The 111,895-nt window shown below is 73.0% G+C and carries 107 protein-coding genes, 3 tRNA genes and 1 pseudogene (1 of these 111 cut by a window edge); 51 read left to right on the forward strand and 60 right to left on the reverse strand.

Annotated elements, in window-relative coordinates:
- Positions 1–431: hypothetical protein (locus tag IRQ30_RS12620; protein WP_227467519.1), on the forward strand; the 431-nt coding region annotated here is incomplete at its 5' end.
- A complete protein-coding gene (locus tag IRQ30_RS12625; protein WP_193613195.1) occupies positions 428–1,642 on the forward strand; it encodes a hypothetical protein in 1,215 nt (404 codons plus the stop codon). The genes IRQ30_RS12620 and IRQ30_RS12625, both read left to right, overlap by 4 nt.
- Here the strand turns inward: IRQ30_RS12625 and IRQ30_RS12630 are convergent.
- Positions 1,603–2,283, reverse strand: coding sequence for an EcsC family protein (locus IRQ30_RS12630; protein ID WP_193609758.1), 681 nt, complete (start codon positions 2,281–2,283; stop codon positions 1,603–1,605). The genes IRQ30_RS12625 and IRQ30_RS12630 overlap by 40 nt on opposite strands.
- A gap of 32 nt (positions 2,284–2,315) precedes the next feature.
- Between IRQ30_RS12630 and aat the strand changes: the two genes are divergently transcribed.
- Entirely contained in the window at positions 2,316–2,996 is a 681-nt protein-coding gene (gene aat, locus IRQ30_RS12635; protein ID WP_193613196.1) for a leucyl/phenylalanyl-tRNA--protein transferase, read from the forward strand.
- 75 nt (positions 2,997–3,071) lie between these two features.
- Complete coding sequence (locus tag IRQ30_RS12640; protein WP_193613197.1) at positions 3,072–3,500, forward strand: hypothetical protein; 429 nt, start codon at positions 3,072–3,074, stop codon at positions 3,498–3,500.
- Positions 3,501–3,608: 108 nt separating this feature from the next.
- Here IRQ30_RS12640 and IRQ30_RS12645 read toward each other — a convergent pair whose 3' ends face one another.
- A complete protein-coding gene (locus tag IRQ30_RS12645; RefSeq protein ID WP_193613198.1) occupies positions 3,609–3,932 on the reverse strand; it encodes a rhodanese-like domain-containing protein in 324 nt (107 codons plus the stop codon).
- Between the two features lie 4 nt (positions 3,933–3,936).
- A complete protein-coding gene (locus tag IRQ30_RS12650; RefSeq protein ID WP_193613199.1) occupies positions 3,937–4,803 on the reverse strand; it encodes an Fpg/Nei family DNA glycosylase in 867 nt (288 codons plus the stop codon).
- Between the two features lie 203 nt (positions 4,804–5,006).
- On the opposite strand from IRQ30_RS12650, the gene IRQ30_RS12655 reads away from it, so the two are divergent.
- From IRQ30_RS12655 to IRQ30_RS12670, 4 genes are all read left to right on the forward strand, one after another.
- The gene (locus tag IRQ30_RS12655; protein ID WP_193613200.1) at positions 5,007–5,285 is read left to right on the forward strand and encodes a hypothetical protein; all 279 of its coding nucleotides are present in this window, start codon (positions 5,007–5,009) and stop codon (positions 5,283–5,285) included.
- 140 nt (positions 5,286–5,425) lie between these two features.
- Positions 5,426–6,616 carry an ATP-binding protein gene (locus IRQ30_RS12660; RefSeq protein WP_193613201.1) on the forward strand — a complete coding sequence of 397 codons (1,191 nt, stop codon included), beginning with the start codon at positions 5,426–5,428 and terminating at the stop codon, positions 6,614–6,616.
- Positions 6,617–6,660: 44 nt separating this feature from the next.
- The gene (locus IRQ30_RS12665) at positions 6,661–7,440 is read left to right on the forward strand and encodes a glycerophosphodiester phosphodiesterase family protein (RefSeq protein ID WP_193613202.1); all 780 of its coding nucleotides are present in this window, start codon (positions 6,661–6,663) and stop codon (positions 7,438–7,440) included.
- Positions 7,441–7,449: 9 nt separating this feature from the next.
- Positions 7,450–8,379: a DUF5926 family protein gene (locus IRQ30_RS12670; protein ID WP_193609766.1), complete on the forward strand. Its 930-nt coding sequence runs from the start codon at positions 7,450–7,452 to the stop codon at positions 8,377–8,379.
- 123 nt (positions 8,380–8,502) lie between these two features.
- Here the strand turns inward: IRQ30_RS12670 and IRQ30_RS12675 are convergent, their stop codons facing one another.
- The 6 genes from IRQ30_RS12675 to IRQ30_RS12700 all read right to left on the reverse strand — a co-directional run bounded on the left by IRQ30_RS12675 (position 8,503) and on the right by IRQ30_RS12700 (position 14,329).
- Entirely contained in the window at positions 8,503–8,868 is a 366-nt protein-coding gene (locus IRQ30_RS12675) for a Crp/Fnr family transcriptional regulator (protein WP_193613203.1), read from the reverse strand.
- A gap of 100 nt (positions 8,869–8,968) precedes the next feature.
- Complete coding sequence (locus tag IRQ30_RS12680) at positions 8,969–10,183, reverse strand: arginine deiminase (protein ID WP_193609768.1); 1,215 nt, start codon at positions 10,181–10,183, stop codon at positions 8,969–8,971.
- Between the two features lie 33 nt (positions 10,184–10,216).
- Positions 10,217–10,810 carry a TMEM165/GDT1 family protein gene (locus tag IRQ30_RS12685; RefSeq protein ID WP_193609769.1) on the reverse strand — a complete coding sequence of 198 codons (594 nt, stop codon included), beginning with the start codon at positions 10,808–10,810 and terminating at the stop codon, positions 10,217–10,219.
- 37 nt (positions 10,811–10,847) lie between these two features.
- Entirely contained in the window at positions 10,848–12,110 is a 1,263-nt protein-coding gene (locus IRQ30_RS12690; protein ID WP_193613204.1) for a lanthionine synthetase LanC family protein, read from the reverse strand.
- A 2-nt stretch (positions 12,111–12,112) separates the two neighbouring features.
- Positions 12,113–13,312 (reverse strand): fatty acid desaturase family protein, encoded by a 1,200-nt coding sequence (locus IRQ30_RS12695; RefSeq protein ID WP_193613205.1) that lies wholly within the window; start codon positions 13,310–13,312, stop codon positions 12,113–12,115.
- Between the two features lie 177 nt (positions 13,313–13,489).
- Positions 13,490–14,329, reverse strand: a complete 840-nt coding sequence (locus IRQ30_RS12700) for a prephenate dehydratase (RefSeq protein ID WP_193609772.1) — start codon at positions 14,327–14,329, stop codon at positions 13,490–13,492.
- Between the two features lie 23 nt (positions 14,330–14,352).
- Between IRQ30_RS12700 and IRQ30_RS12705 the strand changes: the two genes are divergently transcribed.
- The 3 genes from IRQ30_RS12705 to IRQ30_RS12715 all read left to right on the forward strand — a co-directional run bounded on the left by IRQ30_RS12705 (position 14,353) and on the right by IRQ30_RS12715 (position 16,807).
- Positions 14,353–14,751 (forward strand): DUF4446 family protein, encoded by a 399-nt coding sequence (locus IRQ30_RS12705; protein WP_338087950.1) that lies wholly within the window; start codon positions 14,353–14,355, stop codon positions 14,749–14,751.
- Positions 14,752–14,858: 107 nt separating this feature from the next.
- A complete protein-coding gene (locus IRQ30_RS12710) occupies positions 14,859–15,386 on the forward strand; it encodes a SigE family RNA polymerase sigma factor (RefSeq protein WP_227464540.1) in 528 nt (175 codons plus the stop codon).
- Positions 15,383–16,807, forward strand: a complete 1,425-nt coding sequence (locus tag IRQ30_RS12715) for a hypothetical protein (RefSeq protein WP_193613206.1) — start codon at positions 15,383–15,385, stop codon at positions 16,805–16,807. Before IRQ30_RS12710 ends, IRQ30_RS12715 begins: the two co-directional genes overlap by 4 nt.
- Before the next feature lie 10 nt (positions 16,808–16,817).
- On the opposite strand, the gene IRQ30_RS12720 is transcribed toward IRQ30_RS12715, so the two are convergent.
- From IRQ30_RS12720 to IRQ30_RS12750, 7 genes are all read right to left on the reverse strand, one after another.
- A complete protein-coding gene (locus tag IRQ30_RS12720; RefSeq protein WP_193613207.1) occupies positions 16,818–17,498 on the reverse strand; it encodes a response regulator in 681 nt (226 codons plus the stop codon).
- Complete coding sequence (locus IRQ30_RS12725; RefSeq protein ID WP_193613208.1) at positions 17,495–19,996, reverse strand: ATP-binding protein; 2,502 nt, start codon at positions 19,994–19,996, stop codon at positions 17,495–17,497. Before IRQ30_RS12725 ends, IRQ30_RS12720 begins: the two co-directional genes overlap by 4 nt.
- A 7-nt stretch (positions 19,997–20,003) precedes the next feature.
- Positions 20,004–20,615, reverse strand: coding sequence for a potassium-transporting ATPase subunit KdpC (gene kdpC, locus IRQ30_RS12730; RefSeq protein ID WP_193613209.1), 612 nt, complete (start codon positions 20,613–20,615; stop codon positions 20,004–20,006).
- 10 nt (positions 20,616–20,625) lie between these two features.
- Positions 20,626–22,617 carry a potassium-transporting ATPase subunit KdpB gene (gene kdpB / locus IRQ30_RS12735; RefSeq protein WP_193613210.1) on the reverse strand — a complete coding sequence of 664 codons (1,992 nt, stop codon included), beginning with the start codon at positions 22,615–22,617 and terminating at the stop codon, positions 20,626–20,628.
- Entirely contained in the window at positions 22,614–24,278 is a 1,665-nt protein-coding gene (kdpA, locus tag IRQ30_RS12740; RefSeq protein WP_193613211.1) for a potassium-transporting ATPase subunit KdpA, read from the reverse strand. The genes kdpB and kdpA overlap by 4 nt, the downstream gene beginning before the upstream one ends.
- A gap of 187 nt (positions 24,279–24,465) precedes the next feature.
- Positions 24,466–24,849, reverse strand: a complete 384-nt coding sequence (locus IRQ30_RS12745) for a nuclear transport factor 2 family protein (RefSeq protein WP_193613212.1) — start codon at positions 24,847–24,849, stop codon at positions 24,466–24,468.
- Positions 24,850–24,865: 16 nt separating this feature from the next.
- Entirely contained in the window at positions 24,866–26,440 is a 1,575-nt protein-coding gene (locus IRQ30_RS12750) for a YegS/Rv2252/BmrU family lipid kinase (protein ID WP_193613213.1), read from the reverse strand.
- A 90-nt stretch (positions 26,441–26,530) separates the two neighbouring features.
- Here IRQ30_RS12750 and serS point away from each other — a divergent pair, with 90 nt between their 5' ends.
- The 5 genes from serS to IRQ30_RS12775 are packed head-to-tail and all read left to right on the forward strand — an operon-like array spanning position 26,531 to position 30,594.
- Positions 26,531–27,799, forward strand: a complete 1,269-nt coding sequence (gene serS, locus IRQ30_RS12755; RefSeq protein ID WP_193613214.1) for a serine--tRNA ligase — start codon at positions 26,531–26,533, stop codon at positions 27,797–27,799.
- Positions 27,796–28,629 carry an HAD family hydrolase gene (locus IRQ30_RS12760; RefSeq protein WP_193613215.1) on the forward strand — a complete coding sequence of 278 codons (834 nt, stop codon included), beginning with the start codon at positions 27,796–27,798 and terminating at the stop codon, positions 28,627–28,629. Before serS ends, IRQ30_RS12760 begins: the two co-directional genes overlap by 4 nt.
- Positions 28,626–29,105, forward strand: a complete 480-nt coding sequence (locus tag IRQ30_RS12765; RefSeq protein ID WP_338089684.1) for a GNAT family N-acetyltransferase — start codon at positions 28,626–28,628, stop codon at positions 29,103–29,105. The genes IRQ30_RS12760 and IRQ30_RS12765 overlap by 4 nt, the downstream gene beginning before the upstream one ends.
- Positions 29,102–29,893, forward strand: a complete 792-nt coding sequence (locus IRQ30_RS12770) for an HAD-IIB family hydrolase (protein WP_193613216.1) — start codon at positions 29,102–29,104, stop codon at positions 29,891–29,893. The genes IRQ30_RS12765 and IRQ30_RS12770 overlap by 4 nt, the downstream gene beginning before the upstream one ends.
- A gap of 47 nt (positions 29,894–29,940) precedes the next feature.
- A complete protein-coding gene (locus tag IRQ30_RS12775; protein ID WP_193613217.1) occupies positions 29,941–30,594 on the forward strand; it encodes a hypothetical protein in 654 nt (217 codons plus the stop codon).
- A gap of 18 nt (positions 30,595–30,612) precedes the next feature.
- On the opposite strand, the gene IRQ30_RS12780 is transcribed toward IRQ30_RS12775, so the two are convergent.
- Complete coding sequence (locus tag IRQ30_RS12780; protein ID WP_193613218.1) at positions 30,613–31,209, reverse strand: bacterial proteasome activator family protein; 597 nt, start codon at positions 31,207–31,209, stop codon at positions 30,613–30,615.
- Between the two features lie 130 nt (positions 31,210–31,339).
- On the opposite strand from IRQ30_RS12780, the gene IRQ30_RS12785 reads away from it, so the two are divergent.
- Positions 31,340–32,110: a hypothetical protein gene (locus IRQ30_RS12785; protein WP_193613219.1), complete on the forward strand. Its 771-nt coding sequence runs from the start codon at positions 31,340–31,342 to the stop codon at positions 32,108–32,110.
- Positions 32,111–32,128: 18 nt separating this feature from the next.
- Here the strand turns inward: IRQ30_RS12785 and IRQ30_RS12790 are convergent, their stop codons facing one another.
- Genes IRQ30_RS12790 through mobA form a run of 3 tightly spaced genes read right to left on the reverse strand, consistent with a single transcriptional unit; the run spans position 32,129 to position 34,074 of the window.
- Positions 32,129–33,106: an NAD(P)H-quinone oxidoreductase gene (locus IRQ30_RS12790; protein ID WP_193613220.1), complete on the reverse strand. Its 978-nt coding sequence runs from the start codon at positions 33,104–33,106 to the stop codon at positions 32,129–32,131.
- Between the two features lie 13 nt (positions 33,107–33,119).
- Positions 33,120–33,443, reverse strand: coding sequence for a DUF6457 domain-containing protein (locus IRQ30_RS12795; protein ID WP_193613221.1), 324 nt, complete (start codon positions 33,441–33,443; stop codon positions 33,120–33,122).
- Between the two features lie 55 nt (positions 33,444–33,498).
- Positions 33,499–34,074: an NTP transferase domain-containing protein gene (gene mobA / locus IRQ30_RS12800; protein ID WP_193613222.1), complete on the reverse strand. Its 576-nt coding sequence runs from the start codon at positions 34,072–34,074 to the stop codon at positions 33,499–33,501.
- Between the two features lie 58 nt (positions 34,075–34,132).
- On the opposite strand from mobA, the gene IRQ30_RS12805 reads away from it, so the two are divergent.
- The 3 genes from IRQ30_RS12805 to IRQ30_RS12815 all read left to right on the forward strand — a co-directional run bounded on the left by IRQ30_RS12805 (position 34,133) and on the right by IRQ30_RS12815 (position 36,272).
- Positions 34,133–34,912, forward strand: a complete 780-nt coding sequence (locus tag IRQ30_RS12805) for a nitrilase-related carbon-nitrogen hydrolase (protein WP_193613223.1) — start codon at positions 34,133–34,135, stop codon at positions 34,910–34,912.
- 11 nt (positions 34,913–34,923) lie between these two features.
- The gene (locus tag IRQ30_RS12810; RefSeq protein WP_193613224.1) at positions 34,924–35,964 is read left to right on the forward strand and encodes a hypothetical protein; all 1,041 of its coding nucleotides are present in this window, start codon (positions 34,924–34,926) and stop codon (positions 35,962–35,964) included.
- A gap of 71 nt (positions 35,965–36,035) precedes the next feature.
- Positions 36,036–36,272: a biotin/lipoyl-binding carrier protein gene (locus tag IRQ30_RS12815; protein WP_193609792.1), complete on the forward strand. Its 237-nt coding sequence runs from the start codon at positions 36,036–36,038 to the stop codon at positions 36,270–36,272.
- A gap of 18 nt (positions 36,273–36,290) precedes the next feature.
- Here IRQ30_RS12815 and IRQ30_RS12820 read toward each other — a convergent pair.
- Both IRQ30_RS12820 and IRQ30_RS12825 read right to left on the reverse strand, forming a co-directional pair.
- A tRNA-Ser gene (locus IRQ30_RS12820) sits at positions 36,291–36,379 on the reverse strand.
- A gap of 61 nt (positions 36,380–36,440) precedes the next feature.
- Positions 36,441–36,824, reverse strand: coding sequence for a hypothetical protein (locus IRQ30_RS12825; protein WP_193613225.1), 384 nt, complete (start codon positions 36,822–36,824; stop codon positions 36,441–36,443).
- 122 nt (positions 36,825–36,946) lie between these two features.
- On the opposite strand from IRQ30_RS12825, the gene IRQ30_RS12830 reads away from it, so the two are divergent.
- Positions 36,947–37,408, forward strand: coding sequence for a hypothetical protein (locus IRQ30_RS12830; RefSeq protein ID WP_193613226.1), 462 nt, complete (start codon positions 36,947–36,949; stop codon positions 37,406–37,408).
- Between the two features lie 13 nt (positions 37,409–37,421).
- On the opposite strand, the gene IRQ30_RS12835 is transcribed toward IRQ30_RS12830, so the two are convergent.
- The 5 genes from IRQ30_RS12835 to IRQ30_RS12855 all read right to left on the reverse strand — a co-directional run bounded on the left by IRQ30_RS12835 (position 37,422) and on the right by IRQ30_RS12855 (position 41,697).
- The gene (locus IRQ30_RS12835; RefSeq protein ID WP_193613227.1) at positions 37,422–38,147 is read right to left on the reverse strand and encodes a hypothetical protein; all 726 of its coding nucleotides are present in this window, start codon (positions 38,145–38,147) and stop codon (positions 37,422–37,424) included.
- A complete protein-coding gene (locus IRQ30_RS12840) occupies positions 38,144–39,217 on the reverse strand; it encodes a hypothetical protein (protein WP_193613228.1) in 1,074 nt (357 codons plus the stop codon). Before IRQ30_RS12840 ends, IRQ30_RS12835 begins: the two co-directional genes overlap by 4 nt.
- Positions 39,214–39,609 carry a hypothetical protein gene (locus tag IRQ30_RS12845; RefSeq protein ID WP_193613229.1) on the reverse strand — a complete coding sequence of 132 codons (396 nt, stop codon included), beginning with the start codon at positions 39,607–39,609 and terminating at the stop codon, positions 39,214–39,216. Before IRQ30_RS12845 ends, IRQ30_RS12840 begins: the two co-directional genes overlap by 4 nt.
- 70 nt (positions 39,610–39,679) lie before the next feature.
- Positions 39,680–40,357 carry a hypothetical protein gene (locus IRQ30_RS12850; RefSeq protein WP_193613230.1) on the reverse strand — a complete coding sequence of 226 codons (678 nt, stop codon included), beginning with the start codon at positions 40,355–40,357 and terminating at the stop codon, positions 39,680–39,682.
- A 92-nt stretch (positions 40,358–40,449) separates the two neighbouring features.
- A complete protein-coding gene (locus tag IRQ30_RS12855; RefSeq protein ID WP_193613231.1) occupies positions 40,450–41,697 on the reverse strand; it encodes an ROK family protein in 1,248 nt (415 codons plus the stop codon).
- 134 nt (positions 41,698–41,831) lie between these two features.
- On the opposite strand from IRQ30_RS12855, the gene IRQ30_RS12860 reads away from it, so the two are divergent.
- Positions 41,832–46,931: a glycoside hydrolase family 3 N-terminal domain-containing protein gene (locus IRQ30_RS12860; RefSeq protein WP_193613232.1), complete on the forward strand. Its 5,100-nt coding sequence runs from the start codon at positions 41,832–41,834 to the stop codon at positions 46,929–46,931.
- 226 nt (positions 46,932–47,157) lie between these two features.
- On the opposite strand, the gene IRQ30_RS12865 is transcribed toward IRQ30_RS12860, so the two are convergent.
- Both IRQ30_RS12865 and IRQ30_RS12870 read right to left on the reverse strand, forming a co-directional pair.
- Positions 47,158–47,982 (reverse strand): ABC transporter permease, encoded by an 825-nt coding sequence (locus IRQ30_RS12865; protein WP_193613233.1) that lies wholly within the window; start codon positions 47,980–47,982, stop codon positions 47,158–47,160.
- Entirely contained in the window at positions 47,979–48,920 is a 942-nt protein-coding gene (locus IRQ30_RS12870) for an ABC transporter ATP-binding protein (RefSeq protein WP_193613234.1), read from the reverse strand. The genes IRQ30_RS12865 and IRQ30_RS12870 overlap by 4 nt, the downstream gene beginning before the upstream one ends.
- Before the next feature lie 212 nt (positions 48,921–49,132).
- On the opposite strand from IRQ30_RS12870, the gene IRQ30_RS12875 reads away from it, so the two are divergent.
- Entirely contained in the window at positions 49,133–50,356 is a 1,224-nt protein-coding gene (locus IRQ30_RS12875; protein WP_193613235.1) for a sensor histidine kinase, read from the forward strand.
- Positions 50,357–50,358: 2 nt separating this feature from the next.
- A complete protein-coding gene (locus tag IRQ30_RS12880) occupies positions 50,359–51,033 on the forward strand; it encodes a response regulator transcription factor (protein ID WP_193613236.1) in 675 nt (224 codons plus the stop codon).
- A gap of 70 nt (positions 51,034–51,103) precedes the next feature.
- On the opposite strand, the gene IRQ30_RS12885 is transcribed toward IRQ30_RS12880, so the two are convergent.
- Both IRQ30_RS12885 and IRQ30_RS12890 read right to left on the reverse strand, forming a co-directional pair.
- Entirely contained in the window at positions 51,104–51,661 is a 558-nt protein-coding gene (locus IRQ30_RS12885; protein ID WP_193613237.1) for a hypothetical protein, read from the reverse strand.
- Positions 51,662–52,041: 380 nt separating this feature from the next.
- Entirely contained in the window at positions 52,042–53,352 is a 1,311-nt protein-coding gene (locus IRQ30_RS12890) for a glycosyltransferase (RefSeq protein ID WP_193613238.1), read from the reverse strand.
- A 39-nt stretch (positions 53,353–53,391) separates the two neighbouring features.
- Between IRQ30_RS12890 and IRQ30_RS12895 the strand changes: the two genes are divergently transcribed.
- Positions 53,392–54,051 (forward strand): TetR family transcriptional regulator, encoded by a 660-nt coding sequence (locus IRQ30_RS12895; RefSeq protein ID WP_193613239.1) that lies wholly within the window; start codon positions 53,392–53,394, stop codon positions 54,049–54,051.
- Positions 54,052–54,341: 290 nt separating this feature from the next.
- Here the strand turns inward: IRQ30_RS12895 and IRQ30_RS12900 are convergent.
- A tRNA-Arg gene (locus tag IRQ30_RS12900) sits at positions 54,342–54,414 on the reverse strand.
- A gap of 182 nt (positions 54,415–54,596) precedes the next feature.
- On the opposite strand from IRQ30_RS12900, the gene IRQ30_RS12905 reads away from it, so the two are divergent.
- The 3 genes from IRQ30_RS12905 to IRQ30_RS12915 all read left to right on the forward strand — a co-directional run bounded on the left by IRQ30_RS12905 (position 54,597) and on the right by IRQ30_RS12915 (position 60,061).
- On the forward strand, positions 54,597–56,438 hold the full coding sequence (locus tag IRQ30_RS12905) for a phosphoenolpyruvate carboxykinase (GTP) (RefSeq protein ID WP_193613240.1): 1,842 nt from the start codon (positions 54,597–54,599) through the stop codon (positions 56,436–56,438).
- 644 nt (positions 56,439–57,082) lie between these two features.
- Positions 57,083–58,921, forward strand: coding sequence for a phosphoenolpyruvate carboxykinase (GTP) (locus tag IRQ30_RS12910; protein ID WP_193613241.1), 1,839 nt, complete (start codon positions 57,083–57,085; stop codon positions 58,919–58,921).
- Positions 58,922–59,053: 132 nt separating this feature from the next.
- Positions 59,054–60,061, forward strand: a complete 1,008-nt coding sequence (locus IRQ30_RS12915; RefSeq protein ID WP_193613242.1) for a phospholipase D-like domain-containing protein — start codon at positions 59,054–59,056, stop codon at positions 60,059–60,061.
- Between the two features lie 214 nt (positions 60,062–60,275).
- On the opposite strand, the gene IRQ30_RS23815 is transcribed toward IRQ30_RS12915, so the two are convergent.
- From IRQ30_RS23815 to IRQ30_RS12935, 5 genes are all read right to left on the reverse strand, one after another.
- The gene (locus IRQ30_RS23815; RefSeq protein WP_264674222.1) at positions 60,276–60,410 is read right to left on the reverse strand and encodes a hypothetical protein; all 135 of its coding nucleotides are present in this window, start codon (positions 60,408–60,410) and stop codon (positions 60,276–60,278) included.
- Positions 60,411–60,767: 357 nt separating this feature from the next.
- Positions 60,768–60,861, reverse strand: a tRNA-Ser gene (locus tag IRQ30_RS12920).
- Between the two features lie 100 nt (positions 60,862–60,961).
- Positions 60,962–61,756 carry an SDR family NAD(P)-dependent oxidoreductase gene (locus IRQ30_RS12925; protein WP_193613243.1) on the reverse strand — a complete coding sequence of 265 codons (795 nt, stop codon included), beginning with the start codon at positions 61,754–61,756 and terminating at the stop codon, positions 60,962–60,964.
- A 50-nt stretch (positions 61,757–61,806) separates the two neighbouring features.
- The gene (locus IRQ30_RS12930; protein WP_338089685.1) at positions 61,807–62,457 is read right to left on the reverse strand and encodes a response regulator transcription factor; all 651 of its coding nucleotides are present in this window, start codon (positions 62,455–62,457) and stop codon (positions 61,807–61,809) included.
- A gap of 59 nt (positions 62,458–62,516) precedes the next feature.
- Positions 62,517–63,239 carry a BTAD domain-containing putative transcriptional regulator gene (locus tag IRQ30_RS12935; RefSeq protein WP_193613244.1) on the reverse strand — a complete coding sequence of 241 codons (723 nt, stop codon included), beginning with the start codon at positions 63,237–63,239 and terminating at the stop codon, positions 62,517–62,519.
- 256 nt (positions 63,240–63,495) lie between these two features.
- Here IRQ30_RS12935 and IRQ30_RS12940 point away from each other — a divergent pair, with 256 nt between their 5' ends.
- Both IRQ30_RS12940 and IRQ30_RS12945 read left to right on the forward strand, forming a co-directional pair.
- Positions 63,496–64,416, forward strand: coding sequence for a manganese catalase (locus tag IRQ30_RS12940; protein ID WP_193613245.1), 921 nt, complete (start codon positions 63,496–63,498; stop codon positions 64,414–64,416).
- Between the two features lie 26 nt (positions 64,417–64,442).
- On the forward strand, positions 64,443–65,513 hold the full coding sequence (locus IRQ30_RS12945) for a putative manganese transporter (protein WP_193613246.1): 1,071 nt from the start codon (positions 64,443–64,445) through the stop codon (positions 65,511–65,513).
- 185 nt (positions 65,514–65,698) lie between these two features.
- Here the strand turns inward: IRQ30_RS12945 and IRQ30_RS12950 are convergent, their stop codons facing one another.
- Complete coding sequence (locus tag IRQ30_RS12950) at positions 65,699–66,406, reverse strand: hemerythrin domain-containing protein (RefSeq protein WP_193613247.1); 708 nt, start codon at positions 66,404–66,406, stop codon at positions 65,699–65,701.
- A 72-nt stretch (positions 66,407–66,478) separates the two neighbouring features.
- Positions 66,479–67,435, reverse strand: coding sequence for a helix-turn-helix transcriptional regulator (locus IRQ30_RS12955; RefSeq protein WP_193613248.1), 957 nt, complete (start codon positions 67,433–67,435; stop codon positions 66,479–66,481).
- A 102-nt stretch (positions 67,436–67,537) separates the two neighbouring features.
- Here IRQ30_RS12955 and IRQ30_RS12960 point away from each other — a divergent pair, with 102 nt between their 5' ends.
- Complete coding sequence (locus IRQ30_RS12960) at positions 67,538–67,969, forward strand: VOC family protein (RefSeq protein ID WP_193613249.1); 432 nt, start codon at positions 67,538–67,540, stop codon at positions 67,967–67,969.
- A 78-nt stretch (positions 67,970–68,047) separates the two neighbouring features.
- On the opposite strand, the gene IRQ30_RS12965 is transcribed toward IRQ30_RS12960, so the two are convergent.
- The 5 genes and pseudogenes from IRQ30_RS12965 to IRQ30_RS12980 all read right to left on the reverse strand — a co-directional run bounded on the left by IRQ30_RS12965 (position 68,048) and on the right by IRQ30_RS12980 (position 71,353).
- Positions 68,048–69,016: an aldo/keto reductase gene (locus IRQ30_RS12965; protein ID WP_193613250.1), complete on the reverse strand. Its 969-nt coding sequence runs from the start codon at positions 69,014–69,016 to the stop codon at positions 68,048–68,050.
- A gap of 185 nt (positions 69,017–69,201) precedes the next feature.
- Positions 69,202–69,705, reverse strand: coding sequence for a formylglycine-generating enzyme family protein (locus tag IRQ30_RS23820; protein WP_338089687.1), 504 nt, complete (start codon positions 69,703–69,705; stop codon positions 69,202–69,204).
- 83 nt (positions 69,706–69,788) lie between these two features.
- Positions 69,789–70,046, reverse strand: a pseudogene (locus IRQ30_RS24375) (SUMF1/EgtB/PvdO family nonheme iron enzyme); the annotation flags it as partial.
- Between the two features lie 117 nt (positions 70,047–70,163).
- Positions 70,164–70,856: a helix-turn-helix transcriptional regulator gene (locus IRQ30_RS12975; protein WP_193613251.1), complete on the reverse strand. Its 693-nt coding sequence runs from the start codon at positions 70,854–70,856 to the stop codon at positions 70,164–70,166.
- Positions 70,853–71,353, reverse strand: a complete 501-nt coding sequence (locus IRQ30_RS12980) for a helix-turn-helix transcriptional regulator (protein WP_338089688.1) — start codon at positions 71,351–71,353, stop codon at positions 70,853–70,855. The genes IRQ30_RS12975 and IRQ30_RS12980 overlap by 4 nt, the downstream gene beginning before the upstream one ends.
- A gap of 163 nt (positions 71,354–71,516) precedes the next feature.
- Here IRQ30_RS12980 and IRQ30_RS12985 point away from each other — a divergent pair, with 163 nt between their 5' ends.
- Both IRQ30_RS12985 and IRQ30_RS12990 read left to right on the forward strand, forming a co-directional pair.
- A complete protein-coding gene (locus IRQ30_RS12985) occupies positions 71,517–72,278 on the forward strand; it encodes a GAF domain-containing protein (protein WP_193613253.1) in 762 nt (253 codons plus the stop codon).
- A 52-nt stretch (positions 72,279–72,330) separates the two neighbouring features.
- Positions 72,331–73,038, forward strand: coding sequence for a GAF and ANTAR domain-containing protein (locus tag IRQ30_RS12990; RefSeq protein ID WP_338089689.1), 708 nt, complete (start codon positions 72,331–72,333; stop codon positions 73,036–73,038).
- Positions 73,039–73,087: 49 nt separating this feature from the next.
- On the opposite strand, the gene IRQ30_RS12995 is transcribed toward IRQ30_RS12990, so the two are convergent.
- Positions 73,088–73,387 (reverse strand): ROK family protein, encoded by a 300-nt coding sequence (locus IRQ30_RS12995; RefSeq protein ID WP_227467521.1) that lies wholly within the window; start codon positions 73,385–73,387, stop codon positions 73,088–73,090.
- A gap of 83 nt (positions 73,388–73,470) precedes the next feature.
- Here IRQ30_RS12995 and IRQ30_RS13000 point away from each other — a divergent pair, with 83 nt between their 5' ends.
- Entirely contained in the window at positions 73,471–74,052 is a 582-nt protein-coding gene (locus IRQ30_RS13000) for a DUF6461 domain-containing protein (protein WP_193613255.1), read from the forward strand.
- A 95-nt stretch (positions 74,053–74,147) separates the two neighbouring features.
- Here IRQ30_RS13000 and IRQ30_RS13005 read toward each other — a convergent pair whose 3' ends face one another.
- A complete protein-coding gene (locus IRQ30_RS13005) occupies positions 74,148–75,302 on the reverse strand; it encodes an ROK family protein (RefSeq protein ID WP_193613256.1) in 1,155 nt (384 codons plus the stop codon).
- 132 nt (positions 75,303–75,434) lie between these two features.
- On the opposite strand from IRQ30_RS13005, the gene IRQ30_RS13010 reads away from it, so the two are divergent.
- The 8 genes from IRQ30_RS13010 (at position 75,435) to IRQ30_RS13045 (ending at position 85,128) form a co-directional block, all read left to right on the forward strand.
- Entirely contained in the window at positions 75,435–76,832 is a 1,398-nt protein-coding gene (locus IRQ30_RS13010; protein WP_193613257.1) for an ABC transporter substrate-binding protein, read from the forward strand.
- Between the two features lie 39 nt (positions 76,833–76,871).
- Complete coding sequence (locus tag IRQ30_RS13015) at positions 76,872–77,888, forward strand: carbohydrate ABC transporter permease (RefSeq protein WP_193609823.1); 1,017 nt, start codon at positions 76,872–76,874, stop codon at positions 77,886–77,888.
- Positions 77,885–78,760 carry a carbohydrate ABC transporter permease gene (locus IRQ30_RS13020; RefSeq protein WP_193613259.1) on the forward strand — a complete coding sequence of 292 codons (876 nt, stop codon included), beginning with the start codon at positions 77,885–77,887 and terminating at the stop codon, positions 78,758–78,760. Before IRQ30_RS13015 ends, IRQ30_RS13020 begins: the two co-directional genes overlap by 4 nt.
- Positions 78,761–78,835: 75 nt before the next feature.
- Positions 78,836–79,888: a zinc-binding dehydrogenase gene (locus tag IRQ30_RS24205; RefSeq protein ID WP_193613260.1), complete on the forward strand. Its 1,053-nt coding sequence runs from the start codon at positions 78,836–78,838 to the stop codon at positions 79,886–79,888.
- A complete protein-coding gene (locus tag IRQ30_RS24210) occupies positions 79,885–80,964 on the forward strand; it encodes a Gfo/Idh/MocA family oxidoreductase (RefSeq protein ID WP_193613261.1) in 1,080 nt (359 codons plus the stop codon). Before IRQ30_RS24205 ends, IRQ30_RS24210 begins: the two co-directional genes overlap by 4 nt.
- Positions 80,961–82,319, forward strand: a complete 1,359-nt coding sequence (locus tag IRQ30_RS13035; protein ID WP_193613262.1) for an alpha-galactosidase — start codon at positions 80,961–80,963, stop codon at positions 82,317–82,319. Before IRQ30_RS24210 ends, IRQ30_RS13035 begins: the two co-directional genes overlap by 4 nt.
- Positions 82,316–84,016 carry an alpha-amylase family glycosyl hydrolase gene (locus IRQ30_RS13040; protein WP_338089690.1) on the forward strand — a complete coding sequence of 567 codons (1,701 nt, stop codon included), beginning with the start codon at positions 82,316–82,318 and terminating at the stop codon, positions 84,014–84,016. The genes IRQ30_RS13035 and IRQ30_RS13040 overlap by 4 nt, the downstream gene beginning before the upstream one ends.
- Complete coding sequence (locus IRQ30_RS13045; RefSeq protein WP_193613264.1) at positions 84,013–85,128, forward strand: glycerate kinase; 1,116 nt, start codon at positions 84,013–84,015, stop codon at positions 85,126–85,128. The genes IRQ30_RS13040 and IRQ30_RS13045 overlap by 4 nt, the downstream gene beginning before the upstream one ends.
- A gap of 28 nt (positions 85,129–85,156) precedes the next feature.
- On the opposite strand, the gene IRQ30_RS13050 is transcribed toward IRQ30_RS13045, so the two are convergent.
- Together IRQ30_RS13050 and IRQ30_RS13055 are read right to left on the reverse strand one after the other, a co-directional pair.
- The gene (locus tag IRQ30_RS13050; RefSeq protein ID WP_193613266.1) at positions 85,157–86,248 is read right to left on the reverse strand and encodes an ABC transporter ATP-binding protein; all 1,092 of its coding nucleotides are present in this window, start codon (positions 86,246–86,248) and stop codon (positions 85,157–85,159) included.
- A 257-nt stretch (positions 86,249–86,505) separates the two neighbouring features.
- The gene (locus tag IRQ30_RS13055) at positions 86,506–86,949 is read right to left on the reverse strand and encodes a MerR family transcriptional regulator (RefSeq protein ID WP_338089691.1); all 444 of its coding nucleotides are present in this window, start codon (positions 86,947–86,949) and stop codon (positions 86,506–86,508) included.
- Between the two features lie 180 nt (positions 86,950–87,129).
- On the opposite strand from IRQ30_RS13055, the gene IRQ30_RS13060 reads away from it, so the two are divergent.
- Positions 87,130–88,641 (forward strand): SulP family inorganic anion transporter, encoded by a 1,512-nt coding sequence (locus IRQ30_RS13060; protein ID WP_193613268.1) that lies wholly within the window; start codon positions 87,130–87,132, stop codon positions 88,639–88,641.
- Between the two features lie 10 nt (positions 88,642–88,651).
- Here IRQ30_RS13060 and IRQ30_RS13065 read toward each other — a convergent pair whose 3' ends face one another.
- Together IRQ30_RS13065 and IRQ30_RS13070 are read right to left on the reverse strand one after the other, a co-directional pair.
- On the reverse strand, positions 88,652–89,305 hold the full coding sequence (locus tag IRQ30_RS13065) for a response regulator transcription factor (protein ID WP_193613270.1): 654 nt from the start codon (positions 89,303–89,305) through the stop codon (positions 88,652–88,654).
- Entirely contained in the window at positions 89,293–90,555 is a 1,263-nt protein-coding gene (locus tag IRQ30_RS13070; RefSeq protein WP_338089692.1) for a sensor histidine kinase, read from the reverse strand. The genes IRQ30_RS13065 and IRQ30_RS13070 overlap by 13 nt, the downstream gene beginning before the upstream one ends.
- A 141-nt stretch (positions 90,556–90,696) precedes the next feature.
- Between IRQ30_RS13070 and IRQ30_RS13075 the strand changes: the two genes are divergently transcribed.
- The 4 genes from IRQ30_RS13075 (at position 90,697) to IRQ30_RS13090 (ending at position 96,575) form a co-directional block, all read left to right on the forward strand.
- A complete protein-coding gene (locus IRQ30_RS13075; protein WP_193608013.1) occupies positions 90,697–91,467 on the forward strand; it encodes an ABC transporter ATP-binding protein in 771 nt (256 codons plus the stop codon).
- A gap of 1 nt (position 91,468) precedes the next feature.
- Entirely contained in the window at positions 91,469–93,925 is a 2,457-nt protein-coding gene (locus IRQ30_RS13080) for an ABC transporter permease (protein ID WP_193613272.1), read from the forward strand.
- 134 nt (positions 93,926–94,059) lie between these two features.
- A complete protein-coding gene (locus IRQ30_RS13085; RefSeq protein WP_193613274.1) occupies positions 94,060–95,661 on the forward strand; it encodes an ABC transporter substrate-binding protein in 1,602 nt (533 codons plus the stop codon).
- A gap of 92 nt (positions 95,662–95,753) precedes the next feature.
- Positions 95,754–96,575 (forward strand): shikimate dehydrogenase, encoded by an 822-nt coding sequence (locus IRQ30_RS13090; RefSeq protein ID WP_193613276.1) that lies wholly within the window; start codon positions 95,754–95,756, stop codon positions 96,573–96,575.
- A gap of 28 nt (positions 96,576–96,603) precedes the next feature.
- On the opposite strand, the gene IRQ30_RS13095 is transcribed toward IRQ30_RS13090, so the two are convergent.
- Complete coding sequence (locus tag IRQ30_RS13095; protein WP_193613278.1) at positions 96,604–97,305, reverse strand: SDR family NAD(P)-dependent oxidoreductase; 702 nt, start codon at positions 97,303–97,305, stop codon at positions 96,604–96,606.
- A 122-nt stretch (positions 97,306–97,427) separates the two neighbouring features.
- Between IRQ30_RS13095 and IRQ30_RS24215 the strand changes: the two genes are divergently transcribed.
- The gene (locus tag IRQ30_RS24215) at positions 97,428–98,300 is read left to right on the forward strand and encodes an MmyB family transcriptional regulator (RefSeq protein WP_193613280.1); all 873 of its coding nucleotides are present in this window, start codon (positions 97,428–97,430) and stop codon (positions 98,298–98,300) included.
- A 22-nt stretch (positions 98,301–98,322) separates the two neighbouring features.
- Here the strand turns inward: IRQ30_RS24215 and IRQ30_RS13105 are convergent, their stop codons facing one another.
- The 8 genes from IRQ30_RS13105 to IRQ30_RS13140 are packed head-to-tail and all read right to left on the reverse strand — an operon-like array spanning position 98,323 to position 107,489.
- Entirely contained in the window at positions 98,323–100,545 is a 2,223-nt protein-coding gene (locus IRQ30_RS13105) for a N,N-dimethylformamidase beta subunit family domain-containing protein (protein WP_193613282.1), read from the reverse strand.
- Positions 100,546–100,548: 3 nt separating this feature from the next.
- On the reverse strand, positions 100,549–101,277 hold the full coding sequence (locus IRQ30_RS13110; RefSeq protein ID WP_193608006.1) for an SDR family oxidoreductase: 729 nt from the start codon (positions 101,275–101,277) through the stop codon (positions 100,549–100,551).
- A gap of 44 nt (positions 101,278–101,321) precedes the next feature.
- Positions 101,322–102,113 (reverse strand): FadR/GntR family transcriptional regulator, encoded by a 792-nt coding sequence (locus IRQ30_RS13115; RefSeq protein ID WP_193608005.1) that lies wholly within the window; start codon positions 102,111–102,113, stop codon positions 101,322–101,324.
- 41 nt (positions 102,114–102,154) lie between these two features.
- Positions 102,155–103,396 carry a CaiB/BaiF CoA transferase family protein gene (locus IRQ30_RS13120; RefSeq protein WP_338087799.1) on the reverse strand — a complete coding sequence of 414 codons (1,242 nt, stop codon included), beginning with the start codon at positions 103,394–103,396 and terminating at the stop codon, positions 102,155–102,157.
- On the reverse strand, positions 103,393–104,412 hold the full coding sequence (locus tag IRQ30_RS13125) for an ABC transporter ATP-binding protein (RefSeq protein ID WP_193608004.1): 1,020 nt from the start codon (positions 104,410–104,412) through the stop codon (positions 103,393–103,395). Before IRQ30_RS13125 ends, IRQ30_RS13120 begins: the two co-directional genes overlap by 4 nt.
- Positions 104,409–105,446, reverse strand: a complete 1,038-nt coding sequence (locus IRQ30_RS13130) for an ABC transporter ATP-binding protein (RefSeq protein WP_193613283.1) — start codon at positions 105,444–105,446, stop codon at positions 104,409–104,411. Before IRQ30_RS13130 ends, IRQ30_RS13125 begins: the two co-directional genes overlap by 4 nt.
- On the reverse strand, positions 105,443–106,462 hold the full coding sequence (locus IRQ30_RS13135) for an ABC transporter permease (RefSeq protein WP_227467522.1): 1,020 nt from the start codon (positions 106,460–106,462) through the stop codon (positions 105,443–105,445). The genes IRQ30_RS13130 and IRQ30_RS13135 overlap by 4 nt, the downstream gene beginning before the upstream one ends.
- A gap of 1 nt (position 106,463) precedes the next feature.
- The gene (locus IRQ30_RS13140; RefSeq protein WP_193613285.1) at positions 106,464–107,489 is read right to left on the reverse strand and encodes an ABC transporter permease subunit; all 1,026 of its coding nucleotides are present in this window, start codon (positions 107,487–107,489) and stop codon (positions 106,464–106,466) included.
- Between the two features lie 136 nt (positions 107,490–107,625).
- Here IRQ30_RS13140 and IRQ30_RS13145 point away from each other — a divergent pair, with 136 nt between their 5' ends.
- The 3 genes from IRQ30_RS13145 to IRQ30_RS13155 are packed head-to-tail and all read left to right on the forward strand — an operon-like array spanning position 107,626 to position 110,815.
- The gene (locus tag IRQ30_RS13145) at positions 107,626–108,504 is read left to right on the forward strand and encodes a transketolase (protein ID WP_338089693.1); all 879 of its coding nucleotides are present in this window, start codon (positions 107,626–107,628) and stop codon (positions 108,502–108,504) included.
- Positions 108,501–109,577, forward strand: a complete 1,077-nt coding sequence (locus tag IRQ30_RS13150; protein ID WP_193613287.1) for a transketolase family protein — start codon at positions 108,501–108,503, stop codon at positions 109,575–109,577. The genes IRQ30_RS13145 and IRQ30_RS13150 overlap by 4 nt, the downstream gene beginning before the upstream one ends.
- The gene (locus IRQ30_RS13155) at positions 109,574–110,815 is read left to right on the forward strand and encodes an aminotransferase class III-fold pyridoxal phosphate-dependent enzyme (RefSeq protein WP_193608000.1); all 1,242 of its coding nucleotides are present in this window, start codon (positions 109,574–109,576) and stop codon (positions 110,813–110,815) included. Before IRQ30_RS13150 ends, IRQ30_RS13155 begins: the two co-directional genes overlap by 4 nt.
- A 268-nt stretch (positions 110,816–111,083) precedes the next feature.
- Here the strand turns inward: IRQ30_RS13155 and IRQ30_RS13160 are convergent, their stop codons facing one another.
- Positions 111,084–111,895, reverse strand: partial view of an NAD-dependent succinate-semialdehyde dehydrogenase gene (locus IRQ30_RS13160; RefSeq protein WP_193613289.1) — the 3' portion only. 634 nt of this gene lie beyond the right edge of the window; 812 of the gene's 1,446 nt are visible here — the last part of the coding sequence; its start codon lies beyond the right edge, outside the window — the gene reads right to left on this strand; it ends in the stop codon at positions 111,084–111,086.

A 111,895-nucleotide genomic window follows, 5' to 3' on the forward strand; every position in this document is an offset into this window, starting at 1 on the left:
TGCCGGCGCGGCCGCGGCCGTCCGCCGACGCGACCGACCTCGCCCGGCGGGTGGGCGCGGTGCTCGGCATCCTGGTGCTCCCGCAGCGCCGCACCGAGCTGCTGCGCCGGACGCTGCTGCCCCGGCTGCTGGACGTGCCCCCGGCCTCCGGGGCGCCCGGGGCGCCCGGCGCACCGCTCGCCGTCCCCGCCGAGCACGCCGACTGGGCCCTCGACCGGGCCGCCCGCATGCGCGACGACCTGATCGGCGCTGGCTACGCTGTCCACGGCGACCCGGACCTGCTGCTGCCCCGGCGCGAGGACCTCGCGGCCACGACGGCCGGGCCGAGCGAGTCCGGGGTGCTCGAGCTCGCGGTCCGGCTGCTGCTCGGGTCCGGCGACCGGCCGGCGCACCCGATGGACAGGCCCACGGAGAGGGAGGAGCACCGATGACGCGGCGCGTGCTGCTGCACGTCGGCACCCCCAAGACCGGCACGTCGTACCTCCAGGACGTGCTGTTCCGCAACCGCCCGACCCTGGCGGGCGCCGGCATCCTCTACCCCGCCGACCGCTTCGACGCCCACTTCCTCGCCGCGCTCGACCTGATGCGGCTGCCCTGGGGCGGCCTGGAGTCCGAGGCGATCGGGGCCTGGGACCGCCTGGCGTCGCAGGTGCGCGCCCATCCCGGCACCTCGATCATCAGCCACGAGATCCTGGCCGCGGCGTCGCGCTCGCAGGTGGGCCAGGCGATGGAGTCGCTCGGTCACGGCGCCGGCACCGAGGTCCACGTCGTGCTGTCCGTGCGCGACCTGGTGCGCCAGGTCCCGGCGGAGTGGCAGGAGAACGTCAAGCACCGCAGCACGATCAGCTATCAGCGGTTCCTGCGCCAGATCCAGGACCCCGCCCGGCGCGGCCGGATCTCGAGCTGGTTCTGGAGCGTGCAGGAGATCCCCGACATCCTCAACCGCTGGGGGCTCGACCTGCCGCCCGAGCAGGTGCACGTGGTGACCGTGCCGCCGCGCGGCGGCGACCGTGAGCTGCTCTGGAAGCGCTTCAGCCACGTGCTCGGTCTCGACGGCCTCGAGCTCGACCTGGAGGCCGAGCGCGTCAACCCGTCGCTGGGGGTGCCCGAGACGGCGCTGATCCGGCGCATCAACCGCGCGGCCAACCGCCAGGTCGCGCCCGTCGACTACCGGCCGCTGGTGCGCGAGCTGCTCGCCCACCAGACCCTGTCGCGGCGCACCCGCTCGCCGCGGCTGGCGCTGCCGCCCGACGTGCACCCGTGGGTGCGCGACCTGGAGGACGCCTGGATCACTGAGATCGGCGAGCGCGGCTACGACGTCGTCGGCGACCTCGAGGACCTGCGCGGCGGGCGGCCCCCGAAGCGGTGGGCGAACCCGGACTCACCGGTGGAGAAGCAGGTCGCGCGCGCGGCCGTCGACGCCGTCAAGGCGCTGCTGCTCGAGAACGCGCGGCTGCAGCAGGAGGTCCGCGACGTGCGCGGCGAGCTCGACGACGCCTACCGCGCCCTCGAGCGGTCCTACCTGCGACCGACGTACCGGGCGCGGGCGAGGGCCGTGCGTCGCCTGCAGGCCTCCGCGATGGGCCGGAACGCGCTCCAGGCCTACCGCGCGGCGCGCGGCAGGAACTCGCGGTCGGCGTAGCGGCCGATCTTCCAGGTGAGGTAGCCGTCGGCGCCCATGCCGACGATCCCGCCCACGACCGGCACCCGGCGGCCGACCGTGACCGCCAGGCGCTTGCCGGCGACCTTGGCGATCAGGTCGGAGCCGACCTCGGAGGAGATCACCAGGTCCAGGGCGCCGTCGTGGACCGGCGCGGTCGCCAGCGCCATCGGCGGCGCCGGGATCTTCTTCTTCTTGACCAGCGAGGTGACCGAGTCCTCGCCGAGGATGGTCACGAGCAGCGCGTTGCGCACGCGCGGGTCGTCGAGGTCGTAGCCGCGCAGGTGCGCGATGCCGGCGATCATCCGGCACTGGATCAGCGCCAGGCCGGTGATGTTGGTCGGGATCGTGAGCGCGGCGGTCACCAGCCCGCCGATGTTGGTGACGAAGCCCTGGGCGCCGGCGTAGCGGACGTGGTTCTCGATGACCTCGTGCACCGCCTTGTCGACGTCGCCGTGCTGCTCGGCGAGCTGCTTGTCCGCGGCGGCGGCCGCCGGCGGGAGCGGCCCGACGCCCGCGATCGCGCGGTGCAGGGCCTCGCGCACGAACGACGCGGTCAGGCCCGGTGCCAGCCCGGCGACCTTGGGCGCGAGCTGCTTGCCGATGCTGCCGGTGAGTCCCATGCTCCGATCCTAGAACGGCTACGGTCGTGGCCGTGCCTCCCGTCGAGCCCCCGCCCACCGCGTGGGTGTTCGGGGACCCCGGACGCTTCGACCCCGAGGACGACCTGGTCGGCATCGGCGCCGACCTGGAGCCGGGCACCCTGCTGGCGGCGTACCGGCGCGGGATGTTCCCGATGCCGGTCGACGAGGGGGACGGGCCGATGTACTGGTTCAGCCCCGTCGAGCGGGGTGTGCTGCCGCTGGACGGGCTCGTGGTCTCGCGGTCGCTGCGCAAGGCGGTCCGTGACTTCGAGATCCGGGTCGACACCGCGCTGCCGGAGGTCATCGACGCGTGCGCCGACCCGAGCCGGCCCGCGGGGTGGATCGACGGCCGGGTCCGCGAGGCCTACCTGCGCCTGCACGAGCTCGGCTGGGTCCACTCCGTCGAGGCGTGGCGCGACGGCGAGCTGCAGGGCGGGCTGTACGGCGTGGCGATCGGGGGGCTCTTCGCCGGGGAGTCGATGTTCCACCGGGCGCGCGACGCCTCGAAGGTGGCGCTGGTGGGCCTGGTCGACCTGCTGCGCGACGAGCACGCCGACCGGCGCCTGATCGACACCCAGTGGGTCACCCCGCACCTCGCGACCCTGGGCGTGCGCGCGATGCCGCGCACCGACTACCTGGCCCGTCTGCCCTCGCTGTTCACCGTCCCGCCACCGACCCGCCTCGCGATGTGACGTGTTCGGAGGACTGAACCCGGTGTGTCCTGGGTAGGTATCGCCTTCATCCCCGAACTGAGGAGAACCAACCCCATGAAGATCGCCCTGCTCGCTGCCAGCCTCGTCCTCATCGGTGGCACCGCCACCGCCTGTGGCGGTGGCGCGCCGACGGACGCTTCGAAGGCCGACTTCTGCGACTCCTTCACCAAGATCAGCGAGAGCACCGCCGGCTCCGACGGCGGCGACCCCACCAAGGACGAGATCAAGAAGGTCAAGGACGCGGTCAAGGACCTCGAGGACACCGGCACCCCCGAGGGCATCCCCGACGACGCGCGTGAGGGCTTCGAGATCTTCACCGAGGCCGTCGCCGACATCGACGACGACGCCGACGCCAAGGACCTCGAGGACCTCGACGACTTCAGCGGCGACGAGGAGAAGAAGTTCGAGGCCTTCGGCGAGTACGTCACCAAGACGTGCGCGCCCGAGGCGCCCGAGGCGCCCGAGGCTCCCGAGACGGAGTGACCCACGCGCCGAGCACCGGACGGGCCGATCGGGCCCGCTCGGTGCTCGGCGTCATTTCGGGGTGCCCGTCCGATGTCGAACGGGCGTCGCTCGGGGTGGGGCCGGGCGTCAGACGACCTGCGGCGGCTGGCCGGTGTCGCTGACCATCGGGCGTCCGGCCGCCTCCCACTCCAGCATCCCGCCGTCGAGGTTGACGACGTCGTAGCCCTGCTCGACGAGGTAGCCGACCGCCTGGGCGGAGCGGCCCCCGACCTTGCAGACCACCAGCGTCTGCTCGCGCGGCAGGTCGGCGAGGCGCTGCGGCAGCTCCATCAGCGGGACGTGCAGGGCGCCCTCGATGTGCCCGTGCGCCCACTCGACGGGCTCGCGGACGTCGAGGACGGCCAGGCCCTCGGGGACGCCGTCTATGGACACGGTCGGGATGGCGGTCATGGACCTATTTGAGCAGTCGGCTCATGCGCCGGTCGGCGAGGGGCTTGCCGCCGGTCTGGCAGGTGGCGCAGTACTGCAGGCTCGAGTCGGCGAAGGACACCTCGCGGACGATGTCGCCGCAGACCGGGCACGGCTTGCCGGTCTGGCCGTGCACGGCGAGGTTCGACTTCTTCTCCCCCTTCAGCTCGCTGGCCGCGAGCCCGCGGGAGCGGTCGACCGCGTCGCCCAGCACGCCGCGGATGGCGGCGTACAGGGTGTGCAGCTCCTCGTCGTCGAGGCTGTTGGCCGGCTTGAACGGCGACATCCGCGCGGCGTGCAGCAGCTCGTCGGAGTAGGCGTTGCCGATGCCGGCGATGGTGCCCTGGTGGCGCAGCACGCCCTTGAGCTGCTTGCGCCCCTCGCGCTGCAGGATCTCGCTCAGCACGTCGATGGTGAACTCGTCCGCGAGCGGGTCGGGGCCGAGCCGGGCGATGCCGGGCACGTCGGCGGGGTCGCGGACGACGTACAGGGCCAGCGACTTCTTGGTGCCGGCCTCGGTGACGTCGAGCCCGGTGTCGTCGTCGAGCACGATGCGCACCGCCAGCGGCGACTTGTTGCTGGGCTTGGGCGGCAGCGCCGGCACCTCGTCGCGCCAGCGGATCCAGCCCGCGCGGGCCAGGTGGAAGACGACGTGCAGCCCGGAGGCGTCGATGTCGAGGAACTTGCCGTGCCGGGTCACCTCGTCGACCAGCGTGCCCTCGAGCGCGCTCAGCGGCGGGTCGTAGGTCTTCAGCGCGCTGAACGCCGCGATGTGCACCTTGGTGATCGCACGCCCCTCCAGCCGCCCCCGCAGGTCGAGGGCCAGCGCTTCCACCTCGGGCAGCTCGGGCACGCAGCGATTCTAGGTTGCTGGGGGCGATTCGCCGGGTGAGATTCGCCGGTCGACCGGCGAAACTGGAGGTTGACCGACGAAACTTCGGCCGGGAAGCGTGAGTTTCGCCGGTCGACCGGCGAAACTCCCGCGCCGGAGCCCGCGCTCAGAGCCCGACCCCGCAAACCGATGACAACCCACGGCCAGCGGGAGCATGATGGGGCATGCCCGCCGCACGCCCGCTGCCCGAGACGGGGTCGATCTTCCTCGACGCCCGCGGTGCGGACCGCGCGCTCCGGGTCTCCTGGCACTCCGAGGCCGACATCGTCGTGCTCTCGCTGTGGCGCGACAACCTGTGCACCGGCTCGTTCCGGCTGGCCGTCGAGGAGGTCCCCGACCTGATCGACCTGCTCCGCACCGGCCTCGCCCAGTCCTACGCCGCCGTCCGCCGTCCGGACGCCTGGGACGACACCGCCATCCGACCCAGCACCGCCACCGGCTGATCCCGGCCGGGGCGCGTCGCCGGGGTGGTCCCTGACGTTCGTGTCGCCCTCAGCCGCTCTCCACAGCACGATCGTCAGGGACTATCGCCCTCGGCGCGCCACTCTAGGGAATCGGCTAGACACCCCGATACCGTCCTGGCATGGATCCGATCCGCAACCCGTACGCGCCCGGCGCCGGTCAGCGTCCGCCCGAGCTGGCGGGGCGCGACGAGCAGCTGCGCGCGTTCGACGTGGTGCTCGAGCGGGTGGCGAAGGGGCGCCCGGAGCGCTCGCTGGTGCTGACCGGGCTGCGGGGGGTCGGCAAGACGGTGCTGCTCAACACGCTGCGATCGCAGGCCGTGCGCAAGGGCTGGGGCACCGGCAAGCTCGAGGCGCGCCCCGACCAGCGCCTGCGCCGCCCGCTGAGCAGCGCGCTGCACCAGGCGGTGCGCGAGCTGGGCCACCCCGAGACCGACCAGAGCGACCACGTGCTCGGCGTGCTGCGGGCCTTCGCCCAGCGCGAGGCCGGACCGCAGGCCAAGCTGCGCGACCAGTGGAGCCCCGGCATCGACGTCCCGGCCGCGCGCGGGCGCGCCGACTCCGGCGACATAGAGATCGACCTGGTCGAGCTGCTCACCGACGTGGGCGGGCTGGCCGCCGACCTCGGCAAGGGCGTCGGCGTGTTCCTCGACGAGATGCAGGACCTCGGCCCCGACGACGTCTCCGCGCTGTGCGCCGCCTGCCACGAGATCAGCCAGACGGGGCTGCCGGTCATCGTCGTGGGCGCCGGGCTGCCGCACCTGCCCGCCGTGCTGTCGGCGAGCAAGTCCTACTCCGAGCGGCTCTTCTCCTACCAGCGCATCGACCGGCTCGAGCGCCCCGAGGCCGACCGCGCGCTGACCGCGCCGGCCGCCGACGAGGAGGCGACGTTCACCGACGACGCGCTCGCCGCGATGTACGACGCCACCGGTGGCTACCCCTACTTCGTCCAGGCCTACGGCAAGACCTTCTGGGACGTCGCACCGCGCTCGCCGATCACCGTCGACGACGTGGCGGTGGCGGCGCCGGAGGCCGAGCGCGAGCTGGCGGTCGGCTTCTTCGGCAGCCGCTTCGAGCGGGCGACGCCGGGGGAGCGCGAGTACCTCCACGCCATGGCCGACGCGGCCGGTGACGAGGTCGACGCGGTGGGCTCGGTGCCGACCGCGGACGTCGCCGCCGTGCTCGGCAAGAAGCCGCAGTCGCTCTCGCCGGCGCGTGACTCGCTCCTCAAGAAGGGCCTCATCTACTCCGGCGAGCGGGGCCGGATCGCCTTCACCGTGCCCCACTTCGGCCGCTTCCTGCGCTCACGCTGACCCGCGACGCGACGCGGCCCACCCCGACGCGCAAGACTGGTCGTATGAGGCCGCAGGTCGTCGCCCATCGCGGAGCGAGCCACGAGAGAGCCGAGCACACGCTGGGCGCCTACCTCGCCGCGCTCGACACCGGCGCCGAGGGCCTGGAGTGCGACGTCCGGCTCACCGCCGACGGCCACCTGGTGTGCGTCCACGACCGCGACCTGCGCCGTACGGCGAGCCGCAAGGGCACGATCTCCACCCTGGACCTCGCGGACCTCTCCGAGCTCGACTTCGCCTCCTGGAAGAACCCGTGGTCCGAGCTGGACGACGAGGCGCCCGACCGCGACGAGGAGCTCGACCGGGTCCTCACCCTGCGCAAGCTGCTGGAGACCGTCGCCGACTACGACCGGCGGATCGAGGTGGCGATCGAGACCAAGCACCCCACCCGCTACGGCGGTCTCGTCGAGAAGCGGCTCGTGGAGATGCTCCGCGACTTCGGCTGGGACCGGCCGGGCTCGCCCGTGCGGGTCATGAGCTTCTCGTTCACCGCCCTGCAGCGCGTCGAGCGCCTGGCGCCCGACATCCAGCTGGTGCAGCTCGTCGAGCACGCCGTCAGCTGGCGGATGCTGCGCCGGGTCATCGGCAAGGACTGGATCGTGGGGCCCGGCATCGACGAGCTGCGCGAGAGCCCGCGCTTCGCCAGGAAGATGGCCGGCAGCGGTCACGACGTCCACGTGTGGACCGTCAACACCGCCGAGGACCTCGAGCTGTGCCTCAAGCTGGGGGTCAAGGCGGTCATCAGCGACCGCCCGGCCTACATGCTGGAGCTGCTCGACCAGTAGGTTGCGGCCATGGCCAAGCGCAACCGCAGCATCAGACGAGAGAACCTCCCCGCCGGCGAGGTCGGCCCCCGCCAGCCCTGCCCGTGCGGCTCCGGCAAGCGCTACAAGGCCTGCCACGGCGCCAAGGGCGGCGCGCCCGACGTGTTCGTCGGCCGCACCTTCGAGGGGCTGCCGTCGGAGTGCGACATCGTCGCCCTCCGCGAGCTGGTCCCGGCGGCCACCGCGCCGCTGACCGTCCCCTCGGCCGGCGACCGCCCGGTCGTGCTGTGCTCGCTGCTGCCGATGGCGGTGCCGGCGATGTCGCGCGACAGCGGCCAGGTCTGGCTGGGACTGCAGGTCCAGCACAACTACGGCGACCCCTCGCGCGACCTGGCGGCGGTGCTGACCCGCGCCCTCGAGGCCGAGCCCGGCATCGTCGGCCTGACCGAGGCGCCCGGCGAGGGCCCGCGGCTCCAGGACCTGGTCACCGGCACGTCGCTCGACGTCACGGTGCACGACGGGTTCGACTTCTGGGTCAGCGACGTCGAGGACACCAGCGGCATGGAGGCCGCGCTCGAGCAGGCCAACCAGCAGGCGACCCCCACGACCCGGCTGAGCTCGGTCGAGGCGGCGTACTGGACCAACGTCGGCAGCAAGGAGCACCTGCGCTGGGTCATGCCCGAGCCCGAGGACCAGCTGCTCGACGCCCTCGCCCGGCTGCACGCCGCCGGGCAGGACTCGATCGCCACCGACTCCCGCCTCGTCGGCATGTTCCGTGCCCACGGCCTGCTCGCGCCGGTCTGGGACCTGCCGGTCGGCACCGGCGCGGAGGTGCTCGAGGACAGCGCGGCGGCGTTCGCGAAGGACCTCGCCGAGGCGCTCGCGGACACCTCCGACCTCACCACCGAGCAGCGGGCCGCGAGGTCCGGTCTGGCCAATCGTCAGGTGACCATCCGCTGACTCCCCGCGAGTTGGCCCGAGCCCCCCGGAGCGATTAGATTTGGGTGCTGGCTCGGTCGCTGCCGAATCCCCCGTTGGCAGCGGCCGAGCCGCTTCGCGTCCCGCCCGTCGAGGCGGTCCGGCTCAGCCCAGCCGGGACGCGGCCACCGCGTCGAGCGCCTTCTTGAACGACGGCATGTCGTCGCAGAGCTGGCGCACCGTCTCGTCGGTGAAGTGGATCACCTCGAGCGGCGTGAGCGCCACGATCGAGGCGTTGCGCAGCTTGTGGCCGATGATCGCCTGCTCGCCCATGATGTCGCCGGGGCCGAGCTGGGCGATCTCGGTGCCGTCCTTGCGGACCGAGACCGTGCCGTCGACGAGGATGTAGGCCTTGTCGGCCGGCGTCCGCTCCCAGATCGGCGACCAGCCCTGAGGCAGTCGCACGTGGCGGCCCTGCGCGCTGATGCGCGCCACCTCCTGCGGGGTGAACGTGTCGAAGAACGAAGCCATGCCGTGCCCTTTCGCCGTGGGGCCCTCCCCGCAGGGGATCCTCCCCGAGCGGCCCAGGCCTGTCCAGCGACCGTCCGCCCCCGCGCGCGGGGGCGGACGGCTACACCAGCGGGTCGCGGGCGATCGGGCAGCTCATGCAGCGCGGGCCGCCGCGGCCCGAGCCGAGCTCGGAGCCGGCGATCCGGACGACCTCGATCCCGGCGTCCTCCAGGCGGTCGTTGGTCTCGTCGTTGCGCTCGTAGGCGACGGCGACCTTCGGGGCCAGCGCGAGGGTGTTGTTGCCGTCGTCCCACTGCTCGCGCTCGGCGGTGACGGGGTCGAGGCCGGTGTCGATCTGGTGCAGCTGGTCGATGCCCATCGCCTTGGCGGCCGCGACCAGGAACGGCTCGGCCTCGGCCACCTGGAGCCGCAGCGTGCCGTCGTCGTCCTGCCCGTCGCGGGTGACGGCGTACGCCGTGAGCGTGTGCGCGACGTTGGGGTACATCACGACCTTGTCGACGTCGACCATCGTGCAGACCGTGTCGAGGTGCATGGTCGCGCGCTCCTGCGCGATCGGGACGGCGAGCACGGTGTCGGCCAGCGCGGCCTCGAAGACCTGCCGGGCCAGTCGCTCGACGCCGGCCGGGGTGGTGCGCTCCCCGACGCCCACCGCGATGACGCGCGGCGCCAGCAGGAGCACGTCGCCGCCCTCGACGTGCTCGAAGTGGTGGCCCAGGATGCGGGGCGAGTCGGCGAAGCGCGGGTGCAGGCTGTAGATGATCTCGGTCAGCTGCGACTCGCGCTTGCGCGCCGGCATGGCCAGCGAGGTGATCGCGATCCGGTCGTGCACCCACACCGAGGAGTCGCGGGTGAAGAGCAGGTTGGGCAGCGGGTCGACGAGGAAGTCGTCGTGGGCGAGCAGCGAGGTGACGAGGCCGAAGCCACCGCGCACCTCGTCGTTGCGGATGCCGGCGGTGAGGTAGCCGGTGAGGTCCTCGGCGCTCGCGTCGTGCAGCATCCCCTTGAGGTAGCCGCGCATCGTGTCGCCCAGGTCGAGGTCGGCCAGGGCGGTGGCGATCGCGCTGTCGCGGGCCGCCTGGGTCTCGAGCGTCTCGGTGAGCAGCTCGGTGAGGTAGAGGACCTCGACGTCGCGCGAGCGGAGCGCCTCGGCGAACGCGTCGTGCTCCTCCTGGGCGCGGGCGACCCAGGGGATCCCGTCGAAGAGGAGCTTGTCGTTGTTGCGGGGCGTCAGGCGCTTGAGCTCGTTGCCGGGCCGGTGCAGCATCACCGTGCGCAGGCGGCCGACCTCGCTGTCCGCTCCATGGGTCGCAGTCATGGGCTCAGACTAGGGCCCGCGGCGCCGGGACGCTCAGCGCACCAGCTCGTAGATGGTGAGCGTGGCCAGCACCAGGCAGACCACGGCGCCGAGGTAGTGGAGCACGTGGATCGAGATGAAGCGCAGGAGGCTGCGCCCGACGATGACCGCGAGCGCACTCACGGTCAGCAGGGCACCGAGGGCGCCGACGAAGACGCTGAGCGGCGCCTCGTACTTCGCGACCAGCGACAGCGTCAGCAGCTGCGAGAGGTCGCCCCACTCGGCCGCGAAGAGCACGAGGAACGACGCCAGCACCGCCCGGAAGCCCTGCACGGGCTTGGCCTTCTCGGCGAACTCCTCGCCGTCGTCGGCCTCCTGGTGGCTGCGGCCCTCGCGGAAGAGCACGACGGCCCCGATGAGGAACAGCACGATCGCGGCGGTCTTGACGACGTCCGGCGGCAGCAGGGACGCCGCGTGGCCCAGCAGCACCGCGACCAGGGTCTGCACGGTGAAGGCGAGCCCCACCCCGATCCAGACCAGGATCGGCCGGTACTTCGTGGCCAGGACGAGGGTCGCCAGGAACGTCTTGTCCGGCAGCTCGACGAGGAAGATCGCCCCGAAGGTGAGCGCGACGGCGGCGAGGTCCATGGGGCCCATTCTCCGGGTGTCGGCGGCGCCGACCTACTCAGGGTGGGCTGACCCGGCCCAGGCGCGTGAGGTACGCCGCGATGCCCGCCGCGCCCTGCATCCAGCCGACGCCGGGCGGCAGGAGCGGGTCCTTCTCCGCGGGCGCCACGAAGCGCCACCGCGCCCCCTCGTCGTCGCGCACGGCCCGCTCGACCAGCGCGTCCCCGAGCCGGCGGGCGAAGGCGAGGTCGCGCTCGTCGCCGTCGTCCTCCCACGCGTCGAGGACGACCTCGCCCACCCCGGCGGTGCCGCAGCAGCGGCCGTCGTTGTCCCAGAAGCCGGGGCGCACCCGGTCGGGCACGCCGGAGGAGACGACGCTCGCGAGCAGGCGGCGTCGCCAGGCCGACGGGGGCGCGCCGCCCACCGAGGCCACGCCGGCGGCGTCCAGGGCGGCGAAGAGCTGGGAGGTGCCGGCGGCGCCGTGGCACCAGCCGAAGGACCACGGCTCCTCGCCGGGGAGGGGGTCGGGCGCGTAGCGGGGCAGGACGACGCCGTCGCCGCTCGGAACGGCCAGCGTCACGAGGTGCTCGGCGCCGGCCGCGCCCGCCTCGACCAGATCCACCCGCTCGAGGGCCACGCCCGCGCGGGCGAGCACCGCGGCGACGCCCGCGGTCCCGTGCGACCAGTTGGGCATCTCGGTGGCCGGCGTCGTGCGGAAGCGCTCCGGCACGTGGCGCCACCGCAGGCCGCCCTGCGCCGGCTCCGCCTCGGCCAGGAGCACCTCGACGGCGTGCTCGGCCACCTCGCGCGCGCCGGACACGTCGTGCTCCAGGCCCGTCACCGCTGCCAGGAGGACGCCTGCCGTGCCGAGGGTCACGTCGTTGATGCGGGCGCCGGGGAGGAACTTGGGCGGCGCCGTGACCTCCTGGGCCCAACCGTCCGGTGTCGCCAGGTCGCGGAGCCGGGCGAAGGCGGCGTCGGCCCCGTGGGTGCCGAGAGCCAGCAGCGCGCAGGCGTCGCCGGGCAGCCCGTCGAACCACGTGGCGTCCTGCGAGCCGGGGATCATGCCTCGCAGCCGGTCGGCCACGCCGGTCGCCAGTCGCTCCTCCTCGCCGGTCCACGGCCGCGTCCGCGCGACCTCGGCGAGCGCCAGGGCGAGCCCGCCGATCCCGCTGTGCAGCCCGTCGCGGTCGTCGGGAGGGCCGGCGTCGTCCGGCCACGGGTCGGACGTCGGCACCCACGGGCCGTCGTCCCAGCGGACCCGGCCCAGGACCCAGCGCCAGGCCTCGGCGCCGACCTCGGCGTACGTCGCGTCGCCCACCGTCAGGCGAGCGCGAGGGCCCCGCGGCGCTTGCCCTCGGCCAGCGACGTCCGCGTCTGGCGCCACAGCTTCGACAGCTGGCGGGGCAGGTTGCGCCGGTCGGTCTCGGCCAGCCAGTCGTTGGGCAGCGAGAGCCGCAGCACGCGGTGCCAGGCGCTGGCGACCTGCTGCGGCAGCGGGCGGGCGTTGTAGCTCAGGCCGTAGCGCTCGAAGAGCTCACGCACGCGCGGCGCGATCTCGGCGTACCGGTTGCTGGGCAGGTCGGGGAAGAGGTGGTGCTCGATCTGGTGCGACAGGTTGCCCGACAGCAGGTGCATGATCGGCGGGCCGGAGATGTTGGCCGAGCCGAGCATCTGGCGCAGGTACCACTCGCCCTTGGTCTCGCGGGTGTCGAGCTCGCGCATCTCGAACGTCTCCACGCCCTCGGGGAAGTGGCCGCACATGATGATCGAGTGGCTCCACAGGTTGCGCACGAGGTTGGCCGTCGCGTTGGCCGTCAGCGTCGCCAGCCAGCCCGGGCCGGCCAGCAGCGGGTGCACGACGTAGTCCTTGGTGATGCCCTTGGACGCCTTGGCGGCGGCGGCGCGGATGCGCTCGCGCAGCTCGGGGGTGATTCCCTTGCCCTGGCGCAGGTGCTCGCCGAACTCGATGTCGTACATCGCGATGCCGTACTCGAAGATGCACGCGTTGACGAAGTTCCACAGCGGCTGCGCGAGGTGGCGCGGCTTCCACTCCTGGTCCTCGTCGACGCGCATGATGCCGTAGCCGAGGTCGTTGTCCTGGCCGAGGATGTTCGTGTAGGTGTGGTGCGTCTCGTTGTGCGCGCGCTTCCACTGGGCGGGTGGGGACGCGTGGTCCCAGTCCCAGGTCGTGGAGTGGATCTTGGGGTCGCGCATCCAGTCCCACTGCCCGTGCAGGACGTTGTGGCCGATCTCCATGTTGTCGAGGATCTTGGCCAGGCTGAGCGCGGCGGTGCCGGCGACCCACGCCGGGGGGAAGCGCCCGGCCAGCAGGATCACGCGGCTGGCGAGCTCGAGGCGCCGCTGGACGGCGATCACCCGCCGGATGTAGGCCGCGTCGCGCTCACCGCGCGTGTCGATCACGTGCTGGCGGATCCGGTCGAGCTCCTCGCCGATCTGCTCCACGTCGTACGGCGTGAGGTGGCGGACCTGGCTGTGGGCCTGTCGTTCGAGCGCAGTCATGGGGAGACCTCTCGCGATGGGGGCGCGATGTGCGGTACCCAGTGTCCCCGAAGTCGATCCGACGACGCGCGGCGACCCCGGTGTCGGCGGCAGGTTCTGGGCCTTTCCCGGCGGTTCTGGGGTGAAGTTCCGGCCCAGAAGCGCCGGGTTCTCAGCATCTGCTGAAAAACCTGCCCCTCACGACCGGAACGGGTCCGCGGGGTAGACGCCCAGGACCTTGACCTCGGTGGTGAAGAAGGCGAGCTCCTCGAGGGCGCGGGCGAGGCCGGGGTCGTCGGGGTGGCCGTCGACCTCGGCGAGGAACTGGGTGGCGGAGAAGTGGCCGCCGACCATGTAGCTCTCGAGCTTGGTCATGTTGACGCCGTTGGTGGCGAAGCCGCCGAGCGCCTTGTACAGCGCGGCGGGCAGGTTGCGCACGTTGAAGATGAAGCTGGTGACGACCGGGCCGTCGCCCGCGGGCGCCTGCACGAGGTCGCGGGAGAGCACCACGAAGCGGGTGGTGTTGTGGTCCTCGTCCTCGACGTCCTCGGCGAGGATCTCCAGGCCGTAGATCTCGGCGGCCAGCGGCGGGGAGATGGCGGCCTGCGTCGGGTCGGCGGCCTCGGCGACCTCGCGGGCGGCGCCGGCGGTGTCGCCGGAGATCAGCGGCACCAGGCCGTGCTCGCGGATGATCTTGCGGCACTGGCCGAGCGCGTGGACGTGGCTGTGCACGGTGCGGACCTGGTCGAGGGTCGCGCCGGGCACCCCCATCAGGTGGAAGCGGATACGCAAGAAGTGCTCGGCCACGATGTGCAGCCCCGAGCCGGGCAGGAAGTGGTGGATGTCGGCGACGCGGCCGGCGATCGAGTTGTCGATCGGGATCATCGCCAGGTCGGCCTCCCGGGCCTCCACGGCGGCGAAGACGTCCTCGAACGACGCGCAGGGGAGCGTGTCCCAGTCGGGGTAGTGCTGGCGGCTCACCTGGTGGGAGTTGGCGCCGGGCTCGCCCTGGTAGGCGATGCGTCGAGGGGAAGTCACGCCCAGAGTTTAGGGTCGGCGACGTGGTCCTCCTCGTCGTGCTCAGCCTGGTGGTCGCCGTCGCCTCCCTGACGGTCTCGGCGGTGGTGCTGCGGCGCCTGCGCCGCGCGAGCGACGAGATGGGGGCCGACGCGCTGCCCGAGGACGTGCACGGCCTGCGCCAGGAGGTGGCCGCGCTGCGCGCCGAGGCCCGTGGCTCGCTGCGGCACGTCGCGGTGGTGCGCTACGACGCCTTCGGCGACATGGGCGGGCGGCTCTCGTGGTCGCTGGCGCTGCTCGACGACGCCGGCGACGGCGTCGTCCTCACCTCGATCCACGGCCGCTCCGACGCCCGCGGCTACGCCAAGAACATCGCCGGGTGGACCTGCGACCAGCAGCTCTCGCCCGAGGAGGACGAGGCGATCGCCCACGCCCGCCCCTGAGCTGCGGGACGACCCGACTCCCACCTCCCGACGCGCCGGAGACAACCCGGTGCGGCCCCGGACGTCTCATCAGCATGACCATCGACGTGACGGCGAGAGGCGGGCCCATGGCCAGGACGCGATCGGGGGCGCCCCCGACCTTCGGTGAGGCCGAGCTCTCGGAGCTCTACGCCGCCCACCGGCTCTCGCTGGTCCGGCTGGCGATCCTGCTGGTCGACGACCTGGCCTCGGCCGAGGACGTGGTGCAGGACGCGTTCGCCGCGATGGCCGGTCGCCGGGGCCGTCTCGACAACAAGGCGGCCGCCTTGGCCTACCTGCGCACGTCGGTCGTCAACGGCAGCCGCTCGGCGCTGCGCCGCCGGCGTACGGCGCGCGGCTACGTCGCCCCGCACGACGCGCCACCCGACGGCCCCGAGGGCACGGTGGTGCTCGCCGAGGAGCACCGCGAGGTCTACCAGGCGCTCGACCACCTGGCGCCGCGCCAGCGCGAGGTGCTGGTCCTGCGCTACTGGTCGAACCTCTCCGAGATCGAGATCGCCGAGGCCCTGGGCATCTCCCGGGGCTCTGTGAAGTCCACCGCCAGCCGCGCGCTCGACGCGCTCGAGCGCATCCTCACCCAGGAGGGCCCCCGATGAGCACGATCGAAGACCGACTCACCCGCGCCCTCGAGGCCCGCGCCGACCTGGTCCGGGCCGAGGACCTGCGCCCCCTGGAGGTCCCGGGCGCGACCGTGCACCGGCTGCGCCGCCCCGCGACGTACGCCGTGGCGGCCGCCGCCTGCGCGGCCGCGATCGCCGCGCCGTTCGTCCTCGGAGGCGACGGCGGCTCCTCCCCGCAGCCCCCCGTGAGCTCGGAGAGCCCCCGGCCGAGCCTCCCGCCGCAGCAGGACGTCGGCGGCGGCTGGCCGATCCCGTTCGCCAGCGACCCGGTCGACGTCGACGGGGACGGCGTCGGGGACGAGGTACGGATCCGCCACGAGCCCGGCGAGCCCCTGGTCGGGGCCCGGGCGCGGGTCGAGGTCGACCTCTCGGCCACCGGCGCGACGGTCTTCGGACTGGTCGAGACCTTCGGTGGCTTCGTCAACGTCGCGGACGTCGTGGACCTCGACGGCGACGGCGACCGCGAGCTCACGATCTACCGCGGCGACAGCGACCCTGCCGACGGCACCGAGCCGTTCGCCGTCCTGATGCTGGTCGAGGGCCGGCTCGTCGAGGCGACGCAACCGGAGAGCCCGCCCCTGGTCACCGGCACCGTGCCGGCGGACGGCGGCCGCGCTCGTGACTCGAGGGTGTTCGTCCGCGACGGTGCGCTGTTCTCCTACCTCACGGTCGACGCCGTCGCCGGAGGCGAGCCGCTCGCTCTCCCGCTGACCTACCCGGTCGAGGTCACGCGCTGGTCGCTGGAGGACGGCGCGCTGGTCGCCGGCGAGCCCACCCGCGAGTGCGTCGACCACGCCTCCACCGACCCGATGACCTACGACGGCCTGCCGGTCGCGTGCCTGGACGGTGACGGCACCGCCGTGCCGCAGCTGTTCCCGGCGGCCGAGGCCACCGTCGGGGTCGGCGACTCCGAGGAGTACGAGCTCGACGGCGAGAGCGTCACCGTCACCCTGGAGCGCAGCCGCGTGGTGCTGACCGGCGCCGGACCCGAGCGGTCCGTCCCTCTCCCGGAGGGTGGCGCGCCGGTGCTGTTCCTCGACCGGCTCCTGCTGCCGAACGACGAGCTGGCGCTGCTGGTGCGCCAGGAGTCGGGCGAGCTCGACAGGCTGACGGTGGTGACGACGTGGAACGGCGGCCTCTACGCCGCCGAGGTCCCCGACGGGGTGCTGTTCGGCAACGGCGCGACGGACGCCGGGACCTACGACACCTGGATCGGCCCGGACCGCACGCTCCACACGCGGCTCCTGGCCGACCCCGACACCCAGCAGTACGACGTGACCTCGTGGACCCTCGGTGGCACGGTCGCCGAGGACGTGGCTCCGCCGCTGCAGCCGCTGAGCCAGGGGTGCGTCCGGATCGACGAGACCGTCAGCCCGCCCACCACCGAGCGCTGCTGACCCCGCCGGCTCAGGGCTCGAGCGTGTAGCCCAGCCCGCTGGTCGTGACCAGGTGGCGCGGGTGGGCCGGGTCGTCCTCGAGCTTGCGGCGCAGCTGGGCGGCGTAGACGCGCAGGTAGTGGCCCTCGTGCTCGTAGCCCGGCCCCCACACCTCGCGCAGCACCTGCTCGCGCGGCACCAGCCGGCCGAGGTTGCGGGCCAGCAGCTCCAGGAAGGCCCACTCCGTCGGCGTCAGGCGTACGTCGGTCCCGTCGCGGGCGACCCGCTTGCGGGCCAGGTCGATGAGGAGGCTGCCGACCTGCACGGTGGAGACCGTCGGGGCGACCTCCTCGGCCCGGCGCACGGCCGCCCGCAGGCGGGCCATCAGCTCGTTCATGGCGAACGGCTTGGTGACGTAGTCGTCGGCGCCGAGGTCCAGCGCCTCGACCTTGTCCTCGCCGTGCTGGCGCGCCGAGAGCACCACGATCGGGACGCTGGTCCAGCCGCGCAGGCCGGAGATGACCTCGGTGCCGTCGAGGTCGGGCAGGCCGAGGTCGAGCAGCACCACGTCGGGGTGGGTGGTGGCGGCCGCGTCCAGCCCGCTGCGGCCGTCGGCGGCCGTGACCACCTCCCAGCCGTGGGAGCGCAGGTTGATCGCCAGGGCCCGGGCGAGCGCGGGCTCGTCCTCGACCACCAGCACCTTGTGGCTCACGCGTCCGCCTCCTCGGGTGCCCGCGGCACCGACAGCACCATCGTCAGGCCACCGCCGGGGGTGTCCTCCGCGGACAGCGTGCCACCCACCGCCTCGGCGAGCCCGCGCGCGACCGCGAGCCCGAGCCCCAGGCCGCCGGGCGAGGAGTCGCCGAGTCGCTGGAAGGGCTCGAACATCCGGTCGCGCTGGTCGGGCGGCACGCCCGGGCCGCGGTCGACGACCATCACCTCCACGGAGCCGGGCAGCACGTGCGCCAGCACCCGCACCGGCGCGCCCTCGGAGACGCGCACGGCGTTGCCGACCAGGTTGGCCACCACCCGCTCGAGCAGGCCGGGGTCGGTGAGGACGAGCGGCACGGACTCGGCGACGTCCAGCGACACGGCGCCGGGCGGATGGCCGGTGACGGCGATCGGCAGCACCTCCTCCAGCGAGAGGGGCCGCAGGACCGGGTGCAGCAGGCCGGTCTGGAGGCGGGACAGGTCGAGCAGGTTGTCGATGAGCCGCTCGAGCTGGTCGGTGGACCCGTCGACCGCGTCGAGCAGGGTCTGCCGGTCGGCGGCGTCCAGTCCGCCCGAGACCAGCCCGTCGACGGCCGTGCGCATCGTGGCCAGCGGGGTGCGCAGGTCGTGGGACACCGCCCGCAGCAGGGCGGTGCGGGTCGACTCGGCGCTCTCCAGGGTGGCGGCGTGCTCCTCGCGCTCGCGCAGCCGTCGGTACTCCAGGACCAGGCTGGTCTGGAGGGCGAACGCCTCCAGCACCCGCTGGTCCGACGCGCGCAGCGGCTCGCCGCGCAGGCACAGGACGTGGTCGTCGTCGACGCGCACCTGGGTGTCGCCCTGGTCGGGGGCGCAGGCGTGGTCGGGGCCGCTGGAGGTCAGCACCGACCACCCCGACGCCGAGCGGTCGAGCAGCGAGACCGACTGCTGGCCGAAGGTCTCGCGGACCCGGGCCACGATCGCGTCCGCGGTGTCCTGGCCCGTCAGCACCGAGCGCGACAGGGCGCTCATCGTGGCGGCCTCGGCACGTGCCCGGGCGGCCTCGGTGCCCCGTCGCGAGGCGCGGTCGACCACGGTCGCGACCCCGGCCGCCACGGCGACGTAGACCAGCAGCGCCACGACGTCGCTGCCCTGGGCGATGGTGAGCCGCCCCAGCGGCGGCGCGAAGTAGTAGTTGAGCGTCATGAAGCTGACCACCGCGGCCAGCAGCGCGGGCAGCAGACCGCCCACGAGCGCCACCACGACCGTGCAGGCCAGCAGCAGGAGCTCGGCGACCGCGAGCTGGTCGGTCTCGCCGGAGCGGTCGAGCGCGAGCGCCATCACGACCGGCAGCGCCACCGCGAGCACCCAGCCCACCAGCTGGCGGGCCCGCGAGAGCGGCGAGAGGAACGAGCGGGTGCGCGCGGCCCGCGCGACCTGGTCGTGGGTGACGAGGTGGACGTCGATGGCGCCGGCGAGCGAGGCGATCCGGTCGCCGGTGGTCCCGGCGACGAGGCGGCGCAGCCGGCCGTGGCGGCTGACGCCGACCACGACCATCGTGGCGTTGGCGCCGGAGGCGAAGTCGACCACCGCGGCCGGGACGTCCTCGCCGACGACCGAGTGGAAGGTCCCGCCGAGCGCCGCCACCAGCTCCTGGGCCCGTCCGAGGCGCCGGTCGTCGGGGGAGCGGAGGCCGTCGCTCGCGACCACGTGGACGGCGAGCAGGTCCGCGCCGGCCGCCCGCTGCGCCAGGCGGGCGCCGCGGCGCAGCAGCGTCTCGCTCTCCGCGCCGCCGGTGACGGCCACGACGATGCGCTCCTTGGCCGGCCAGGTCTCCTGGATGCGGTGGGCCCGGCGGTAGTCGCCGAGGGCGTCGTCGACCCGGTCGGCCAGCCACAGCAGCGCGAGCTCGCGCAGCGCGGTGAGGTTGCCGACCCGGAAGTAGGAGGTGAGGGAGGCGTCGACGTTGTCGGCGGCGTAGATGTTGCCGTGGGCCATCCGCCGCCGCAACGCGTCGGGGTCCATGTCGACGAGCTGGATCGAGTCGGCGGTGCGCACGACCTCGTCGGGCACCGTCTCCTGCTGCCGGACGCCGGTGATGCGCGCGACCTCGTCGTTGAGCGACTCCAGGTGCTGGATGTTGACGGTCGTGATGACCGAGATGCCGGCGGCCCGGATCTGCTCGATGTCCTGCACGCGCTTGGCGTGCCGGCTGCCCGGGACGTTGGTGTGCGCGAGCTCGTCGACCAGGACCACCACCGGGGCGCGCGCGACGACCGCCTCGGTGTCCATCTCGGTGAACGTCGAGCCGCGGTAGGTCACCTCGCGGCGGGGCACGACCTCGAGGTCGCCGACCATCCCCTCGGTGTGGGTGCGGCCGTGCGTCTCGACGTACCCGACCACGACGTCCGTGCCGCGGTCGCGCCGGCGCCGGGCCTCGCCGAGCATCGCGTAGGTCTTGCCCACCCCCGGCGCGGCGCCGAGGTAGACGGTCAGCCGACCCCGGCGCGGCTCGTCGACCATGTCCCCACTATCCCAGTGCGGCGAGCACGGCGGCGTCGAGCGTCAGCACGTTGACGTGCGGCTCGCCGAGGACGCCGAGCGTGCGCCCGTCGGTGTGCTCCTCGACCAGCGCGCGCACCTCGTCCTCCTCCAGCCCCGTCAGCCGGGCCACGCGCGGCACCTGGAGGGCGGCGTACGCCCTCGAGATGTGCGGGTCCAGCCCGGACGCCGACGCGGTGACCGCGTCCGCAGGCACGTCCGCGGGGTCGACGCCCTCGCGCTCGGCTACCTCGGCCTTTCGCTCCTCGATGGCGGCGACCAGCTCGGGGCTGGTCGGGCCGAGGTTGGAGCCGTAGGTGCCGAGCATGTCGTAGCCGTCGCCCGCGGCCGAGGGACGGGGCTGGAAGAGCCGCTCGTCGTCGACGACCTGGCCGATCAGGGCGGACCCCACGGCCTCGTCGCGGTCGGTGGTGTGGGCGCCGTCGGCGGTGACCAGCGAGCCGTCGGCCTGCCACGGCATCGTGGCCTGGGCGATCCCGGTGATCGCCAGGGGGTAGGCGATGCCGAGGACCAGGGTCATCAGCACCAGCACGCGGAGCCCGGCGAGGCTGGTGCGGAAGAGCGTGTGCAGGTCTTTCATGGCGATGTCCTCAGAGTCCGGGGATGAGCGAGATGACGAGGTCGAGCAGCTTGATGCCGACGAACGGCGCGACGAGCCCGCCGACGCCGTAGAGGAGCAGGTTGCGGCGCAGCAGGGCGGTCGCCGACGAGGGCTGGTAGCTCACGCCGCGCAGGGCCAGCGGGATCAGCGCGACGATGACGAGGGCGTTGAAGACGACCGCCGAGACGATGGCCGACTCCGGGCTGCTGAGCCGCATCACGTTCAGCACGTCGAGCTGCGGGAAGGCGACCACGAACATCGCCGGCAGGATCGCGAAGTACTTCGCCACGTCGTTGGCGACCGAGAACGTCGTCAGCGCGCCGCGGGTGATGAGCAGCTGCTTGCCGATCTCGACGATGTCGAGGAGCTTGGTCGGGTCGGAGTCCAGGTCGACCATGTTGCCGGCCTCCTTGGCCGCGGTCGTGCCGGTGTTCATCGCGACGCCGACGTCGGCCTGGGCCAGGGCGGGGGCGTCGTTCGTGCCGTCGCCGCACATGGCGACCATCCGGCCGCCCTCCTGCTCCTGGCGGATCAGGGCCAGCTTGTCCTCGGGCGTGGCCTCGGCCAGCACGTCGTCGACCCCGGCCTCCGCGGCGATCGCCTTCGCGGTCACGGCGTTGTCGCCGGTGATCATCACGGTGCGGATGCCCATGGCGCGCAGGTCGGCGAAGCGCTCGCGGATGCCCTCCTTGACGACGTCCTTGAGGTGGATGACGCCCAGCAGCCGGGCCGGGCCGTCGCCGCGCTGCTCGGCGACGACCAGCGGGGTGCCGCCCGACGAGCTGACCCGGTCGACGAGCTCGTCGAGCTCGGCCGAGGCCTGGCCGCCGAAGTCGCGCACCCACTGGACGGCGGCGGACGCGGCGCCCTTGCGGACCCGGCGGCCGTCGGCGTCCAGGCCGCTCATCCGGGTGGTGGCGGAGAACTCCACCAGCGTGGCGCCGGCCGGGACCGGGCGGCCCTCGCCGATCAGGGCCACGATGCTGCGGCCCTCGGGGGTCTCGTCGGCGAGCGAGGACAGGAGTGCGGCGTCGACGAGGTCCTCGCGGGCGACGCCGGTGATCGCCAGCAGCTCCGAGGCCTGGCGGTTGCCGTAGGTGATGGTGCCGGTCTTGTCGAGCAGCAGCACGTCGACGTCGCCGGCCGCCTCGACCGCGCGACCGGACATGGCGAGCACGTTGCGGCGCACGAGCCGGTCCATGCCGGCGATGCCGATGGCCGACAGCAGCGCCCCGATGGTGGTCGGGATCAGGCAGACCAGGAGTGCCGTCAGGACGATCAGCGACTGGTGCGCGCCGGCCTGGTCGGCGATCGGGTAGAGCGTCGCGCAGACCACCACGAAGACCACGGTGAGTGCGGTGAGCAGCACGTTGAGGGCGAGCTCGTTGGGGGTGCGCTGGCGCTCGGAGCCCTCGACCAGGGCGATCATCCGGTCGACGAACGACTGGCCGGGCTCGGAGGTGATCCGGACGACGATCCGGTCCGACAGGACGACGGTGCCGCCGGTGACGGCGCTGCGGTCGCCGCCGGACTCGCGGATGACGGGGGCCGACTCGCCGGTCACGGCCGACTCGTCGACCGAGGCGACGCCCTCGACGACGTCGCCGTCGCCGGGGATCCGCTCGCCGGCCCCCACGACGACCCGGTCGCCGGCGCGGAGCGCGGTGCTGGGCACGGCCTCCTCGGTGCCGTCGGGGCGCAGGCGGCGGGCGGTGGACTCCTGCTGCAGCGCCCGCAGACTGGCGGCCTGCGCCTTGCCGCGGCCCTCGGCGACCGACTCGGCCAGGGTGCCGAACAGCACGGTGAGCCACAGCCAGACGGTCACCAGGACCGAGAGGGTGGTCGGGTCGAGGACCGCCATGACGGTGGTGGCCAGGGCGCCCACCTCGACGACGAGGAGGACCGGGGTGGCCAGCAGGGCACGGGGGTCGAGCTTGCGGAGGGCGCCCGGGAGCGCCTCGGACAGGGATGACGCGTTCACGACAGGGACTCCACGATCGGGCCGAGGGCGAGCACGGGCACGTAGGTCAGACCGACCACGACCAGGGCGACGCCGGAGAGGAGGGCCACGAAGAGCGGCCGGTGGGTGGGCAGGGTGCCGGCGCTGGGCGGCAGCTGACGCTGCGAGGCGAAGCGCCCGGCGAGGGCGAGGACGAAGATCATCGGCAGGAAGCGCCCGACGAGCATCAGGACCCCCAGCAGCGTGTTCCAGAACGGCGTGCCCGAGGTGAGTCCGCCGAACGCGCTGCCGTTGTTGTTGGACGCCGACGTGACGGCGTACAGGGCCTCGGAGAGTCCGTGCGGGCCGCTCTCCTGCAGTCCCGCGAGCCCGTCGCTCGCGGTGAGCGCGATCGCGGCGCCGGTCAGGACCAGGATCGGCGTGGTCAGCACGTAGAGGGCGACCAGCACGATCTCGCGCTGCCCGATCTTCTTGCCGAGGTACTCCGGCGTCCGCCCGACCATCAGGCCGCACAGGAACACCGTGACGACGGCGAGCATCAGCATGCCGTAGAGGCCCGAGCCGGTGCCGCCGGGAGCGATCTCGCCGAGCATCATGTTGAACATCGCGACGCCGCCGCCGGGTGCGGTCAGCGAGTCGTGCATGGAGTTGACCGCGCCGGTCGAGGTGCCGGTCGTGACCGCCCCGAAGAGCGCCGAGCCGGCCTCGCCGTAGCGGACCTCCTTGCCCTCCATGGCGGCTCCTGCGGCGTGCGGGGCCGTGCCGGGCCCGGCCATCTCCGACCAGGTCAGCAGCGCGATCGAGACGCCCAGCAGCAGCGCCATGACGCTGAGGACCGCGATGCCCTGGCGGCGGTCGCGGACGATCAGGCCGAAGGCCCACGCCATGGCGAAGGGGATGACCAGCATCAGGAAGATCTCGAGCAGGTTGGACAGGGGCGTCGGGTTCTCGAAGGGGTGGGCGGAGTTGACGTTGTAGAAGCCGCCGCCGTTGGTGCCGAGCTGCTTGATGGCCTCCTGGCTGGCGACCGGGCCGCCCGTCACCTGCTGGGTCCCGCCGGTCAGCGTGCGGACCGGCGAGGTGCCGGTGAGGTTCTGGATCGCCCCGAGGGCCACCAGCAGCAGGGCCGAGACCACCGCGCCGGGCAGCAGCACCCGCAGGACGCCGCGCACCAGGTCGGACCAGAAGTTGCCGACGCGGCCGTCGCGCTGGGAGCGGGCCAGGCCCCGGGCGAACGCCGCGGCCGCGGCCATGCCGACGGCGGCCGAGACGAAGTTCTGCACCGACAGGCCCGACATCTGCATCAGGTGGCCGACGGTGACCTCACCGGAGTACCACTGCCAGTTCGTGTTGGTCACGAAGGACACCGCGGTGTTCCAGGCGCCGTCGGAGGGCAGGGGCGCGAAGCCCAGCGAGAGCGGCAGGTGCTGCTGGAGCCGGCCCAGGCCGAAGAGCGCGAGGACGCTCACCATCGAGAAGCCCAGCAGCGAGGCCGTGTAGGTGCGCCAGTGCTGGTCGGCGTCGGGGTCGACGCGCAGCACCCGGTAGGCGGCGCTCTCCACCCGCAGGTGCCGGGGCGAGGTGTAGAGGTGGGCGAGGTGGCGGCCGAGGAGCGGCACGGCGGCTGCCAGCGCGGCGACGAGCAGCAGGACCTGCCCGATCGCGGGGAGGACGTCGCTCATCGGTCGAGCCTCCGGTCGATCAGGCCGACCAGGAGCACGGCGAGAGCGAAGAGGACCAGGGTCAGGAGGAGGTAGAGGAGATCGGGCACGCCTCCACTACAGACCCGCCGCGACCGGGCGCCGTACGTCCTTGACGGTTCCTTGACGGTGCGAGGTCAGTTGTTGACGCAATCCCCCAGCGAATCCGTCAGCGGGTGAGCTCCGCGCCCATGGCCGCGACCAGGGCCTGCAGGCCCTTCATCGGGCGGACCATGACCGTGAACGACGTGAGCCGGCCGTCGTCGCCCCAGCGCAGCATGTCGACCCCGTGCACGGTGAGCCCGTCGACGAACGACTCGAACTCCAGCACCGCGCTGCCCTCGCCGTACCACTCGTCGACGTAGCGCAGGCCCGGGCCGAGCACGACGAACGCCGCCGCGAGGTACGCCGTGGTGATCGCCTTGCCCTCCTGCGGGGTGTGCACCGCCGGCGAGCGGAACACCACGTCGTCGGCGAGCAGGTCGTCGAGGCCGGCGGGGTCACGCGAGGCGGCCACGCGGTGCCAGGCCTCCACGGGGGCGGGAGTCGTCATGCGCTCTCCTTCAACTTCAACGTGGGACGCGGACGAGGAGCCGGCCGTGGATGCACTCCATGTCGAGGGTGCGGCCGGAGCCGACGGAGTCGCCGTCGAGCTGGCGCGGGGTGTCGGTGTGGGCCCGGATCGAGATCCGCTGGCCGGTCATGCGGTTGATCGTGTCGTCGGTGCGGGCGCCGCGCGACAGGACCCGCACGGCGAGCGGGATCCAGGACAGGAAGTGGCGCGGGTGCAGGATCACGACGTCGAGGACGCCGTCGTCGATGGAGGCGTCGGGCAGCAGCGGCATCCCCGCCTGCAGGAAGCCGACGTTGCCCACGACGATCGTGCGCGCGCGGTGGGTGGTGGCCTCGGCGCCGTCGACGCTGATGTCGACCTTCACGGCGGGGAACATCAGCGACTTGAGCCCCGAGACGACGTAGGCGACCCAGCCGACGCGCTTCTTGAGGTCCTCGTTGACGCCCTCCATGATCGCGGCGTCGAACCCCATGCCGGCCATCACCATGAAGTGGCTGTCCTCGAGGTGGTCGCCGGTCACCTTGACCATGTCGATGGCGCGGTCCTGGCCGGTGAGGGCGATGTCGATGGCGGCGCGGATGTAGAGGGGGATGTCGAGGTTGCGGGCGAGCAGGTTGCCGGTGCCGGCGGGCACGATGCCGACCGGGATGCCGGTGCCGGCGAGCTCGGCGCAGACCTCGCGGACCGTGCCGTCGCCGCCGCACACGATGACCAGCCCGGCGCCCTCGACGGAGGCCCGCTCGGCCTGGCCGGTGCCGGAGTCCTCGACGGTCGTGAGGTGCCACGACGGCGTTGACCAGCCGGCCTCGACGGCCATGCCGTCGACGATCGACTGGAACTGGCCGACGTCCTCGACCTTGATCGGGTTCAGCACGACCGCCAGCTTCCGGCCGGGGGGCAGCACCTCCACCAGCGGCTCGATCCGCTGGGCGTGGCTGCGGGGGAGCGGGTTGAGGACGACCAGGCCCAGCAGGACGACCCCGGCGCCGAGCAGCACCCCGCCGATCACGTCGGTGGGGAAGTGGCGGCCGAGCAGCACCCGGTCCAGGCAGACGGCGACGACGACCGCGGCCACCAGGAGCCCGATCAGCCGCCGGATGTTGGGTCGGCGCAGCAGCATCGTCGCGAGGACGACCACGACCCCGCCCAGCGCGGCGACCGAGGAGGCGTGACCCGAGGGGAACGCGTTGTTGCTCAGGAGCCACTGCGACTCCTGCCACTCCGGCCGGTCGCGGCCGACCGCGAGCTTGATGAGCGTGGTCGCGACCGACGTCGTGGCCATCACTGCGACCGTGTAGTACGCCGCGCGCCGGTGGCCCTTCACGAACATCACGACCGCCAGGACGGCCGTGTAGGCCGTCATCGCGATCGTGCCGAACACCAGCTCCACGCCGCGCAGCACGTGGCGCAGCGTCGCGTCGTCGACGGCCCAGCCACGGACCGTGTTGCCGCGGTCGTCGAACGAGGTCAGCCCGGCCCAGCCCTGCACGACCGCCACGGCGAGCACCGCGAGGACGGCGAGGCACAGCACGCTCCAGCTGAGCAGGAAGGCGCGGGTTCGGTCGAGCACGGCAATCAGTATGGGCGACGGGGTCGCCGTCGCGGCCGACCAGGGGCAACTCGGATGAGCTGCGCCACGTTGCCCCGATAGCCTGAGGTCATGATCGACCCACGGATCCTCCGAGACGACCCCGACCGCGTCCGAGCCGCCCAGGCCAAGCGCGGGCTGTCCGACGAGGTGGTCGACCGGGCGCTCTCCGCCGACACCGCCCGCCGGGCCGCGATCGTGGGCTTCGAGGCCAAGCGCGGCGAGCAGAAGAGACTGGGAAAGCTGATCCCCCAGGCGCAGGGCGACGAGAAGCAGGCCCTCCTGGCCCAGACCAAGACCCTCTCCGCCGAGGTCAAGGAGGCCGAGGCCGCGCAGAGCGCCGCCGAGGAGGAGTGGCAGCAGGCGCTGCTCTCGATCCCCAACCTCGCCGAGGACGACGTCCCCGCCGGTGGCGAGGACGACTACGTGGTGCTGGAGACCGTTGGCACGCCGGCGGAGTTCGACTTCGAGCCCCGTGACCACATCGAGCTCGGCCGCCTGCTCGGCGCCATCGACCTCGAGCGCGGCGCCAAGGTGTCGGGCTCGCGCTTCTACTTCCTCACCGGCGTCGGCGCCGAGCTGGAGTTCGCGCTGATCAACCTCGCCAACGAGACGGCCCGTGACTTCGGCTTCACCCAGGTCATCGCCCCGTCGATGGTCAAGCCGCGCGCGATGGACGGCACCGGCTTCCTCGGCCAGGCCGCCGACGACGTCTACCGCATCGAGGGCCAGGACATGTACCTCGTAGGCACCTCGGAGGTGCCGATGGCGGCGTACCACTCCGACGAGATCCTCGACGGCGCCTCGCTCCCGCTGCGCTACGCCGCGTTCAGCCCCTGCTTCCGCAAGGAGGCCGGCTCGCACGGCAAGGACACCAAGGGGATCATCCGGGTCCACTGGTTCGACAAGGTCGAGATGTTCGTCTACTCCACGACCGAGGACTCCTACGCCGAGCACCGGCGGCTGCTCGAGATCGAGAAGGCCTTCCTCGACAAGCTCGAGCTCGCCTACCAGGTCATCGACGTCGCCGCCGGCGACCTGGGCCTCTCGGCGCAGCGCAAGTTCGACTGCGAGGCGTGGATCCCGACCCAGGGCCGCTACCGCGAGCTCACGTCGACCTCCAACTGCACGGAGTTCCAGACCCGCCGCCTCGACACCCGCGGCCGCTTCGGCGAGGAGGTCAAGGCGATCTCGACGCTCAACGGCACGCTGTGCGCGATCACCCGCACCATCGTCGCCATCCTCGAGACCCACCAGCAGGCCGACGGCTCGGTGCGGGTCCCGAAGGCGCTGCAGCCGTTCCTCGGCGGCCGCGAGGTCCTGACGCCGGTCGTCGCATGAGAACTCCCGACGGCTGGCGTCCCGGCATCGTCGCCCTGGACATCGACGGCACCCTCCTCAAGTGGGTCGAGGGCGCCGGCATGACCTACGAGCAGATCGAGCCCGCGGTCTACGACGCCGTGCACCGCGCGCTCGACGCGGGCGCCCACGTGGTGCTCGCCAGCGGGCGCTCCCCGCACGGCATGACGCCGATCGCCGACCTGCTCGACCTGCGCGGACAGGACGAGGAGCGGGTGTGGATCGTCGCGAGCAACGGGGCGGTGATCTTCCGCTACCCGCCCTTCGAGGTCGTCCGCGAGGAGACCTTCGACGCCGGGCCCGCGGTCAAGGCGGTCCTCGAGCGCCAGCCGAGCGCCATCGTGGCGGTCGAGGAGCGCGGCGTCGGCTACCGCGTCTCCACGCCGTTTCCCGACGGTGAGCTGTCCGGCGACATGATCGTCACGCCCGTCGACGAGCTGGTGGCGGGCCCGGTCAGCCGGGTGATCATCCGCGACCCCGAGTCGAGCGCCGACGAGTTCGTCGCGATGGCCTCCGAGCTGGGCCTCCACGGCACCAACTACGTCGTCGGCTGGACCGCCTGGCTGGACCTCTCCCCGGTCGGCGTCTCCAAGGCCTCCGGGCTCGAGTACGTCGCCGGCGAGCTCGGCCTCACCAGCGCCGACGTGCTGGCCATCGGCGACGGCCGCAACGACATCGAGATGCTCCAGTGGGCCGGGCGCGGCGTCGCGATGGGGCAGGCCGTGCAGGAGGTCATCGACGTCGCCGACGCCGTGACCGACTCGGTCTTCGAGGACGGCGCCGCCACCGAGATCGACCGGCACTTCGCGTGAGCGACCAGCCGGTCCTGCCGGCGATGATCCGCTCCGAGCGGCTCCGGCTGGTGCTCATGACGCCGGCGGACGCCGCCGACATGCGGGCCGGGCGGCACCAGGACCGCTGGCACCCCGACTACCCGCGACCCGACGACGTGGACGCCGCCGGGATGCTGCGCGCGGGTGACAGCTGGGGGCCGCGGCACGTCGTGCTCGGAGTGCAGGCCGTCGGCAGCATCGGCTGCTACGGCCCTCCCGTCGACGGCGAGACCGAGGTCGGCTACGGGCTGGTCGAGGCGGCGCGGGGAGCCGGCGTCGCCACGGAGGCCCTGCGCGCGCTGGCCGCCGAGGTGGACGGGGTCGGCGTCCGGCTGCGGGCGGCGGTCGAGCCGCACAACCGCGCCAGCATGCGGGTCCTGGCGAAGTGCGGCTTCACCCAGCTGCGCGGGAGCGACGAGGACGGCAACCTGGTCATGGCCAGGCCCCAGCCGTGAGCACGCCGCACCTGGTCGCGACCGACCTGGACGGCACGCTGGTGCGCACCGACGGCACCGTCTCCCCGCGCTCGGCGCGGGTGCTGGCCGACCTCGACGCCCGCGGCGTGCCGGTGGTCTTCGTCACCGCCCGGCCCCTGCGCTGGATGGACGAGCTGTGGCCGATGGTCGGCGCCCACGGACTGGCGATCGTCTCCAACGGCGCGATCCTCTACGACGTCACGAACCGCGCCGTGCGCGAGGTCCGCGGCCTGGAGCCCGCGGCCGGCCTCGCCGTGGTCGACGCCATCGCCGCGGCGCTGCCGTCGGCGACGTTCGCCATCGAGTCCGTCGACGGCCTCCGGGTGGACGAGCGCTACGTCGACGTCGAGGGCACGGGGGAGGAGACCGCGCGCGGCCCGCTCGCCGAGCTGTGGACCGCCCCCGCCGTCAAGCTGCTGGTGCGCGACCTCGACGCGGACCCGGACGAGCTGCGCCGCGGGGTCGTCGGCGCCGTGGGCGAGGCGGCGATCGCCACGTGGTCGGTCGACCACCTCCTGGAGATCAGCGCGCCCGGCGTCACCAAGGCGGCCACCCTCGCCCGGGTCGCCGCCGAGCTCGGCGTGGACGCCGCCGACGTCGTCGCCTTCGGGGACATGCCCAACGACCTGCCGATGCTGCGGTGGGCCGGCACGCCGTTCGCCGTGGCCAACGCCCACCCCGACGTGGTCGCCGCCGCCGGACGGCTCGCACCGAGCAACGACGAGGACGGCGTGGCGCGGGTGCTCGAGGAGCTCTTCGGCCTGTGAGCGGGCGTTCCTCGACTGGTGCGCGCGACCACCGATCTGTTGTGATGGTGCCCGTGCTCGCCTCCGTACGCCGTCTGCTCCTCGCCGCGCTCGTGGTGGGCTGCTTCGTCACGGTGGGCGCCGCCCCGGCCCAGGCCGCGTGCAGCTGCGCCGAGGCCGCGACGCCCCTGATGTCGCGCATCAAGGCCGCCGACGCGGTCTTCGTCGGCACCGTCACCGCCGTCGAGCGGCCCTCCCCCGCGCCGTCGGCCGGGGTCGGCGCCGCGGCGCGGGTGTTCACCCAGCAGGTCGAGGCCGAGACCGTCTACAAGGGCCGCGTCGACGAGCCGGCGCAGGTCGTCACGACGACCCCGCAGGTCCGGCCGACGTGCGGGCTGGGCCGTCTCGTGAGCGGCGAGCGCTACGTCTTCCTGGTGCAGGCCGCCAGCGGCACCACCGCCGAGAGCTGGGCCGACGACGGCTGCGCCGGCACCCGGCTGGCGACCGACGCCTACGTCGCCCAGGTGGAGGAGGTCCTCGGCAGCGGTGACCCCGTCACGCCGCCCCCGCCCCCACCCGCGGCGGTGCTGACCGACGTCGACACCGCCGAGCCGGCGGCGTTCGGACGTGCGGTCGCGCCCGGCCTCGCGCTGGCCCTGGTGGGGCTGCTCGGGCTGGTGCTGGTGTCGTGGCTGCGCGCGCGCCGCGGCCAGGACCTCTGACGAGGCCCGCGAGAGGACCTAGAGGTACATCCCGCCGGAGCTGCCCGGCCGCTGGTCCTCGTCCGGCTGCGGCGGCCCCGCGGCCTGCGGCGGCTGACCGCCCATGCCGGCCGGCAGCGCGCGGCGCATCTCCTCGAACTGGGCGCGTGCGGCCATCTGCTGGGCGTACATCGCGGTCTGGATGCCGTGGAAGAGCCCCTCGAGCCAGCCGACCAGCTGGGCCTGGGCGATCCGCAGCTCGCCGTCGGAGGGCGTGGCCTCGTCGGTGAAGGGCAGCGTCAGCCGGTCGAGCTCCTCGATCAGCTCGGGCGCGAGACCCGCTTCCAGCTCCTTGATCGAGGCCTGGTGGATGTCCTTGAGGCGGTTGCGGCTGGCCTCGTCGAGCGGGGCGGACTTCACCTCCTCGAGCAGCTGACGGATCATGCTGCCGATCCGCATGACCTTCGCGGGCTGCTCCACCAGCTCGGTCAGCGGCCGGGACCCCTCGCCGTCGTGGTCCCCGTCGCCGTCCTCGTCGCCGGCCTGGGCCAGCGCCGACGCCGGCAGCGTGCCGATCGGCTTCCCGTCGGGACCGACGATGACCACCTGCTGCTCCTGCTCGGGCTGCTCGCTCATGCAGGCCACCCTATGCGGCGGGTGGGCGGCTGCTCGCCGGGTCCGCAGGACACCGCCACCTGGTCACAACCTTCGCGGCCCGGGCGGAGTCTCCCCTCGGACAGGCGCGACACCGACGTGAGGAACCCCCATGAGCTCTCGCCCCGCCAGCACGACCCGCCGCTCCGAAGGGGGAGCGGTCCGTCGCGCCCCGGCCCTGGTGGGTGCCGGCCTGCTCGTCGCCGCCGCTGTCGCCGTCCCGGTGGTGATCCGCGACGGCGGGGACGCCGGCTCGACACCGGCCGCCTCGTCGTCGGTGAGTGAGGCGGGGGTGCGGGCAGCCCGCGAGGAGGACGGCGCGTCGATCCCGCTCCGTGACTTCCCGCTCGACCGCGGCTGGCCGGAGGCCTACGGCGAGAGCGCGGTCAACGGTCCCGACCCCGGCGCCGGGGGCATCTCGATGCCCGAGGGTCACTGCCAGGAGGGGGTGCTGTTCGACTCGGGCTACGCCGACAAGCTCTCGGCCTACGTCACCTCCGGACGGGTCAGTCTCACCCGCGAGATCCTCCGCTATCCCGACCCTCGACGTGCGCGGTCGACCCTGCGCTCGCTCCGCAGCGCGGTGGCGGCCTGTGACGACCTCGACGACGCCTACGCGCCGGGGGTGGCCTACTCGGCGCAGGTCTTCCACAGGATCGACGCGGCGAACGCCGCCGAAGGGGTCGTGACGCTCACCTTCGCCTACACCGCGCCCGACTCGACGCCGTTCAGCGTCATCTACCAGTTCGCCAGGGTGGGCGACCTCATCTACGGGAGCAACCGCTACGGCCCCTGGACCGCGAGGTCCGCGCGCCGCGGCGTCGTGTCCCTGGACGCCGACAACGCGGCGCTCACCCGACTGCTGCCCCGGGTCGAGGGCTAGGCGGGCACCGGGTAGGTCTCAGACCGTCAGCACGATCTTGCCGGTGTGCTCGCCGGACTCCATGAGCGCGTGGGCGGCGGCGGCGTCCTCGAGGGGCATCGTGCCGTGGACCACGGGGCGGACCAGGCCCTCGGCGACCAGCGGCCAGACGTGCTCGACGAGCGCGGCGCAGATCGCGGCCTTCTCACCGACCGGCCGCGAGCGCAGCGAGGTGGCGACGACGGCGCCGCGCTTGCGCAGCAGCGCGCCGATGTCGAGCTCGCCCTTGCTGCCGCCCTGCATGCCGATGATGACCAGGCGGCCCTCGAGGGCGAGCGCGTCGACGTTGCGGCCGAGGTACTTGGCGCCCATGTTGTCGAGGATGACGTCCACGCCGGCGCCGTCGGTGACCTCCTTGACGACCTCGACGAAGTCCTGGTCGCGGTAGTTGATCGTCACGTCGGCGCCCAGCGCCGCGCACGCGGCCAGCTTGTCCGGTGTGCCGCCGGTGGTGAGCACCCGGGCACCGAGCTGGGCGGCGAGCTGGATGGCGAAGGTGCCGATGCCGCCCGCGCCGCCGTGGACCAGGAAGGTCTCGGTCGGCTTCAGCCCGGCCACCATGAAGACGTTGGACCACACGGTGGCGGCGACCTCCGGGATCGCGGCGGCGGTGACCAGGTCGACGCCCTCGGGCACGGGCATGACCTGGCCGGCGGGTACGACGACGCGCGAGGCGTAGCCGCCGCCGGCGAGCAGCGCGCACACCTCGTCGCCGACCGCCCAGCCCTCGACGCCCTCGCCGAGCGCGGCGACGGTGCCGCTGCACTCGAGCCCGATGATCTCGGACGCCCCCGGTGGCGGCGGGTAGAAGCCCTGGCGCTGGAGCGTGTCAGCCCGGTTGACGGCGGTCGCGGCGACCGCGATCGCGATCTCGCCGGGGCCGGGCTCCACGTCGGGCACCTCGGAGACGGACAGGACCTCGGGGCCACCGGCTTCGGCGGCGATCACGGCGCGCATGCGAGCCAGTCTGTCAGGCCTCGAAACGCTCGTCGGAGTGGTCGACCGCGCTGTCGTCGGGCACGGGCTCGTCGACGTCGAGGGGGTCGCGGAAGCCCGCCGGGCGGTCCCAGCCCTCGGCCAGTGACTGCGCCAGCGCGGCCAGCCGCTCGACCCGCTCCGGGTCGGCGCCCTGGGCGCCGGCGGCGTAGCCGAGGAGGTAGGAGGTCACGGGGCCGGCCGTGCGCTCGACGTTCTCGACGGCGATGTCGCTGAGGTCCCTGAGCAGTCCTTCGTCGACCTCGGTCTCGACGTCGAGCACGTCGCAGAGCTCGTCGATCCAGTCGTGGAGGTTCACGCTCCCAGACTCCCCACAGACGCGCGGGGCCGCAACCCCCTTCCGGCGCGTCGGCTCACGAGAGGTCGCGCAGGTCCGCCCAGGTGTCGACGTCGCGGTGCTCCTCGCCGACGGCGGCGACCTCGGCCAGGTCCAGTCCCGACAGCAGCCGGTGCAGCGGCAGGTCGTGCTGCTCCTCGTGGCCCGGGCGGACCGCGTCGAGGCGCGCCACGTCGAGCACGAGCGCGAGCTGACGGCGGCCGTCGGGGTCGACGAGCGCCGCCCCGTCGCCGTGGCCCGCGGCGGCCGTGAGCAGCCGGCGGAACGTGCGCGCGTCGAGGCGAGGCATGTCGACCGCCAGCACCGCGAGGTACGCCGTGCGGTGCAGCAGGGCGTCGCGCCCGGTGAGCAGCGCGGCGACCGGACCGCCGTAGCGCGGGGACTCGAAGGTGAACGTCACGGGCCGCTCTGTCGGGACCGGCTCGCCGACCACGACCACCTCGGTCGCGTCGATGAGGGCGTCGAGCGCGTGGGCGAGCAGGGTGCGCCCGGCGATCTCCACCGACGCCTTGTCCACGCCGCCGAGCCGGGCCGCGCGGCCGCCCGCGAGGATCACCGCGCTGAAGGGGGCGAGCCCCGGGTCCACGTCCACCCCTGGAGTCTCCCACCGCGGACCGCGCCGGGCCGGGCCACCGTGGCAGTCTGGGGCGGTGACCTCCACCACCGCCGGCGAGCTGCGCGTCGCCCTCGTGCAGGAGGCCGCGGGCCTCGACCCCGTCGGCAACCGTGCCCGGCTCGAGCCGGCGACCCCCGCGGACGCCGACCTCGTCGTCTTCCCCGAGGCGTTCGCGCGCGACTTCGGCGAGGCCGGCTCCGACGTGGGTCCCTTCGCCGAGCCGGTCGACGGGCCGTTCGCCCGGGAGCTCGAGCGGGTGGCCGCCCAGCGCGGGACCACGCTGGTCGCCGGCATGTTCGAGGCCAGCCAGGACCCGGCGCGGCCGTGGAACACCCTGCTGGTGCGGGGCGCCGCGACGGCGGCCTACCGCAAGGTGCACCTCTACGACTCCTTCGGCTACCGCGAGTCCGACCGGCTGCTCGCCGGGCCGGTCGAGCCCACCGTGGTCGACGTGGCGGGCTTCTCGGTGGGGCTGCTCACCTGCTACGACCTGCGCTTCCCGGAGCTGGCCCGCGCGCTGGTGGACCGGGGGGCGGAGGTGCTCGTCGTGCCCGCCGCCTGGGTGGCCGGCGAGCGCAAGGTCGACCACTGGCGCACCCTGGTGCGGGCCCGTGCAATCGAGAACACCGTGTTCGTGGCCGCCGCCGGGCAGCCCGGGCCGCGCTACAGCGGTCACTCGCTGGTCGTCGACCCGATGGGCGACGTGCTCGCCGAGGCCGCGGACGGTCCCGCCGTCCTGCGGGCGACCCTCACGCGCACGGCCCTCGACCAGGCCCGTCGTACCAACCCCTCGCTGTCCAACCGCCGTCTGTAGCCTGTTCCTCCGTGTCCAGGTCCGCCGCTCGTCGCCGCGAACCCGACCCGCGCAGCGGCTGGCGGGGACGGGTCGCCGGCATCGGCGACAGCCGGGTCCCGGTCAGCGCCTTCCTCGCGCTGGTGGGAGCCGGGCTCGCCGCGCTGGTCGCCGGCGTGCTCACCGTGGGACCCGACTGGGTGCCCGGGATCGGCGCGGTCGTCATCGCCAGCGCCTACTCGTGGGCGCTCGCCGCGCGCACGGGCGGCCGCCCGGTCGTCTACGGCACGCTGGCCATCGCGCTCGGCGTGGTGGTCCTGGTCAGTGACGAGGCCTACCTGCGCACCGGCGCCGCGGTGATGACCTGCGTCGTCTCGTCGGTGCTGGGGGTGATGGCCACCGTGCCCGCCGTCCGGTTCGTCGAGGCGGCGCGCGAGTGCGTGATCGCGATCGTCATCGCCTGCATCGGCGCGCTGGCCACCGTGGGCTTCGAGCCCACGATCACGGTCGTGGAGTTCGAGTACGCCACCTTCGGCCTCGGGCTCGTGGCGGCGTTCGCGGTCGTCTACCGGCTCGGCGCCGGTCTGCACGGCCTGGGCCGTCGCGGGGTCGCGATCGTGCTCGTCGGGATGCTGGTCCTGGCAGTCACGCTGCTCTACGCCGAGCTCCTGCGCCGCTACGGGACCCCCGGCCTCGTCGAGTCGCTCCTCGACGTCGTGCGCTGGAGCCGGGAGAGCCTCGGCGCCTTCCCCCGCCCCATCGAGACCGTGCTCGGCATCCCGGCGCTGGCCTGGGGCTGCCACATGCGCGCCCGCCGGCGCCAGGGCTGGTGGGTCTGCGCCTTCGGGGTCGCCGCGACCTCGGCGGTGGCCAACTCGCTGGCCAACCCCGCGATCACGCTGCGCGAGAGCGGCCTCTCGGTGGTCTACGGGCTGGTGGTGGGCCTGCTGATCGGCTTCGTGGTGATCCGCGTCGACCTGCGCGTCACCGGCTCCGCCGGCCGCCGCAGCCGCCGTGCCGAGGAGGCCGCGGCCATCCGGCCCGAGCCCGCCCGCTTCAGCGCGCTCTACTGAGGCGGTGCCGACTCTGGTGCCGACCCGGGACCGACTGCGGCGTACCTGTCGGTAACGGCTAGCGTGCCGGCATGGCCCGTGAACAGGTGACCGAGATCCTCGCCGAGATGGTGGCCAACGTGCTGTCCCTGACGGTCGCCGCCGGCGACGCCGTGGCGCCCGGCGACACCGTCGTGCTGCTGGAGTCGATGAAGATGGAGATCCCGGTCCTGGTCGAGATCTCCGGCACGGTCCGCGCCGTGCGGGTCGCCCCCGGCGACGTGGTCCAGGAGGGCGACGTCCTCGTCGAGCTCACGCCCGACGCCTGACCGGCCGCCCAGCTTCGGCAGAGGGGGCGGGATTCGAACCCGCGGCTGACATCTCTGCCAGCGACCGCTTTCAAGGCGGTTCCGATCGGCCACTCCGGCACCCCTCCGTGCACGCCGAGGCGTACGGCGGGCCAGTCTAGGCCGCGCGGGGGCGGGTGGGGCCTGCGCCTACTCCGAGCCGCCCAGCTCGATCTCGACGTCGTCGTAGGCCAGGTCGTGGAGGCGCTGGACGTGCCGGCCGATGTCGACGAGCAGCCGCTTGGCCTCGAGCCGCACCGCCTCCGGGTCCGCGCTCTCGAGCACCCGCGGACCCAGCGAGCCGAGGCGGGCGAGCAGCGTGTTGCGCTCCCGGAACGCCGACCCGCCGCGCGCGGCGAGCCAGCCGTCGTCCGGCGAGCTGGTCTCGCCGACCAGGGCGTCGCGCACGACCGCCATCCGCCGGCGCACGACCCAGCGCCAGTTGCCCAGCGCCGGCCCCTCGCGGCGGGGTGCGTCCAGCGCCGCGTCGAGGGCGCGCATCGCGCCGGCCAGGCCAGGGGTGACGGCGCCCACGACTGCCTCCCGGGGTCCGACGCGCGGTGGACCTCCGAGCATGACCCTCCCGCGAGGTCCCGGCAAGAGCGCGGCGGCATCGGATTGCGCGGTCCCGGCCGGCGTTGTGTTGAATTCTCCCCATGACCGCCTCCGAGACGTCCGACTATCGGCTCTCGCGCGCCTTCGCGGCCCGTTTCGTCGGGACCTACCTGGTCCTGCTCGCCGTGATCGTGTTCGCGGCCACGGCGGTGGTCGCCGCCACCGGCTTCGTGACCCCGGACGCCCTCGTGGTGCTGCTCGTGGTCGGGCTCGTGGGCCTGGTGGTCCTGGGCTCGTGGCTGCGCTCGGTCCCCGTCGTGCGGTTCGACGCCTCGGGCTACACCGTCCGCATGATCCGGGGCGCCGGCGTGAAGCAGGCGACCTGGAAGGAGGTCGAGGACGCCGGCACGGCCTCACCCAGCGGCGTGCCGTGCGCGGTGATCCGGCTGCGCGACGGACGGTCCACGACCATCCCCGTGCCCGCGCTCGAGACCGACCGCGAGCAGTTCGTCCGCGACCTCGCCGGCTACCTCAACCGCGGCCAGGGCCTGCGCCCCCTCTGAGCCCCGACGTCGCTCAGGTGCCGCGGAAGCGGTCGAGCGAGGCGGTGCGGTCGAGCCCGCCCCGGTCGGCACGACCGGCCTCCGAGCGGTAGTGGTCGAGCACCGCGACCAGGGTGGAGGGCGGCCACGCCTGCCCGGCGAGCCGGGCGGTGACCAGTCGCCGACCCGACGCGCCGACAGCCAGGGCCGGCAGCCAGCCACCCAGCGCCGCGACGTCGTGCACGTCGTCCCAGGCGAGGGGGGCGCGGCTGCCCGGCAGGGTGAGCCCGGTCGGGTCGAGGAGGATCCGCGGGTCGGAGCGCTGCCACACGAGGGCGAGGCCGGCGCCGCCCAGGACGAGCACGCCGCCGGTCAGCCGTGGACCTGCGAAGCCGCCGCCGACCGCCAGGACGACGCCCCACGCCGCCACCGCCAGGAACGCGGCGCCGCCCGCGGCCCGGTGGCCCCGCCGCACGGGCAGCGCCACGCCGCCCGGCCGTGGCTGGGCCGGGGGCAGGGGACGGCGAGCCGAGCCCCGCTGGGTCACGGCGTACGCCGCCGCGAGGGTCGTGAGGACCAGGCCGGTCGCGATGACGGTCGGGCTCCGCGTCTCCCCCGGGTCGAGGGGCGCGAACGCGACGGCGAGTCCGAGCAGCAGCCCGGTGGCTCCCATCACCAGGGCGCCGGCGATCGCCAGGTAGCGCGTGGGGGAGCGCAGGGCGCGGTCGGGATCCTCCCCTGCGCCCCGGACCCGCCTCACCGGAACCCCGTCGCGTCCAGCCACGCCCCGGCACCGGTGACCGTGGTGTGCCGGGTGTCGTCCCACGCGTCGCCGACCGCGTCGTCGACGGGGTCGGTGGCGCTGTCGGGAAGCTGCTCCCACCCGGACTGCGTCGCCTCGCTGACGGCGTAGCCCACCCCGACCGCGACGACCACCACGCCGACCGCCGGCGCCCCGACCGGGGCGAGGGCGACGACGGTCGCCGTGCCGGCGGCGCCGGTAGCCACCGCGAGCAGCCCGCCACCAGGCTTGTCCTCCTCGAGCCCCTGGTAGGCGTCGTAGACCAGCGCGCCCGGGCCCAGGACCGCGATGCCCCGGCGCAGCATCCCTGCCTCCTGGAGCAGCCGCCGGACGCTGGCGCGCGCCTGGGGGTCACGCGCGCCGGAGCGGCGTCGCGGGTCGCCGGACCGGCGGTCCTGGTAGCGGTCGCGGAGGCGGTCCGCGAGCCGCTCGCCGCGCTGCCGGGCGGCCTCCAGGGCGGCCGCCAGCCCGAGGCTGCCGGCGTTCTCCCGGAGGCTGTCGAGGAGCCGCGAGACCTCCGGCGAGGCGACGTCGGCGACGCTCGCGGTGAGGTGGGCCCCGACCCACTCGCCGAGCGAGGCGGCCTCCCTCTCGGCGTCGGCGAGGAGCTGGTCGTAGAGCTGCCGCCGGAGCCCGGCGGCGTCGGTGTCGGCCATCGGCGCCGCGGTCGTCGGCTCGTGGACGACCGTGCCGGTGACGGTGAGGCCGACCCGGGCAGCCGCCGCGCGGAAGGCGGCCATCCGGTCGAGGCACAGCTGGAGCCGGTCGGCGTAGTCGTCGAAGGAGCGCGCGGCCCGGGTCACCGTCGAGGCGTGCTCGTCGAGGTGCGTGATGACGGTGGTCGTGTAGCCCTGGTAGGCCTCGCCGGCGCGGCCGCGGAAGCCCGCCAGCGCCTCGTGGCGGGCGGCGGTCGTGTCGTTGGCCGCGTGCTCGACCGCCGTCCCCAGGGCGTCGCGCAACCAGGCAGCCACCGCGCGCACGCTCGCCGGTGAGCCGTTGACCGCCGTGTCGAACCCGCCGCCGCTCACGGGCTCCACCCGGGAGGGACGACACGGTGGAGCGTGCCCGGCGGGACGAGCGGCGCCGGGCCGTCGAACCGGTCGGGGTCGACGCGGAGGTAGGCCTCGGCCACCACGGCGTCGACCCCCAGCAGGTGACCCTCGACCGCCCGCACGGTCTGAGCGGCCAGGGTGCTGATGACGGAGAGCTCGCCGGAGGTCGAGAGCACCAGGGCGAGGATGGTCAGCAGCTCGGTCTCAGCCGGCCCCGCGTCCAGTGCCGGTGCTCCGCCGGAGGCCTCGGCGAGCGCGGCCGCTGCCGCCTCGTGGCGGGACGCGACGGCGCGGGCCGTGCCCGCCTCGAGCTCCAGCTGGCGCGCACCGGCCGCGCCGGGTCTCGTCCGCGGTGCTCCTGGGTCCATGCAGGACGGCTGCCCGGTGCTCCGAGGCGAGAAACCCCGTCCCCGACGACCTGTGGATGCAGGCGTGCGGCTACTGCGTGGCGCCGGGCTGGAACACCACCAGGACCTGCGCGCCGTGGTACAGACTCGCTCGTCGCACGGGCTGCTGGTTCTCGGTGATCCTCAGGGTGTAGGTGTGCCGGCCCGCCGCCACCGGCACCACGCCGGAGCAGCTCTGGTGCTGGTCGTAGCCGTCACCCGCGTCGCCGGCGTCCCAGTTGCACGAGAACCGGTCGCTGTCGCCGTCGCGCACCTGGACGTTGAGGTGCCCGGCACCGGCGTCGACGGCCTTGAAGACCGCCTGAACGGTGACCAGTGCGACGCCGTCGGCGGGCGCGTCGAAGGTGAGGGACGCGACGTCCATCCCGGTGCCCGAGGGGGCGAGGGCGGCGGACCCGCTGGGCTCCCCGCCGCGGATGACCGCGTTCGACGACGCAGGGGGCAGGACGAGGGATCGCTCGTCGATGTCGGCCCCGGTGAGAGTGCCGTCCCTCACGTCCACGCCGGTCAGCGAGCGATCACGGACCTTGCGTCCGTCCACCGCCCCGCGCGCGAGGTCCACCCGACCGACGCCGAGATCCTTGATCTGACGTGTCCCCACGGAGTTGTCGGCGACCGCGGCCGCGACCGCCACGCCGCCGCCGCCCACCGTGACGACGAGGGCCAGCGTGGAGGCGATGTTGGCGTAGGAGAAGGGCGAGCGCGGCATGGGAGGTCCTCAGGTGGTGGGCGGGTCGACGAGGCCATCGTCGAATACAGTGTGACTGTAATCGATCCGGGGCGCCGTCGCCGGTGTCGGGATCAGCGTGGGACGAGGAGGTTCCGCTGGTGCTCGACGGCGAGGTCGCTGGCCAGGGCGAGCGCGCCGAGGACCTCCGACCGCTCGCCGAGCGCCGAGGCCCTGACCTCCACACGCGCGGCGGCGGCCGGCTGCGCCCAGTGGTGCACCGCGGAGGCCACGTACTCCGCGAGGAGCTCGTTGACCGAGGCGAGGTGGCCGCCGACCAGGAGCAGTCCGGGGTTCAGGACGGTGACCAGGCTGGCCAGCACCTGACCGACGGTGCGACCCGCGTCGGCTACCACGCGCACGGCGCCGGGGTGACCCTCGCGCACCAGTCGCCCGAGCTCGTCCGCGTCCAGGTCGTCGCGGGTGACGGGGGCGAGGGCGCTCAGCAGCCGCGGCACGGAGACGACCGTCTCGAGGCAGCCGCGCGAGCCGCACCGGCACAGGACGCCGGCAGGGTCGACCTGCACGTGCCCTATCTCCCCGGCCGTCCCCGCCTCTCCCCGGAAGAGCCGACCGTCGAGCACCAGCCCGGCGCCGATGCCGGTGGCCAGCTTGAGGTAGACGAGCGACCCAGACGTCGTGGCGGGCTCGTCGACCACTCCGGCGCCGTGGCGCTGCTCCCCGAGCGCGCCGAGGTTGGCGTCGTTCTCGACGACGAGCCGGGCTCCCCGCAGGTCGTCCAGCAGCTCGCCGAGCTCGACCCCGGGCCGCCGCCCCACCCACAGGGGGAAGATGTTGTTGTCGGCGACCCGTCCGGTGCGCTCGTCCAGCGGCACCGGCACCCCTACCACGGCGATGCGCACGTCTTCGAGCCCGTGTCCGGCCTCGGTCACGGTCTCGCGCACCAGCGCCTCCGCGCGGCGCAGCGCGTCCTCCGGCTCCTGCGCGCGCGCCAGCGGCACGCACCGCTCGGCCAGGACCGGGCCGCGGACCTCGGCCACCGCGACGCGGATGTGGGTGTTGCCGATGTCGACGCCGACGACGATGCCCTCCGGCGCCCGCAGGCTCAGCAGGTACGCCGGACGGCCACGCCGCCGCTCGTGGCCCGGGTCGGGCTCCTCGTCCAGGAGGCCCTCGGCGAGGAGCTCCTGGGTCAGCGCGGAGATCGCCGACGACGACAGGCCGGTGCGCCGGCCGAGGTCGACGCGGCTCCCGGGACCGTGCTCGCTGAGCGCGGCGAGCACCTGGCGTCGTCCGGCGCCCCGCCCGCGGGAGGAGGCCGCTCCGACCGGCTCGGGATCGGCGTCATTTTGTCCGTTCACAGCATGAAATGTGGCAGAACAACCTCTACGTGGGAAGAGGTAGCGGTGGTTCTCCCGGCAATGCTCTAATGCCGCAGTGACGGCCGTCACGTGCCGTCCCTTTTTGCCGGTTGAGCGAAGGAAAACAACTGCTCATGAGACTTCAGCTTCGAGCTCGGGCGACGGCGGCGACGCTGAGCCTCGCCACCACCGTGGCGCTGGTCGCCACGATCCCCCTGACCCCCGCCAGCGCGGCCGACCCGGACCTCGCGCAGCTGGGCACCATCACCGCCTCGGCGTCCCAGGACGACCAGGACGGCGCGTTCCCGGCCGAGAAGGCCATCGACGGCGATCCCGCCACGCGCTGGGCCAGCGGCAACGGCCCCGACGGCGTCGACGCGGTCTTCACCGCCGACCTGACCTCCGACCTCGGGCGCGTCGCCACGGTGTCCTCGGTCGAGCTGTCCTGGGAGGCCTCCTACGCCACGGCCTACGACGTGCAGGTGGCGACGGCCGACCCGCAGGAGCCGGCCAGCTGGACCACGGCGTTCTCGACCACGACCGGTGACGGCGCGCAGGACGTCGTGACCCTCGACGCCCCGACCCCCGCGCGCTACGTGCGGATCGCGATGAAGAAGCGGTCGGCGGCCACGTGGGACTCGCCGCGGCTGCACTACTACGGCTACTCCCTCTACACGTTCGCGATCCGCGGCAGCTTCGCCAAGCCGCTGGTCAACCTCGGCGCCCCGACCAGCGTGCCGGCCGGCGCCACCGCCACGGTCCCCGTGCGCCTCTCGAACGCCTCCGAGACCGAGGAGAGCGTCCGCGTCCGCACCGAGGGTGGGACCGGAGTCGCCGGCACCAACTACACCGCCGTCGACCAGGTCGTCACCTTCGCGCCCGGCGACACCGAGGAGACCGTCGAGGTCGCGACGACCAGCCGCGGTGCGCTCGCGCCCCGTCGTACGGTCCAGCTGACGCTCAGCGAGCCGTCGGCCGGCGTCGAGACCGGTGCCCGCACGACCACCACGCTGACCATCACGCCCACCGGCGCGCTGCCGGAGTCGGGCTCCCAGCGGGTGCTGCAGGGCTTCGAGGACGGCGTGCCCGCCGGCTACGCGACCTGGGCCAGCCGCGACGAGGTCAAGCCGGTCCTCACCACGGTCGCCGACGACACCGTGCCCGGCGCGCTCGCCGACAACGACGTCCTCGTCGCGACCGTCGGGTCGACGCCGACCGCCGGCGACTGGTTCGGCTTCACCCACGACACCGCCGCCACCGACTGGAGCGACCAGGACGGCTTCCGCTTCTGGTTCCTCGGCACCGGCTCGGGCAAGCGGCTCAGCTTCGAGCTCAAGAGCGACGGGCGGATGTTCGACCGCGACGTCATGGACGACAGCGTCGGCTGGCGCCGCGTCTCGGTGCTGTTCTCCGACCTGCGGGTCAAGGGCAACCCCGCCTCCGAGGTCCGCTTCACCCCCAACGCCTCGACCGGCTTCGCGGTGACCCTCACCGGCCTGGGCCAGGGCGCCTGGCGCTTCGACGACATCGCGCTCTTCGAGCGCGCGGTGCTCGTCGACGACTACGAGACCCCGGTCGCGGTCGGCTCGGCGGAGAACCCCGTCGGCTACTTCACCTGGAAGGGCTCGGAGGCCACCGCCATCACGCTGGGCCAGGAGCCGCAGGAGCGCGGCGACGTCGTGGACAACGACGTCCTGTCCGGCACCTACGACATCCCCACCGGCAGCTACGGCGGGTTCAGCAAGAACCTGCCGGACTCCCAGGACTGGAGCAGCTTCCGCGGCCTCCGCTTCTGGTGGTACGCCTCGCAGGCCAGCAACCCCGCGTCACCGACCGCCGGAGCCGACATCGCCGTCGAGATCAAGGACGGCGGCCCCGACGGCGAGCACTCCGAGCTGTGGCGCGCCACCTTCAAGGACCGCTGGGGCTCGGCGGAGAGCCGGTGGAAGCTGGTGGAGCTGCCCTTCACCTCGTTCACACCGAGCAGCTACCAGCCCGGGTCGCCGGAGACCAAGAACGGCACCCTGGACCTCACCAGCGCGTGGGGCTTCGCGGTGACCTTCGCGCCCGGCACGACCGCCCCCGTGCGGTGGGCGGTCGACGACGTGGAGCTCTACGGCACCCCGGCCACCGCCGGGACGGTCGCCGTGGCCGCGACCCAGGACGTGACGCTGGTCGACGCCGGCGACACCGCCGCGGTGACCCTGCGTCTCACCACCACGACCGGGGAGCCCCTGGCGTCGCCCGTCGAGGTGGCGTGGTCCACGGGCGCGGGCAGCGCCGTGGCAGGCACCGACTACGAGGCCGCGTCCGGTACGGCGACGTTCCCGGCCGGCTCGGAGTCCGGAGCCACCCAGGTGGTGGAGGTGGACACCCTCGCCCGGGACGGCGCCTCGGAGGCGCTCGACGTCCCGATCGACCTGACCGCCACGGGTGTCTCCCTGCCGGAGACCCGGACCCGGGTCGTGATCAACGCCCACGGGCTGCCCTATCTCGACGACACCCTGCCCACCGAGCAGCGCGTCGCCGACCTCCTCGGTCGCATGACGCTCGAGGAGAAGGCGGGGCAGATGGCGCAGGCCGAGCGGCTGGGGCTGACCAGCCCGGACCAGGTCGCCGACCTGGGTCTCGGCTCGATCCTGTCCGGCGGCGGCTCGACCCCCGCCGCCAACACGCCGGAGGCCTGGGCGGCCATGATCGACGACTTCCAGCGGCAGGCGCTCTCGACGCGGCTGCAGGTGCCGCTGGTCTACGGGGCGGACGCGGTCCACGGGCACAGCAACGTCAAGGAGGCGACGATCTTCCCGCACAACGTGGGGCTCGGCGCGACCCGCGACCCGGCGCTGGTGGAGGAGATCTCGCGGGCCACGGCCTCCGAGACCCGCACCACCGGCGTCAACTGGGCCTTCGCGCCCTGCGTCTGCGTCAGCCGTGACGAGCGGTGGGGACGTGCCTACGAGTCGCTGGGCGAGGACCCCGCGCTCGTGCGTGCCTTCGCCCGCTCGGCCGTCGTCGGCCTCCAGGGCGAGGACCCGAGCGACATCACCGCGGCCGACGAGGTGCTGGCCTCGGCCAAGCACTGGGCCGGTGACGGCGGGACGTCGTACGACCCGACCAAGGTCGGCAACGGCTACCCGATCGACCAGGGGCTGACGGAGGCCGCCTCGATGGAGGAGTTCCGTCGGCTGCACGTCACGTCGTACGAGCCGGCCGTCGAGGCGGGCGTCGGCACGATCATGCCGTCGTACTCCGGCGTCTCGATCGACGGCGGACCCGACATCCGGATGCACGAGCACACCGCGCTCAACACCGGGGTCCTCAAGGAGGAGATGGGCTTCGACGGCTTCCTGATCAGCGACTGGGAGGGCATCGACAAGCTGCCGGGCGGCACCTACGCGAACAAGGTGGAGCGCTCGGTCGGCTCGGGCCTCGACATGGCGATGGCGCCGTACAACTTCGGTGCCTTCATCACCGCGGTCACTACCGGCGTCACCGAGGAGCGGATCCCCGCGGCGCGCGTCGACGACGCCGTCACCCGGATCCTCACCGAGAAGATGGACCTAGGCCTGTTCGAGCAGCCCTTCACCGACGCCTCGCAGCGCGACCAGTTCGGCGGCGAGGCGCACCGCGCCACCGCCCGTCGGGCGGCCGCGCAGTCGCAGGTCCTGCTGCGCAACGAGGGTGCCCTCCCGATGGCCCCCAGCGGCAAGCTGTACGTCGCTGGCTCCAACGCCGACGACCTCGGCAACCAGATGGGTGGCTGGACGATCTCCTGGCAGGGCGGCTCCGGCAACGACATGACGACCGGCACCACCATCCTCGAGGGCATCCGCGAGGGCGCCCCCGGGCTGGACGTGACGTACTCGAGGACGGCCACCGAGCCGACCGCGGGCTACGACGCGGGCCTCGTGGTCGTGGGCGAGACGCCGTACGCGGAAGGTCAGGGCGACGTCGGCAACAACAACAAGTCGCTGTCCCTCTCGGCCGCCGACCGTGCGGCCGTCGCCACCGTCTGCGGCGCCATCGAGACCTGCACCGTCGTGGTCGTCTCCGGACGCCCCCAGGTGCTGGGCGCGGAGCTCGCGCAGGCCGACGCGGTCGTCGCGTCGTTCCTGCCGGGCAGCGAGGGCGCCGGCGTCGCCGACGTCCTGCTGGGCGAGGTGCCCTTCACCGGCCAGCTGCCGCTGACCTGGCCGGCCTCGGCCGACCAGGTGCCGGTCAACGTCGGTGACGCGGCCTACGACCCGGCCTTCGCCTACGGGTGGGGTCTGCGGACCGACGCCCCGCGCCAGCGGCTCAGCGACCTGGTCGCGGAGCTCGACGGCGCCGCGGCCACCGCGGGGCAGGCGCTCCTCGACGCCCCGGTGTGGGACGACGAGGGTGCGCTGGCGGACGCCGGCGCGGCCTGGCCGAAGCTGGCCGACCTCGCGGAGGCGCTGTCCGGGACCGATGACGGCACGCTGCCCCAGGCCGCGACCGTGGTGTCCCTGGCCCGCGACCTCGCGCAGACCGCGGTCGTGGAGGGCACCACCGGCGTCGCCGACGGTGCCGCTCAGCGCGGCATCGCCGACGCCGAGCACCTGCTGTGGTCCGGCGACCCCGCCGCTGCCGTCGCGCTGCTCGGCCAGGTGGCGGGGGTGGACGCCTCCGGCGAGCCCACGGCGGTGACGTCGACGTCGGCCCCCGTGGTGCGCGGCACCCCGGTCGCGGGCGGGCGGCTGAGCGCCACTGCCGGCGCCTGGTCGGTGCCCGGTGTGACCACCACCTACCGGTGGCTGCGCGACGGTGCCGTCGTGCCCGGCGCGACCGGGTCGTCGTACCGCCTGGGTGCGGCGGACGTCGGTCGTCGGCTCCAGGTGCGGGTCACGGCTACCGCGGCGGGCTACCTGCCCGGCACCGCGACCTCCACGGCGACCGGCACGGTCCGCAAGGCCCGGCCCGCCGTCACGGCCCGCGTCTCCGACCGGACCCCGCGTCCGGGCGCACGACCGAAGGTCCGGGTGCGGGTGTCGAGCGCGGCGCTCGACCGTCCCACCGGGCGCGTCGTGGTCCGCTACGCCGGCCGCGTGCTGCGGGTGAACCTCGCCGCCCGCGCCGACGGCGTCGTCACGGTGCGGCTGCCGGGACGACCGCGCGGCACCTACCGCCTCCAGGTGTCCTACAGCCCGACCGGTCAGTCCGCTCGCGTGCTGACGGGTGCCGCGGCGCAGGTGGTCAGGGTCGTCGTCCGCTGACGAGACCCCTCCGGCAACGGCGTCGTCCCCTCGGTCGGGGGCGGCGCCGTTCGCCGTTGCGGGGCGTTCCTACGCGGCGCGCTCGCGGCGCGCCGCCAGGCGGCGGACGCCGTGGCCGACGAGAGCGAGCAGCATGAGATGCACACGGCGGGCGCGACCTCGGTGCCCGGCCAGACCGCCCGCCGCCTCTGAGAGGCGGCGGGCGGCGGTGGAGGGGGTGGCGCGGTCACGCAGGTCGACGCACGAAGGCGAGTGCTGCTCCCAGCAGGGGAACCAGGATCCATGCCGCGAAGACAGCTGCACCCATCGTCGGGCTGAGCTGGGACGAGTCCGGTGCCACCGAGGTGAAGGAGCTCCCCGCCGTGGTGGGCAGATACTGCAGGAGGTCGTCTCGCAGGCTCTCGGGGAGCAGGATGAAGCCCAGGCCGGGGAGGACGAAGATGATCCCGAAGAGCGTCGAGATCGCTCCTGCCGTGCTCCGCAAGAGGCCGCCGAGAGCGAGCCCCAGCAGGGCTGTGCCCGTCAGGAAGGCGGCGGCGCCGAGGACGGCTCGGAGCACACCGGGGTCGCCCAACGCCGCGGTGTCGACGTCGCCGCTGCCGATCAGGACCTGACCGGCGAAGAACGTGACGAAGGCACTGATCCCGAGCACGGAGAACGTCGCGATGGTCACGACCGCGACCTTGGCCCAGACCACGGGCAGCCGGGACGGTACCGCGGTCAACGTGGTCCGAATGGTGCCGGTGCTGTACTCGCTGGTGATGGCGAGGACGCCGAGCACGCCGATGATGAGCTGCGCCACCTGGACCCCGGCCAGGGCTACCCCGGCGGGGTCGTCCCCGGCGTCCGCCGGTGGGTTCCCGACCACACCGCCGACCATGGCCGAGAAGATCAGACCGATGAAGAGGAGCGCGCCTGCCGCAGCGGCGAGCGTGACCATGTTGCTCCTCACCGACCGGAGCTTGGTCCACTCCGAGCGCATCAGGTTGTGCAGCGTGATGCGGTCCGGAGCTGCCGGAAGACCTGCGGGTGCGGTTGCCTGGGTACTCATCGGGCTGTCCTCTCGTCTGCGGGATGAACGGTGGTGGTGGTCTCGCCGGCGTACTCGACGGCGTCTCGGGTGAGCTCCATGAATGCCTCCTCGAGAGACGCCTGGTTGCTGCTCAGCTCGTGGACGGGGATGGAGGCCTCGCTGGCTCGGGCCCCGATCTCCTCCGGCGTGAGGCCGATGACGTCGAGGGATCCGTCCGGCTCCGTCGTCACGGTGACGCCGTGGCCGGTCAGGAGCGGCTGCAGCAGAGCCGCCTGGGGGCTGCGAACGCGGACGCTGCGGATGGACCTGCTCATCAGCTCGGCCACCGGCAGGTCCGCGATGAGCTTGCCGCGACCGACGATGACGAGATGCTCGGCGGTCATGGCCATCTCGGTCATCAGGTGGGAGGAGACGAACACCGTGCGACCCTCCGCGGCGAGGCTGCGCAGAAGCTCGCGGATCCAGCGGATGCCGTCGGGGTCGAGCCCGTTGACCGGCTCGTCCAGCACGACGGTCTGGGGGTCCCCGAGCAGGGCGCCGGCGATCCCGAGGCGCTGGCCCATGCCGAGCGAGAAACCGCCCACCCGGTCCTTGCTGACGTCGGCCAGTCCGACCAGCTCCAGCATCTCGTCGACGCGGCTCGCCGGAAGCCCGTGCGTGTGGGCCTGGGCCAGGAGGTGGTTGCGGGCGGAACGGCCGGGGTGCCTGGCCCCTGCGTCCAGCAGCACTCCGAGCTCGCGGATGGGCAGGGGGTGGTCGCGGTAGGAGCGACCGTTGACGGTGGCGCGTCCGCTGGTCGGCTCCTCCAGCCCGACCAGCATCCGCATCGTGGTCGACTTCCCCGCGCCGTTGGGCCCCAGGAAGCCGGTGACGACGCCGGGCTTCACAGTGACGGTGAGGTCTTCGACCACGGTCTTGGAGCCGTACTGCTTCGTCAGGTGCTGTAGTTCGATCATGGTGTTCTCCTCGTGTGACCGGAGCCTCCGGCGTTGAGGAAATCCTGCTCCGCGAGGGGGCTGTGCCGCGTCGTGCAGTCGCAGACACCTGGGCCTGCTGCACGCGCAGCAGTGCCGGGCGCATGGACGGTCCACGTACCGCAGCGGCGGTACCCGTGGCCGTACTGCGGCTGGACGACGCCCCCAGGCGAATTCGTTCGTAGGCTCCGGGCATGACGCGGCTCCGCGACCTGCGCGCACTCCCGTTGAGGCACCCTGCGGCCTCCGATGCGTTGCTGGCGGTCGCACTGATGCCGATCGTCATCTTTCTCCCCGACCCCGACCGCCCGGACGGGTCTTCCTTGTCCGGCGCGGCTGCCGTGGTGGCCATCGCCACCTGCGCGGCCCTGGCCTGGCGTCGCCGCCGGCCCGGCGCCGTGCTGGCGGGCACCGCGTCGGGTGCCGCGGTCGTCATCGTTCTCGCGGGCGGGTCGTCGTGGATCCCCCTGACGACGTTCGTGGCTCTGTACACGTTCGCCGTCCTGCACGGCCGGCGCAGCACGTTGTTGGCCCTCGCGGCGTCGCTGGCGATGATCGCGGCGGGCATCGCCGTGGCGGCGGGTCCATGGCCGCCGGACGCACAAGCCTTCCAGCACGCGTCGTCGTTCGCCGTCGCCGCAGCCGTGGGAGCGGCCGTCCGGTCTCGTCGCGCCTACGTCGTCGCCGTCGAGGAGCGAGCCGAGCGGGCTGAACGCTCTCGCGAGCAGGAGGCTGCTCGGCGCGTCGCGGAGGAACGGCTACGGATCGCGCGCGAGCTCCACGACGTGGTCGCGCATCGCGTCGCGATCGTGAACGTCCAGGCGTCGGTGGCCAGCCATCTCGTGCGCACCGACCCGCCGGGGGCACTCACGGCGATCCAGCACGTGCGCGACGCGGGGCGAGCGATCCTGGATGAGCTGAGCGACGTCCTGAACGTCCTGCGTCAGCCGGACGAAGCAGTGAACCCACACTCGCCTGCACCCGGTCTGGACGAGGTGCACCACCTGGTCGCCTCCTTCCAGTCCGCCGGCCTGAGCATCAGGCAGTCGGTGTCAGGGAGTCCTCGCGCTATCGCAGGAGGAGCGGATCTCGTGGCGTACCGGGTCCTCCAGGAAGCCCTCACGAACGCCCACAAGCACGGAACCGGGCAGGCCACCATGACCATCCGCTACGCGCCGACCGAGGTCGGGCTGGACGTCACCAATCCCACCGCCGAGCACGAGACGTCCGCACTCCGCCCCGCGACCGATGAGGCGGTGGGTGTGCGAGACGCCTCCTCCGAGAGCGCCGGCTTCGGCCTCATCGGGATGCGAGAGCGGGTCGCTGCAGTCGGCGGGGAGATGGCGACACGGCACGACCCGGACGGGCACTTCCGGGTGTCGGTCCGACTGCCTGACCGAGCGGGAGCGGAGCGGTGAGCATGATCCGTGTCGTCATCGCGGACGACCAGGGCCTCATCCGTGGCGGCTTCAAGGCGCTGATCGACTCCGCTCCGGACATGTGTGTCGTGGGCGAGGCCGCCACCGGGCATGAGGCTGTCGGCCGGGTCCGCGACACCCGCGCCGACGTGGTCGTCATGGACATCCGCATGCCGGAGATGGATGGGATCGGGGCGACGCGCCTCATCTGCGCCGACGAGGACATGGCTGGGGTCCGCGTCCTCATCCTGACCACCTTCGAGCTCGACGAGTACGTCCTGGAAGCGGTGGAGGCCGGCGCCAGCGGGTTCCTCGGCAAGAGTGTCGACCCCGACGAGCTGGTGCAGGCGATCAGGACGTTGGCCGCGGGCGACGCCCTCCTGTCGCCCAAGGCGACCAGGGCTCTTCTCAGCCGTTACGCCAGGGTGGGCGTGGCCGAGGCGGCTGGGGTCCTGGACTCAGCACGGTTGCCCGAGCTGACCGACCGGGAGCGCGAGGTCGTCGCCCTGGTGGCCCACGGGTTGACCAACGACGACATCGCCGAGCGTCTCTTCGTGTCCCCCTTGACGGCCAAGACCCATGTGAACCGAGCGATGATGAAGGTGGGCGCGCGCGATCGGGCGCAGCTGGTCGTCGCTGCCTACCAGAGCGGCCTCATCCGCCCGGGGCCGAGCTAGCGGCGCGCATGTCGGGCGGCGTACCCCCCCCTCGGTTTCTCCGCGGTCATGGAACGCACCGGAGCCGGTGTCACCGGGGCAGCTCCCAGGCGATGATCGCGGCCACGACCAAGGCACGCAGCTCGGTGGGGACGTCGGGATCGACGAAGGCCAGCCGCCACTTCGCCTTGTCGAAGGGTCGCTCGGCGCCCTGCCAGGTGAACTCGGCAATCAGACGGTCATCGGCGTCGAACACCTGCGGCGCCCCCATGCTGGTCGCGTGACCCAGTCGCGCCCCGGTGGGATCGGTGAGCTCGATCTTCGGGAACGGGTTGATGAGACCGCCGTCGGCACTCGCCCGGCCGACCGGGGTGCCGTCGACAAGGGTGACCTCGGCGGCGAAGGTGTTGGGGTCGCCGGGCTCGAGCACGATCTGCCACCGCGGGACGTCGGAGGCGTCCAGGACGTCGATCTCGATGCGCCGTGTGGCGTTGCGGGACCCGAGCAGGCGCAGGATGTAGCTCCGCCAGTGGGACGCCGCGACCGGGCGGTTGCGGGTGCTGGCCACGCGGCGCCCGCCGGCCGAGATCTCGTACTGCGTGTGGGTGCGGGTCGCCACGAGGTCACCATCCGCGAACAGATCGATCATGCCCGCGATCATGGCACCGGGCGTGACCCTCGCCACGAGGCGCGTGGCGAGCTCCTCGGCGTTCGTCCGTTCGCGCAGAGCCGCGTACAGCTGGTGCAGGGGGCGCTTCTCCTGGGACTCCCTGTCTGCTCCACGACGCCAGCCTCGGTCGGATGAGTGAGCAGCCGAATCCGGCCCCGTAGCGCAGGTCATGCGGTGAATCCGATGTGCGCCTGCAGGGATTCGAACCCCACACCTTCTGATCCGTAGCCAGGGTCGGAGGGTCTTCAGGGTGACTGGCGACGACCCGACACACCTACGGCCGACACCGTGCTTCCCCCTGAAGTAGCAGGTCAACGGGGTGTCGAGTGCGATGTCGCACCGGCGTCGCCCGGGCGTCGTCAATCCTGGGACGGGCTGGGGCGGCGCGCTGTGAGCAGCTCGTCGATGTCGTCGAGCAGGCCGTCGGGCCCGCGCGAGTCGGCGATGGCGTCGCCGAGCCGGCGGCTGGATGCGGCGTAGGCCGGGTCATCGAGGATGGTGCGCACCGCTGACCGCACGGCGTCGGCCGTCGGCCTGCCCGTGCGGAGGCTGATCCCCACCCCCGACCAGGCGACCCGCGTGGAGGTCTCGACCTTGTCCTCGGAGTCGCCGGCGACCACGATCGGTACTCCGTGCTCCATGGCGTGGTGCAGCCCGCCGTAGCCGCCGTTGGTCACCAGGACGTCGGTGCGCGGCAGCAGCTCGTCGTAGGGCAGGAACTCCGCCGCGCGCACGTTGGCCGGCAGGGGCCCGAGGGCGTCGAGGTCCGTCAGCGGGCGTCCCCCCGTGGTGACGACCACGGTCACGTCCTGGTCCGCCAGGGCCCGGATCGTGGGGCCCACGAGCTCGTCGAGGTCGACGTTGGCGACGGTGCCCTGGGTGACGTGCACGACCGGCCGTCGACCGTCGAGCTCGGCGAACCACGCCGGCGCCTCGACGCCACCGCGCATGGAGCGCGTCATCGGTCCGTAGAAGCGCAGCTTGGTGGGCGCGTCGGGGCGGGGGAACTCGAAGCCGGGCACGGTGAACTGCGCCAGCAGGTCGGCGCGGCTCAGCAGGTCCATGAAGAAGCCCCCCTCCAGGCGGGGCGCCCCCATGTGGGCCAACATCCGGTCGGCCGCGCGGTGCACCGGTCGCAGGACGACCTTGGTCGCGAACGCCCCGACCAGACGGTTGCGGAGCCGGTTGAGCCGGGGGCGGGCGAGCGGTTGCAGCCCGAGGCCGTACGGCGGCGTCTCGCGGCTTGACAGGCCGAGCGGGCCGAGGCCGCACAGCACCGTGAGCGGCCGCTCGCGCTCGGGCATCGCGTAGAGCACCTGGACCCCCACGAACGTCGGCTCGTGGATCACCAGGTCGGCCGCCGCCTGGCCCAACAGGTCCAGAAGGGCGCGTCCGGCGGCCGGTGCGGGCGCGAGGAAGGCGCGCTCGATGCCGCGGTTGATGGAGGCCAGGCCGCGGTCCCGGTCGGTCTCGGCGCCGATGGCGTCGAGCGTGTCCGCCTCGGCCGGCAGCGCAGCGAACTCGACGCCGGCCGCCGTCACGAGCGGCTCGTAGCGCTGCCCGGTGAGGAAGCGCACGCGCCAGCCCCGCTCCCGCAGCGCCCGTGCCACGACCAGGAGTGGCCGGACGTGGCCCTCGGCGGGCATGCTGCAGATGACGGCACTCGACATCGCGTCCCCCCTATCGATACAGAACGGTAGTATCTAATCATGGCCGCCAGCAACTCCGAGCCGGAGCGTCGGCCGCGTCGCCGTTACGACGCCACCGGGCGACGCGAGCGAGCCGCACGCACCCGCGCCACGATCTACCGTGCGGCGTTCGAGCTGTTCAGCGAGCGCGGCTACGCCGGCACCACCATCGCGGACATCGCCGCCGCAGCAGGCGTCTCGTCCGAGACCATCCACAAGATGGGCCCGAAGAGCTCGCTCCTCGACGGGGCGCGCGAGGTGGCAGTCTTCGACGACTCCGACATCGCCTCCCTCGGTGACACCGACGTGATGGGCCGGGTCGCGGCTGCGGGGTCCTTTCCCGCCGCCGTCGAGGTCCTGGTGGACTTCTACGCCGTGTCCAACCGGCGCGCGGCCCGCTTCTGGGTCAGTTGGCGCGCTGCGGCGTCCGAGGACCCGGCCGTCGCCGGGGCCTGGCAGGTCGAGATGGCCTCCGCCAGGCGCGCGTTCGAGGCCAGCATCGCGTTCGGGCGCAGCCGGGGTTGGTTGCGCGACGACGTCGAAGACCAGGAGCTGGCCGCGACCTTGTGGCTGCTCGCCTCTGCGGAGACCTACTTGCGGCTCACTGCTGACGCCGGCCTCGACGAGGACGGCTACCGCGCCTGGTTGCGCCGGTCGCTCCTCGAGCAGCTCGGCAGCTAGACCGCACGCCGCCGCGGTGTCGGCCCCCTCGGTCAGGCGGCGCACCTTCCGCAGGCGGACGACCCCGACTGGCCGTGCGCCCGCCGGCACTCAGCCCAGGGCGAGCTTGCAGGTCTGGGCGGGTCCCGAGGGCAACCCCGGTGGGGGTACGCGCCCGGAGAGGACTCGAGGCGACACCTGGCCCAGCGAGAGTGGTCGGGCCGGTCCTCGAGACGGAGAAGGGCCGCTACCCCGGTGGGGAGCGACCCTTGTCAGCGCGTGTGCGCAGGTCATGCCATGAATCCGATCGGTGCGCCTGTAGGGATTCGAACCCCAAACCTTCTGATCCGTAGTCAGATGCTCTATCCGTTGAGCTACAGGCGCAGGTCGCTCACCGAGGTGAACGACTGCACGAGGATAGCCGACCACCCGCGGCATCTGGAAATCAGCCCGGGACCCACCACGGTGGAGACGGGGCGAGGGCATGTGGGACAGTGCGATGCATCCACCAGGCGGGACCACGCGCCCGCGCCGACGGCAGTTCCAGAAGAGGGAGCCAGGCAGAGATGGCAGATGTTGAGGCGGCCCTGGAGGCTGCCGGACTGACCAATCCCCACGTCCTCGAGTACGTCCGCCACTACGCGGACCTGACCGGGGCCGAGCGCATCGAGGTCGTCAGCGCCGCCGACGACGCCCGGCTGATCCAGGAGTCCCTGGACGCGGGCGAGCTGCACCAGGCAGGCGAGGGGCGCTACTACTCCCGCAGCTACCACAAGGACACCGCCCGCTCCGAGGAGCGCACGATCGTCGCGACCGGCGACGAGAAGGACAAGGGCGTCTACAACAACTGGCGCCCCGCCTCGGAGATGAAGCCGCTCCTGCACGACCTGATGCGCGGGCAGTCGGCCGGCAAGACCATGTACGTCATCCCCTACCTGATGTCGCCTCCCGGCAACGACCTGGCGCCCTGGGCCGCCGGCGTCCAGCTCACCGACACCCGCACCGTCGTGCTGCACATGATCCGGATGTCGCGCGTCGGCGCGCACTTCCTCGAGGACCTCGAGGACCCCTCCCACTTCGTGCGGGCCGTCCACGTGACCGGTGACCTGGAGAACCTCGGCCAGGGCACGCCCGACGACCAGCGCTACTTCGTGACGGTCGCCGACGAGCGCACGATCCTGCACTTCGGCTCCTCCTACGGCGGCAACGCGCTGCTGGGCAAGATCGCCCACGGCCTGCGCCAGGGCGCCTACGACGGCTGGGCGTCGAAGAAGTTCCTCGCCGAGCAGTACATGCTGATCGGGATCAAGGACAAGCAGACCGGCACGGACTACCACATCTGCGGCGGCTTCCCGAGTGCGTCCGGCAAGACCAACCTCGCCATGATGCTGGCCCCCGACGCCCTGGGCGACCGCTACCACGTCTCCTTCTACGGTGACGACATCGCGTGGCTGTGGGTCGACGAGAGCACCGGCCGGCTCATGGGCATGAACCCCGAGTACGGCGTGTTCGGCGTCGCCAAGGACACGAACGAGAAGACCAACCCCACGGCGCTGGCGTCGCTGGACGAGGGCACCAAGACGATCTTCACCAACGTCGCCTACAACCCCCAGAGCGGCGAGGTCTGGTGGGAGGGCCGCACCCAGGCGCCGCCCGCCGACGTCACCGGCTGGCTCGACTGGACGGGCGCGCCGATCGCCGACCGCAAGGACGAGGACGACACCCCCTGGGCGCACCCCAACAGCCGCTTCACCACGACCCTCGACAACGTGCCCAACATCGCCGACGACTACGACGCCGCCCCGGGCGTGCCGATCGACGCGATCATCTTCGGTGGCCGCACCCGCGACCGCGAGCCACTCATCCGCGCCATCCACGACCTGGCCGAGGGCGTCTACGACGGGCTGACGCTCGGCGCGGAAGCCACCTCGGCCGCGGAGGGCAAGGAGGGCGTGCTGCGCTACGACCCGATGTCGAACCGCCCGTTCATGGCCTACGGCGAGGGCGACTACGCCCAGCACTACCTCGACATCGTCGGGGCGGCCACCGACCAGCCGATCTTCGCCCACGTCAACTGGTTCCAGCGCGACCCCGAGGACGGCCACTTCCTGTGGCCCGGCTACCGCGACAACCTGCGCCCCCTGCTGTGGCTGCTGCAGCTGCGCAACGGCGAGGTCACCGGCCGCCAGACCCCGGTCGGGATCATCCCGACCGAGGAGGAGCTCAACCTCGAGGGCGTGGAGATCAGCCCCGAGGACCTGGCCACGATCCTCACCATCGACACGCCCCGCTGGCAGCAGGAGATGGAGCACCGCGCCGAGCACCTCGAGCTGTTCGAGCGCATGCCCGACGCGATCTGGGAGGCCCACCGCCGCGTCGCCGACGCCCTGGGGCGCGAGGACGGCTGACGCATCGGGCGGACCCGGTGGTTGAGGTGCGAGCGCAGCGAGCCTCGAAACCACCCCACCGGTGGTCGAGCAGCGAGGAGCGCCAGCGACGAGCGCCCGTCGAGACCCCCGCACCTCTGGCTGTCTCCTCGGGGCCGGACTGGGGTGCCGCGCGCTTAGCCGGTCGCGTCTCCGCGTCAAGGAGCTTCGCCCGCTTCGCGGCGCCCTTCGGGCGTCCTTGACCCGGAGCCTCTCTCGACCGGCTTGACGGCGCACGGGGCGACACGGGCTCCGCCCGCGCCGCCCGCGCAAAGCGCGGCACCCCTCTGGCTGGTGTTGCTGGTGGTGCGTCTACTGACACTCAGCGTCGGCAGTTGGTCACCACCCCAGGCTGGTCCAGCGCAGGCAGGTCCGTCCTCGGCTCGAACTGCCGACCTGGGTGACCGATCCGGCCCCCCGTCAGCCCGCCGGGCCGTCGTCGTACGCATTGATCGATCCAATATGTGAACCCGCTGGGCCGGGTTAGCCTCGCCCCACCCATCTCGTCGGGCAATGGAGCCGGACGAAACAGCACATTCCACGACACCTTCGTCGACACGCTCGACGACGCGGCGCTCTCGGCTTCCGGCCGTGACGACGTGCAAGGCGCGAGAGGGAAATCAGGCATGACAGCCGACACGCAGACCCCTACCCAGACCACGGCGACCGACACCGCCCCCACGACCCACCAGGGCATCCTGGACTTCGTCGCCGAGGTGGCTGCCATGACGCAGCCCGACCGCATCTACTGGTGCACCGGCTCCGACGAGGAGTGGACCAAGCTGACCGAGGCGCTCGTCTCGACCGGCACGTTCACCCAGCTGAACCCGGCCATCAAGCCCAACTCCTTCTACGCCGCCTCCGACCCGATCGACGTCGCGCGCGTCGAGGACCGCACCTACATCTGCTCGGTTGACGAGAAGGATTGCGGGCCCACCAACAACTGGATGGCGCCCGAGGAGATGAAGGGCATCATGCGCGGCCTGTACGACGGCTGCATGAAGGGCCGGACGATGTACGTCATCCCCTTCGTCATGGGCCACCTCGAGGCCGAGAGCCCGATGTTCGGCGTCGAGCTCACCGACTCCGCCTACGTCACCGCGTCGATGCGCGTCATGTCCCGCATGGGCAGCAACGTCCTGGCCCGCATGGAGGAGCTGGACGCGCCGTTCGTCCAGGCCGTCCACTCCGTCGGCCACCCGCTGGCCGAGGGCCAGGCGGACGTGAAGTGGCCGTGCAACGACACCAAGTACATCGTGCAGTTCCCCGAGGAGCGTGCGATCTGGTCCTACGGCTCCGGCTACGGCGGCAACGCGCTGCTCGGCAAGAAGTGCTACGCGCTGCGCATCGCCTCGGTGATGGCCCGCGACGAGGGCTGGCTCGCCGAGCACATGCTGATCCTCAAGCTCACCGGCCCGACCGGCGTGGCCAAGTACATCGCGGCGGCGTTCCCGAGCGCCTGCGGCAAGACCAACCTCGCCATGCTCCAGCCCACCGTCCCCGGCTGGAAGGTCGAGACCCTCGGCGACGACATCGCGTGGATGCGCATCGGCGCCGACGGCCGGCTCTGGGCCGTCAACCCCGAGTTCGGCCTGTTCGGCGTGGCGCCGGGCACCAACGAGCACACCAACCCCAACGCGATGCGCACCATCAACAAGGGCAACTCGGTCTTCACCAACGTCGCCCTGACCGAGGACGGCGACATCTGGTGGGAGGGCCTCGAGAACCCGCCGGCCAAGGCCACGTCGTGGAAGGGTGAGCCGTGGACGCCGGAGAGCGACGAGCTCTCGAGCCACCCCAACAGCCGCTACTGCACCCCGATCAAGCAGTGCGACATCCTCGCGCCCGAGTACGACGACCCGCGCGGCGTGCCGATCGACGCGATCCTGTTCGGCGGTCGCCGCAAGACGACGATCCCGCTCGTCTTCGAGGCTCGCGACTGGACCCACGGCACCTTCCTGGGCGCCACGCTGTCCAGCGAGACCACCGCGGCCGCGGTCGGCCAGGTCGGCGTCGTGCGCCGGGACCCGATGGCGATGCTGCCGTTCATCGGCTACAACGCCGGCGACTACTTCAGCCACTGGATCAACGTCGGCAAGGACAACGACGCCTCCAAGCTGCCGCGGATCTTCTACGTCAACTGGTTCCGCCGCGACGACGAGGGCGGCTTCCTGTGGCCCGGGTTCGGCGAGAACAGCCGGGTCCTGAAGTGGATCGTGGAGCGCATCGACGGCCAGGCCGCGTCGGTCGAGACCCCGATCGGCCACGTGCCGGCGCCGGGCTCCCTCGACGTCGACGGGCTCGACATGAGCGACGCCGCCCTCGAGCAGGCCCTCGCGGTCGACCCCGAGGAGTGGAAGGCCGAGATCCCGCAGATCCAGGAGTGGTTCGAGAAGTTCGGCGACGACCTGCCGGCCGTCCTGTGGACCGAGCTGGACGGACTCAAGGTCCGCCTGGGCGTCTGAGCCCCACCCCGCCCCACAACACCGCACCGCACGGCGCAGGCCCCGCCCCCACGGCGGGGCCTGTGCCAATTGTGGGACGATGCGTCTCGCTCGGGGGAGCAGGTGCGGTGGGTGTGCCGAAAGGGGAGCACGGTGGCTGGCTACGGTCCCGAGGAGCGAGCGGTCTTCGAGAGCGGCTCGGCGAGCCTCTTCGAGGCGATCCTGGCCCAGGGAGGCATCCCGGCCGACGACGCCCGGATCGCCCCCGACTCCGAGCAGCGCCCGGCGTTCGACCTGCTCGTCGAGCTCGGGCTGCTGCAGCACGACCAGGAGTCCGACACCTGGCTGCCCGAGGACCCCACCAGCGTCCAGTCGCGCATCGTGTCGCCGCTGAGCCAGGAGGGCGCCCAGCTGCTCGAGGAGTCCTCGCAGTGGGCCAAGGCGTTCGGCGGACTGGCCCAGAGCTGGCGCCGCTCGCCGATGTCGTCGGCCCGGGGCCCGTTCACCCACATCCACGACGAGGCGATCGGGCCCTTCCTGACCGGCCTGGTCTCCGAGTGCGAGGACGAGGTCCTCACGGCACAGCCCCAGACGGGCCGCGACGCCCAGTCGCTGGCCGCGGCGGCGCTGCGCGACACCCAGATGCTCGAGCGCGGCACGAAGATGCGCACGCTCTACCAGCACAGCGCCCGGCGCAGCTCGATCACGCACAAGTACGTCGCCGCCGTCACGGCGCGCGGCGCCGAGGTGCGCACGCTGGACGAGTTCTTCAACCGGATGCTGGTCTTCGACCGCCGGATCGCGGTCATCCCGGGCCGCGAGGACCTGCGCGCCGCCATCGCGATCCGCGAGCCGTCGGTGGTGGCCTACCTGGTCGACATCTTCGAGCGGGCGTGGGAGCGGGCGCGGCCGTTCACCAACCGCGATGCCTCGATGATGAAGGACATCGCCGCCGAGCAGCGGGCGATGACGATCCGGATGCTCATCGAGGGTCACTCCGACCCGGTGAGCGCCAAGCGGCTCGGCGTCTCGCCGCGCACCTACGCCGGCTACGTGGCCGACCTCAAGGGGGAGTACGAGGCCGAGACGCGCTTCCAGCTCGGCTACACGATGGGCCAGCAGGGCGTCTCCGGCAGCGAGCCGGCCGAGGCCGACGACTGACCCCTCCTCCAGGCCACCCGCGCGGAACGCTGGCTCGGGTGCGCCGCCCTGTGGTGGAATGCAGCGAGGGCGGTGACTCGAGTCTGGATCGAGTCACCGCCCTCACCTTCGTTGAGACCGGCCGGGGGGTGGCACGGGGGCCCAACAAGTGGGGGGATGGTTGGGCCCGGGTCTCAAGTTCTGGGGGTGGTGCGAGTGGTGCTGGTGGTGCCGGTCAGCGGGCGGTGCGGCAGTAGCCGCCGCAGCCCCAGCTGGTGTCCTTGGCCTGCGCCGGAGCCGAGACGCCGAGGAGGCCGACGGACAGGGCGGAGGCAGCGACGAGGATGCCGAGCTTGCGAGCGATGTTCATGGGGTTCCCACCTTCATTCTCTGTAGGGCCCACGGAATGGCCCTGAGAAGGAGTCTGGTCGCTCGGGGCGGCCAGGGGTGAGGGAAACGTTGGCTCATATATCTGCATTGCAGAATGCTGCAGTGCAGGACTGTGCATCGCCGGGGCCCGAGGCGGCGCGCGGGTGCCCCATCGGTGGGTGACCCTCCGTCGTGCGACAGAAGGTACCCGACGGTGGCCGCGATCCGCGGTGCCACGAGGGGGAAGGTTCCGGCGAGGCCGACGGTGTCCGGTTTCGCCCGCGACGGGCCGAACGCACGACACCCGGACCCTCGTCTCCGTGGGTCCGGGTGCGGCCGGTGTCCGAGGACACCGTCATGGCGGAGGCGGAGGGATTTGAACCCTCGATGGGGTTGTAGCCCCAAACCCGCTTAGCAGGCGGGCGCCATAGACCGGACTAGGCGACGCCTCCTCCGCGTCCCAGGCGGACCTGGAACAGCCAGCACAGGCTACAAGGACGCGCAGCCGCAGGACGAATCACCCCTCGGGCGAGTCGCGCGGCGGCAGCGGCCTCAGCCCCGGGGCTTGGTGAGCCGGGCCAGCAGCGGGGTCGCGAGCGCGTCCGGCAGGTGGGTGCCGAGCTCGGCCTGGATCCGGTTGCTGAACGACCCGGCCACGACGCTGGAGCGTCCGGCCATGAGCGCCTCGAAGCCGTCGTGGGCCACGGTGGCGGGGTCGTCCTTGTTCTCCATCTGGCCGATCGTGGTGTCCTCCATGTCGGCGCGGGTGAAGAACTCGGTCTCGGTCGGTCCCGGCATCAGGGACGTCACCGTCACGCCGGTGTCCTTGAGCTCCTCGCGGATGCCCTCCGCGAAGGAGTGCACGAACGCCTTCGAGGCGGAGTACGTGGCGAAGTACGGCCCCGGCGCCACCGCGGCGATCGACGAGGTGATGAGGACCCGCCCCTGGCCGCGCGCCACCATGTCGGGCAGGAGCAGCTTGGCCAGGTGCACGGTGGAGCGCACGTTGAGGTCGACGAGGTTGAGCTCGTCCTCCAGCGACGACCGGTGGAAGGGCCCGCTGACGCCGACGCCGGCGTTGAGGGCCACGGCGTCAACCGGCCGGCCCTGCTCGCGCACGACGCGGGCGAGCGTCTCGACCCCCTCGGCGGTGGCGAGGTCGGCCTGGACCGGCACGACGGTACGGCCGCCGCGGCCCAGCTCGGACGCCGCCTCGTGGACGGCCACCTCGTCGGCGGCGATCACGACGTCGAAGTCGTGCGCGACGAACTCCGCGGCCAGGGCGCGGCCGATGCCGGTGGAGGCGCCGGTGACGACGGCCAGGGGTGCGTAGGTGTCGGTAGTCATGGGCGGCCGGTAACCCGGGGGCGGCGTTCCATCCCCCGGGTGCGGCGTGGTCAGTCCGGGAACGAGCGCTTCCGGGCGGTGTCGAAGCCGTGCTCCAGGGCCCAGCGGGTGGCCTGGCTGCGCCGGTTCACGCCGATCTTGGCGTACGCCGTGCGGATGTAGGTCTTCACCGAGTTGACGCTGAGGTAGGCCGTGGCGGCGATCTCGTGGTTGCTCAGCCCCTTGGCGATCAGCGCCATCATCTCCGCCTCGCGCGGACTCAGCCCGAACTCGCTACCGGGCTGCACCGGGTCGGAGTCCAGCGCGTCGACGCCGGCGGCCGGCACGAACCTCTCACCGGCCAGGATCGCATCCAGCGCGTCGATCAGCTCGAGCGCGCCGAGCGACTTGGGGACGTAGCCCGAGGCACCGTCCGCCAGGGCCCGCTCCACGGCGCGCGGGTCGGTGCTCGAGCTGAAGACCACGACGCGCGGCCCTCCGGGGCGGACCAGGTCCACGACGTCGACGCCGTCTCCCGCCACGTAGCCGAAGGTGTCCAGGAGGACCACGTCCACGTCGGAGACGACGGTCTCCTGGTTGTCGAGCTCCACCACCTCGACCCGGTCCGGGTAGGGCGCGAACATCGCCGCGAGGCCCAGCACGACGAGCTCGTAGTCGTTGACGATCGCCAGGCGCAACGGCCGGGAGGCAGCAGCGGTCACGGTCGGCTCGATCCTGGGGACGGGGAGGAGGTCCGACCTTAACGCGGCCGGCCCCGCTGTCACCCGGACGCGAGGTCGACGGGGCGACCGAGCAGGGGAGCCACCATGGTGCGGATCGCGGGCGACGGGCGCAGGCCCAGCTCGGAGGCGAGCAGCCGGCGGTACCCGTCGTACTGGCGCAGCGCCTCGGCGTGGTTGCCCTCCGCGAGGTGGACCGCGATCACGCTGCGGTGGGCACTCTCGCGCAGCGGCTCCGACTCCACCGCGCCCAGCCCTGCGCTGAGCGCGTCGGTGTAGCGAGAGCGCTGCCGCAGGGCCTCCGACGAGCGCTCGAGCGCGTGGAGCCGCTTCTGCCGGAAGCTCTCCTGCGCCGTCTGCAGCCAGTCGTCGTGCCAGTCCGGCAGCAGGTCACGGGTGAGGGCGGTGAGGTCGGCCAGGGAATCGGGGGGAGGCGACCCGAGGGCACACAGGAGCCGGGCCTGCTCCTCGGCCTCCCACAGGTCGACGCGCACGTCCTCGGCGAGCCGCACGGTCGTGGCGGTGCAGGTGACGAGCGTGCGACCTCGCGGCCGTGGCAGCCGCCACAGGACCGACCGCAGGCTGGAGGCGGCGCGGGTGGGCGACGACTCGGGCCACAGGCGTTCGGCCAGGGAGGTGCGCTGCGTGGGCCGGCCGCGCCGCACGACGGCCAGCTTCGCCAGCAGGCGCTGGGCCGGCGCCGCGACGTGCAGCACCTCCCCGGCGAAGGTGACCTCGAAGTCCTCCAGCAGTCCCAGGCGCACGTGCGGGTGCTCCGTTGCCTCCACCGCGCCTCCCGGTGCTCTCGGTCGTTCCTCGGCCTGCAGCAGGTGCCCACGACCTCGCGACTCTGGTCTCACCCCACGGGGTGATTCCCGGGCGGACGGTCACGTCGTGGTGACGCGGCGGGGACGCGGAGCGCCACGCCAGGGCCATGCGCCGACCCACGGCCCGGACACGGGCGGCCGGAAGGGTCGTGGCATCGGGAGCGACCAGCGCCCCCACTCCGGAAGGACAGTCATGTTCCGACACAGCATCGAGCTGCAGAACGACGTCAAGCCCGACCGCCCGGACGCGCTCTTCGCGGCCAAGATCCAGGAGCTGGTGGGCGGCCAGTTCGGCGAGATGACGGTGATGATGCAGTACCTCTGGCAGGGCTGGAACTGCCGCATCCCCGGCAAGTACAAGGACATGATCCTCGACATCGGCACCGAGGAGATCGGTCACGTCGAGATGCTGGTGACGCTGATGGCGCGCCTGCTCGAGGGCGCTCCGTCCGAGACCCAGGCCGAGGCGGCAGCCGCCAACCCGGCTCTCGCGGCGGTGCTTGGCGGGCAGAACGTCCAGCACGCCATCGTCACCGGCGGTGCCGCGATGCCGACCAACAGCCAGGGCGTCCCGTGGAACGGCGGCTACATCGTCGCGAGCGGCAACCTGCTCGCCGACTTCCGCAGCAACGTCGCCGCCGAGGCGCAGAGCCGGCTCCAGACGGCGCGCGTCTACCAGATGACCGACGACGCCGGGGTCAAGGAGACGCTGAAGTTCAACCTGGGCCGCGACACCTTCCACCAGCAGCAGTGGCTGCTGGGCATCGAGCAGCTCATCGAGGACGGCTACACCGACGGCCTCGAGGACTCGCTCAAGGAGGAGGAGGACAAGGACGCCGCCCGGACCTTCTACAGCTTCCACGAGGACAGCACCGCCCACGAGGGGCGTTGGGCCCAGGGCACCACGCTCATCGGCGAGGAGGAGATCCGCTTCGAGCAGGGACGTCCGCTCTCCGACGACATCAACGACGTCCCGGCGCCGGACCCGCTGCTGTTCGCGACGTACGACGGCCACAAGGGCCCCGGCAAGCCCGGGACCGCCGGCGGCGCCTACGTCCAGGGCGCGGAGAACCTCCTGTCCAAGGCCAAGGACGCGCTCACGCCGAACGACTGACGCCGCCCACCCACGAGGAGAGCACCATGACCGAGATCCTGCTGCGGCCGCTGGCAGACGCCTTCATGCAGGTGGGGGTCTTCGTCGCTCTCCTCGTGGCGCCGTTCGGGTGGGCGCGCTACCGCTGGGGCCACCGGCTCGACGAGGCCCTGGTGCGGCACCGCCGGCTCGGACCTCTCGTGGCCGCGGCGCTCACGGTGCCTCCGGGCTGCGGCGGCGCCATCATCGTGATGGCGGTCTACTCCCGGGGGGCCGTGTCCTACGGCGCCGCGATCGCGGCCCTCGTGGCCACGATGGGCGACGCCTCCTGGGTGCTGCTCGCGGCCGACCCGATGCTGACCGTGCAGCTCAAGGTGCTGCTGGTGGTGACCGGCGCGGCCTCGGGGTACGTCGTGGACGCGCTCGGGATCGCGCCGCGCCTGCGTCGCGACGCCGTCGCGCCGCAGCGGCGTCCGGTGCCGGTCGCCCCCGTCGCGGTCCCCGCGGTGCGGCTCGCGACGGCCACTGGCCTGCACGAGCTCGGGGTGCTCCCTGCCCTGCTGTGGCTGACGCTCGGCACGGGTGCGACCGTCAGCGTCCCCGTCACCTTCCAGCTGCTCCAACCCGACAACCTCTACCTGGTGCTCGGCGTCGCCGGCACCCTGCTGGCCGTCGTCGCGTTCGCGCGCGGCGGGGGCAAGCTGGCCGACGACGACACCGAGTCGGCCCACCCCACGTCGATGACGCAGGTCCTGCGCCACGGCGGGCACGAGATCGCGTTCGTCACCGTCTGGGTCGCCGTCGCCTACGTGACCTGGTCGGTGGTGTCCCACACGACCGGCTTCGACGGCTCCCAGCTCCCGCTGCTCGGCGTCGCCGGAGTCCTCGTGGGGGCGCTGATCGGGCTGGTCCCGGGGTGCGCCGTCCAGATCGTCTTCGCCGGCATCTTCCTCGCCGGCGGGATGCCGCTGCCCACGCTGGTCGCCAACATGGTCAGCCAGGACGGCGACGCCCTGCTGCCGCTGCTGGCCCTGGAGCACCGCTCCGCCCTGCTGGCGACCGTGCTCACCACCGTCCCGGCGCTGCTCGTCGGCTCGGCCCTGCTCGTCCTCACCTGACACGCACCAGACGAACCCTGCGGAGGTCCCCCATGCACGGCACGCTCGGCACCACCCGGCTCCACCTGCTCCTCGCCGCCGCCGCGGCGCTGACCGGCACGACGTACGGGCTGGCGGTAGGGCTCACCGTGCTCGTCGTGGTCGCCCTGCGCCACGCCGCCCGCGACCTCGTCACGCGGGAGGCATCAGCCTCGGCGGGTGCTGGGGCGCTCGCCCCGGCGCAGCACGCCGACGTGCTCGATGCGTCCCGCGGCCCGCGCCATCGCCTGGCTGGCTGAGCGCAGCCGCGCCGAGGTCTCCTCGCCGGTACGACGGGCGGCCGCGTCCACCAGGTCGCGGCCGTGGTCGATCACGGTCAGGGGCAGGGCAGCCAGCGCGTTGCCGGGAGGCCGGCGCGACACGACGGGGTGCGGCCGCGTCGGCGCCGTGCGCCGTACGACCTCCCAGGCGACCCCCAGCTGACGCAGCCGGCTCGGCGGCACGGCCTCCTGGAGCCGCGGCAGCAGCTCGTCCTCCTCGTCGCGCACGTCCTCGCGCAGCACCTCGACGAGACGGTCGATGGCCGACCGGCGCTCCTCGGCGTCGAGCTCGCTGCTCTCGAGGCGCGACCAGATCTCGTTGACCTCCTGGTGCTCCTGCTCGACCTGGAGGGTGAGCTCCTCGCCGTCGGGCAGCACCCGCCGCAGCACCGGCCACAGCACCGACTCCTCGGCGAAGGCGTGCGGGAAGACCAGGCGGGCGATGGCGTGCAGGACCCGCTCCTGCGCCGCCCCGGACGTCCCCTCGAGCTCGTGGAGGAGGCGGTCCAGGCGGACGTGGTCGCGCTTCTGGCGGGTGAGGACGCTCCAGGGGCCGCCGAGCTGGTCGACGGACTGGTCGGCGAGGGAGGGCATGAGGGGGCTCCTGGGTCGGGGAGCCGGCTGGTACCCGCGGTCGCGGCGCGTCATTCCGGCCGTCGCGCGGCGTCAGCCCGCCGCCGCCGCGAGCCGGGCCGACAGTCGGGCGCAGGCCTCGCGCAGCTCGGGCGGCCCGACGACGGTGACGTCGGCGTCGTAGCGGGCCACCGCCGCGGCGAGACCGGCCCAGGACCACGAGCCGAGGACGAGCCGGCACCGGTCCGGGCCGAGCTCCTCGACCACCCCGTCCAGCGCGTACGGCGTGACGTCGCGGGCGGGCAGGTCGAGGACCACCTCGCCGGTGCAGGGCCAGTCGCCGGGACCCTCGGCGCCACGGAAGCGGCCGGCCACGAACGCGCCGGCGTCGCCGCCGGGCACCTCGCGCGGGGTGAAGCGCGGTCCGGTGGGAGTGCGCGGGCGCACCCGGTCGACGCGGAAGGTGCGCCAGTCGTCACGGTCGAGGTCCCAGGCGAGGAGGTACCAGCGACCGGCGCGCGACACCAGGTGGTGCGGCTCCGCGCGACGCGGCGGTGCGCCGTCCTCGGGCGCGCCGTAGTCGAAGCGCAGGACCTCGCGGGCGGAGACGGTGGTGCTCAGCGCGACCAGCACGTCCGGGTCGACGCGGCCCTCCCGACGGGTGGCGACGGCACCGACCTGGACGGCGTCGATGCGGTGGCGCAGCCGCGACGGCATCACCTGGCGCAGCGTCGTGAGCGCCCGCGCCGCGGCCTCCTCCACACCGGCGCCGCTCGCCGCCACGACGCGGAGCGCGACGGCCAGCGCCACGGCCTGATCGTCGTCGAAGAGCAGCGGCGGCAGCGCGGTGCCCGCGTCGAGCCGGTAGCCGCCGTCGGGACCCTTGACCGCGTGCACGCGGTAGCCCAGCTCGCGCAGGGCATCGACGTCGCGGCGCACGGTGCGGGGGCTGACCTCGAGCCGCTGCGCCAGCAGCTGGCCGGGCCAGTCGCGGCGCACCTGCAGCAGCGAGAGCAGCGCCAGCAGCCGGGCGGAGGGTCCGTTCGTCATGTCCTCATCCTCGCGCAGGTAGCGGACAGGATCCGACCGCTACTGGCGTCACTGTCTTCTCAGCGCCCCGGACGGACCGGGGCCACATCCCTGAGGAGAACCATGAGCATCACCACCGTCGCCCACCTGAACCTCCGCGGCGACGCCCGCGCCGCGCTCGAGCTCTACCGCTCGGTCTTCGGCGGCGACCTCGTCGCCGTCACCTACCGCGACGCGCACAGCGTGACCGAGCCCGACGAGGCCGACTGGGTCATGTGGGGCGAGGTCCGCTCCGAGTCCGGCTTCCACGTGATGGCCTACGACGTGCCGTCCGCGCGGCCGTGGAGCCGGGGCGAGGACCCGTTCTTCGTGTCGGTGCGCGGCACCGACCCGGCCGAGGTCACGTCGTACTGGGAGAAGCTGAGTGACGGCTCCACCGTGGTCGTGCCGCTCGCCCCGGCCGGCTGGTCGCCGCTCTACGGCATGCTCACCGACCGCTTCGGCGTCACCTGGGTCCTCGACGTCGCGGTCGCCTACGACCCGGCTGCCCAGTAGTGCGAGTCGGCCGGTCGCCCGAGTCGGCCAGCACCCCGAGTCGGTCAGCACCCCGAGTCGGTCAGTACCCCGAGTCGGTCAGTAGCCCGACGGCAGGCGCGGGGTGTAGGCCTCCTCGAGGGCGGCGACCTGGTCGTCGGTGAGCTCGAGGTCGAGCGCGGCCACCGCGTCGGCGAGGTGGTGCTCCTTGGTCGGCCCGACGATCGGGGCGTCGACGGACGGGTGCCGCAGCACCCACGCGAGCGCCACCTGGGCCATCGCGACGCCGTGCTCCTCGGCCACCCGGCCGACGGCCGCGACGATCGGCTCGTTGGACTCGTCGACGTAGCGCCGGCCCATCGGGTCGTTCTCCGAGCGGAGGGTCTGCTCGCCCCACGGCCGGGCCAGCCGGCCCTTCGCCAGGGGGCTCCACGGGATGCTGCCGACGCCCTGGTGGGCGAGCAGGCCGAACATCTCCCGCTCCTCCTCCCGCTGGAGCAGGCTGTACTGGTTCTGCATCGACACGAACCGGGTCCAGCCGCCGAGGTCGGCGGCGTGCTGCATGGTGGCGAACTGCCAGGCGTGCATGGAGGAGGCGCCGAGGTAGCGCACCTTCCCGGCGCGCACGACGTCGTGCAGGGCCTCCATCGTCTCCTCGACCGGGGTCTCCGGGTCGAAGCGGTGGATCTGGTACAGGTCGACGTAGTCGGTGCCGAGGCGGGTCAGCGAGGCGTCGACCTGCTCCAGGATCGCCTTGCGGGACAGGCCGGAGCCGCCCGGGCCGTCGTGCATCGGGAAGAAGACCTTGGTCGCCAGCACGACGTCCTCGCGGCGGCTGAAGCGCCGGATCGCCCGGCCGGTGATCTCCTCCGACGTGCCGGCGCTGTAGACGTTCGCGGTGTCCCAGAAGGTGATGCCGAGCTCGACGGCCTGACGGAAGATCGGCTCCGCCGCGTCGTCGCCGAGCGCCCACCCGTGGGCGCCGCGCGAGGTGTCGCCGAAGCTCATGCAGCCGAGCGCGATGCCGCTGACCGTGAGCCCCGAGCTGCCGAGACGCGTGTAGTCCATGTCCTGCTCCTCCGGTGTGTCGAGACGTGCCTCCACCGTAGGTGGCCTGTGGGAGGGTCACGCAGGCGTGAGGGCGGAGGAGTTTCACCGGGTACCCGGTGAAACTCACGCTTCCGGTACGAAGCTTCGTACGGGAAGCGTGAGTTTCTCGACGTCCGTGTGACGGGTGCGGTGGATGGAGCCGGTCACGCGTCGACGACGCACCGGAGGCCGACGTGGCTGGTGCTGCTCAGCACGCCCTGGCCCTGGCGGGCGGCGGGACGGGAGCGCCGGCAGTACGACGACGAGCACAGGTGCGAGCCGCCCGTGGTCACGGCGCGCTCCTCCTCGGTGTCCGCGACCGTGCGCGCGCAGCAGGAGGCGACAGGCGCGGGGGGCAGCTCGGCGAGGGTCTCGGTCCACGGGGTGGAGGTCCGCTCCCAGACGTTGCCGATCATGTCGACCAGGCCGTAGCCGTTGGGCGGGTCGCTGCCGACCGCGCTGGTGCCGGGACCGCGCGGGTGCAGCGAGCGCCAGGGGAAGTCGCCCCGGTAGGTGTTGGCCAGCACCCGGCCGCCGGCCTCGAGCTCGTCGCCCCAGGCGTAGGCGCGGCCGGGCACGCCGCCGCGGGCCGCGTGCTCCCACTCGGCCTCGGTGGGCAGCCGCAGACTGGCCCACGAGGCGTAGGCCAGGGCGTCGGGGCGCGCCACGTGCACGACGGTGCTTCTCGCGGCCGGACAGGTCGGACCCGGCGCCGTGCGGGTGGCGCCAGTCGGCGCCGGGCACCCACGCCCCACCACTGCCGCCAGTCGTCGAGCGGGACCGGGCGCGGCGTCCCGACGAAGACCAGCGAACCCGGCACCAGCTGGTCGGGGCTGGCGTCCGGGCAGTCCCGTGCGTCCGGCGCCCGCTCGGCCGCCGTGACGCGGCCGGTGTCCTTCACGAACCGCCGGAACTCGATGTCGGTGACGGGGTGCTCGCCGACCCACAGGTCGCCGACCTCGACCTCCACGACCGGCTCCTCCTCGGGGTAGAAGCCGGTCCCGCCCATCCGCGCCGCGCCGCCGCGGACCAGGCGGCTGCGGCCGGTGCGCCGCGGGCTGGGTCGGTACGGACCAGGGTCTCCGTCGTGGGAGCAGCCTCCCGCAGGTGGCGGACGTGGGTACGGTCAGCCGACCAGCGAGGCGATCGTCGAGGAGTCCTCGGCGTCGCCGGTGTCGAGGGTGAACGTGTTGTTGCTGGTCGCCCAGATCACGGCCTGGCTTCGCGAGGTCACGCCGGTCTTGGCGTAGGTGGTGCGGATGTAGGTCTTGATCGTGTTGACGCTGAGGAACATGGTGGCCGCGATCTCGCGGGTGCTCATGCCTCGGGCGATGAGCGAGAGCACCTGGGCCTCTCGAGGGCTGAGCTGGTGGTCATCGCTCGGCCCGTCGTCGGGGCTGGGCATGGAGGCGCGGCCCTGCACCAGGGTGGCGGCGCTGACGACTCGTTCACCGTTCACGATGCGTTCGAGGCAGTCGACGAGCTCGGAGGAGGACAGCGTCTTCGACAGGCAGCCGGCAGCCCCCTGCGCGAGTGCCGTCAGGACTGCCTCCGGGGGCAGGGCCCAGGCGAACAGCACGACTCTCGCTCCTGCGCCGCGCGGCAGGGTCGGGAGCGGTATGCCGTCACCTGCATCTGGGGTGGTGCCGTACAAGACGATGTCGACGTCCGCGTCGGGGTCGGTCTGGGCCCCCGAGTCGAGCATCTGGATGCGGTGCTCGTACCCGCTGAGCATGGCGCGCAGCCCGGCGTCGACGACCGGGTAGTCGTGGGTGAGGGTGATCCGCAGTGCCGTCGGCCTGGCGGCTTCCGGGCTCATCGTGCTTCTCTGGCTGAGGCCGTGGAGGTGTGGCTCGCGGGTGCGTGGCCGGGTGCTGCTGCTGCCGGCGTCGGTTGGTGCTGCGCGTGGTCCCGCATCAAGATGACGGCCTGGGAGCGGTGGACGACGCCCAGCTTGCGGTAGCCGGTGCGGATGTAGGTCTTGATCGTGTTCATGCTGAGGTGCAGGCGGGTGGCGATCTCCTGGTTCGTCAACCCGATGGCGATGAGCCGCAGCACGTCGAGCTCGCGTGGGGACAACGGGCCAGCGGCCAACTCGTGAGTCGGTGCGGTGCGCGGCGACGTGCTCAGGGCCTGGACGAGGTCATGGGCACTGAGGGTCTCGAGCAGCTCGGAGGTGCCGTGCCGGGTCTCGAAGATCGCGGCATCGACGAGCTCGTGGGTGCTGGAGGCCTGACCGAGCAGCTCCAGGAGGGCCGACCGGCCCGACTCTCCGACGGGGCCGACGATGATGACGGCGGCAGCAGCCCGACACACAGGCGATCGGTGGATCTGGTGCGCAGTCATGAGAGGCCTTCCGGACGAGAGCTCGGATCGTGCTTTCGTCGGGGTCCGGGACGACTGTGCTGTCGTCGACACTACATGTTGGCGGCAGAACGGCTACCCTGAGAGGGATTCCGTCGTCCCAGACCTTGCCGACGTGCCGCGCACGCCGATGCAGCTCAAAGGACTCACCCTCGTGAAGGATGGCGAACCGCAGGGACCCCACGCCGAGGACCCGGTGCGCAGCCCCCGAGCGGGCGACGGGGTCACTGGCGCTCTGGGCCGCCTGTGCCGCGAGATCTCCGACGAGCTGCACCTGCTGGGCGCGGTGGTGGCGCTGATGCCGAGCGTGGAAGCGCATGCCGTGGCGGCGTCGTCGGCCGAGGTGGCGCGCAAGGTCGAGGACATGCAGTTCTCCATGGGCGAGGGCCCGACGCGTGACGCCTTCAACGCCCAGCGTCCCGTGCTGGTCGCGGACCTGCGCGCTGACGGGATGGGCCGGTGGCCGGGCTGGGCGCCAGCAGCCTGCCAGTCCGGCATCGAAGCGGTCTACGCCTTCCCGTTGCACGTCGGTGCCTCGATCTTCGGCGTGCTGACCGCGTACGCGTCGGCCGGGGATCGCCTCGACGCCACGGGGCTCAAGGTGGCGCTCGCCTTTTCGCAGGCAGCCACCGAGGTGCTCCTCGACGGCTCGATCCCGCCCGGAGGCACCCAGCTCGAGCCGGACCTCGACACCTCGCTCGGGGCCAACAGCCACGTCTACCAGGCGCAGGGTGTCGTGATGGTGGAGATGGGGGTGAGCCTTTCCGAGGCCTTGGCCCGCATGCGTGCGTATGCTTGGGCGAACGGCCAGGACCTCGCCGCTCTCTCTCGAGACATTCTGGCGGGCCGGGCGATGCCGGACCGCGAGCCACGTTGATGCCGAAGTTTCCGCGCAGCCCAACCAAGTGTGAGGCCCAGCCATGATCTCCGTGAGCGACCTGTCAGAGTTCTTCGTCGAGGTCGCGGACGCACTCGTCGACGACTACGACCTCGTCGACTTCCTGCACGAGCTGACCGAGAAGGCCGCCGCGGTGAGCGGGGCCTCCGCCGTGGGCCTGGTGCTGGCCGATCACCGCGACCAGGTCCGGTTCATGGCCGCGAACAGCGAGTCCGGCGAGCTGCTCGAGCTGTTCCAGATCCAGGCCGAGGAAGGACCCTGCCGGGACTGCCTCGTCACCGGGGAGCCGGTCGTCAACGCGGACCTCGCCCACGCCGGCGACCGCTGGCCCAGGTTCGCCCCGCAAGCGCGTGCTCTGGGCTTCCAGTCGGTGCACGCGTTCCCGATGCGGCTGCGCAGCACGGTCATCGGTGCGCTCAACCTGTTCGGCACGGAGGACGCCAAGTTCGAGGCCGACGAGGTCCGGGTGGTCCAGGCCCTGGCGGACGTCGCGACGATCGCCATCCTGCACGAGCGCAACCTGGTCCAGGCCGAGTTCATCACCGAACAGCTGCAAGGTGCCCTGAACAGCCGGGTCATCATCGAGCAGGCCAAGGGCGCCCTGTCGCACGCCGACGCCATCTCGACCTCGGAGGCCTTCGACCTCCTGCGCTCACGCGCCCGGTCGACCCGCACACCCTTGGTCGCGGTCGCGCGGGGTGTCCTTGCCGATCTGGAGCAGGTCGGCGGCTCAGCCTAGGCAGGGGCCGACGCAATCCGCGACGGCCACCTGGCCCAGCCGACCTCGCTCAGGCGCGCAGCTCGGCGTTGACCGCGTCGGGGGAGAACTGCTGGTCGACGACCAGGCGGGTGAGGCCGGCGACGGCGGCGTCCTCGCCGAGGGTGCCGAGCTGCAGCGCCATGTGGCGGGTGGCGCGGGGGAGGGCGAGGCGGTAGAGGGTCTCGCGGATCCCGGCCAGCAGCGAGGCCGAGGCCAGGGCGCCGCCGATCAGCACCACCTCGGGGTCGAGCAGGCACACGACGGTGGCCATGACCTCGCCCATGCGCTGGCCGACCTCCTGGGTGAGCCGGACCGCCTCGGCTGCCAAGCGCGGCGAGCCGTCGGTCGTGGAGGCGCGCGAGCTTCGTGAGCTTCCAGGACCCTGGACGTGATGGCCCCTAGGGTCGCAGGGTGAACGACGTGTCGATCGAGCAGCACGAGCTGGTGGCCGAGCAGTTCGAGTACACCGGGGCACTGACCGTGCTCACGACGACCGCCCCTCGTGAGCAGGTGGCGCTCGCGCTCGGCGTCGACCTCGAGAAGCCCCTGGGGCATGGTGAGCGCGGCGGCGACAGTGCGACGGCGTGGGCGATCCGGGACGTGCCAGGCGGGGTCTTCGCGATCGAGGTGAGCGGGTACGGCGATCCTCCGTCGGCCACCCTCACGAGCCTCGCTGCGGAGGGGGGAGCTGCCGCCGTGGTCCGGAACAACGTCCAGGCGCGGATGCGGTTCGGCTGCGCGAAGGACGGTCACGTGGTCTTCGATGCCGACGACTACATGTACGAGGACCCTTCAAGAGTGCCCGTGAGTCTGCGTCCGCTGTTCGATCTCGTCCATGACGACCTGACCGGGGAGACCGATGACGACGCCCCGGACGAGTTCGCGGTCGGCCTCGCGATGAGCGAGGTCATCACCGGGATCCGGCTGAGCGCCGACGACGTAGCTGCGATCCAGGAGTCGCGGTTCTTCATGGTGGAGGCGGCCGGCCACTAGTCGATCGGGTGCCTCCCGCCGGCGCGCACGTGTCGGTCAAGGCCACGGGCCGCCACGTACATCTCGGGGGAAGGCGCTGGTGACGCGAGCGCAGATCAGGCGCGCAGCTTGGCGTTGACCGCGTCGGGGGAGAACTGCTGGTCGACGACCAGGCGGGTGAGGCCGGCGACGGCGGCGTCCTCGCCGAGGGTGCCGAGCTGCAGCGCCATGTGGCGGGTGGCGCGGGGGAGGGCGAGGCGGTAGAGGGTCTCGCGGATCCCGGCCAGCAGCGAGGCCGAGGCCAGGGCGCCGCCGATCAGCACCACCTCGGGGTTGAGCAGGCACACGACGGTGGCCATGACCTCGCCGATGCGCTGGCCGGCCTCCTGGGTGAGCCGGGCCGCCTCGGCGTCGCCTGCGCGGAGCAGGTCGCGCACCTCGCGGCCGGACGTCGCCGGGATGCCGAGGGCGGTGAGCTCGGCGGCGACCGCGCGGCCGCTGGCCACCGCGGCGAGGCAGCCCGTGAGGCCGCACTGGCAGCGCGCGTCGGAGCGGGGGGAGACGCGGACGTGGCCGATGTCGCCGGCCCCGCCGTCGACGCCGCTGTAGGAGCGGCCGTCGATGACGATGCCGGTGCCGATGCCCGTGGAGACCTTGACCAGGCAGAGCGAGCGGACGTGGGCGTAGCCGGCGGCGTACTCGCCCATCGCGGCGGCGTCGGCGTCGTTGGCGGTGAGCACGGGGACGCCGGGCAGGGCGCTCTGGAGGTGCTCGGCGATCGGGTAGGCGTCCCAGCCGGGCAGGATCGGCGGCTGGCTGGGACGCCCCGACTCGGGGTCGACCGGGCCGGGGAGGCTGAGCCCGAGCCCGCACAGGCGGTCGGGGCCGAGGTCGTGCTTGTCCAGGAGGGCCGCGGAGGCGGAGGCGATCCGGTCGAGCACGGCCGACGGCCCGGCCGAGACGGCCACCTCGATCGAGTCCTCGGCCAGCACCGCCCCGCCGAGGTCGGTGACCGCGATCCGGGTGTGGGTGGTGTCGATGGCGGTGACGAGTACGTGCGACTGGGAGGTGTTGAACTCCAGGCTGCGCCGGCGCCGCCCGCCGGTGGCCTCGGTGGTGGGCCCCTCGACGATCATCCCGGCCGCGAGCAGGGCGTCGATGCGCTGGGTGATCGTCATCCGCGACAGCCCCGTGACCTGGAGGACGTCGCCGCGGGTGCCGGCGCGGCCGTGGCGGATCAGGTCGAGGACGTCGCCGGGGCCGGTGGGCATGAGCACCTCTTCTGACGCGGGCGGCCGGCTGGCCGCGGCGACCTGAGTATAACGACGGCGCAACAAATGCTTGACAGATGTACGACATAGGTCCAATGTCTGGACAAAACTATCCGAACTTCCGGAGGCCTCATGTCCACACCCCGTCGGCGCCGCGCCAGTGTTGTCGCCGCGCTCTCGACCCTCGTTCTCGGAACTCTTGCCGCCTGCAGCTCCGACGACGGTGGCGACGGCGGGGACGGCGGCAAGATCACCGTCTGGATCGTGGAGGACCTGCCGGACCGGGTGGCGGCCACCCAGGCGATCGTCGACGACTTCACGGCGGACGCCGGGGTGGACGTCGAGCTGGTCGCGGTCGCCGAGGACCAGTTCAACCAGGTCCTGACGTCCAGCGCCGCGGCCGGCGACCTCCCCGACGTGATCGGCGGCCTGCCGCTCGGACAGGTCCGCACGCTGTCGACCAACGAGCTGGTGGACACCGCCGCCGTCGGCGAGGTGCTCGACACCCTCGACCCCGGCACGTTCAGCGAGAGCTCGCTGGAGCTGACCGCCGACGGCGACGACCAGCTGGCGATCCCCAGCGAGTCCTGGGTGCAGCTGCTGGTCTACCGCAAGGACCTGTTCGAGAAGGCCGGGCTCGAGGTGCCGTCGACGTACGACGACGTGCTGGCCGCCGCCGAGGAGCTCGACTCCGGCGACGTCTCCGGCTTCCTGGGCGCCAACGTCGCGGGCGACGCGTTCACCGCCCAGACCTTCGAGGAGATCGGGCTGGGCAACAACTGCGAGATGGTCGACGACGAGGGCGAGGTGACCTTCGACAGCGACGAGTGCGTCGAGGCGCTCGACTTCTACGGCGAGCTGCAGCAGGACTACTCGATCGAGGGCGCGCAGGACGTCGACACCACCCGCGCGGCGTACTTCGCCGGTCAGGGCGCGATGCTGATCTGGTCGAGCTTCATCCTCGACGAGATGGCCGGGCTGCGCAACGACGCCCTGCCGAGCTGCCCCGAGTGCAAGGCCGACCCCGGCTTCCTCGCCGAGAACAGCGGCGTCGTGACCTCGATCCAGGGTCCGTCGGGCGACGAGCCGGCGACGTTCGGCGAGATCACGTCCTGGACGATCACCGCCGACTCCGCCACCGACTCCGCGAAGCAGTTCGTCGAGTACCTCCTCACCGACGGCTACGAGCCGTGGATCGCGATCGCTCCCGAGGGCAAGATCCCGGTCCGCACCGGCGACGCCCCCGGCGGCACGGAGTACTCCGAGGCCTGGGCGAAGATGGAGGTCGGCGTGGACACCAAGGCGCCGCTCTCGCAGTTCTACGGCCCCGACGTCATCGAGGCCCTGACCGGCGGCGCGGACACCCTGGCGCGCTGGGCGATCCCGCAGGGCCAGGGCGACCTGCTCGGCGCGATCCAGGGCGAGCAGCCCGTGGCCAACGCCGTCAACCAGGTCTCTGGCGGCACCGACCCCGAGGAGGCGGCCAAGGCCGCCGACGAGGCGATCACCTCGGTCCAGGACTCCCAGTGAGCGACGTCCGGTGACCTCGCCCCTCCTCCCGGAGCACCGATGACCACAGGCGGACCGGCCGGCCAGACGGCCACCGCCCTGGAGGCGCCCACCCCGGCGCCCCAGGGCGGCCGGTCCCGCCGGGCCCGGGCCAGCCGCGCGAGCGACGACCGTCGCGCGGGCTACCTGCTGATCTCGCCCACCGTCGTCATCGTGTTCGCGATGGTGGTGCTGCCGATCCTGTGGACGTTCTCGCTGGCCTTCCAGCAGGTGCGGCTGCTCAACCTGCGCCAGACCGGGATCATCGGCGACTACAGCCTGGAGAACTTCACCAACGTCCTCACCTCACCGGGCTTCGTCGACGCGCTGGTCACCACGCTCGTCTACTCCGTGGCCGGTACGGCGTGCGCGATCGGCCTCGGCCTGGTCGCGGCGCTCGCGCTGCGCCGGCCCTTCCGCGGGCGTGGGCTGGTGCGGGCGTGCATGCTGCTGCCGTACGTCGCCCCCGTGGTCGCGGCGACCTTCGTGTGGTCGACGATGCTCAACCCGCAGTTCGGGATCGTCAACCACTACGGCGCGAGCCTGCTCGGCTGGGACGACCCGATCGCGTTCCTCAGCTCCTCCGACCCGATCTCGCCGTTCGGCATCGACCTGCACGTCAGCATGTCGCTGTTCACCGTCGTGCTCTTCGAGGGCTGGCGCTCGTTCCCGTTCGCGTTCCTCTTCATCACCGCGCGGATGCAGGCGATCCCGGAGTCGCTGGAGGAGGCCGCGACCGTCGACGGCGCCACGCCCACCCAGCGCTTCTTCCACATCGTGCTGCCGCAGCTGCTGCCCACGATCGCGGTGCTGACGGTGCTGCGCTTCATCTGGACCTTCAACAACTTCGACGACATCTACCTGCTGACCGGCGGCGCGTCCGGCACCCAGGTCGTCGCGGTCCGCGTCTACGACTACCTCATCAACCGCGGCGACATCGGCGCCGCGGCCGCCCAGGCGCTCGTGCTGGCGGCGATCCTCGCGGTGCTGGTCGGGATCTACCTCAAGTTCTTCGGCCGCTCGGAGGACGTGGCATGAGCTCCTTCAACCGCGACGCCGTCGAGCGGCGGATCCTCGGCGCGCTGCGGCCGCTGACGATCATCGTGCTGCTGCTGATCTGCCTGTTCCCCTTCTACTACATGCTGCTGCTGTCCTTCCGGCCGCTCGACGCGGTCATCCAGGACCCCGGCGCCCTGTGGCCGAAGGCGGGCGAGATCGACCTGGGCACCTACCGCGACGTCCTCGCCTCGACCGAGGACGGGGGCCAGGGCTTCCTGACCTTCATCCGCAACAGCTTCATCGTGGCGATCGGCACCGTCGTGCTCACGCTGCTGGTGGCGATCCCGGGCGCCTACGCCGTCAGCCGGCTGGAGTTCTTCGGTCGCCGGCAGATCAGCGCGGTGTTCCTGGGCGTCTACTTCTTCCCCGCCATCCTGCTGGCGATCCCGCTGTTCGTGTTCTTCACGCGCATCGGCCAGCGCGGCACGCTGCTGGGGCTGCTGGTGGTCTACGTCGCGCAGGTCGCGGCGGTGTCGATCTACATGCTGCGCAACTACTTCGACACGATCCCGGCCAGCATCGAGGAGGCAGCCGCGATCGACGGCTGCACCCGCCTGCAGGCGATGCGCCACGTCAGCCTGCCGCTGGCGATGCCGGCGATCATGTCGAACGCGCTGTTCATCTTCATGATCGCGTGGAACGAGTTCCTCTTCGCGCTGCTCTTCCTCGTGGAGAAGCGGGAGAACTGGACCGTCTCGCTCGGTCTCTCGCAGCTCGCCGGCAGCATCGAGGTCCCGACCACCGTGCTGATGGCCGGCTCGGTGATCCTCACGGTGCCGATCATCGGCCTGTTCTTCCTCAGCGAGCGGTGGCTGGCCGGCGGCCTGACCGCCGGCGCCGAGAAGGGCTGATCCGCGCCGCGACCCGCGCCCGCCGCCTCGCCCCGCCCGCCGTCCCGCCCGTCATCCCGAGCCCAGGAGCCGTCCGTGCCCGAGGTCGTGTCCTTCACCGCCCCCTTCGAGGTGGCCCTGGCGCCCACCGACGCCCAGCCGCTGGCGCCGGGGACGGTGCGGGTGCGCACGTGGTACTCCGGCGTCTCCGCCGGCACCGAGCTGACGGCGTACCGCGGGTCCAACCCGTACCTCACCGGCACCTGGGACGCCGAGCGGCGGCTCTTCGTCGAGGGGGCGCCGACGTTCGGCTACCCCGTCGAGGGGTGGGGCTACTCCGAGGTCGGCGAGGTCGTCGAGGTGGCCGACGGGGTGGAGGCACCGGCGGTCGGTGACGTCGTGCACGGCATCTGGGGCCACCGCAGCGAGGCGGTCGTCGCCGCCGCCGCGGTCCGCGACCGGGTGTGGACCGGCGAGGACGCGCTCGCGGGGATCTTCGCCCGCGTCGGCTCGATCGCCCTCAACGCGGTGCTCGCCGCGGAGGCCCGCCTCGGCGACCGCGTGGCGATCTACGGCCAGGGCGTCATCGGCCTGCTGGCCACCCGGCTGGCGGTGCTGAGCGGCGCCGAGGTCGTGGCCGTCGACGGGGTGCCCGACCGGCTCGAGGTGGCGCGCCGCATGGGCGCCACGCACACGCTGACGCCCGACGCCCCGGGCGGGCCCGGCGCGCACGTGCGGGAGTGGTCGGGCGGCGGCGTCGACTCGGCCATCGAGCTCAGCGGCAACGACCGGGCCCTGCACGAGGCCGTGCGGTCCGTGGTCGTCGACGGCACCGTGGTGGCGTCCGGCTTCTACCAGGGAGGCGCCGCCCACCTGCGGCTCGGCGAGGAGTTCCACCACAACCGGGTGCGGATCGTCGCCAGCCAGATCTCCGGTACGCCGCTCGCGCTCGGGCCGCGGTGGGACCAGCCGCGCCTGGTCCGCACGTTCATGGAGCAGGTGCGCCGGGGTCGCGTCGACGTGCGGTCGATCGTCACGGACGTGGTCCCGGCCGCCGACGTCGCCTCGGTCTTCGAGCGGCTCGACCGGGGCGACCCGGGCGTCCTGCAGGCGGTGCTCCGCTTCCCGGCCGCGCCGGAGGAGCGGTGAGCGACCCGGACCCGGCACGGCTCGCGACCGGTCCGCGCTTCCCGGAGGACCGCGGTGGGGTCGCGATCCTCGGTGCCGGCACGATCGCGCAGTCCGCGCACCTGCCGGCCTACGCGCAGCACGGCGTGGGCGTGACCGGCGTCTGGAGCCGTACCGCGGAGACCACGGCGTCGGTCCGCGAGCGGTTCCCCTTCGTCGGCCGCGTCTACGGCAGCGCCGAGGAGCTGCTGGCCGACCCCGAGGTGCGGTTCGTCGACCTCGCCACCGGGCCGGAGGGCCGGCTGGACCGGCTCGAGGCGGCCGTCGAGGCCGGCAAGCACGTGCTCGCCCAGAAGCCGCTCACCCTCTCGCCCGACGACCTCGACCGGCTGCCGGCGCTGCTGGCCCGCGCCGACGAGGCCGGGGTCCGGATCGCCGTCAACCACAACGGGCGCTGGGCGCCGCCGTGGCGCGCGGCCACCCTGCTGGTGCGCGCGGGCGCGATCGGCGACGTCGTGGGCGTCACCCACCTGCACGACAAGGCCCTGCCGCCGCTGGCCGGCACGCCCTTCGACGACGTGCCGCACATGCTGCTCACCGACTACCTCCTGCACTGGGTCGACATCACCCGCACCTGGCTGGCCGAGGGCGGTGCGGGACCGGTCGCCTCGGTGCAGGCCGTCGACTCCCGGGTCCCGGGCCAGCCCGCCGAGGCCCGCAACCCCTGGTCGGCGACGGTGTCGCTCGCCACCGCCTCCGGCGCGACCGCGAGCGTGCGGATCGCCGGCAGCGTCGTCTCCTCCGAGCCCGGCTGTCCCTTCTGGGTGCACGGCACCGGCGGCACCCTGCGCGGCAGCGTGCTCCTGGACTCCGACCGGCTCGAGCTCGACGACGGCGCGCACCGGACCGACGTACCTCTCACGGGGGCGTGGTTCGTCGACGGCTTCGCCGCCGCCATGGGCGAGCTGATGTGCGCGGTCGCCGAGGACCGCGAGCCGGAGAACTCCGCGGCGGACGCCGCCGAGTCGGTGCGCCTCGTCCTCGCGGCCGCCGCCTCGGCCGAGCAGGGCGGCGCCCCGGTCGAGGTGTCGCGGTGAGCGCGCCGGAGCAGGGACGCCCCGTCGACGAGGTGCGGGTCGACGTCGCCGCCGGTCGCGTCTACGCCGAGGGCTGGCAGAGCTGGAGCCCCGCGACCTGGTACGCCGTCGGCGCCACCGGCCGCGCACCGGCCGAGGAGTGGGAGCACCAGATGCGCTTCCGGCCCGGCACCTCCGTCGCCCGCCGCGGCGTCCAGGGCGAGGGGCTCCTGGTCGTGGACCCCGGCACCGGCGCACCGGCGCGCTGCTACGGCTCGAGCGACCCGACGGCCGTGCCGACCCTGCGCGCCCACCTCGAGGGCGACACGCTCCTGGTCCGGGCCACCGGCGCGGTGCAGACCACCGAGCACGCGGGCGGCGGCGAGGCCGCGCTGGCGGCGTACGGCGACTCGCTCGCGGCCGGCGTCGTCCGGCGCACGTTGCCGCCGCCGCGCGTCTGGTGCTCGTGGTACCGGTTCTTCGAGGAGGTCACCGACGACGACGTGCTCGAGGCGGTGCGCGACCTCGACGTCCACGACCTGCCCGTCGACGTGGTCCAGGTCGACGACGGGTGGAGCCCCGGGCTCGGCGAGGGCCTGGTCGTCTCCGACCGCTTCGGGTCGCTGCCCGCGGTCGTCGACGCGATCCGCTCGTCGGGACGCCGGGCCGGGATCTGGCTGGCGCCGTTCGCCGTCGGCGCCGAGACCACGATCGCCCGCGAGCACCCCGACTGGCTGGTCGGGGAGGCCGGCCGCAACTGGGGCCAGGCCCTGCGCGGCCTCGACCTCACGCACCCCGGCGTCCGCGACCGGCTCGCCGAGGCGCTGCAGGGGCTGGTCGCGATGGGCGTGGACTACCTCAAGCTCGACTTCCTCTACGCCGGCGCCGTGCCGGGGCCGCGCCACTCCGGCGTCGACGGCGTCGCCGCCTACCGCTCCGGGCTCGAGCTCGTGCGCGAGGTCGTCGGCCCGGACGTCCAGCTCGTCGGCTGCGGGGCGCCGCTGCTGCCGAGCGTCGGCCTGGTCGACGCCATGCGGGTCTCGCCCGACACCTTCCACGAGGGCGGCGAGGACGGCTCGACCGGCCTGCGGGGCCTGATGCCGCTGGCCGCGCGCGCCTGGCAGCAGGGGCGGCTCTGGGTCAACGACCCCGACTGCGTCGTCGCGCGGCCGTCGTACTCCCAGCGCGAGACGTGGGCCGGTGCCGCCCGCACCTACGGCGGGCTGCCGTCGTTCTCCGACCGGGTCGGCGAGCTCGACGACTGGGGCCTGGACGCCGTCCGGGGACTGCTCGCCGGCGGCGGCACCGCCGAGCCGTTCGCGCCCGACGTGCTCCGCGCCGGCGCCGCCCTGGCGCGCACCGAGGGGGAGCGGTGAGCGGCCCGGTGCGTGCCCGCGCCCTCGCCGACCGGATCGCTCCTCATCTCACGCTGCTCTACCCCGCCGACCACGCCGAGGTCACGGCGCGCCTGGTCGCCCTGGCCGAGCGGTACGCCGCGCGGCTGGCCGGACGGACGGTCGACCCGCCGACCCACCGCACCGCCTGCCTGATCACCTACGGCGACGGCATCCGGCGGCGCGGCGAGGCGCCGCTGCACACGCTCGCGGTCTTCCTGCGCGAGCAGGTCGGCGACGTGCTCAGCGACCTGCACCTGCTGCCGATGTTCCCGTGGACCTCCGACGACGGCTTCGCGGTCGTCGACCACCGGGCGGTCAACCCGGCGCTCGGCACCTGGGACGACGTCGCCGAGCTGGCCGCCGACCGGGCGGTGATGTTCGACTTCGTCGCCAACCACACCTCCGCGCACAGCCCGTGGTTCCTCGGCTGGCTGGCCGGCGACCCGGCGTACGACGGCTTCTACGTCGAGCGCGACCCGGACTTCGACGCCTCCCACGTCGTGCGCCCGCGCACGACGCCGCTCTTCCACCCCTACCTGCGCCCCGACGGCACGAAGCGCTGGGCGTGGACGACGTTCGGCGACGACCAGGTCGACGTCGACGTGCGCCGGCCCGGCACCTTCGAGGAGCTGACCGACGTGCTGCTCGGCTACCTCGACCGGGGCGCGTCGGCCGTGCGGCTCGACGCGATCGGCTTCCTGTGGAAGGAGTCCGGCACCACCTGCCTGCACCTGCCGCAGACGCACGCGGCGATCAAGGTGTGGCGGGCGCTCGTCGAGCACGTCGCGCCCGGCGCCCGGCTGCTGACCGAGACCAACGTGCCGCACGCCGAGAACATCTCCTACTTCGGTGAGGGCCACGACGAGGCCCACCTCGTCTACCAGTTCGCGCTGCCCCCGCTGGTGCTGCACTCCTTCGTCGCCGGGTCCACCGCGCGGCTGAGCGCCTGGGCCGACGGCGTCGGGCCGGTCAGCGACACCGCCACCTGGTTCAACTTCCTGGCCAGCCACGACGGCATCGGCATGCGCGCCACCGAGGGGATCCTCGACGACGCCGAGCGCGAGGCGCTGGTCGAGCGCACCCGCTCGCACGGCGGCGAGATCTCCTGGGCGGGCCGGCCCGACGGCAGCCGGTCGGTCTACGAGCTCAACCTCAGCTACCTCGACGCGCTCTGCACCGTCGAGGAGGCGCACGACCCCGCGGTGCTCGCCGCCAAGGCGCTGGCCGCGCATAGCATCCTGTTCGTGTTCCTCGGGGTCCCGGCGGTCTACCACCACTCGCTCGTGGGGTCGCCGCCCGACCTCGAGGGGATGGTCGAGAGCCGCATCAACCGTCGCATCAACCGCGCGGTGCTCGACGCGGACCGGCTCGCCGCCGAGCTGGTCGACGACCCGCGTCGCCGGGCCGTCTTCGAAGGCATGCGCCACCTGCTCGACGTACGACGGCGGCACGAGGCGTTCTCGCCGTTCGGCACCCAGCGGGTCGAGCTGCTCGACGACCGGGTCTTCGCGGTGCGCCGCGGCGAGGGCACCGACGACGAGCTCCTGTGCGTCACCAACGTGTCCGGCGAGGAGCTGACCCTGCCGGTGCGCGGGCTCGACGTCCTCACCGGGGAGCGCGTCGACCCGCTGGTGCTGCGGCCCTGGGGCTACGCCTGGGTCAGGCAGGAGGCGTGAGCCGGCTGCGCGTCGTCGTCGCGATGGACTCCTTCAAGGGCTCCCTGGCCAGCGACTCGGCCGGCGAGGCGGTGCGGCTCGGCGTCCTGGACGCCGCGCCCGATGCCGAGGTGCTCGTGCTGCCGCTCGCCGACGGCGGCGAGGGCACGGTCGAGGCGCTCACCCGGGGCGCCGGCGGCCGGGCGGTCGGGACCGACGCGGTCGACGCGCTGGGACGCCCGCTGCGTGCTGCGTACGTCGCCCTGCCCGACGGCACCGCGGTGGTGGAGGCGGCACGGACCATCGGCCTCGAGCGGCTGACGGTCGTCGACGACTCCGTGCCCCCGCGGGCCTCCTCGACCGGACTCGGGCTCCAGCTCCGCCAGGCGCTGGCGGCCGGCAGCGGGCCGGTGCTGGTCGGGCTCGGTGGCAGCGCCACCACCGACGGCGGCACCGGGATGCTGCGCGCGCTGGGCGCCGACGTCCGCGGCGGGGAGGAGGGCAACCCGCTGTGGTCGTTCGCCTCGCTGGACGCCGCGACCCTGCCCGACATGGCGCGCGTCGTCGTGCTCTCCGACGTGACCAACCCGCTGACCGGCGAGGTCGGGGCCGCCCGGGTGTTCGGACCGCAGAAGGGCGCCACCGCGGAGCAGGTCGAGCACCTCGAGGCGCAGATGCTCCGCTGGGCGGCGGCCCTGGACGCGGCCCGCCCGGTCTCGGCGCTCCCGGGCGCCGGCGCCGCCGGAGGGCTCGGCGCCGCGCTGCTGGCCTGCGGTGCCCGGCTCGTCGGTGGCTTCGAGGAGGTCGCGCGCCGCAGCGGGCTGGCCGAGGCGGTCGTCGGCGCCGACCTGGTCGTCACCGGCGAGGGCTCCCTCGACCACCAGACGGCGATGGGCAAGGGGCCCGCCGGCGTCGCCCGGCTGGGTCACGACGCGGGCGCGCTCGTGGTCGGGCTGGCCGGGCGCGTGGACCGCCCGGCGCCCGCGCCGTTCGACGCGGTCTTCGCGATCCACGGCGAGCCGCGCAGCCTCGCGGCCGCGCTGGACCCCGCGACCGCCGCCGCCGAGCTGCGGGCGACGGCGCACGAGGTGGTGGCGCTGCTCGGGCACCGAGCCCCCCGAGGGGCCCGGTAGCCCGGCAGCGTCGTGGTGCTCGGGCCGGTCAGGCGCTGAGTCGCGCCCCGCTGGCGGTGTCGAACACGTGCACCTTGTCGGGCGTCGTCGCGAGGTGCACCGTCGCGCCCTTGACGAGGTCGCGACGCGCCTCGACGCGCACGACCATCTGGTGCAGCGGGTCGGAGCCCTCGGCGGCCGGCGTGCCGTAGAGGTAGGCGTCGGCGCCGAGCTCCTCGATCACCGCCACCTTGATCGGGTAGCCCGCCTCGCCCTCCTCGGCCAGGCGCCACGACTCGGGCCGGACGCCCAGCGTGACCTCGCCGTCGGCGCGCGAGAGCGCCTCGCGGTCGACCAGCAGCTCGTGCCCGTCGACCTCGACGCGGCCGTCGGCGCCGACCTTGCCCGAGAGCAGGTTCATCGCCGGCGAGCCGATGAAGCCGGCCACGAACAGGTTGGCGGGCCGGTCGTAGAGAGCGAGCGGGGTGTCGACCTGCTGGAGGATGCCGTCCTTGAGCACGGCCACCCGGTCGCCCATCGTCATCGCCTCGACCTGGTCGTGGGTGACGTAGACGGTGGTGATGCCCAGGCGCTGCTGGAGCGCGGCGATCTGGGTGCGGGTGGAGACGCGGAGCTTGGCGTCGAGGTTCGACAGCGGCTCGTCCATGCAGAACACCTGCGGCTGGCGCACGATCGCGCGGCCCATGGCGACGCGCTGGCGCTGGCCGCCGGAGAGCGCCTTGGGCTTGCGGCCGAGGTAGTCCTCCAGGTCGAGCAGCTTGGCCGCCTCCTGGACGCGGGTGCTGCGCTCGGCCTTGCTGACCCCGGCCATCTTGAGCGCGAAGCCCATGTTCTCGGCGACGGTCATGTGGGGGTAGAGCGCGTAGTTCTGGAACACCATCGCGATGTCACGGTCCTTGGGCGGGACGTGGGTGATGTCGCGATCGCCGATCCTGATCGTCCCGTCCGTCACCTCCTCGAGTCCCGCGAGCATGCGGAGGGAGGTGGACTTGCCGCATCCCGAGGGGCCGACGAGGACCATGAACTCCCCGTCCTCGATCTCGAGGTTGAGGTCGTCCACGGCCGGCGTGTCCGACCCCGGGTAGATGCGCTGAGCGTTCTCGAAGCTGACAGAAGCCATGACGAGGCCATCCCTTCACCGGCAGGCACGTGCCGGACGATCCGTAGTGAGAGGGTCGACCGGGTGATCCCGGTCACAGCGGACTGTAGTCGGCGCGGCGCGGGGTGGCCAGGGTCACGGGTGAGCGGCTCGCGTGCGGAGCAGGGTTTTCAGCAGATGCTGAAAAACCTGAGGTTCTGGGCCGAAATTGCGGCCCAGAGGCGAGGGGAAAGGCCCAGAACCTTGCCGGTGCTACTCGGCTGGGGCGCCGCAGCGACTCAGAGGGCGGCGCCGTCGCCGGCGCCGCGGTCGGACGCGGCCTCGCGGGTGATCAGCTCGAGGAACTCGTCGGCCATGTCGAGCTGGCGGGCGAGGGCGGCGCGGCGCTCGACGGCCTCGGTGCGGATGGCGTCCACACGGGCGCGCGCCGTACGTCGTGCCTCGGCGTCGGCCGCCGCGTCGCGCAGGGTCTCGGTGTCGTCGAGGACGGCCTTCATCTGCTCGAGGGTGAAGCCGAGCGGCTTCATCCGCCGGATCACGAGGATCCTCTCGACGTCCGACTCCTGGTAGAGGCGGAAGCCGCCGTCGCTGCGGCCCGACGGGTGCAGCAGCCCGACCTCGTCCCAGTGGCGCAGGCTGCGCAGCGACAGCGACGTGCGGGCGGCCACCTCGCCGATGTGCATCGCGGAGGAGCGCTCGCGCGGGGCGTCGGTATCGGTCACGGTGGTCAGCCTCACGGTCGGGACGGCTCAACCCTACCCTTACGTGAGGGTAGGGTTGGGAACGACGCCGGCGGCCTCCCGGCTCGATGCCCGCGTCCGCCCTCGTCCCGCGGGCGGCCCTCGTCCCAGCGGCCGCGCCCACCGCGCCCCGACCCGCCCCATCCCGAACGGAGCACGACCATGCCCGCCGCCACCTCCCGCCATCCCCTGCCGGAGACGCCGACGGTGCGCGACGCCCTGCGCTCACCGCGGCTGCTGCGCACGGAGGTCCTGGCCGGGCTGGTCGTCGCGCTCGCGCTGATCCCCGAGGCCATCTCGTTCTCGATCATCGCCGGGGTCGACCCGCGCGTGGGGCTGTTCGCGTCGTTCACGATGGCGGTCGCCATCTCGTTCCTCGGCGGACGCCCCGCGATGATCTCGGCCGCGACCGGCGCGGTCGCGCTCGTCATCGCGCCGGTCATGCGCGACCACGGCTACGACTACCTGATCGCCACCGTCCTGCTGGGCGGCGCCATCCAGGTCGTGCTGGCGCTGGCCGGGGTGGCGCGGCTGATGCGGTTCATCCCGCGCTCGGTGATGGTCGGGTTCGTCAACGCCCTCGCGATCCTGATCTTCCAGGCCCAGATCGAGCACCTGGTCGACGTGCCGTGGCTGGTCTACCCGATGGTCGCCGTCGGCATCGCCGTGCTGGTGGGGCTGCCGCGGGTCTCGAACGTCGTCCCGGCGCCGCTGGTCGCCATCGTCGCCCTGACGGCGTTCACGGTCGTGGGCGGGCTCACCGTGCCGGACGTCGGCGACGAGGGGGAGCTGCCCGACAGCCTGCCCACGCTGTTCCTCCCCGACGTGCCGCTCACCCTCGACACGCTCCAGGTCATCGCGCCGTACGCGCTGGCCATGGCGCTCGTCGGGCTCCTGGAGTCGCTGCTGACGGCCAAGCTGGTCGACGACATCACCGACACCCCGTCGGCCAAGACCCGCGAGGCGTGGGGCCAGGGTGCCGCCAACGTCGTCACCGGCCTCTTCGGCGGCATGGGCGGCTGCGCCATGATCGGCCAGACGATGATCAACGTGAAGGTCTCGGGTGCGCGCACGCGGATCTCCACGTTCCTCGCGGGCGTCTTCCTGCTGATCCTGGTGGTCGGGTTCGGCGACGTCGTGGCGCTCATCCCGATGGGCGCGCTCGTCGCGGTGATGGTCATGGTCTCGGTCGGCACCTTCGACTGGCACTCCGTGCACCCCGGCACGCTGCGGCGGATGCCGCGCTCCGAGACCGCGGTGATGCTCGCGACGGTCGTCGTCACGGTGCTGAGCCACAACCTCGCGCTCGGCGTCGGCGCGGGGGTGCTGGTCGCGATGACCCTCTTCGCGCGGCGCGTCGCCCACGTCACCGAGACCCGCCGCGAGCTCGTCGAGGAGCCGGACGGCAGCACCACCGCGGTCTACACGGTCACGGGCGAGCTGTTCTTCGCCTCGAGCAACGAGCTCTACACCCGGTTCGACTACGCCGGCGACCCGGCGAGGGTGGTCGTCGACCTGTCGGCCTCGCACGTCTGGGACGCCTCCACCGTCGCCTCGCTGGACGCCATCACCGCGAAGTACGCGCGCAAGGGCACCACCGTGGAGATCGTCGGCCTCGACGAGGCGAGCGCCGAGCGTCACGGCCGGCTCACCGGACGGCTCGCCACGCACTGAGCGGCCGGCGCTAGGACCGCAGGTAGGTCAGCGTCGCCAGCACCCGGCGGTGCCCGCTGTCGGAGGTCGAGAGCCCGAGCTTGGAGAAGATGTTGCCGATGTGCTTGCTGACGCCGGTGTCGGAGAGCACCAGCTCGCGGGAGATGTCGGCGTTCGACCTGCCCTCGGCGACCAGCGAGAGCACCTCCCGCTCGCGCGGCGTGAGCGAGCGGATCGGGTCGTTGCCCGACCGGCGGCTGAGCAGCTGCGCGATGACCTCGGGGTCCATCGCGGTGCCGCCGTCGAGGACCCGGCGCAGCGCGTCGACGAACTGCCCGACGTCGCCGACGCGATCCTTGAGCAGGTAGCCGACGCCGCCGGACCCGCCGGAGAGCAGCCGGCCGGCGTACTGGTCCTCCACGTGCGCGGAGAGCACGAGCACCGGGAAGCCGGGCTGCCGCTCGCGCAGCTCGAGGGCCGCGCGCAGACCCTCGTTGGTGAACGTCGGCGGCATCCGCACGTCGAGCACGGCGCCGTCGACGCCCTCCTCGCGGTGCGCGTCGTAGGCCGTGAGCAGGTCGTCGGCGTTGTCGACGGCCTCCACGACCGTGAACCCCTCGCTCTCCGCGAGCAGGGTCAGGCCGGCGCGCAGCAGCGCGTCGTCCTCGGCGATCAGAATCCGCATGGAAGCTCCACCCTCACCATCGTCGGCCCTCCGGCCGGGCTGATCAGCTGCAGGTCGCCCTCGAAGGCGGCGGCGCGGCGGCGGATGCCGGCCAGGCCGCTGCCGGTGCCATGGTCGACGGCGCCGCCGTGGCCGTCGTCGCGCACCTCCACGACCAGGACCTGCTCGGCGGCGCCCTCCGTGACGCCCTGCTCGATGACGCTCTGCTCCGTGCGCAGCGACACGTCGATCCGCGAGGCGCCGGAGTGCTTCATCGCGTTGGTGAGCGCTTCCGCGAGCACGAAGTACGCCGCCGACTCCACCGCCGCCGGCGCGCGACGCAGCCCGCGGACGTCGAGCGTGCACGGGATCGTGGACCGGCTCGTGAGCGACGAGGCCGCGTCGCCCAGGCCCAGCTCGTCGAGCACCGGCGGGTAGATGTCGTGCACGGCCGTGCGCAGCCCCGACAGGGCGTCGCCGGCCGCGTCCTGGGCCCGCTCGAGGAGCGGCAGGGCGTTGGTCGCTCCGCTCTCCAGGGCCCGTCGGGCCATGCCGAGCATCATCACGACCGACACCAGGCGGTTCTGGGCGCCGTCGTGGAGCTCGCGCTCGATCCGCCGCAGCTCGGCGGCGTGCGCGTCCAGCGCGGCGGCCCGGCTCACCGAGAGCGCGTCGACCCGCTGCGCGAGCACCTCCGAGCGCGGCGGCTCGAGGATCCCGAGGGTGCCCCAAGCGATCCGGCGCGAGGTCCACGGGACCAGCACCCACGCCAGGGCGCCGTAGAGGAGGCCCAGCGCCACGGTCGCGCCCGCGCGCCTCCAGCTGGTGATCTCGAAGGCCAGCGACATCGGCGCGTCGTCGGGGAACAGCCACCACCAGGGGGCCACGAGGGAGTAGAGCACCGGGGCGACGCTCAGCGCCACGAGCAGCAGCGACAGCCCGAAGACGACGGTGGCGTGCAGGACCAGCCACCCCAGGTTGCGCCGGGTCTGCGGCGCTCCCAGGCTGGCCGCGGCCTCCTTCGGCAGCTCCGTCGTACGACGGTCGGCGGCGAGGCGGCCCGCGGCGTCGTGCGCGCGCAGCGCGAGGCGGTGGACCAGGTCGAGGGTGGGCGAGCCGCCCGTGCGCCCGCCGGCCAGCACCGCCAGCGGCAGCACCAGGACGCTCGCGACCAGCAGCGCCATCGAGGCCGGCCAGGAGGCGGCCTCGACCGCGAGGTAGCGCAGGTCGCGACCGCGGCGCCTCAGGGCGGGGGGCGTCGTCACGGTCACCGGTCCATTCTCGCGGTCGCGCGTCCCGTTGTCGGTAGAGCTGGCTACACCATCAAGACGGTAGTCACCACCGTCGCGAGCGGGGCCTGCCGAACCTAGCGTCGAAGGCACATCCCGATGCAGGACGACGAAGGACGGACCATGCCGACCCAGGACCTCACCACACCCCCCACGACCACCACGGCGGTCGCGCTCTCGCTGCGCCACGTCACCAAGACCTACGGCAGCGGGCCCCGCCCGGTCACCGCCCTGCGCGACGTCTCCGTCGAGATCCCCACCCGGTCGTTCACGGCCGTCATGGGCCCCTCCGGCTCCGGCAAGAGCACGCTGCTCCAGGCGGCCGCGGGGCTGGACCGCCCCGACAGCGGCACCGTCGTCGTCGGCGGCACCGACATCTCCCAGCTGCGCACCAAGGCACTGACGACCTTCCGCCGCGACCACGTCGGCTTCGTCTTCCAGGCCTACAACCTGCTGCCGCACCTCTCGGTCGAGCAGAACGTCACGCTGCCGCTGCTCCTCAGCGGTGACGCCGTCGACCGTGCCTGGCTGGCGCACATCCTCGACGCGGTCGGCCTGGCCGATCTGACCGGACGGATGCCCTCGGAGCTGTCGGGCGGCCAGCAGCAGCGCGCGGCGATCGCCCGCGCCCTCGTCACGCGGCCGGCGGCGGTCTTCGCCGACGAGCCGACCGGCGCCCTCGACTCCGTCACCGGTCACCAGGTGCTCGAGCTGCTGCGGCAGACGGCCAAGGACCTCGACCAGACGGTCGTTATGGTCACCCACGACGCCGTCGCCGCGGGCTACGCCGACCGGGTGCTGTTCCTCGCCGACGGCGAGCTGGTGGGCGCGATGGACGCGCCCGACGCCCGCCGCGTGGCCGAGCACATGACGACGATGATGGCGGGGCGCTGACATGTGGGGCCTCGCCTACGCCGGGATCCGCCGCCACCGGGGCGGGTTCGTGGGCGTGTTCGTCGCGGTGCTGCTCGCCTCGACGCTGATGACCGGGCTCGGGGTGCTGATGGAGTCCGGGCTGCGCGGCGGCGTGCCGCCCGAGCGCTACGCCTCCGCCGACGTCATGGTCGGTGGGCGCCAGTCGCTGCCGGTCGAGGAGGACCTCGCCGTCCCGTTCGCCGAGCGGGTGACGCTGCCGCAGGAGGCCGTCGAGGAGATCGCCGCCCTCCCGGGCGTGGAGCGGGCCGTCGCGGACGTCAGCGTGCCCCTCGGCACCGCCGACGACCGGAGGGTCGACGCGCACGGCTGGGGCTCCGCGGCCCTCGGCTCGCAGGAGCTGGTGGACGGGGAGGAGCCGCAGGGCGACCTGGACGTCGTGGTCGGCACCGGCCTCGGTCTCGAGCCGGGCGACGAGCTCGTGCTCACCCACGGCGCGACCCCGACGACGTACGCCGTCAGCGGCACCGTCCGCGGCGACGACGCGACCGTGCTGCTCAGCGACGAGCGGGCCGAGGAGCTGTGGCCCCACCCGGGACGCGTCGCGGCCGTGGGCGTGATCGCGGCCTCGGGCACCGACGCCGACGAGCTCGCGGCGACCGTGGAGCGTGACGTGGACGGCGTGGAGGCCTACACCGGCAGCCGTCGCGGCGACCTGGAGTCGCTGGCGTCGTTCTCCTCGCGCGAGCAGCTGATGGTGCTCAGCAGCTCCTTCATCGGCGTGGCCCTGGCCATCGCGGTCTTCGTCGTGGCGGGGACGCTGTCCATCGCCGTGGGCCAGCGGCGCCGGGAGTTCGCCCTCCTGCGCGCGGTCGGCGCGCTGCCCGGCCAGGTGCAGGGGCTGATCCGGCGCGAGGTGCTGGTCGTCGCCGGCGTGGCCGCGCTGCTCGGCGTCGGCCCCGGTCTCTGGATGGCGCGCGTGCTGGGTGACCAGTTCTCCCGGGCGGGCGTCATGCCCGCCGACTTCGCCCTCGCCTACAGCCCGATCCCGGCGCTCGGCGCCGTCGTGCTCTGCCTCGTGAGCGCCGTCGGCGCAGCGGCCCTCGCCGGGCGACGCACGTCGCGCATCTCCCCGGTCGAGGCGCTCGCCGAGGCCGACGTCGAGAGCCCCGAGCTCTCGCGGCTGCGCACCGTGAGCGGCCTCGTCCTGATCGGGCTCGGGCTGGCCTGCGCCGGCGTGCCGTACGTCGTGTCCGGCGTCGCCGGCCTCGCGGCCGCGGCCAGCGCCGCGCTGCTGCTGCTCTTCGGGGTGGGACTGCTCGGGCCGCAGATCGTGCAGCGCGTCGTCGGGCTGGCGCACCGCGTCACCCGGCGCAGCAGCTCTCCCAGCCTCACCCTGGCGACCGCCAACCTGCGCGGCTACACCCGCCGCTCCGCCTCGGCCGTCGTGCCGCTGGCGCTGGCGATGTCGTTCGCGTGCGTGCAGCTGTTCCTGCCGACCACCGTGGAGGCGGAGGCCTCCGCCCAGTCGCGCGAGGGACTCGTGGCCGACTACGTGGTGGCGGCGCCGGCCGGCATCTCGGGCGACGCCGCGCAGCAGGTCGCCGCGCTCGACGGCGTCGACGACGTCAACCGGGTCGTGCGCAGCCAGGTGCTCCTGACCGGGACCCTGCTCGGCGACCCGACCACGGAGGCGTTCGCGGCCCAGGGCGTCGACCCGCAGTCGCAGGACGCCACCCAGGACCTGGACGTGACCGACGGCTCGGTCGCCGACCTGGGCCGGCCCGGCACGGTCGCGCTGAGCGCGGAGGCCGCCGGCTTCGTCGGGGCCGACGTCGGCGAGACCGTCTCGCTGCGCCTGGGTGACGGCGCCGCCGCGGACGCGACCGTCGTGGCGACGTACGAGCGGGGGCTGGGCTTCGGCGACGTCACGATGGACGGCGAGACCCTGCGCGAGCACACCACCGCGGGCCTCGACGACTACCTGCTGGTCAACGTCGCCGACGGGCAGCAGGCACAGGTGGAGGCCGCCGTGGGCGAGCTGGGGCTGGCCCCGAGCAGCGCCGAGTCGCTGGCCGAGGAGGGCTCCGCCGAGCGCGACTCGCAGGCCTGGGTCAACCGGATCGCGCTCAGCGTGATCCTCGGCTACGTCGCCCTCTCGGTGGTCAACAGCCTGGTCATGGCCACCTTGGGCCGGCGCCGGGAGCTCACCCTGCTGCGGCTGGTGGGGGCGCAGGACCGCCAGGTGCGGGCGATGACGCTGATCGAGTCGCTGGCCACGGGCGCGATCGCGGTCGCCCTGGGCGTGCTGGTCGCCGTGCCGCCGCTGGTCGGCATCGCGGTCGGGGTGTCGGGGCAGCCGCTGCCCTCGATCGTGCCGCTCGAGCTGCTCTCCATCGCGGCCGGCGTGATGGTGCTCGGCGTGGCCGCCGTCGCGCTGCCGACCCGGTCGCTGACCCGGCAGCAGCCTGCCCTCTGAGCGGCCGACCGATCGACCCGCGGGCCCGCCACGGCGGGCCCGCGGGTCAGGTCACGGCGAAGACTCGGTTTGGACACAGTGCTTGACAACACACCGGCTAAAAAGGATCCTCATCCTACTAAATGTGTCCCAGGATGGAGACCGCCTTGAAGAGAACAATCAGCACCGCCCTCGCCGCGTGTGTCGTCGCGCTGTCCCTGACGGCCTGCGGGTCCGGCAGCAGCGACAGCGACAGCGGCAACGCGGCGGACGAGCTTCGCCTCGGCATCGCCCTCGGCGACCTCGCCACGTTCGACCCCGCCCGGGTGCTCGCGGACGCCATGCAGCTGGTGATCCCGATGTACGCCGAGACGCTGGTCGACGTCGACCAGGACGACCCGAAGACCGTGCTGCCGAACCTGGCCACCTCCTGGGAGGCCTCCGAGGACCTGAAGACCTACACCTTCAAGCTCCGCGACGACGTCACCTTCCCCAGCGGCAACACCATGACCGCCGAGGACGTGAAGTTCAGCCTCGAGCGGGTCAAGAACGTCCAGGGCGCCTCGGCGTTCAAGATGGGCATCGTCGACTCGGTCAACGTCGTCGACGACACCACCGTCGAGTTCGTGCTCACCGGCCCCGACAGCTCGTTCCCCTCGCGCATGGCCGCGCCGTACCTGTCGGTCTTCGACTCGAAGGTGCTCCAGGAGAACGGCGCCGTCTCGGACGCCTCCGCCGTCACCGCCGACGACGCGCAGGCGTTCATGGACAAGACCACGGTCGGCACCGGCCCCTACGAGCTCGAGGAGTGGCGCCGCAACTCCGAGGTCGTCTTCAAGCTCCGCGACGACTACTGGGGCGAGGCCCCGGCCTTCGACACGATCGTCCTCGAGGACATCCGTGACGCCTCCACGCAGGCCCAGCTGGTCGAGCGCGGCGACATCGACATCGCGATGGACATCGAGCCCGACACCGCCGCCTCGCTCGAGGGCAAGGACGGCATCAAGGTCGTCACCGAGCCCTCGTTCAACATCAACTACCTGGCGATGAACCACCAGAGCAAGGACGCCCCCGAGCTCGCCGACGACAAGGTGCGTCAGGCCATCCAGATGGCCGTCGACTACGACGGCATCAGCTCGGCCCTGGCCGACGGTGCCCCGCGTCCCGCCGCCGTCGTCCCGCTCGGCTTCGTCGGTGCCGACAAGGTCGAGCCCATCGGCTACGACCCCGACGCCGCCAAGAAGCTGCTCGACGAGGCCGGCGTCTCCGGCCTCGAGCTCGACGTCGAGTTCGCCAACGTGACCTGGTACGGCGTCTCCCAGCAGAGCCTGTGGGAGAAGCTGCAGTCCGACTTCGACAAGGTCGGCATCAAGGTCAACATCCGCCCGGTCGAGTACGAGAAGTGGATCGAGGGCTACCGCGCCGGCGAGTTCTCGATCACCTCGGGCCTGTGGGCGCCGGAGGACTTCGACTCCTCGTCGTACTTCGACCCGTTCGGTCGCGAGGCCGGCATCTACGGCGAGCGCACCTCGATGGACTTCCCCATCGGCCAGAAGCTCTACGACGAGTACCTCGCCGAGAAGGACCCGGCCGGCCGCGAGACGATCGCCGAGGAGCTCATCACCGCGATGCGCGACGACGCGACGCTGATCCCGCTGTTCCAGGCCAACAAGTTCCTGGTGCACTCGGACGCGGTCACCGGGGTCCGCTACAGCCCGAACAAGCAGATCCGCCTGGCGGAGATCAAGCCCAGCTGATCCCCGCCGGTCGGCTCCCGCTGACCAGCTCCACCCGCGAGGCCCTCGACGACGACGTCGGGGGCCTCGCGGCATCACCAGGAAGGCACCCCGTGCGCATCACCGGCCTGACCGACGTCATGTTCATCCTCTGCGACCCCGTCGACCACGTCCGGGGGAGCGACCTGCTCAACCGCCGCTTCGCCGCGGCCGGCGACGACGTCGCCGTGTCGCCGCTGCACGTGTCCCCCGACGACCTCGCCGCCGTCGTGGGCACGGTCCGGCGGATGCGCAACGTCGCGGGCTTCGGCGTCACCATCCCGCACAAGGTGGCCGTCGTCGGCCTGCTCGACGACCTCACGGACCGCGCCCGCCTCGTCGGCGCCGTCAACTTCGTGCGCCGCGACGCCGACGGCCGGCTGACCGGCGACAACGTGGACGGGGGTGGCTTCCTCGCCGGCCTGGTCGCGGACGGCGTCACCGTCGAGGACGCCTCGGTGCTCCTGGTGGGCGCCGGCGGGGCCGGTCGTGCGCTCGCCTTCGCGCTGGCCGGCGCGGGGGCGCGCCGCCTGGCGATCCACAACCGGAGCAGGGACACGGCCGAGCGGCTCGCCGAGGCGGTCGTCGCCGCGCACCCGGCGTGCCGGGTGGTGGTCTCCGACGCCGACCCGGCGCAGGCCGACCTCCTGGTCAACGCCACGTCGCTGGGGCTGCGGCCCGACGACCCGCTGCCGGCCGACGTCTCGCGGATGTCGCCCGGGTCGGCGGTCGCCGAGATCGTCATCCAGCCCCGGATGACGCCCCTGCTCGAGGCCGCGGTGGCGCGCGGCCTGCGGGTCTCCTACGGGCAGTCGATGCTCGACGGCCAGTTCGGCCTGGTGCGCTCCTTCGTCTGGCCCGACCGGCTGCCGCCCCGCGCGTCCGCCGCCGACTGAGCGAGCGGCCCCGCGCAGGGGCCGGCGGTCAGGACCAGGAGGTCTCGCCGTGCCGGTCCACGATCCGCCCGGAGGCGTGGCCGGGCCCCTCGGTCGCCAGCGCCACGACGGCGTCCGTGCCCTCGGTGACGGTCTGCGGGCCGCTGTGCGCGTTGAGGTCGGTCGCGGTGTAGCCGGGGTCGGCGGCGTTGATGCGGATGTGGGGGAAGGCCTTGGCGTACTGCGTCGTCAGCATGGTGAGGGCGGCCTTGGAGGCCGTGTAGACCGGTGCGACGGCGTGCGACTCCGGGCGGGACGGGTCGTGGGTGTGCTCGAGGGAGCCCATGCCGCTGCTGACGTTGATGATGACGGGATCGGCGGATCGCGCCAGCAGCGGCAGGAAGGCGGTGGTCGTCCGGACGGCGCCCGCGACGTTCACGTCCATCACGTCGAGGACGTCCGTGCCGCTGAGGTCGGCCGGCTCGACGCCGTGGCTGCCGGCGACGCCGGCGTTGTTGACGAGCACGTCGAGGTGCCCCTCGTGGCTCTCGACGTCGGCGGCGGCGGCGCGGACGGAGTCGTCGTCGGTGACGTCGATCCGGACGAAGCGGACGCCGAGGCCCCGCGCCGCGGCGGCGCCGCGCTCGGGGTCGCGGGCGCCCAGGATGACGGTGTGGCCCAGCTCGACGAGTCGGCGGGCGGTCTCGAGGCCGAGGCCCTTGTTGGCTCCGGTGATGAAGGTGGTGGTCATGCCTCGATCCTGCGGGCTCAGCGAGGCGCTCACCAGGGACGTCACGACGGTAGGAGCGGCAGTACCACCCAGGACCCCCCGGTGACACCCATGGGCGTGCGATCGCGAGGCAGGATGGTCGGGTGACGACCACCAGCGACCTCGGCTCCACGATCCGCGCCTGGCGCGACCGCCTGTCGCCGTCCGCCGCGGGGCTGCCCGCACGGCTCGGGCGGCGGACGACCGGGCTGCGTCGCGAGGAGCTCGCCGAGCTCGCCGGCCTGTCGGTCGACTACGTCGTGCGCCTCGAGCAGGGCCGCGCCACGACGCCGTCCGCCCAGGTGGTCGCCGCCCTGGCCCGCGCCCTGCAGCTCAGCGCCGAGGAGCGCGACCACCTGTTCCGGCTGGCCGCCCTCGCGCCGCCCAGCAGCGGACGCGTCTCCGAGCACCTGTCCCCGAGCGTGCAGCGGCTGGTGTCGCGCCTGGGGGACGCGGCGGTCGCCGTGTTCGCCGCCGACTGGCAGCTGGTCTGGTGGAACCGCAGCTGGGCGGCGGTGCTCGGCGACCCCGCCGGCGTGCCGCTGCCAGTGCGCAACTTCGCCCGGTGCGTCTTCCCCCTGCCGGGAGACGGCGCCGCGGTCGCCCAGTGGCCCGTCGTCGTGCACGACCAGGCGCACACCGAGGCCGCGGTGGCCTCCGACCTGCGTCGCGCCACCGGTCGCTTCCCCGACGATCCGCGGCTCGGCGGTCTGGTGCGCAGCCTGCTCGCCGGCAACGCCCGGTTCGCCGAGCTGTGGGCGGCCGGCACGGTCAGCGCCCACCGCGAGGACCGCAAGGTCGTCCACCACCCCGCCGTCGGCCCCATCGCGGTCGACTGCGACACCGTCACCGACGGGGAGGCCGACCTCAAGATCGTCGTGATGTCCGCGGCCCCCGGGACCGAGGACGAGAGCCGCTTCCGGCTCGCCCTCGTCGTGGGCGTCCCGGACGTCGCGCCCGCGACGCCGGGAGCCTGAGGGGGCGTCCGCCCGCCGACGCTCAGCCCGAGGTCGACCTGGCCAGGAGCTCGCGCACGCCGTTCTCCGTCAGCCGGGCGACGTCGTTGTCGAAGCCGTCGTAGGCCAGGCTGCCGGTCCACGAGATGGCGGCGGTCGACAGCACCGCCCCACCCGCGGGCGTCTCGAAGAACGTCACGTCCGCCCGCACGTCCGGGTTGTTGGTGCCGTTGATGAGCGGGGTCGGCGCGGGGACGTTCTCGTTGGAGGCGAGGTAGTAGGCCGAGTGGGGCTGGGAGGTCGCGACGACCAGCGCGTTGCGTGGGGTGCCCAGGCTGACGTCGGCGCGGTCGATCTCGTCGCCGGCGGCGCCGCCGAGCACGAGGCCGTAGTCACCGATGACGTCGCGATCGACGCCCTCGAACAGGAACGCCACCCGCTCGTCGCGGGAGGCCTCGGTGCGCTCGAAGCCGGGGGTCGCGTCGTCCCAGCCCTGCGCCGCCATGCCGATGCCGACCAGGAGGTTCGGGGCGCGGCCGCGCAGGCGCCACAGGCCGCCCTCCTCGACCGACTGGCTCATGACGGTCTCGCCGGGCTCGCTCTGCCAGGTGCGGATGCCCTGGTGACCGCGCCGCATCTCGACCAGGTGCGGGCGGTCGAGGTCGGCGCTGGTGACCCAGTAGAAGCCGTTGCCGCCGAGGTAGACGATGCTGCCGCCGTCGTCGAGGAGCGCCTGGGCGGCATCGAGCATCCGCTTGCTCCAGTACTCCGGGTGGCTGCCCGTCACCAGGACCCGGTGGCCGGCGAGGGCGTCGAGTCCCTGCTCGTGCAGGGCGTGGTCGGTGGTCACCGAGTGCTCGAGGCCGAGGTGCTCCAGCCAGGTGGGGATGACCAGGTCGGCGGCGAAGTGACGGGGCGCGTCCTGGATGGCGCTGCGGAAGTCCCAGCGCATGTTGAGGATCGGCCGCAGGTGCGAGGAGTAGCAGACCCCCGAGCCGTCGGTGTGGTGGTCGTAGAGCGAGCTGCCGAACTCGCGGTGCGCGTAGATCTGCCTGTCGCGGTCGCTGGGGATGACGTCGCGGTTGGTGAGGACGTCGCCGGAGTAGTCGAACTCCTCGGCCAGGCGCGCGTTGGCGTAGGCCAGGTAGGAGAACGTCGGCAGCAGGAACAGCACGCCGCCGGGCGCCTGCGGGCGGACGACGACGGGCACGTGGTCGACGGAGCCCGAGCCCTCCACCAGCACGGCGTAGACGCCGCTGGCCAGGTCGTCGGGCAGGACGAGCTCGTGGGTGACGGCCCAGCCGCAGTCCTCGAGGTCGTCGCTGTGGAAGTGCGCGGCGCCGTACTGCCCCGGCGCCAGGCGGTGGTCGACCTCCGTCGCGTCCCACCAGCGACCCGTGACGTTGCGGGTGGGGGCGTTGACGAGCAGCCCGTCCTCGGCGCCGTCGGTCGTGCCGCGGAGGATCGTGGTGGCGAAGTCGGTGCCGAGGTCCCAGGCGAGGAGCGCGGCGTGCGGCCGGGGGTCGACCGCGAGGTCGGCCAGCGCGTGGGCGTCGCGGGATCCGGCGAGGACGGTGGGCGAGTCCAGCTTGCCGTCGAAGCAGCCGGTGCCGCGCGGGCTGCCGTCGGGGGCCGTGGTGGTCCCGCCCGCGGCGAGGAGCAGCCGGCGCAGCGGGCCGAGCACGGCCAGGGCGCCGCTCGCCTCGGTGGTGCGCGGCAGGTCGCCCGGCACCAGGCGGTCGAGCGGGCGCACGTGCAGGCGCAGCATGCCGCCGGCCGGGTCGACCGACAGCGCGAGCGTCACCCACTGGCGCAGCTGCAGCGCGGCCTCGGCGACGACCTCGACGACGCCGTCGCCGGTGCGCACACGTCCGGTGAGCATCCCGTCTGCGTCCACGGTGAGCTCGACGGTGCCCTGGTCGCCGGTCAGGGACAGCAGGGTCGACCGGTCGCCGGCGAAGCGGGTGGGCCACGCGTGGACGACGACGGTGAGGCCGTCGGCGACGTCGGCGTCCAGGCCCTCGACGAGGCCGAACGAGCCGACCCCGGTCGGCTGGAGGGACCCGGGGGTCTCCTGCGGCTCGACCGCGGCGACCGGCTCGTGGCGGTGCCGGATGCGCTCGGTGTCACCGTCGGCGCGCGGGCGCACCAGCGAGACGCGCAGCCGCTCCGAGCCCGACGACGCGTGCACGCGCACGGTGTCGCCGGGCGCGTAGTCGAGGCGGTCGCAGTAGGCGAAGGTCTCCTGCTCCGAGGTGCCCACCACCGGTCAGGAGGCCTGGCTGGTCGGGGCGACGACGACCTCGCGGACGCACACGTCCTGCGGCAGCTCGTAGAGACCCACGATGGTCTCCGCGATCGTCGCGGCGTCGAGGCCGCCGCGCAGCCGGGTCTTGGTGGCCTCGTAGGACTCCTTGATGGCGGCGTCGGAGACCGAGACCAGGAGGTCGGTGTCGACGATGCCGGGGGAGACGAGGCTGAAGCGCACGCCGTCGTCGGCGTGCTCGCGCCGCATCGTCTCCGTCATCGCGTTCACGGCGAACTTGGTGCCGCTGTAGACGGCGTGGTTGGCGTAGACGTTGCGCCCGGCGATGGAGGAGATGTTGACGACCGTGCCGCGGCCGGCGGCGACCATGCCCGGCAGCACCAGCTGCGTGGCGGTCAGCAGCGCGAGGCAGTTGACGTCGAAGAGCGTGCGCCACTCCTCGGGGTCCTGGTCCACGACCCGCGACAGCGGCATCACCCCGGCGTTGTTGACCAGCAGGTCGGGGGCGCCGTAGCGCTGCGTCGCCTCGTCGAGCGCGGCGGCCAGCGCGTCGCGGTCGGTCACGTCGACGGACCGGGCGATCGAGTCGGGCACCCCCAGCTCCTCGATCAGCTCGGCGCGGCGGGCCAGGAGGAGGGTCGGGTAGCCCCGGCCGCCGAACGCCTGTGCCGTGGCGGCACCGATCCCGGAGCTGGCTCCGGTGATGACGACGAGCGGGCGGGCCTGGGACATGCGATCTCCTGGGGGACGTGGACCTGGCGGTCCGGATGGGGGTTTCAGAGGCGCGAGGAGTTGCTCGCCCACTTCTCGGGGCGCAGGACGGGTGAGTCGAGGTGTCCGGACTTCTTGATCACCGCGAGGAAGGACTTGAGGTGGCGCTCCATGGCCTCGGCGGCCCGGTCGGGCTCGCGGGCCGCGATGGCCTCGACGATGTCGCGGTGGGCGCCACGCGCGACGCACACGTCGTCGTGGGAGAGGCCGGCCTGGGGGGTGTGCCACGCGGCGATGTTGAGGACGTAGCCCAGCGAGACCCGGTAGAACTCGTTGCCGCACGAGTCGGCGATGAGGTTGTGGAAGGACACGACGCCCTCGACGGTCTCCTGGCCCTCGTCGTCGGTGGCCCGGAACATCGCCTCGATCTGCTCCTGGGTGGCGTGGGTGGCGGCCAGGCTCGCGGCCGCCGACTCGACGCCGAGGCGGAAGTGGAACAGGTCGCCGAGGGTGGCGTCGGACAGCGCGAGGAGGACGGCGATCGACCGGGTGGCCTGCGAGACGTCCGGGCGGCTGACCCGCACGCCGCCGTAGGGGCCGCGGCGGGTGCTGATGAGCCCCTCCGACTCGAGGAGGCGCAGGGCCTCGCGGACCGTGCCGCGGCTGTAGCCGGTGCGCTCGATCAGCTCGCTCTCGTTGGGGAGGTCGCGACCGACGGGCATCTTGGTCACGACGATCTCGTCGCGCAGCTTGTCGGCGAGCACGGCCGATGCCTTCGGCACCTTGGACTTGGGCCACGGGGGCCGCTCGCTCTGGTCGGCCTTGATGAGGTCGCGCCCGGAGAGGTCGTAGTTCATGGGGGGCTCCTGGAGTCTGGATGCCGGGAGGGAGCCGGCGGTCACGAGTCTGCGCCACCGTGGCGCATGCGTCGGATCATCCCTTGCGACAGCCCCAGTGTCTGCAGCACCGCGTCGGTGTCCGCCCCGTGGCGCGGGGGCGCCGACGTGACCGGCAGCGAGGCACCGTCGACGCGCAGGGGCGTGCGCACCTGCGGGACGCCGTCGACCTCGACCACCATCCGCTCGGCGATGACCGGGTCGGCGAACACCTCGGGGAGGGTGTTGACCGGCGCGACCGGCACCTCGGCCGCGGTCAGGACCTCCAGCCAGTGCGCGCGTCCCTGGGCCAGCAGCCGGGCCTCGAGCTCGGCCACGAGCTCGGCCCGGTGCGTCACCCGGGCCCGGTTGTCGACGAACCGCGGGTCCTCGGCGAGCTCGGGGGAGCCCAGTGCCTGCGCGAACCTCAGGAACTGGCGGTCGGTGCCCACCGCGACCGCGAGCGGCTGGTCGGCCGTCTCGAGGGTCTCGTACGGCGCGATGCTGGGGTGCTGGTTGCCGAAGAGCGAGGGCTCCTTGCCGGCCGCGAGCCAGCCCGAGGCCATGTTGGCGAGCATCGACACCTGGGCGTCGAGCAGCGAGATCTCGATGTGGCGCCCCCGGCCGGTGGCCTCGCGCTCGTGCAGCGAGCTCACGATGCCCAGCGCCGCGAACACGCCGGCGAACAGGTCGGTGACCGCGACGCCGACCCGGGTGGGCGTGCCGCCCTTGGCGCCGGTGATCGACATCAGGCCGCCCATGGCCTGGGCGAGGAAGTCGAAGCCCGGCCGTTCGGCGTAGGGGTTGTCGGAGCCGAAGCCGGAGATCGAGGCGGTCACGACGCGCGGGTTGTCCCCGGCGATCGAGTCGCGATCGAGGCCGAAGGCGGCCAGCCGGCCGGGCAGGAAGTTGTCGATGACCACGTCGGCGTGCCGCGCCAGGTGCTGGGCGACCCGCGCCCCGTCGGGGTCGGCCAGGTCGAGGCAGACGCTGCGCTTGTTGTGGTTGACGGCCAGGAAGTACGACGCCGTCACGCCGTCCGGCGCGAACGGCGGCCCCCAGTGGCGGGTCTCGTCGCCGCGCGAGGGCGACTCCACCTTGATCACGTCGGCGCCGAGGTCGGCGAGGTTCATCGTCGCGTAGGGGCCGGCCAGGATGCGGGTGAGGTCGAGGACCCGCACCCCCGTCAGCGGACCCGGCCGGCTCTCGCCGGCGGGCCAGCCCGACAGCGACTCGGCCCCGACCTGGTCGGTCGGCTCCGTCACTGGGCCGCCTTGGCGGCCACCAGGTCGGCCATCCCCGGCTGGGCGAAGTGGCAGGCGACCATGTGCTTCTCGCCGTTCGTCCCCACGTCGCGGAACTCCGGCTTCTCCGTGGCGCAGACGTCCTGCGCCAGCGGGCAGCGGGTGCGGAAGACGCAGCCGCTGGGCGGGTTGAGCGGGCTGGGCACGTCGCCCTGGAGCAGGACGTGCTTGCGGTTGCGCTCGACGTCGGGGTCCGGGATCGGCACCGCCGACATCAGCGCCACCGTGTAGGGGTGCTGCGGGTCGTTGTAGACGGTGTCGCGCGACGCCAGCTCCATCGGCCGGCCGAGGTACATCACCAGGATCCGGTCGGAGATGTGGTGCACGGCCGACAGGTCGTGGGAGATGAAGAGGTAGGACAGGTCGCGCTTGCGCTGCAGCTCCCGGAAGAGGTTCAGCACCTGCGCGCGGATCGACACGTCGAGGGCGGCCGTCGGCTCGTCGCAGATGATCAGGTCCGGCTCGACCGCCAGGGCGCGGGCGATGCCGATGCGCTGGCGCTGCCCGCCGGAGAACTCGTGGGGGTAGCGGTCCAGCGCCGACTCCGGCATGCCGACCAGCCCGAGCAGCTCGGCCACGCGCTCGCGGTGCTGGGCCTTGGGCAGGGTCTCGTGCACGAGCAGGGGCTCGGCGACGATCTGGCCCACGGTCATGCGCATGTTGAGCGAGGACGTCGGGTCCTGGAAGACCATCTGCGTACGCCGCCGGGCGGCGCGCACCTGCCGCGACTTGAGCTTGGTGAGGTCGACGCCGTCGAGCATGATCGAGCCCGACGTCGCCTTCACCAGACCCTGGATCGCCAGGCCGGTGGTGGACTTGCCGCAGCCGGACTCGCCCACCACGCCGACGGTCTCGCCGTGGCCGATGGAGAAGTCCAGGCCGTCCACGGCCTTGACCACGCCGGAGCCGCCGCGGGCGCCGGCCTTGGCGTTGAAGTGCACGGCGAGGTCGCTGACCTCGAGCAGGGCGTCAGTCATGCGGTCCTCGCCTCGTCGGCGGCGACGAAGCACGCCGCCTGGTGTCGGGGGGCCACGTCCACGAGCTCGGGCATCCGGCTCAGGCAGCGGTCCTCGCGCACGCCGCAGCGCGCGTAGAAGGGGCATCCGGGGGGCAGGTCCACCAGGCTCGGCGGGAGCCCCGGGATCGAGACCAGGTCGCCGCGCTCGGGGTCGCGCAGCCGCGGCACCGAGCCCAGCAGCGCCCGGGTGTAGGGGTGGCGGGCGTCGTGGAAGATGTCGCGCACGGGGCCCTGCTCGATGATCGAGCCGGCGTACATCACCGCGACCCGGTCGGCCAGGCCGGCGACCACGCCGAGGTCGTGGGAGACCCACACGATCGAGAGGTCCTGGAACGAGCGGACCAGCTCGAGGATCTGGGCCTGGACGGTGACGTCGAGCGCGGTCGTGGGCTCGTCGGCGATCAGCACCTTGGGCTCGCCGGCCAGGGCCATGGCGATCATCGCCCGCTGGCGCATGCCGCCCGAGAGCTGGTGGGGGTACTGGTCCACCCGCTGCTGGGGGTCCGGCACGCCGACGCGCTCGAGCATCTCGATGGACAGCGCGCGCGCCGCCTTCTTCGACAGGCCGCGGTGGCGGCGTACGCCCTCGCTGATCTGGCGGCCGATGGTGAGGATCGGGTTGAAGGCGCTCAGCGAGTCCTGGAAGACCATCGAGATGTCGCGGCCCAGGACGTCGCGCAGCTCCTTGCGCGACAGCGAGAACAGGTCGACGCCGTCGACGAGCACGCGTCCGCCGGTCGTGCGCGAAGGCGGCGTGGGCAGCAGGCGCAGGGCCGCGAGCAGGGTCGCGGTCTTGCCCGAGCCGGACTCGCCGACGATCGCCAGGCACTCGCCGGGCGCGACCGAGAACCCGACGTGGTTGACCGCCTTGGCGACACCGGCGCTGGTGCGGAACTCGACCTGCAGGTCGTCGACCTCGAAGATCGGCTTCACGCCGAGGGGCGTCTGCGTCGCCGGCTCGGCGCCGGTGGTGAGGGGAGGCGTGGTGCTCATGCGGCGCGCTCACCCGCCCGGCCCAGGAAGGTACGGCGCAGGATGCGGGACATCGCGCCGCCGCCCTTGCCTCGTTGGGTGCGCATCTGGGGGTCGAACCGGTCTCGCATCGCGTCTCCGATGAAGTTGAAGGCGAGCACCATCGACAGGATCGCCAGGCCCGGGAAGAGGCCGAGCCACCAGCTGTCGATGCGGGACTGCGCCTCGCTGACCATGGCGCCCCACTCGGGGGTCGGGGGGACCGCGCCCACGCCGATGAAGCTCAGGCCGGCGGCCAGGAGGATCACCATGCCGAGGTCGACGGTGGCCTTGACCAGGATCGGCTGCAGGCCGAAGGGCAGCACGTGCACCCGGAAGACCCGGGCCCGCGAGCAGCCGATCGACTGCGCCGCGAGGACGTGCAGGTTGTTGCGGATCGAGAGGACCTGGCCGCGCATCAGGCGGGTGTACTCGGGCCAGGTCACGGCCGCGATCGAGATCACCACGTTGGTGGTGCTGGGGCCGAGCGCGGCGGCGATGGCCAGCGCCAGCACGATCGCGGGGAAGGACAGCACGATGTCGCTGATGCGCATGATCACCTCGTCGGCGATCCCGCCCAGGAAGCCGGCGACGGCGCCGATCAGGCAGCCGATGGCGACCGAGACCGCGACCGTGACCAGCGCGATCGGCAGCGACAGCCGGGCGCCGTACATGACCCGGGCGAAGACGTCGCGGCCCAGGTTGTCGGTCCCGAACCAGTGCTCGCCGCCCGGGCCGGCGAGCCGGCCCTGGAGGTCCTGGTCGGTCACCGGGTCGAACGGCGTCCACCACGGGATCGTGATCGCGATGACCACCCAGAGGAGCACGAGGGTGACGCCGATGTTGAACGCCAGCCGGCCGCCGCCTCCGCCGCGGTCGGCCTTGCTCAGCGCGAACGTCGGGGTCACGGGCGCCCCGGACATCGTCTCGCCGGGCCCGGCGAGCGCGACCGGAGAGGTCGGGTCGGTCGCGTCGCCAGGACGCTCCATGTCCGTCATGTCATTCCCCCAGCCGGATGCGTGGATCGAGGGCGGCGTAGACGATGTCCACGACCGCGTTGGTGATGACGTAGACCGCGCCGATGAGCACGGTCACGCCGAGGATGGCCTGGTAGTCGAGGGCCTTCGCCGCGTCGACGGCGTACCGCCCGATCCCGGGCCACGAGAACACCGTCTCGGTGAGCACCGCGCCGGCCAGCAGCCCGCCGATGGCCAGGCCGAGCACGGTCACCGTGGGGATCAGGGCGTTCGGGAGGATGTGGTACTGCAGCAGCGTGCGGGCGGAGACGCCCTTGGACCGTGCGGTGACCAGGTGCGGGGCGCGCAGGACCTCGAGCATCGAGGCGCGGGTCATGCGGGCGAGCAGGCCGAGGAAGAACGAGCCGAGGACGAACGCCGGCAGCAGCAGGTGGCGCATCGCGTCCCACATGGTCCCGAAGTCGCCGGTCACCAGGGCGTCGAAGGTGTAGAGCCCGGTGATGTGGGTCGGCGGCTCGAAGTCGCGGCCGAGCCGGCCCTCGGGGCCGGGCAGCACGTCGAAGCGCAGGTAGAAGACCTGCAGGCCGATGATGCCGAGCCAGAAGACGGGCACGCCGGAGGCCACCAGGGCGATGGTGCGGACCACGAGGTCGGGCCACTTGTTGTGGTAGAACGCCGCGACCGAGCCGAGCACGAGGCCCAGGACGCCGGCCACGACGATGGCGGCGAGCGCCAGCTCGACGGTGGCCGGGAAGAACTCCAGCAGGTCGTCGGCCACGCCGCGCCGGGTCAGCGTCGACTGGCCCATGTCGCCGGTGACGAGGTGCTGGAGGTAGACCCAGAAGCGCTCGTAGATCGGCGCGTCGAGCCCCCACTCCTTCTCGTAGGCCGCGCGGGCGACCGGGTCGCTGCCGCCGACGTCGCCGAGGAGCCGCGCGAGCGGGTCACCGGGCAGGTAGTTCGCCAGCACGAAGGCCACCACCAGCAGGCCCAGCAGCGTCGGCAGGGCGAGGAGCAGGCGGCGTGCCGCGAACCGTACGAGTCCCACGTGCGTTGTCCTCCGACAGCCATAGAATTTGTAGATTGATTATCCTATAGTGAAGTGACCCAGACCATAAGTCAACGACCTGGTCCCGTGCCCGACCCCGAGTCGCGGCCCGGTCGCCGGCCACCCAGGAGGTCCCGTGCGGCACCCCGACACCACCCCAGCACCGACGCCGGAGCAGCTGTCGCTGCTGGCCGACCGGGCCATGTTCATCCGCTCGGAGACGGTACGCCTCGCCGCGATCGCGGGCGCCGGCCACTACACCTCGGTCTTCTCGATCGCGGAGATCCTGGCGACGCTCTACTACGGGCGGCTGCGACTGACCCCGGGCGAGCCGCGCGACCCCGACCGCGACCGGGTGGTGCTGAGCAAGGGGCACGCGGCCATCGGGCTGTACCCCGTCCTCGCCGACCTCGGCTTCTTCGAGCCGTCCGCGCTGGACACCTACACGCGCCTCGGCTCGCCGTTCGGCGACCACCCCGACATGAAGAAGGTGCCGGGCATCGACTTCAGCTCCGGCTCGCTGGGGCACGGCCTCTCGATCGGGGTCGGCATGGCGCTGGGCGCCCGCCTCGGCGGCCGCGACTACCGGACCTACGTGCTCCTCGGGGACGCCGAGCTCAACGAGGGCCAGGTGTGGGAGGCCGCGATGAGCGCGGCCCACTTCGGCCTGGGCAACCTGGTCGCCGTCGTCGACAACAACCAGCTCGGCATCGACGGGATGACCCGCGACACGATGCCGGTCGAGCCGCTGCGGGAGCGCTTCGAGAGCTTCGGCTGGCGGGTGCAGCGCGTCGACGGGCACGACCTGGGCGCCCTGCTCGCGGCGTACGACGCGCTGCCGGACGCCGCCGACCGCGTGCCGCAGGTGATCGTCGCCGACACCGTGAAGGGCCGGGGCGTGCGCGCCATGGAGTACAGCCCCGACTGGCACGTCGGCAACCTGGTCGGCGAGGACTACGACGACGTGCTGGCCGAGATCGCGGCCGGTCTGCGACCCCTGGAGGCACGCGCATGAGCGAGGACACCACCACCCTGCCCGAGGGCGCGGCGCCCGACGCGGCCGTCGACGACGAGGCGCAGGAGCAGTCCGACATCTTCAACGGCACCGGGCGGACCGGGCTGCGCAACGCCCGCTCCTCCGACGGCAACGACACCCGCGCGATCCCGGCCTTCGTGTTCGGCGAGGAGCTCGCCGACCTGGCCGACGTCGACCCGCGCGTCGTCGTGCTGACCGCCGACCTGGCCCGCGCCAACCGCGCCGTCGACTTCGCCGAGCGTCACCCCGACCGGTTCTTCAACGTCGGGATCGCCGAGAAGAACATGATCACCGTGGCCGCCGGCCTCGCCTCGTGCGGCTACGTGCCGTTCGCGGCGACGTTCGCGTCGTTCGCCGCCCTGCTGGGCTGCGAGCAGATCCGCACCGACTGCGCCTACCCGCAGATGCCCGTGCGCGTCGTCGGCCACCACTCCGGGGTGTCGATGGGCTTCTACGGCACCAGCCACCACAGCCCCGAGGACCTCGGGATCATGCGGACCATCGCCGACCTCACCGTCGTCTGCGCCACCGACGCCAACCACCTGCGCGCCCTGTTGCGCGCGAGCCTCGACCACCCGGGTGCGATGTACCTGCGCCTGGGCCGGGGTCGCGACCGCGACGTCTACGACGAGGTGCCCGACCTGACGATCGGCAAGGCGATCACGGTGCGCCCCGGCGACGACCTCACGATCATCTCGACCGGCACCGAGGTGGAGCCGTCGCTGCGCGCCGCCGAGGCGCTGGCCGAGTCGGGGCACAGCGTCGGTGTGATCGACATGTTCACCGTCAGCCCGCTCGACACCGAGGCCGTGCTCAGCGCGGCCGCCCGCACCGGCGCCGTGCTCACCGTGGAGGAGGCCAACGTGACCAACGGCCTCGGCACCGCGGTCGCCGAGTGCCTCTTCCAGTCCGGGACGGGTCAGCCCGTCCGCTTCCGCAAGGTCGGCATCCCCGATGCCTACGTGCCCGTCGGGCCACCGGCCGCGCTCTACGCCCACTACGGGCTGGACGCCGCCGGCATCACGAAGACCGCCAAGGAGATGCTCGTATGACCACGACCCAGTCCACCACCAGCACCGACCAGGCGCTGCGCGCCCGGGCCCGCGGCGTCATCCCGGGCGGCATGTACGGCCACATGTCCATGGGGCCGATGCCGCCGTCGTACCCGCAGTTCATGGCGCGGGGCGAGGGCGCGCGGCTGTGGGACGTCGACGGCCGCGAGTACGTCGACCTCATGTGCGGCTGGGGGACCATCGTCCTCGGGCGCCAGCACCAGGAGGTGGACGCCGCCGTCGCCGCCCAGCTCGGCAACGGCGACTGCCTCAACGGCCCCGGCCCCGTCATGGTCGACCTGGCCGAGCTGCTCGTCGAGACCATCCCCAGCGCGGACTGGTCGATGTTCGCCAAGAACGGCACCGACGCCACCACCATGTCGGTGACGATCGCCCGTGCGGCGACCGGTCGCCGCCGCGTGCTCATGGCCAACGGCGCCTACCACGGTGCCGCGCCCTGGTGCACCCCCGGACCGTCCGGCGTCCTGCCCGAGGACCGCGCGTTCATCGACAAGTTCGACTACAACGACGTGGAGTCGCTGCGCGCCGCGGTGGCCGCGGCCGGCGACGACCTCGCCGCGATCATCGTCTCGCCGGTGCGCCAGGACAACCGTCGCGACCAGGAGCTGGCGCTGCCGGAGTTCGCCCGCGAGGTGCGCGAGCTGGCGACGTCCTCCGGCGCGGTGCTGATCCTCGACGACGTGCGCTGCGGCTTCCGCCTCGACGTCCGCGGCAGCTGGGAGCCGCTCGGGATCCGTCCCGACCTGACCGCGTGGTCGAAGGCCATCGCCAACGGCCACCCGCTCGCCGCGGTGACCGGCATCGACAGCCTCGCCGAGGCGGCCTCCTCGATCTACACGACCGGGTCCTTCTGGTTCGCCCCGACCGCGATGGCGGCCGCCATCACGACCGTCACGCTGCTGCGCGACACCGACGCGATGGCCCACACGCACCGGATGGCGCAGCTGATGCGCGACGGCATCGAGGAGCAGGCTCGTCGTCACGGCCTCGAGATCCGTCAGTCCGGCCCGGCCGCGATGCCGCTGGTGCTCTTCGAGGGCGACACCGACCTGTCGACGGTGGCCTCCTGGGCCGACGAGTGCGTCAGTCGCGGGGTCTACCTGCACCCCTGGCACAACTGGTTCTACACCGCCGCGCACCAGCCCGAGGACATCGCCTGGGCGCTCGAGCGCACCGACGACGCCTTCGCGGCCGTCGCCGCACGCCGTACGGCCTAGGCACGCAGGAGAGACGACGAGGGGCGGCCCCGCACGGTGGGACCGTCCCTCTCGTCGTCCGCACGGCTGCAGGTTTTTCAGCAGATGCTGAAAAACCTGAGGTTCTGGGCTGAAGTTTCGGCCCAGAAGCGACAGCAAATGCCCAGAAGGTGCCTCCGCCGCGCGTCATACGGCTTGGTCCCGACGGAGACGACGAGGGGCGGCACCCGCAGGGCGGGACCGCCCCTCTCGTCGTCTCCGGTCCGCGGCCCGGGGGCCGCACGGGGGTTCAGCCCAGGGGGCGGAGCCCGGTGACGACGGCCTTGGAGTGGAGGTAGCCCTCGAGTGCCTCGGTGCCGTTCTCGGCACCGATCCCGGACTCCTTGATCCCGCCGAAGGGGATCTGCGCGCCGCTGACGGCGACGGTGTTGACGCCCACGATGCCGACCTCCAGCAGCTCGGCGGCGCGGGTGGCGATCGTGAGGTCGTCGGAGAAGACGTAGCCCGCGAGCCCGTACGGCGTGCCGTTGGCGCGCTCGATCGCCTCGTCGAACGTCGAGAACGTCGCCACGGGCGCGATCGGGCCGAACGGCTCGGTCTGCATGATCGCGGCGCTCTCCGGCACCCCGCTCAGCACGGTGGGGGAGTAGAAGTAGCCGGCCGTGTCGGCGAGCGGGCTTCCTCCGGTGCGCACCTGCGCCCCCTGGCGCACGGCGTCCTCGACGAGCTCGCCGGCACGGGCCAGCCCGCGGGCGCTGGCCAGCGGCCCCACGTCGGTGCCGTCGGCCAGGCCGGAGCCCACGGTCAGCGCCGCGGTGGCGGCCGTGAAGGACTCGAGGAACGCCTCGGCGACGGTGTCCTGGACGTAGAAGCGGGTGGCCGCGATGCAGACCTGCCCGGCGTTGCGGAACTTTCCCGCGGCGCAGAGCCGGCCGGCGAGCTCGGGGTCGGCGTCGCCGAACACCAGGACCGGGGCGTGCCCGCCCAGCTCCATCGACACGTTCTTCACGCCCTGGGCGGCCAGGCCCAGCAGGTGCTTGCCCACCGGGACCGAGCCGGTCAGGCTCACCTTGCGGATCACCGACGAGCCGATCAGGTGCT

The organism is Nocardioides lijunqiniae (genome assembly GCF_015024225.1).
In the GTDB taxonomy this organism is placed as follows: Bacteria; Actinomycetota; Actinomycetes; order Propionibacteriales; family Nocardioidaceae; genus Nocardioides; species Nocardioides lijunqiniae.

Excerpts from the sequence above, each read along its gene's own strand:
- IRQ30_RS12625 (WP_193613195.1), top strand. The coding sequence starts at position 428 with ATGACGCGGCGCGTGCTGCTGCACGTCGGCACCCCCAAGACCGGCACG.
- IRQ30_RS12630 (WP_193609758.1), bottom strand. The coding sequence starts at position 2,283 with ATGGGACTCACCGGCAGCATCGGCAAGCAGCTCGCGCCCAAGGTCGCC.
- IRQ30_RS12640 (WP_193613197.1), top strand. The coding sequence starts at position 3,072 with ATGAAGATCGCCCTGCTCGCTGCCAGCCTCGTCCTCATCGGTGGCACC.
- IRQ30_RS12645 (WP_193613198.1), bottom strand. The coding sequence starts at position 3,932 with ATGACCGCCATCCCGACCGTGTCCATAGACGGCGTCCCCGAGGGCCTG.
- IRQ30_RS12655 (WP_193613200.1), top strand. The coding sequence starts at position 5,007 with ATGCCCGCCGCACGCCCGCTGCCCGAGACGGGGTCGATCTTCCTCGAC.
- IRQ30_RS12660 (WP_193613201.1), top strand. The coding sequence starts at position 5,426 with ATGGATCCGATCCGCAACCCGTACGCGCCCGGCGCCGGTCAGCGTCCG.
- IRQ30_RS12665 (WP_193613202.1), top strand. The coding sequence starts at position 6,661 with ATGAGGCCGCAGGTCGTCGCCCATCGCGGAGCGAGCCACGAGAGAGCC.
- IRQ30_RS12670 (WP_193609766.1), top strand. The coding sequence starts at position 7,450 with ATGGCCAAGCGCAACCGCAGCATCAGACGAGAGAACCTCCCCGCCGGC.
- IRQ30_RS12675 (WP_193613203.1), bottom strand. The coding sequence starts at position 8,868 with ATGGCTTCGTTCTTCGACACGTTCACCCCGCAGGAGGTGGCGCGCATC.
- IRQ30_RS12680 (WP_193609768.1), bottom strand. The coding sequence starts at position 10,183 with ATGACTGCGACCCATGGAGCGGACAGCGAGGTCGGCCGCCTGCGCACG.
- IRQ30_RS12685 (WP_193609769.1), bottom strand. The coding sequence starts at position 10,810 with ATGGACCTCGCCGCCGTCGCGCTCACCTTCGGGGCGATCTTCCTCGTC.
- IRQ30_RS12695 (WP_193613205.1), bottom strand. The coding sequence starts at position 13,312 with ATGACTGCGCTCGAACGACAGGCCCACAGCCAGGTCCGCCACCTCACG.
- IRQ30_RS12710 (WP_227464540.1), top strand. The coding sequence starts at position 14,859 with ATGGCCAGGACGCGATCGGGGGCGCCCCCGACCTTCGGTGAGGCCGAG.
- IRQ30_RS12715 (WP_193613206.1), top strand. The coding sequence starts at position 15,383 with ATGAGCACGATCGAAGACCGACTCACCCGCGCCCTCGAGGCCCGCGCC.
- IRQ30_RS12725 (WP_193613208.1), bottom strand. The coding sequence starts at position 19,996 with ATGGTCGACGAGCCGCGCCGGGGTCGGCTGACCGTCTACCTCGGCGCC.
- kdpC (WP_193613209.1), bottom strand. The coding sequence starts at position 20,615 with ATGAAAGACCTGCACACGCTCTTCCGCACCAGCCTCGCCGGGCTCCGC.
- kdpA (WP_193613211.1), bottom strand. The coding sequence starts at position 24,278 with ATGAGCGACGTCCTCCCCGCGATCGGGCAGGTCCTGCTGCTCGTCGCC.
- IRQ30_RS12745 (WP_193613212.1), bottom strand. The coding sequence starts at position 24,849 with ATGACGACTCCCGCCCCCGTGGAGGCCTGGCACCGCGTGGCCGCCTCG.
- serS (WP_193613214.1), top strand. The coding sequence starts at position 26,531 with ATGATCGACCCACGGATCCTCCGAGACGACCCCGACCGCGTCCGAGCC.
- IRQ30_RS12760 (WP_193613215.1), top strand. The coding sequence starts at position 27,796 with ATGAGAACTCCCGACGGCTGGCGTCCCGGCATCGTCGCCCTGGACATC.
- IRQ30_RS12780 (WP_193613218.1), bottom strand. The coding sequence starts at position 31,209 with ATGAGCGAGCAGCCCGAGCAGGAGCAGCAGGTGGTCATCGTCGGTCCC.
- IRQ30_RS12785 (WP_193613219.1), top strand. The coding sequence starts at position 31,340 with ATGAGCTCTCGCCCCGCCAGCACGACCCGCCGCTCCGAAGGGGGAGCG.
- IRQ30_RS12790 (WP_193613220.1), bottom strand. The coding sequence starts at position 33,106 with ATGCGCGCCGTGATCGCCGCCGAAGCCGGTGGCCCCGAGGTCCTGTCC.
- IRQ30_RS12815 (WP_193609792.1), top strand. The coding sequence starts at position 36,036 with ATGGCCCGTGAACAGGTGACCGAGATCCTCGCCGAGATGGTGGCCAAC.
- IRQ30_RS12830 (WP_193613226.1), top strand. The coding sequence starts at position 36,947 with ATGACCGCCTCCGAGACGTCCGACTATCGGCTCTCGCGCGCCTTCGCG.
- IRQ30_RS12845 (WP_193613229.1), bottom strand. The coding sequence starts at position 39,609 with ATGGACCCAGGAGCACCGCGGACGAGACCCGGCGCGGCCGGTGCGCGC.
- IRQ30_RS12850 (WP_193613230.1), bottom strand. The coding sequence starts at position 40,357 with ATGCCGCGCTCGCCCTTCTCCTACGCCAACATCGCCTCCACGCTGGCC.
- IRQ30_RS12860 (WP_193613232.1), top strand. The coding sequence starts at position 41,832 with ATGAGACTTCAGCTTCGAGCTCGGGCGACGGCGGCGACGCTGAGCCTC.
- IRQ30_RS12865 (WP_193613233.1), bottom strand. The coding sequence starts at position 47,982 with ATGAGTACCCAGGCAACCGCACCCGCAGGTCTTCCGGCAGCTCCGGAC.
- IRQ30_RS12870 (WP_193613234.1), bottom strand. The coding sequence starts at position 48,920 with ATGATCGAACTACAGCACCTGACGAAGCAGTACGGCTCCAAGACCGTG.
- IRQ30_RS12875 (WP_193613235.1), top strand. The coding sequence starts at position 49,133 with ATGACGCGGCTCCGCGACCTGCGCGCACTCCCGTTGAGGCACCCTGCG.
- IRQ30_RS12880 (WP_193613236.1), top strand. The coding sequence starts at position 50,359 with ATGATCCGTGTCGTCATCGCGGACGACCAGGGCCTCATCCGTGGCGGC.
- IRQ30_RS12885 (WP_193613237.1), bottom strand. The coding sequence starts at position 51,661 with ATGATCGATCTGTTCGCGGATGGTGACCTCGTGGCGACCCGCACCCAC.
- IRQ30_RS12890 (WP_193613238.1), bottom strand. The coding sequence starts at position 53,352 with ATGTCGAGTGCCGTCATCTGCAGCATGCCCGCCGAGGGCCACGTCCGG.
- IRQ30_RS12895 (WP_193613239.1), top strand. The coding sequence starts at position 53,392 with ATGGCCGCCAGCAACTCCGAGCCGGAGCGTCGGCCGCGTCGCCGTTAC.
- IRQ30_RS12905 (WP_193613240.1), top strand. The coding sequence starts at position 54,597 with ATGGCAGATGTTGAGGCGGCCCTGGAGGCTGCCGGACTGACCAATCCC.
- IRQ30_RS12910 (WP_193613241.1), top strand. The coding sequence starts at position 57,083 with ATGACAGCCGACACGCAGACCCCTACCCAGACCACGGCGACCGACACC.
- IRQ30_RS23815 (WP_264674222.1), bottom strand. The coding sequence starts at position 60,410 with ATGAACATCGCTCGCAAGCTCGGCATCCTCGTCGCTGCCTCCGCCCTG.
- IRQ30_RS12925 (WP_193613243.1), bottom strand. The coding sequence starts at position 61,756 with ATGACTACCGACACCTACGCACCCCTGGCCGTCGTCACCGGCGCCTCC.
- IRQ30_RS12940 (WP_193613245.1), top strand. The coding sequence starts at position 63,496 with ATGTTCCGACACAGCATCGAGCTGCAGAACGACGTCAAGCCCGACCGC.
- IRQ30_RS12945 (WP_193613246.1), top strand. The coding sequence starts at position 64,443 with ATGACCGAGATCCTGCTGCGGCCGCTGGCAGACGCCTTCATGCAGGTG.
- IRQ30_RS12950 (WP_193613247.1), bottom strand. The coding sequence starts at position 66,406 with ATGCCCTCCCTCGCCGACCAGTCCGTCGACCAGCTCGGCGGCCCCTGG.
- IRQ30_RS12955 (WP_193613248.1), bottom strand. The coding sequence starts at position 67,435 with ATGACGAACGGACCCTCCGCCCGGCTGCTGGCGCTGCTCTCGCTGCTG.
- IRQ30_RS12960 (WP_193613249.1), top strand. The coding sequence starts at position 67,538 with ATGAGCATCACCACCGTCGCCCACCTGAACCTCCGCGGCGACGCCCGC.
- IRQ30_RS12965 (WP_193613250.1), bottom strand. The coding sequence starts at position 69,016 with ATGGACTACACGCGTCTCGGCAGCTCGGGGCTCACGGTCAGCGGCATC.
- IRQ30_RS12975 (WP_193613251.1), bottom strand. The coding sequence starts at position 70,856 with ATGAGCCCGGAAGCCGCCAGGCCGACGGCACTGCGGATCACCCTCACC.
- IRQ30_RS13005 (WP_193613256.1), bottom strand. The coding sequence starts at position 75,302 with ATGCCCACCGGCCCCGGCGACGTCCTCGACCTGATCCGCCACGGCCGC.
- IRQ30_RS13010 (WP_193613257.1), top strand. The coding sequence starts at position 75,435 with ATGTCCACACCCCGTCGGCGCCGCGCCAGTGTTGTCGCCGCGCTCTCG.
- IRQ30_RS13015 (WP_193609823.1), top strand. The coding sequence starts at position 76,872 with ATGACCACAGGCGGACCGGCCGGCCAGACGGCCACCGCCCTGGAGGCG.
- IRQ30_RS13020 (WP_193613259.1), top strand. The coding sequence starts at position 77,885 with ATGAGCTCCTTCAACCGCGACGCCGTCGAGCGGCGGATCCTCGGCGCG.
- IRQ30_RS13050 (WP_193613266.1), bottom strand. The coding sequence starts at position 86,248 with ATGGCTTCTGTCAGCTTCGAGAACGCTCAGCGCATCTACCCGGGGTCG.
- IRQ30_RS13060 (WP_193613268.1), top strand. The coding sequence starts at position 87,130 with ATGCCCGCCGCCACCTCCCGCCATCCCCTGCCGGAGACGCCGACGGTG.
- IRQ30_RS13065 (WP_193613270.1), bottom strand. The coding sequence starts at position 89,305 with ATGCGGATTCTGATCGCCGAGGACGACGCGCTGCTGCGCGCCGGCCTG.
- IRQ30_RS13075 (WP_193608013.1), top strand. The coding sequence starts at position 90,697 with ATGCCGACCCAGGACCTCACCACACCCCCCACGACCACCACGGCGGTC.
- IRQ30_RS13080 (WP_193613272.1), top strand. The coding sequence starts at position 91,469 with ATGTGGGGCCTCGCCTACGCCGGGATCCGCCGCCACCGGGGCGGGTTC.
- IRQ30_RS13085 (WP_193613274.1), top strand. The coding sequence starts at position 94,060 with ATGGAGACCGCCTTGAAGAGAACAATCAGCACCGCCCTCGCCGCGTGT.
- IRQ30_RS13095 (WP_193613278.1), bottom strand. The coding sequence starts at position 97,305 with ATGACCACCACCTTCATCACCGGAGCCAACAAGGGCCTCGGCCTCGAG.
- IRQ30_RS13110 (WP_193608006.1), bottom strand. The coding sequence starts at position 101,277 with ATGTCCCAGGCCCGCCCGCTCGTCGTCATCACCGGAGCCAGCTCCGGG.
- IRQ30_RS13115 (WP_193608005.1), bottom strand. The coding sequence starts at position 102,113 with ATGAACTACGACCTCTCCGGGCGCGACCTCATCAAGGCCGACCAGAGC.
- IRQ30_RS13125 (WP_193608004.1), bottom strand. The coding sequence starts at position 104,412 with ATGACTGACGCCCTGCTCGAGGTCAGCGACCTCGCCGTGCACTTCAAC.
- IRQ30_RS13130 (WP_193613283.1), bottom strand. The coding sequence starts at position 105,446 with ATGAGCACCACGCCTCCCCTCACCACCGGCGCCGAGCCGGCGACGCAG.
- IRQ30_RS13135 (WP_227467522.1), bottom strand. The coding sequence starts at position 106,462 with ATGACGGACATGGAGCGTCCTGGCGACGCGACCGACCCGACCTCTCCG.
- IRQ30_RS13150 (WP_193613287.1), top strand. The coding sequence starts at position 108,501 with ATGAGCGAGGACACCACCACCCTGCCCGAGGGCGCGGCGCCCGACGCG.
- IRQ30_RS13155 (WP_193608000.1), top strand. The coding sequence starts at position 109,574 with ATGACCACGACCCAGTCCACCACCAGCACCGACCAGGCGCTGCGCGCC.